The sequence below is a fragment of the Roseateles sp. P5_E4 genome (assembly GCF_054049255.1).
In genome coordinates, this window is sequence record NZ_JBFUMS010000001.1 from 510,413 (window position 1) to 622,594 (window position 112,182).

The 112,182-nt window shown below is 67.6% G+C and carries 106 protein-coding genes and 1 riboswitch (2 of these 107 only partly in view); of the genes, 67 read left to right on the top strand and 39 right to left on the bottom strand.

Translation table 11 applies throughout. From position 1 onward, the window contains the following. Window positions 1-938, bottom strand: partial view of a family 43 glycosylhydrolase gene (locus ACXJLH_RS02135; RefSeq protein WP_457442322.1) — the 5' portion only. 1,030 nt of this gene lie to the left of the window's left edge; 938 of the gene's 1,968 nt are visible here — the first part of the coding sequence; the start codon lies at window positions 936-938; its stop codon lies off the left edge, out of view. A gap of 4 nt (window positions 939-942) precedes the next feature. Between ACXJLH_RS02135 and ACXJLH_RS02140 the strand changes: the two genes are divergently transcribed. The 4 genes from ACXJLH_RS02140 to ACXJLH_RS02155 all read left to right on the top strand — a co-directional run bounded on the left by ACXJLH_RS02140 (window position 943) and on the right by ACXJLH_RS02155 (window position 6,226). After that, window positions 943-1,125 (top strand): hypothetical protein, encoded by a 183-nt coding sequence (locus ACXJLH_RS02140; RefSeq protein ID WP_457442324.1) that lies wholly within the window; start codon window positions 943-945, stop codon window positions 1,123-1,125. 195 nt (window positions 1,126-1,320) lie between these two features. Then, window positions 1,321-2,910, top strand: a complete 1,590-nt coding sequence (locus tag ACXJLH_RS02145; RefSeq protein ID WP_457442325.1) for a glycoside hydrolase family 43 protein — start codon at window positions 1,321-1,323, stop codon at window positions 2,908-2,910. A 75-nt stretch (window positions 2,911-2,985) separates the two neighbouring features. Continuing rightward, window positions 2,986-4,632: a glycoside hydrolase family 43 protein gene (locus ACXJLH_RS02150; protein WP_457442327.1), complete on the top strand. Its 1,647-nt coding sequence runs from the start codon at window positions 2,986-2,988 to the stop codon at window positions 4,630-4,632. 58 nt (window positions 4,633-4,690) lie between these two features. Continuing rightward, window positions 4,691-6,226: an alpha-N-arabinofuranosidase gene (locus ACXJLH_RS02155; protein ID WP_457442328.1), complete on the top strand. Its 1,536-nt coding sequence runs from the start codon at window positions 4,691-4,693 to the stop codon at window positions 6,224-6,226. A 30-nt stretch (window positions 6,227-6,256) separates the two neighbouring features. On the opposite strand, the gene ACXJLH_RS02160 is transcribed toward ACXJLH_RS02155, so the two are convergent. Further along, window positions 6,257-6,673, bottom strand: a complete 417-nt coding sequence (locus ACXJLH_RS02160) for an ester cyclase (protein WP_457442329.1) — start codon at window positions 6,671-6,673, stop codon at window positions 6,257-6,259. Between the two features lie 142 nt (window positions 6,674-6,815). Here ACXJLH_RS02160 and ACXJLH_RS02165 point away from each other — a divergent pair, with 142 nt between their 5' ends. After that, window positions 6,816-7,712 carry an AraC family transcriptional regulator gene (locus ACXJLH_RS02165; protein ID WP_457442330.1) on the top strand — a complete coding sequence of 299 codons (897 nt, stop codon included), beginning with the start codon at window positions 6,816-6,818 and terminating at the stop codon, window positions 7,710-7,712. A gap of 29 nt (window positions 7,713-7,741) precedes the next feature. Here ACXJLH_RS02165 and ACXJLH_RS02170 read toward each other — a convergent pair whose 3' ends face one another. The 3 genes from ACXJLH_RS02170 to yicI form a co-directional block, all read right to left on the bottom strand. After that, window positions 7,742-8,737: a hypothetical protein gene (locus ACXJLH_RS02170; RefSeq protein ID WP_457442331.1), complete on the bottom strand. Its 996-nt coding sequence runs from the start codon at window positions 8,735-8,737 to the stop codon at window positions 7,742-7,744. 459 nt (window positions 8,738-9,196) lie between these two features. Continuing rightward, on the bottom strand, window positions 9,197-10,546 hold the full coding sequence (locus tag ACXJLH_RS02175) for a hypothetical protein (RefSeq protein ID WP_457442332.1): 1,350 nt from the start codon (window positions 10,544-10,546) through the stop codon (window positions 9,197-9,199). Next, the gene (gene yicI / locus ACXJLH_RS02180) at window positions 10,543-12,828 is read right to left on the bottom strand and encodes an alpha-xylosidase (protein WP_457442333.1); all 2,286 of its coding nucleotides are present in this window, start codon (window positions 12,826-12,828) and stop codon (window positions 10,543-10,545) included. Before yicI ends, ACXJLH_RS02175 begins: the two co-directional genes overlap by 4 nt. 581 nt (window positions 12,829-13,409) lie before the next feature. Here yicI and dgoD point away from each other — a divergent pair. The 12 genes from dgoD to ACXJLH_RS02240 all read left to right on the top strand — a co-directional run bounded on the left by dgoD (window position 13,410) and on the right by ACXJLH_RS02240 (window position 27,289). Next, window positions 13,410-14,558: a galactonate dehydratase gene (dgoD, locus tag ACXJLH_RS02185; RefSeq protein WP_056202424.1), complete on the top strand. Its 1,149-nt coding sequence runs from the start codon at window positions 13,410-13,412 to the stop codon at window positions 14,556-14,558. Beyond that, window positions 14,552-15,451: a 2-dehydro-3-deoxygalactonokinase gene (locus ACXJLH_RS02190; RefSeq protein WP_457442334.1), complete on the top strand. Its 900-nt coding sequence runs from the start codon at window positions 14,552-14,554 to the stop codon at window positions 15,449-15,451. The genes dgoD and ACXJLH_RS02190 overlap by 7 nt, the downstream gene beginning before the upstream one ends. A 1-nt stretch (window position 15,452) precedes the next feature. Next, the gene (locus ACXJLH_RS02195) at window positions 15,453-16,070 is read left to right on the top strand and encodes a 2-dehydro-3-deoxy-6-phosphogalactonate aldolase (RefSeq protein WP_457442335.1); all 618 of its coding nucleotides are present in this window, start codon (window positions 15,453-15,455) and stop codon (window positions 16,068-16,070) included. 36 nt (window positions 16,071-16,106) lie between these two features. Beyond that, window positions 16,107-18,500, top strand: coding sequence for a beta-galactosidase (locus tag ACXJLH_RS02200; protein WP_457442336.1), 2,394 nt, complete (start codon window positions 16,107-16,109; stop codon window positions 18,498-18,500). An 83-nt stretch (window positions 18,501-18,583) separates the two neighbouring features. Continuing rightward, complete coding sequence (locus ACXJLH_RS02205) at window positions 18,584-19,489, top strand: SMP-30/gluconolactonase/LRE family protein (RefSeq protein ID WP_457442337.1); 906 nt, start codon at window positions 18,584-18,586, stop codon at window positions 19,487-19,489. A gap of 26 nt (window positions 19,490-19,515) precedes the next feature. Then, window positions 19,516-20,490, top strand: coding sequence for an arabinose ABC transporter substrate-binding protein (locus tag ACXJLH_RS02210; RefSeq protein ID WP_457442424.1), 975 nt, complete (start codon window positions 19,516-19,518; stop codon window positions 20,488-20,490). Between the two features lies 1 nt (window position 20,491). Next, window positions 20,492-22,003, top strand: coding sequence for an L-arabinose ABC transporter ATP-binding protein AraG (araG, locus tag ACXJLH_RS02215; protein ID WP_457442338.1), 1,512 nt, complete (start codon window positions 20,492-20,494; stop codon window positions 22,001-22,003). Window positions 22,004-22,166: 163 nt separating this feature from the next. Further along, window positions 22,167-23,147: an L-arabinose ABC transporter permease AraH gene (araH, locus tag ACXJLH_RS02220; protein ID WP_056202407.1), complete on the top strand. Its 981-nt coding sequence runs from the start codon at window positions 22,167-22,169 to the stop codon at window positions 23,145-23,147. Window positions 23,148-23,317: 170 nt separating this feature from the next. Further along, complete coding sequence (locus ACXJLH_RS02225; protein WP_457324439.1) at window positions 23,318-24,085, top strand: SDR family oxidoreductase; 768 nt, start codon at window positions 23,318-23,320, stop codon at window positions 24,083-24,085. Then, a complete protein-coding gene (locus tag ACXJLH_RS02230; RefSeq protein ID WP_056202403.1) occupies window positions 24,082-25,032 on the top strand; it encodes a LysR family transcriptional regulator in 951 nt (316 codons plus the stop codon). The genes ACXJLH_RS02225 and ACXJLH_RS02230 overlap by 4 nt, the downstream gene beginning before the upstream one ends. Before the next feature lie 49 nt (window positions 25,033-25,081). Continuing rightward, complete coding sequence (locus tag ACXJLH_RS02235) at window positions 25,082-26,500, top strand: dihydrolipoyl dehydrogenase (protein WP_457442339.1); 1,419 nt, start codon at window positions 25,082-25,084, stop codon at window positions 26,498-26,500. An 18-nt stretch (window positions 26,501-26,518) separates the two neighbouring features. Beyond that, complete coding sequence (locus tag ACXJLH_RS02240; protein WP_457442340.1) at window positions 26,519-27,289, top strand: exodeoxyribonuclease III; 771 nt, start codon at window positions 26,519-26,521, stop codon at window positions 27,287-27,289. 27 nt (window positions 27,290-27,316) lie between these two features. Here ACXJLH_RS02240 and ACXJLH_RS02245 read toward each other — a convergent pair whose 3' ends face one another. Then, window positions 27,317-27,529, bottom strand: coding sequence for a DUF4287 domain-containing protein (locus tag ACXJLH_RS02245; protein ID WP_457442341.1), 213 nt, complete (start codon window positions 27,527-27,529; stop codon window positions 27,317-27,319). Window positions 27,530-27,651: 122 nt separating this feature from the next. On the opposite strand from ACXJLH_RS02245, the gene ACXJLH_RS02250 reads away from it, so the two are divergent. Then, window positions 27,652-28,560, top strand: coding sequence for an SDR family oxidoreductase (locus ACXJLH_RS02250; protein ID WP_457442342.1), 909 nt, complete (start codon window positions 27,652-27,654; stop codon window positions 28,558-28,560). On the opposite strand, the gene ACXJLH_RS02255 is transcribed toward ACXJLH_RS02250, so the two are convergent. The 3 genes from ACXJLH_RS02255 to ACXJLH_RS02265 form a co-directional block, all read right to left on the bottom strand. Further along, window positions 28,557-29,204, bottom strand: coding sequence for a CatA-like O-acetyltransferase (locus ACXJLH_RS02255; protein WP_457442343.1), 648 nt, complete (start codon window positions 29,202-29,204; stop codon window positions 28,557-28,559). The two genes, ACXJLH_RS02250 and ACXJLH_RS02255, sit on opposite strands and share 4 nt — an antisense overlap. Window positions 29,205-29,308: 104 nt before the next feature. Beyond that, the gene (locus ACXJLH_RS02260) at window positions 29,309-29,560 is read right to left on the bottom strand and encodes a hypothetical protein (RefSeq protein WP_157281978.1); all 252 of its coding nucleotides are present in this window, start codon (window positions 29,558-29,560) and stop codon (window positions 29,309-29,311) included. 299 nt (window positions 29,561-29,859) lie between these two features. Continuing rightward, window positions 29,860-30,588 carry a helix-turn-helix transcriptional regulator gene (locus tag ACXJLH_RS02265; RefSeq protein WP_457442344.1) on the bottom strand — a complete coding sequence of 243 codons (729 nt, stop codon included), beginning with the start codon at window positions 30,586-30,588 and terminating at the stop codon, window positions 29,860-29,862. An 87-nt stretch (window positions 30,589-30,675) separates the two neighbouring features. Here ACXJLH_RS02265 and ACXJLH_RS02270 point away from each other — a divergent pair, with 87 nt between their 5' ends. After that, on the top strand, window positions 30,676-31,092 hold the full coding sequence (locus ACXJLH_RS02270) for a DUF4902 domain-containing protein (RefSeq protein WP_056202384.1): 417 nt from the start codon (window positions 30,676-30,678) through the stop codon (window positions 31,090-31,092). Between the two features lie 68 nt (window positions 31,093-31,160). Beyond that, complete coding sequence (locus ACXJLH_RS02275; protein ID WP_056202381.1) at window positions 31,161-31,703, top strand: PaaI family thioesterase; 543 nt, start codon at window positions 31,161-31,163, stop codon at window positions 31,701-31,703. On the opposite strand, the gene ACXJLH_RS02280 is transcribed toward ACXJLH_RS02275, so the two are convergent. The 3 genes from ACXJLH_RS02280 to edd all read right to left on the bottom strand — a co-directional run bounded on the left by ACXJLH_RS02280 (window position 31,700) and on the right by edd (window position 34,874). After that, window positions 31,700-32,254, bottom strand: a complete 555-nt coding sequence (locus ACXJLH_RS02280) for an MOSC domain-containing protein (RefSeq protein WP_457442345.1) — start codon at window positions 32,252-32,254, stop codon at window positions 31,700-31,702. The two genes, ACXJLH_RS02275 and ACXJLH_RS02280, sit on opposite strands and share 4 nt — an antisense overlap. Beyond that, complete coding sequence (eda, locus tag ACXJLH_RS02285) at window positions 32,251-32,874, bottom strand: bifunctional 4-hydroxy-2-oxoglutarate aldolase/2-dehydro-3-deoxy-phosphogluconate aldolase (RefSeq protein ID WP_200955318.1); 624 nt, start codon at window positions 32,872-32,874, stop codon at window positions 32,251-32,253. Before eda ends, ACXJLH_RS02280 begins: the two co-directional genes overlap by 4 nt. A gap of 170 nt (window positions 32,875-33,044) precedes the next feature. Then, window positions 33,045-34,874: a phosphogluconate dehydratase gene (gene edd / locus ACXJLH_RS02290; protein ID WP_457442346.1), complete on the bottom strand. Its 1,830-nt coding sequence runs from the start codon at window positions 34,872-34,874 to the stop codon at window positions 33,045-33,047. A gap of 136 nt (window positions 34,875-35,010) precedes the next feature. Here edd and ACXJLH_RS02295 point away from each other — a divergent pair, with 136 nt between their 5' ends. Next, entirely contained in the window at window positions 35,011-35,634 is a 624-nt protein-coding gene (locus tag ACXJLH_RS02295; RefSeq protein ID WP_157281976.1) for a gamma-glutamylcyclotransferase, read from the top strand. On the opposite strand, the gene ACXJLH_RS02300 is transcribed toward ACXJLH_RS02295, so the two are convergent. Next, on the bottom strand, window positions 35,635-36,243 hold the full coding sequence (locus tag ACXJLH_RS02300; RefSeq protein WP_056202371.1) for a nucleotidyltransferase family protein: 609 nt from the start codon (window positions 36,241-36,243) through the stop codon (window positions 35,635-35,637). It lies immediately after the preceding gene. Window positions 36,244-36,641: 398 nt separating this feature from the next. On the opposite strand from ACXJLH_RS02300, the gene pdxH reads away from it, so the two are divergent. Then, window positions 36,642-37,277: a pyridoxamine 5'-phosphate oxidase gene (gene pdxH, locus ACXJLH_RS02305; RefSeq protein ID WP_457442347.1), complete on the top strand. Its 636-nt coding sequence runs from the start codon at window positions 36,642-36,644 to the stop codon at window positions 37,275-37,277. Here the strand turns inward: pdxH and ACXJLH_RS02310 are convergent. The 5 genes from ACXJLH_RS02310 to ACXJLH_RS02330 are packed head-to-tail and all read right to left on the bottom strand — an operon-like array spanning window position 37,274 to window position 43,598. Then, entirely contained in the window at window positions 37,274-37,759 is a 486-nt protein-coding gene (locus ACXJLH_RS02310; RefSeq protein WP_056202365.1) for a DUF3299 domain-containing protein, read from the bottom strand. The two genes, pdxH and ACXJLH_RS02310, sit on opposite strands and share 4 nt — an antisense overlap. A 20-nt stretch (window positions 37,760-37,779) precedes the next feature. Continuing rightward, a complete protein-coding gene (locus tag ACXJLH_RS02315; RefSeq protein ID WP_056202362.1) occupies window positions 37,780-38,967 on the bottom strand; it encodes an FtsX-like permease family protein in 1,188 nt (395 codons plus the stop codon). After that, window positions 38,964-39,605, bottom strand: coding sequence for an ABC transporter ATP-binding protein (locus tag ACXJLH_RS02320; protein WP_056202358.1), 642 nt, complete (start codon window positions 39,603-39,605; stop codon window positions 38,964-38,966). Before ACXJLH_RS02320 ends, ACXJLH_RS02315 begins: the two co-directional genes overlap by 4 nt. Next, complete coding sequence (gene msrA / locus ACXJLH_RS02325) at window positions 39,605-40,141, bottom strand: peptide-methionine (S)-S-oxide reductase MsrA (RefSeq protein ID WP_457442348.1); 537 nt, start codon at window positions 40,139-40,141, stop codon at window positions 39,605-39,607. Before msrA ends, ACXJLH_RS02320 begins: the two co-directional genes overlap by 1 nt. 10 nt (window positions 40,142-40,151) lie before the next feature. After that, complete coding sequence (locus ACXJLH_RS02330) at window positions 40,152-43,598, bottom strand: DUF748 domain-containing protein (RefSeq protein WP_457442349.1); 3,447 nt, start codon at window positions 43,596-43,598, stop codon at window positions 40,152-40,154. Window positions 43,599-43,641: 43 nt separating this feature from the next. Between ACXJLH_RS02330 and ACXJLH_RS02335 the strand changes: the two genes are divergently transcribed. Further along, entirely contained in the window at window positions 43,642-44,430 is a 789-nt protein-coding gene (locus ACXJLH_RS02335) for a YdcF family protein (RefSeq protein WP_162247846.1), read from the top strand. A 160-nt stretch (window positions 44,431-44,590) separates the two neighbouring features. On the opposite strand, the gene ubiD is transcribed toward ACXJLH_RS02335, so the two are convergent. Beyond that, the gene (ubiD, locus tag ACXJLH_RS02340; RefSeq protein WP_457442350.1) at window positions 44,591-46,129 is read right to left on the bottom strand and encodes a 4-hydroxy-3-polyprenylbenzoate decarboxylase; all 1,539 of its coding nucleotides are present in this window, start codon (window positions 46,127-46,129) and stop codon (window positions 44,591-44,593) included. Window positions 46,130-46,348: 219 nt separating this feature from the next. Between ubiD and ACXJLH_RS02345 the strand changes: the two genes are divergently transcribed. The 18 genes from ACXJLH_RS02345 to tolA all read left to right on the top strand — a co-directional run bounded on the left by ACXJLH_RS02345 (window position 46,349) and on the right by tolA (window position 61,165). Beyond that, window positions 46,349-47,200: a transglycosylase SLT domain-containing protein gene (locus tag ACXJLH_RS02345; RefSeq protein WP_457442351.1), complete on the top strand. Its 852-nt coding sequence runs from the start codon at window positions 46,349-46,351 to the stop codon at window positions 47,198-47,200. A gap of 19 nt (window positions 47,201-47,219) precedes the next feature. After that, window positions 47,220-47,345, top strand: a riboswitch (ZMP/ZTP riboswitch). Between the two features lie 59 nt (window positions 47,346-47,404). After that, entirely contained in the window at window positions 47,405-48,658 is a 1,254-nt protein-coding gene (gene glyA / locus ACXJLH_RS02350) for a serine hydroxymethyltransferase (protein WP_457442352.1), read from the top strand. 11 nt (window positions 48,659-48,669) lie between these two features. Then, window positions 48,670-49,113: a transcriptional regulator NrdR gene (gene nrdR / locus ACXJLH_RS02355; RefSeq protein WP_056202338.1), complete on the top strand. Its 444-nt coding sequence runs from the start codon at window positions 48,670-48,672 to the stop codon at window positions 49,111-49,113. 157 nt (window positions 49,114-49,270) lie between these two features. Continuing rightward, entirely contained in the window at window positions 49,271-49,822 is a 552-nt protein-coding gene (locus ACXJLH_RS02360) for a GspH/FimT family pseudopilin (RefSeq protein ID WP_457442353.1), read from the top strand. Between the two features lie 113 nt (window positions 49,823-49,935). Then, window positions 49,936-50,406: a type IV pilin protein gene (locus tag ACXJLH_RS02365; RefSeq protein WP_457442354.1), complete on the top strand. Its 471-nt coding sequence runs from the start codon at window positions 49,936-49,938 to the stop codon at window positions 50,404-50,406. Between the two features lie 2 nt (window positions 50,407-50,408). Beyond that, window positions 50,409-51,047 (top strand): pilus assembly FimT family protein, encoded by a 639-nt coding sequence (locus ACXJLH_RS02370; protein ID WP_457442355.1) that lies wholly within the window; start codon window positions 50,409-50,411, stop codon window positions 51,045-51,047. Continuing rightward, the gene (locus ACXJLH_RS02375) at window positions 51,017-51,757 is read left to right on the top strand and encodes a prepilin-type N-terminal cleavage/methylation domain-containing protein (RefSeq protein ID WP_457442356.1); all 741 of its coding nucleotides are present in this window, start codon (window positions 51,017-51,019) and stop codon (window positions 51,755-51,757) included. Before ACXJLH_RS02370 ends, ACXJLH_RS02375 begins: the two co-directional genes overlap by 31 nt. An 11-nt stretch (window positions 51,758-51,768) precedes the next feature. Further along, entirely contained in the window at window positions 51,769-53,079 is a 1,311-nt protein-coding gene (locus tag ACXJLH_RS02380) for a PilX N-terminal domain-containing pilus assembly protein (RefSeq protein ID WP_457442357.1), read from the top strand. Next, window positions 53,076-54,404 (top strand): type IV pilus modification PilV family protein, encoded by a 1,329-nt coding sequence (locus ACXJLH_RS02385; RefSeq protein WP_457442358.1) that lies wholly within the window; start codon window positions 53,076-53,078, stop codon window positions 54,402-54,404. Before ACXJLH_RS02380 ends, ACXJLH_RS02385 begins: the two co-directional genes overlap by 4 nt. 44 nt (window positions 54,405-54,448) lie before the next feature. After that, entirely contained in the window at window positions 54,449-55,480 is a 1,032-nt protein-coding gene (ribD, locus tag ACXJLH_RS02390; protein ID WP_457442359.1) for a bifunctional diaminohydroxyphosphoribosylaminopyrimidine deaminase/5-amino-6-(5-phosphoribosylamino)uracil reductase RibD, read from the top strand. 49 nt (window positions 55,481-55,529) lie between these two features. Continuing rightward, on the top strand, window positions 55,530-56,627 hold the full coding sequence (ribBA, locus tag ACXJLH_RS02395) for a bifunctional 3,4-dihydroxy-2-butanone-4-phosphate synthase/GTP cyclohydrolase II (RefSeq protein ID WP_056202317.1): 1,098 nt from the start codon (window positions 55,530-55,532) through the stop codon (window positions 56,625-56,627). Between the two features lie 16 nt (window positions 56,628-56,643). Continuing rightward, window positions 56,644-57,117, top strand: coding sequence for a 6,7-dimethyl-8-ribityllumazine synthase (gene ribH, locus ACXJLH_RS02400; RefSeq protein ID WP_056202314.1), 474 nt, complete (start codon window positions 56,644-56,646; stop codon window positions 57,115-57,117). Next, a complete protein-coding gene (nusB, locus tag ACXJLH_RS02405) occupies window positions 57,114-57,608 on the top strand; it encodes a transcription antitermination factor NusB (protein WP_056202311.1) in 495 nt (164 codons plus the stop codon). The genes ribH and nusB overlap by 4 nt, the downstream gene beginning before the upstream one ends. Window positions 57,609-57,618: 10 nt before the next feature. Continuing rightward, complete coding sequence (locus ACXJLH_RS02410; RefSeq protein WP_457442360.1) at window positions 57,619-58,797, top strand: pyridoxal phosphate-dependent aminotransferase; 1,179 nt, start codon at window positions 57,619-57,621, stop codon at window positions 58,795-58,797. Further along, entirely contained in the window at window positions 58,794-59,189 is a 396-nt protein-coding gene (gene ybgC, locus ACXJLH_RS02415) for a tol-pal system-associated acyl-CoA thioesterase (RefSeq protein ID WP_457442361.1), read from the top strand. The genes ACXJLH_RS02410 and ybgC overlap by 4 nt, the downstream gene beginning before the upstream one ends. Next, window positions 59,186-59,863, top strand: coding sequence for a protein TolQ (tolQ, locus tag ACXJLH_RS02420; protein WP_056202298.1), 678 nt, complete (start codon window positions 59,186-59,188; stop codon window positions 59,861-59,863). The genes ybgC and tolQ overlap by 4 nt, the downstream gene beginning before the upstream one ends. After that, entirely contained in the window at window positions 59,863-60,300 is a 438-nt protein-coding gene (gene tolR / locus ACXJLH_RS02425) for a protein TolR (protein WP_457352685.1), read from the top strand. Before tolQ ends, tolR begins: the two co-directional genes overlap by 1 nt. 1 nt (window position 60,301) lies before the next feature. Beyond that, the gene (gene tolA / locus ACXJLH_RS02430) at window positions 60,302-61,165 is read left to right on the top strand and encodes a cell envelope integrity protein TolA (protein WP_457352687.1); all 864 of its coding nucleotides are present in this window, start codon (window positions 60,302-60,304) and stop codon (window positions 61,163-61,165) included. Window positions 61,166-61,183: 18 nt separating this feature from the next. Here the strand turns inward: tolA and ACXJLH_RS02435 are convergent, their stop codons facing one another. The 5 genes from ACXJLH_RS02435 to ACXJLH_RS02455 form a co-directional block, all read right to left on the bottom strand. After that, window positions 61,184-62,464 (bottom strand): response regulator, encoded by a 1,281-nt coding sequence (locus ACXJLH_RS02435; protein WP_457442362.1) that lies wholly within the window; start codon window positions 62,462-62,464, stop codon window positions 61,184-61,186. Between the two features lie 95 nt (window positions 62,465-62,559). Then, on the bottom strand, window positions 62,560-63,060 hold the full coding sequence (locus tag ACXJLH_RS02440; RefSeq protein ID WP_457442363.1) for a DoxX family protein: 501 nt from the start codon (window positions 63,058-63,060) through the stop codon (window positions 62,560-62,562). Further along, complete coding sequence (locus tag ACXJLH_RS02445) at window positions 63,057-63,755, bottom strand: HvfC/BufC family peptide modification chaperone (protein ID WP_457442364.1); 699 nt, start codon at window positions 63,753-63,755, stop codon at window positions 63,057-63,059. Before ACXJLH_RS02445 ends, ACXJLH_RS02440 begins: the two co-directional genes overlap by 4 nt. Then, window positions 63,752-64,594 carry an MNIO family bufferin maturase gene (bufB, locus tag ACXJLH_RS02450; protein WP_457442425.1) on the bottom strand — a complete coding sequence of 281 codons (843 nt, stop codon included), beginning with the start codon at window positions 64,592-64,594 and terminating at the stop codon, window positions 63,752-63,754. Before bufB ends, ACXJLH_RS02445 begins: the two co-directional genes overlap by 4 nt. A gap of 13 nt (window positions 64,595-64,607) precedes the next feature. Then, window positions 64,608-64,871 carry a BufA1 family periplasmic bufferin-type metallophore gene (locus tag ACXJLH_RS02455; protein ID WP_056202282.1) on the bottom strand — a complete coding sequence of 88 codons (264 nt, stop codon included), beginning with the start codon at window positions 64,869-64,871 and terminating at the stop codon, window positions 64,608-64,610. Window positions 64,872-64,971: 100 nt separating this feature from the next. On the opposite strand from ACXJLH_RS02455, the gene ACXJLH_RS02460 reads away from it, so the two are divergent. Then, the gene (locus tag ACXJLH_RS02460) at window positions 64,972-65,562 is read left to right on the top strand and encodes a sigma-70 family RNA polymerase sigma factor (protein ID WP_057301160.1); all 591 of its coding nucleotides are present in this window, start codon (window positions 64,972-64,974) and stop codon (window positions 65,560-65,562) included. Continuing rightward, window positions 65,559-65,753: an anti-sigma factor family protein gene (locus ACXJLH_RS02465; RefSeq protein WP_082532926.1), complete on the top strand. Its 195-nt coding sequence runs from the start codon at window positions 65,559-65,561 to the stop codon at window positions 65,751-65,753. Before ACXJLH_RS02460 ends, ACXJLH_RS02465 begins: the two co-directional genes overlap by 4 nt. Here the strand turns inward: ACXJLH_RS02465 and pcp are convergent, their stop codons facing one another. Further along, window positions 65,754-66,407, bottom strand: coding sequence for a pyroglutamyl-peptidase I (pcp, locus tag ACXJLH_RS02470; RefSeq protein ID WP_056202277.1), 654 nt, complete (start codon window positions 66,405-66,407; stop codon window positions 65,754-65,756). Window positions 66,408-66,544: 137 nt separating this feature from the next. Between pcp and ACXJLH_RS02475 the strand changes: the two genes are divergently transcribed. From ACXJLH_RS02475 to ACXJLH_RS02545, 15 genes are all read left to right on the top strand, one after another. Further along, a complete protein-coding gene (locus tag ACXJLH_RS02475) occupies window positions 66,545-69,076 on the top strand; it encodes an ATPase, T2SS/T4P/T4SS family (RefSeq protein WP_457442365.1) in 2,532 nt (843 codons plus the stop codon). A 106-nt stretch (window positions 69,077-69,182) separates the two neighbouring features. Further along, on the top strand, window positions 69,183-70,916 hold the full coding sequence (locus ACXJLH_RS02480) for a GspE/PulE family protein (protein WP_457442366.1): 1,734 nt from the start codon (window positions 69,183-69,185) through the stop codon (window positions 70,914-70,916). Then, the gene (locus tag ACXJLH_RS02485; RefSeq protein ID WP_457442367.1) at window positions 70,913-72,145 is read left to right on the top strand and encodes a type II secretion system F family protein; all 1,233 of its coding nucleotides are present in this window, start codon (window positions 70,913-70,915) and stop codon (window positions 72,143-72,145) included. The genes ACXJLH_RS02480 and ACXJLH_RS02485 overlap by 4 nt, the downstream gene beginning before the upstream one ends. A gap of 153 nt (window positions 72,146-72,298) precedes the next feature. Beyond that, window positions 72,299-72,676: a type II secretion system protein gene (locus ACXJLH_RS02490; RefSeq protein WP_082532924.1), complete on the top strand. Its 378-nt coding sequence runs from the start codon at window positions 72,299-72,301 to the stop codon at window positions 72,674-72,676. 4 nt (window positions 72,677-72,680) lie between these two features. Further along, the gene (locus tag ACXJLH_RS02495) at window positions 72,681-73,136 is read left to right on the top strand and encodes a type II secretion system protein (RefSeq protein WP_056202265.1); all 456 of its coding nucleotides are present in this window, start codon (window positions 72,681-72,683) and stop codon (window positions 73,134-73,136) included. Between the two features lie 46 nt (window positions 73,137-73,182). Then, window positions 73,183-73,743, top strand: coding sequence for a type IV pilus modification PilV family protein (locus ACXJLH_RS02500; RefSeq protein ID WP_457442368.1), 561 nt, complete (start codon window positions 73,183-73,185; stop codon window positions 73,741-73,743). Next, on the top strand, window positions 73,733-74,536 hold the full coding sequence (locus ACXJLH_RS02505) for a type II secretion system protein (RefSeq protein ID WP_457442369.1): 804 nt from the start codon (window positions 73,733-73,735) through the stop codon (window positions 74,534-74,536). The genes ACXJLH_RS02500 and ACXJLH_RS02505 overlap by 11 nt, the downstream gene beginning before the upstream one ends. Next, window positions 74,533-75,024: an agglutinin biogenesis protein MshP gene (locus tag ACXJLH_RS02510; protein WP_457352705.1), complete on the top strand. Its 492-nt coding sequence runs from the start codon at window positions 74,533-74,535 to the stop codon at window positions 75,022-75,024. Before ACXJLH_RS02505 ends, ACXJLH_RS02510 begins: the two co-directional genes overlap by 4 nt. Further along, window positions 74,997-78,572 carry a DUF6701 domain-containing protein gene (locus ACXJLH_RS02515; protein ID WP_457442370.1) on the top strand — a complete coding sequence of 1,192 codons (3,576 nt, stop codon included), beginning with the start codon at window positions 74,997-74,999 and terminating at the stop codon, window positions 78,570-78,572. The genes ACXJLH_RS02510 and ACXJLH_RS02515 overlap by 28 nt, the downstream gene beginning before the upstream one ends. Further along, window positions 78,572-79,567 carry a hypothetical protein gene (locus ACXJLH_RS02520; protein WP_457442371.1) on the top strand — a complete coding sequence of 332 codons (996 nt, stop codon included), beginning with the start codon at window positions 78,572-78,574 and terminating at the stop codon, window positions 79,565-79,567. Before ACXJLH_RS02515 ends, ACXJLH_RS02520 begins: the two co-directional genes overlap by 1 nt. Further along, on the top strand, window positions 79,567-80,244 hold the full coding sequence (locus ACXJLH_RS02525; protein WP_457442372.1) for a PilN domain-containing protein: 678 nt from the start codon (window positions 79,567-79,569) through the stop codon (window positions 80,242-80,244). The genes ACXJLH_RS02520 and ACXJLH_RS02525 overlap by 1 nt, the downstream gene beginning before the upstream one ends. Further along, a complete protein-coding gene (locus ACXJLH_RS02530; protein WP_056202246.1) occupies window positions 80,241-80,954 on the top strand; it encodes a hypothetical protein in 714 nt (237 codons plus the stop codon). The genes ACXJLH_RS02525 and ACXJLH_RS02530 overlap by 4 nt, the downstream gene beginning before the upstream one ends. Beyond that, window positions 80,951-81,346 carry a hypothetical protein gene (locus ACXJLH_RS02535; protein WP_457442373.1) on the top strand — a complete coding sequence of 132 codons (396 nt, stop codon included), beginning with the start codon at window positions 80,951-80,953 and terminating at the stop codon, window positions 81,344-81,346. The genes ACXJLH_RS02530 and ACXJLH_RS02535 overlap by 4 nt, the downstream gene beginning before the upstream one ends. Then, entirely contained in the window at window positions 81,343-83,136 is a 1,794-nt protein-coding gene (locus ACXJLH_RS02540; protein WP_457442374.1) for a secretin N-terminal domain-containing protein, read from the top strand. The genes ACXJLH_RS02535 and ACXJLH_RS02540 overlap by 4 nt, the downstream gene beginning before the upstream one ends. 3 nt (window positions 83,137-83,139) lie before the next feature. Beyond that, complete coding sequence (locus ACXJLH_RS02545) at window positions 83,140-84,114, top strand: hypothetical protein (RefSeq protein WP_457442375.1); 975 nt, start codon at window positions 83,140-83,142, stop codon at window positions 84,112-84,114. 21 nt (window positions 84,115-84,135) lie between these two features. On the opposite strand, the gene ACXJLH_RS02550 is transcribed toward ACXJLH_RS02545, so the two are convergent. The 7 genes from ACXJLH_RS02550 to ACXJLH_RS02580 form a co-directional block, all read right to left on the bottom strand. Then, window positions 84,136-85,977, bottom strand: coding sequence for a right-handed parallel beta-helix repeat-containing protein (locus ACXJLH_RS02550; protein WP_457442376.1), 1,842 nt, complete (start codon window positions 85,975-85,977; stop codon window positions 84,136-84,138). A gap of 104 nt (window positions 85,978-86,081) precedes the next feature. Next, entirely contained in the window at window positions 86,082-86,963 is an 882-nt protein-coding gene (locus ACXJLH_RS02555; protein WP_056202226.1) for a DMT family transporter, read from the bottom strand. Continuing rightward, window positions 86,960-87,448, bottom strand: coding sequence for a methylated-DNA--[protein]-cysteine S-methyltransferase (locus ACXJLH_RS02560; RefSeq protein WP_457442377.1), 489 nt, complete (start codon window positions 87,446-87,448; stop codon window positions 86,960-86,962). The genes ACXJLH_RS02555 and ACXJLH_RS02560 overlap by 4 nt, the downstream gene beginning before the upstream one ends. Window positions 87,449-87,557: 109 nt before the next feature. Beyond that, the gene (locus ACXJLH_RS02565) at window positions 87,558-89,000 is read right to left on the bottom strand and encodes a DNA-3-methyladenine glycosylase 2 family protein (RefSeq protein WP_457442378.1); all 1,443 of its coding nucleotides are present in this window, start codon (window positions 88,998-89,000) and stop codon (window positions 87,558-87,560) included. A 61-nt stretch (window positions 89,001-89,061) separates the two neighbouring features. Beyond that, window positions 89,062-89,784, bottom strand: coding sequence for a substrate-binding periplasmic protein (locus ACXJLH_RS02570; RefSeq protein ID WP_457325035.1), 723 nt, complete (start codon window positions 89,782-89,784; stop codon window positions 89,062-89,064). Between the two features lie 30 nt (window positions 89,785-89,814). Next, window positions 89,815-90,561 carry a LytR/AlgR family response regulator transcription factor gene (locus tag ACXJLH_RS02575; RefSeq protein WP_056202214.1) on the bottom strand — a complete coding sequence of 249 codons (747 nt, stop codon included), beginning with the start codon at window positions 90,559-90,561 and terminating at the stop codon, window positions 89,815-89,817. Window positions 90,562-90,566: 5 nt separating this feature from the next. Further along, window positions 90,567-91,691 carry a sensor histidine kinase gene (locus ACXJLH_RS02580; protein ID WP_457442379.1) on the bottom strand — a complete coding sequence of 375 codons (1,125 nt, stop codon included), beginning with the start codon at window positions 91,689-91,691 and terminating at the stop codon, window positions 90,567-90,569. A gap of 137 nt (window positions 91,692-91,828) precedes the next feature. Here ACXJLH_RS02580 and ACXJLH_RS02585 point away from each other — a divergent pair, with 137 nt between their 5' ends. From ACXJLH_RS02585 to ACXJLH_RS02605, 5 genes are read left to right on the top strand one after another with little or no spacing between them, the layout of a single operon-like run. After that, a complete protein-coding gene (locus ACXJLH_RS02585; RefSeq protein WP_457442380.1) occupies window positions 91,829-93,226 on the top strand; it encodes a phosphomannomutase/phosphoglucomutase in 1,398 nt (465 codons plus the stop codon). A 5-nt stretch (window positions 93,227-93,231) separates the two neighbouring features. Continuing rightward, entirely contained in the window at window positions 93,232-93,423 is a 192-nt protein-coding gene (locus ACXJLH_RS02590; protein WP_056202207.1) for a hypothetical protein, read from the top strand. Continuing rightward, on the top strand, window positions 93,420-94,697 hold the full coding sequence (locus ACXJLH_RS02595) for a 3-deoxy-D-manno-octulosonic acid transferase (RefSeq protein WP_457442381.1): 1,278 nt from the start codon (window positions 93,420-93,422) through the stop codon (window positions 94,695-94,697). The genes ACXJLH_RS02590 and ACXJLH_RS02595 overlap by 4 nt, the downstream gene beginning before the upstream one ends. Then, window positions 94,694-97,711 (top strand): fused MFS/spermidine synthase, encoded by a 3,018-nt coding sequence (locus ACXJLH_RS02600; RefSeq protein WP_457442382.1) that lies wholly within the window; start codon window positions 94,694-94,696, stop codon window positions 97,709-97,711. The genes ACXJLH_RS02595 and ACXJLH_RS02600 overlap by 4 nt, the downstream gene beginning before the upstream one ends. Next, on the top strand, window positions 97,708-98,082 hold the full coding sequence (locus ACXJLH_RS02605) for a GFA family protein (protein WP_457442383.1): 375 nt from the start codon (window positions 97,708-97,710) through the stop codon (window positions 98,080-98,082). Before ACXJLH_RS02600 ends, ACXJLH_RS02605 begins: the two co-directional genes overlap by 4 nt. 9 nt (window positions 98,083-98,091) lie before the next feature. Here the strand turns inward: ACXJLH_RS02605 and ACXJLH_RS02610 are convergent, their stop codons facing one another. From ACXJLH_RS02610 to ACXJLH_RS02625, 4 genes are read right to left on the bottom strand one after another with little or no spacing between them, the layout of a single operon-like run. Further along, a complete protein-coding gene (locus ACXJLH_RS02610; protein WP_457442384.1) occupies window positions 98,092-99,501 on the bottom strand; it encodes an efflux transporter outer membrane subunit in 1,410 nt (469 codons plus the stop codon). A gap of 14 nt (window positions 99,502-99,515) precedes the next feature. Then, window positions 99,516-101,099: a DHA2 family efflux MFS transporter permease subunit gene (locus tag ACXJLH_RS02615; protein WP_457442385.1), complete on the bottom strand. Its 1,584-nt coding sequence runs from the start codon at window positions 101,097-101,099 to the stop codon at window positions 99,516-99,518. Window positions 101,100-101,106: 7 nt separating this feature from the next. Continuing rightward, window positions 101,107-102,195 carry an HlyD family secretion protein gene (locus tag ACXJLH_RS02620; protein WP_056202193.1) on the bottom strand — a complete coding sequence of 363 codons (1,089 nt, stop codon included), beginning with the start codon at window positions 102,193-102,195 and terminating at the stop codon, window positions 101,107-101,109. Then, entirely contained in the window at window positions 102,192-103,058 is an 867-nt protein-coding gene (locus tag ACXJLH_RS02625) for a pirin family protein (protein WP_457442386.1), read from the bottom strand. Before ACXJLH_RS02625 ends, ACXJLH_RS02620 begins: the two co-directional genes overlap by 4 nt. A gap of 84 nt (window positions 103,059-103,142) precedes the next feature. Between ACXJLH_RS02625 and ACXJLH_RS02630 the strand changes: the two genes are divergently transcribed. Then, complete coding sequence (locus ACXJLH_RS02630; protein WP_457442387.1) at window positions 103,143-104,075, top strand: LysR substrate-binding domain-containing protein; 933 nt, start codon at window positions 103,143-103,145, stop codon at window positions 104,073-104,075. Between the two features lie 92 nt (window positions 104,076-104,167). Here the strand turns inward: ACXJLH_RS02630 and ACXJLH_RS02635 are convergent, their stop codons facing one another. Beyond that, the gene (locus ACXJLH_RS02635; protein ID WP_457442388.1) at window positions 104,168-105,304 is read right to left on the bottom strand and encodes an epoxide hydrolase family protein; all 1,137 of its coding nucleotides are present in this window, start codon (window positions 105,302-105,304) and stop codon (window positions 104,168-104,170) included. A gap of 204 nt (window positions 105,305-105,508) precedes the next feature. On the opposite strand from ACXJLH_RS02635, the gene ACXJLH_RS02640 reads away from it, so the two are divergent. Further along, the gene (locus ACXJLH_RS02640; RefSeq protein ID WP_457352748.1) at window positions 105,509-106,294 is read left to right on the top strand and encodes a carbonic anhydrase; all 786 of its coding nucleotides are present in this window, start codon (window positions 105,509-105,511) and stop codon (window positions 106,292-106,294) included. Between the two features lie 15 nt (window positions 106,295-106,309). Here ACXJLH_RS02640 and ligA read toward each other — a convergent pair whose 3' ends face one another. Further along, window positions 106,310-108,343 carry an NAD-dependent DNA ligase LigA gene (ligA, locus tag ACXJLH_RS02645; protein ID WP_457442389.1) on the bottom strand — a complete coding sequence of 678 codons (2,034 nt, stop codon included), beginning with the start codon at window positions 108,341-108,343 and terminating at the stop codon, window positions 106,310-106,312. Between the two features lie 34 nt (window positions 108,344-108,377). On the opposite strand from ligA, the gene ACXJLH_RS02650 reads away from it, so the two are divergent. Then, window positions 108,378-108,902 (top strand): hemerythrin domain-containing protein, encoded by a 525-nt coding sequence (locus ACXJLH_RS02650; protein ID WP_457442390.1) that lies wholly within the window; start codon window positions 108,378-108,380, stop codon window positions 108,900-108,902. Window positions 108,903-109,101: 199 nt separating this feature from the next. Next, on the top strand, window positions 109,102-110,964 hold the full coding sequence (locus ACXJLH_RS02655; RefSeq protein WP_457442391.1) for a carbohydrate-binding module family 20 domain-containing protein: 1,863 nt from the start codon (window positions 109,102-109,104) through the stop codon (window positions 110,962-110,964). Between the two features lie 120 nt (window positions 110,965-111,084). Here ACXJLH_RS02655 and ACXJLH_RS02660 read toward each other — a convergent pair whose 3' ends face one another. Next, window positions 111,085-112,182: the 3' portion of a hemolysin family protein gene (locus ACXJLH_RS02660; RefSeq protein ID WP_457442392.1), read on the bottom strand. Its footprint extends 192 nt past the window's final position; the window shows 1,098 of its 1,290 coding nt (coding positions 193-1,290); its start codon lies beyond the right edge, outside the window — the gene reads right to left on this strand; its stop codon occupies window positions 111,085-111,087.

The following is a 112,182-nucleotide window of genomic DNA, read 5'->3' on the forward strand; positions in this document are numbered from 1 at the left end:
GTGCGCGTCAGGTTGCCAGGCAGGCCAAAGTAGGGCCAGCCGTCCTTCCAGGTGATCGGGGACAGGCTGAGCAGGCGACCGACGGAATTGAAGTCCATCATCGAGAAGCCCCACCATTCGCCCGCAGGCGTCTGGATGATGCCGCCCTGGTGCAGCGCCAGGCTGTGTTTAGCGGCGGGGTCAGGGCCCCAGGTCTCGAACGGTGGCTGGCGCGTGCCCAGGCGCAAGCTTGACGCCATGCCGAAGTCCTCGTGCAAGCTGATCGATTGATGGACCTCGTAGGGCCCCAGCACATGATCCGCCCGCGCCGCCGGCATGCGAAAGCCGCCCGCGTAGTTGGCGCTGATGATGTAGTACTTGCCGTCGATCTTGTAGAAGTGCGCGCCCTCCCCCATCCCGGCGTCCTTGGTGAACAAGACACGCTCGGTGCCAGTCACGATGTCGGTCAAGTCGTCCGTCAGCTGGGCCAGCCGCATCTCTTGGTGATCCCAGACGACATAGGCCTTGCCGTCGTCGTCGAACAGCACGGAAAGGTCGTGGAAACTGCGCTTCATTGGCGTGCGCGTCCACGGCCCCTTCGGATCGGTGGCCGTGAACATCTGGGTCACCTGGCCGTTGACGTTCGTGAAGATGTAGAACTTGCCTGCGTGGTAGCGGAAGGACGGCGCCCAGATGCCCAGGCCATAGATGTGGCTGCCGCCCTCCAGCCGGTAGGCCGGGCCGAGGTCGAGCTTGTCCATCGCGTAGGCGACGAACTCCCAGTTGACCAAGTCCTTCGAGCGCAGGATTGGCACGCCCGGCATGGTGTGCATGGTGGTGCCGGTCAGGTAGAACCAGTCACCGACGCGGATCAGGTCCGGATCTGAGAACTCGTCATAGAACAAGGGATTGGTGAAGGTGCCGTCGCCGTTGTCCGGCGTCCAGGTGGCGGTCGACAAGCCCTTGGACGAGCTCGCCGCTGGCCCCCCGCCCTTCAACACAGATGCCGGCGCCGCGCAGGGCAACAGCGTCAAGGCGATGCATGACAGCAGCCCGGATATGAAATTTATGGGCGATCTCGACCCATGCCACATGACGCTTCACCTTTCAGATGCCCAGTTCGAACTGCCGCCGACAGGGGCGTAGCGGGCGATTACCGACAGACTTTGGTATGACCAAAGTGAAGTTTACGCATAAACTGGTCAGACCTTTTTCGGGTTGACCTCCCACGTCGTCATCCAAGCCTTCGGCTGTGCTTAGACCGGGTTGGGCGATTCCAGGTCTCTCAAAACCACTCCGGGTGAACGCCCGCGACAACCTCTTGAAGGTTCACACCCAGCCATGCGCCTCCCCAGCCTCCTGCACCGCATCGCCCTTTGCTGCGCGGCCCTCGCTTGCGGGGCTGCGCTGGCCGCCGAACCGGCACCCGGCGCCAATCCGATACTGCGCGACCGCTTCACCGCCGACCCCGCGCCGCTGCTCGTGGGCGACACGGTCTACCTCTATGTCGGCCGTGACGAGGCCAAGGGCGACGACTTCTTTCTCATGAAGGAGTGGCTAGCCTATTCGTCCAAGGATCTGCGCCACTGGACCGCCCACGGCGCCTTCATGAAGCCCACCGACTTCAAGTGGGCCGTGGGCGACGCATGGGCCGCGCAGGTCGTGCAGCGCAACGGCCGCTTTTACTACTACGCCACCGTGCAGCACAACGACACGCAGCCGGGCAAGGCCATCGGCGTGGCGGTGGCTGACAACCCGCTGGGGCCCTTCAAGGACGCGCGCGGCTCGGCGTTGATCACCGACGCCACGACGCCCAGCCCTTACGGCTGGAACGACATCGACCCCACCGTCTTCATCGACGACGACGGCACCGCCTGGCTGGCCTGGGGCAACCCGGTGCTCTACCTGGCCAAGCTCAAGGCCAACATGACCGAGCTGGACGGCCCCATCGAGAAGATCGCGCTGCCCAACTACACCGAGGGGCCGTGGCTGTCCAAGCGCAAGGGGACGTACTACATGACGTACGCCTCCATGGCGCACCAGAACGTCTGGGAGCACCTGTCCTACGCCACCGCGCCCAGCCCGCGCGGGCCCTGGACCTACCAGGGCGTGCTGACCGGCCCGACGAAGGACAGCTTCACCATCCACGCCGGCATCCTCGACGACTTCAAGGGCCAGTCCTACCTCTTCTATCACAACGGTGCGGTGACGCTGACCGACGGACAGAAGGGCAACGGCAACCGCCGCTCGGTCACGATGGAGTACCTGTACTACGACGCCGATGGGCGCATGTGGCCCATCACGCAGACCGAGGCCGGTGTCAGCAAGCCGCCCAAGCCACCCACCGGCAAGGTGCCCGCGCTGCCGGACCCGGGCCGCTCCGACCCCCGCGTGACCGTCCAGCAGTTCGCCCAGGGCTATCCCGAAACCTGGCCGGGCAGCCCGGCACTGGCCTCGGTCACCCGGCCTTTCGAGCAGGCCCCTGAACCCGTTGGGTTGCACCGCGACGGCGGTGGCGCCAGCCGCCTGGTGCAGACCTTCGTGCCGCGCGCCGACATCGCACTGGGCCGTCTCAGCCTGTATGCCGGCGACGGCCACGGCACGGATGCCACGCGCAGCTTGCGCCTGTCGCTGCGTGACGTGGAGGCCGGCACCGAACTGCTCGGCGCCGGAGAGGGGCTGGCCATCGCCTACCGGCCGCAAGGGGCGGGGCTGCTGAGCTTTGACTTCAGCGCCCATCCGCCGGTCGTGCTGAAGTCCGGTCGCCGCTACGCGCTGGCCCTGCAGGGCGAGAAGGACGCGCTGACGATCAATCTGCGCGCCAGCCGCAGCGACGTCTACGCCGACGGCGAGGCCAGCCTGGACGACCGGCCGCTGAAGGACCGGGAGGGCCGCCCCGCGGATTTCGCGTTCGCGCTCTACGCACGATAAGCGGGCTGAGGCCGCAGGCCGTCAGTGCCTGGCGGCCGCCGCCCTGAGTCGCAATAACTACTCCAGAGACAAACCATGGACAAACACCGAGACAGCCTGAGCCGGCCAATTTTTTCCCTGCTGATGGCCCTCTCCCTCTCCGTCGGGTCTCAGGCCGTTCTGGCGGCGGAGGCCGCACAGGCAGCACCAGCGGTACAGGCGGCTTCTGCCCACAACCCCGTCATCTGGGCCGACGTCCCGGACATCGCCATCATCCGTGTCGGCAAGACCTACTACATGAGCAGCACGACGATGCACATGAGCCCGGGCCTGCCGATCATGAAGTCGACGGACCTGGTGAACTGGACCATGGCCTCCTACGCCTATCAGACCCTTGCCGACAACGACGCCCTCCGCCTCGACAACGGCAAGAACGCCTACGGTGAAGGCTCCTGGGCCAGCAGCCTGCGCTACCACGATGGCGTGTTCCATGCCTCGACGTTCGCCGCCAACACGGGGCGCACGCACATCTACACCACGCGCGATCCGGAACGCGGCCCGTGGAAGGAGACGAGCTTCGAGCCCCTGCTGGGAGACCACAGCCTGTTCTTCGATGACGACGGTCGCGTCTACATGGTTTACGGCGGTGGTCGCATCATGCTCACCGAGATGAAACCCGATCTCTCCGGCATCAAGCCCGGCGGCGTGAACAAGGTCATCATCGAAAACGTCAACGGCCTCTTCGGCGCCGACCAGGGCGGGCTCAAGGGTGAGGGCTCGCAGCTTTTCAAGGCCAACGGTCGCTACTACCTCTTCAACATTGCCTCGCCGGGGAGCCGTTGGGCACGCACGGTCACCATCCACCGCGCCGACGCCATCGACGGCCCCTACGAGGGCCGCATCGCGCTCGACGATCGCGGCATCGCCCAGGGCGGTCTCATCGACACGTCGGAAGGCAAGTGGTACGCCTATCTCTTCAAGGACAACGCCGCCGTCGGCCGCATTCCCTATCTCGTGCCCGTGACCTGGAAGGATGGTTGGCCAGTGCTCGGCGAAGGCGGAAAGGCGCCGATGACACTCGACATCCCCGCCGGCGCGCAGGGCGTATCGGGCGCCTCGGGCATCGTCGCCTCCGACGAATTCGACCGCCGGCCTGGTGAGCCCGACCTGCCTCTGGCCTGGCAATGGAATCACAACCCCAGGCCGAATGACTGGTCGCTCACCAAGCGGCCGGGCTACCTGAGCCTCACCACCAGCCGGGTCGTTCCCACGCTGCTCGAGGCCCCGAACACGCTCACCCAGCGCACCTTTGGCCCGAGCAGTTCAGCCACCACCCGCATCGACGTGAGCGGCATGAAGGACGGCGACTGGGCCGGCTTGTCCGCCTTTCAGCGGCAGTACGGTTTTGTGGGCGTGAAGATGAGCGACGGCGCCCGTTCTCTCGTCATGGTGAGTGCCGAAACGGACAAGCCCGAAGAGATCGCCGCCATTCCTCTCTCCGGCAATACCGTTCATCTCAGGGTCGACTGCGACTTCGAGCCGGTGCCTGAACTCGCCCGTTTCTCCTACAGCCTCGACGGCAAATCCTGGACCCCCATCGGTCGACCCTCGCGCCTTAAGTACACCTTCCCGCACTTCATGGGCTATCGCTTCGGCCTCTTCTATTACTCGACCAAGACGGCCGGCGGCCGTGTCGACTTCGACTACTACCGGGTTGGGCAAGGGACGGAAGACCGTCGCTGACCAGGCGCGACCACGTTCCGCCTTCCTCCACTTGCGCCCACTTGAATAGACAACCCCTGTGAACATCATCAAACACAGCCTCGCCGTCCTCAGCCTGATCGCGGCACCGGCTTTCGCCGCCAACCCGGTCACCATCACCATTGACGCCGGCAAGCCCGGCCCCGTCATCAACAAGTACGTGTACGGCCAGTTCGCTGAGCACCTCGGCACCGGCGTCTACGAAGGCATGTGGGTCGGCACGAAGTCGAACATTCCCAACACGCGGGGCTGGCGCAACGACGTCGTCGGCGCGCTCAAGGAGTTGCATGTACCGCTGGTGCGCTGGCCGGGTGGCTGCTTCGCCGACACCTACCACTGGCGCGACGGCATCGGCCCGCAGGACAAGCGCCCGAGCAACGTCTGGGGCAGCCACGTCGAAGAGATCAATGCCGTCGGTACCCACGAGTTCTTCGACCTGATCGAGATGCTGGGCGCCGACGCCTACGTCAACGGCAACGTCGGCACCGGCAGCGTGCAGGAGATGGCCGACTGGGTCCAGTACATGACTGCGGACGGCGGCTCGCCCCTGGCCCGGCTGCGCGCCCAGAACGGGCGCGAAAAGCCGTTCAAGGTCGCCTTCTTCGGTATCGGCAATGAGTTGTGGGGTTGCGGCGGCAACATGAAGCCCGACTACTACGCGAGCCTATACAGCAATTACGAGCATTTCCTGTGGGCGCCCGAGAAGTCCAGGCCGAAGATGATCGCCAGCGGCGGCAGTGGCTTTGACACCGCCTGGACCCAGGTCCTGAGCAAGGAACTGAAGGACCGCACGATCGGCATCACCGTCCACCAGTACACCGTCCCGACCGGCAACTGGGACGTCAAGGGCAAGGACCTCGGCTTCAAGGAAGGTGAGTGGATCTCGACCCTGGCCAATACCTTGAAGATGGATCAGCTGATCAAGGATCACGTGGCCATCCTGGACAAGAACGATCCTGCAAAGAAGATCGGACTGATGGTCGACGAGTGGGGCACCTGGTATGACGAAGTGAACCCCAGAGGCGGGCTGTTCCAGCAGAACTCGCTGCGCGACGCGCTCGTGGCGGCGCTCAACTTTCATATCTTCCATGAGCACGCGGAGCGGGTCACCCTGACCACCATCGCCCAGATGGTCAACGTCTTGCAGGCGATGGTCCTGACGGACAAGGAGAAGATGGTCCTGACGCCGACCTACTACGCGTTCCAGATGTATGTGCCGTTCCAGGATGCCAAATCGCTGCCGCTTGCCATCAAGGACAACACCCGCTACACGCTGGGCGCCTTGACCATTCCGGGCGTGAGCGCCTCGGCGGCGCGAGCCAAGGACGGCAAGCTCTACCTGTCGCTGGTCAACACCGATCCATCCAAGGCGGTCGATGTCGCCGTCAATGTCACCGGCACGAAGGTCAACGGTGCGGCCGGCAAGGTGCTGACCTCGGCGGTGATGGACGCGCACAACACGTTCCAGGATCCGCAGGTCATCAAGCCGACGGCGTTCAGCGCGCGTGCGGCGGGCGGCAAGCTGTCGATCAAGGTGCCTGCCAAGGCCTTGATGGTGGTTGCCTTGGAGGAGTGAAGGCGTCGCGCGCGGGCGCTGCGCCGGTGTTCAGGAACGCGGCAACCTTCCGATCTGCTGCATCAATCCGAGCAAGTCCGGTTGCCCCACTTCAGAGACGATCTTCCCGGCCGAGAGCCGATAGATGTTCAGCGCCTGCACGGCAATCGTCTTGCCGGTGGGAGGCACGCCGAAGAAGGCCCCACGGTGCGTCCCGCGCATCGTGAATCGCGCCGCGATGACATCACCTTCGATGACGGTTTCCTCAAGAGTCCACTGAATGTCGGGGAATCCGCCGCGCATCATCCCGATGATCTCCAGGTAGCCCTGTGGCCCGTGCACGGGTTCGGCGCGCCCCGGAACGTGGAACACGGCGTCCGGAGAAACCAACTTTGTGGCGAGCTGCGGGTCCGCAGTGTTGATGAACTCCACGAAGCGAGTCATGAACTGTCGGTTTGTGGTTTGCATCGATCACCTCTAACTATCTACCAGAGTGGTGGCCGGATCACGGTGGCTGCCCGGTACCCGCCTTCCCGTATTGTTCGAGTTGCCGGCGTGTTCGACACGATCAAGGTCGGTTGCCAAATGGTGAATATCGGACAGTGAATCGATGCCGCACGGAACGAACCCAATCGATATCGAGGAGGTCAAATATCAGCCCTCGTCCGGGAGCGCGCTGGGTCTCGAGGTCTTCTCGATGTCGGACTTGAGACGAAGGGTGCGCCGAGCCCACCTGCAGCGTCACCATCGCTACGACTTTCACATGTTCGTGCACGTGAGACGCGGAAAATGCCGCGCTGTGGTGGACTTCAACCACATCGAGTGTGGCGCCGGATCCCTGCTGACCATTCGGCCCGGACAGGTTCACCGCTTCGGCCCGGGAAGCCGTTGGGACGCAAGCATCCTGCTGTTCCGACCCGAGCTTCTGCAAGCCGCGCAAGGCGAGGAACGCCTTCAGATGCCTGAGCTAATCGATGCGCTTCCTGGCCATCTGCGCCTCGACCGGTCGACCGGTCGGTTCTTGGCCGACACGCTCGCGCGGCTAAAGGACGAGTGCGCGCTCGACGCCCGGCAACCGCTGCTGAATTGGCTGCTCCAGAGTGAACTGGCCACGCTCGTGACGCGGCTGCACATCTTTCACGCCGAGCAACAGCCGTCCGCCGGAACATCGTCCGACGCGCCGGAGCGCTTTCGTCTTTTCAAACGGCTTCTGGACGCGAACGTGCATCAGTGGCATCACGTTTCGCGCTACGCACATGCTTTGGGATGTTCTGAGAAGACTCTCACTCGCATCTGCGGTGAGGCGGTTGGCATTGGTGCGAAGGCCTTTATCGCCTCGCGCCTTGCGCTGGAAGCCAAGCGCCTGCTCGTTCACACCGAGATGCCGATTTCCGCCATCGCGCAGCGGCTTGGCTTTGACGAGGCGACCAACTTCACCAAGTTCTTTCGCGGCATCGAAGGATGCACGCCAGGCACCTTCCGCCGTCAGTTCGATGTCTCGTTGTAGCCGCTTTCAGCGATCTCACCCCGTTGAGCTCATTGGGGAAACGGAGCGGGTTTCGCCAGGTAGGCCTTGAACAGGCGTGCGAACTGGCCGCCGTCGTTCGTGATGTCCGCCGACGTGGCGCCCCCGGGACTGAAAACGAGCGCGAATACACCGTTGCCCGTGTACTGCGTTGGATGCGTCAGCATGTACTGGACGTGGTTGTCCCGATAGTGCTTCGGAGTTCCGCCGGGGGTCGCCGAGGGCACGCCCATGGGGGTCTGCCAGAACAGGATCGGCAGGCCGCCCAGGTGGCTTCGCACGGTGCTCCACATGGCGAGGCTTTGGTTGAAATTCGGTGTGGTGACGTTGTTCTCGTCCAAGTAGAACGGGCCGGTGCCGCGCCCCGCACACTCGTCCACGGGCGTCGGCATTTCAAAGCAGCCTGCGTCGCGATCACTCGTCTGCGCCACGATGAAGTCGGCCTTGTCTGCACCGAGTTTTGCCATGAAGGTGCCGGTGGCGTCTGCGTTCCCGTACCACATCGACGGGGGAAAGCCCATCCTCGCCTTGGGCGCGTACGTCCGTCCGAGCTTCAACAGGCAACCGACGACGCCAACGGCCGTATTCGGTTGGCTGGCGCATTCCGGCACCGTGCTCACGCGCGCCGGCAACTTCGCCGGGTCGCCGCCGGGTGCACTGCCCTCTGCGAAGCCCCAGAAGTCAGGCTCGAGGTTGACCAGGGTGGGGCGGCCGGTCTCGGCGATCTTCTGGTACATCAACTTGACTTGCGCCCAGTAGGCGGCCATGAACGGCGCGTCGTTGATGACGGTGACGTCGCCACCCCGCAGGGAAGGCATCTGGAACAGGGTGAACATCGGCACGGCGCCCATGGCCGCGACGTCGTTGGAGAAGACCGTGATGACGCCGCCGTCCGGATAGTTGTATTGCCATTGAGGCCATGCGTTACCGCCGCCGCCAGAGTTGAAACCCGTGACCGCCACGAGATAGGTATCGATGATGTCCGGAGCGATCTGCTGGGCCTTCATGTCCGCGATAGGACTGGCCGCGCCGAGGCCCACGAGGAGCCGACCGGGCTTACCGAGGGCTGCAGTGATCGAAGGTGCAGGTGCGGGAGCAGGGGCAGCGCCGACGGGTGACGCGGGGGTGCCCGAGTCATTGCCGCCCCCACAGGCGGATAGCACCAGCGCACACAGCAGTGCGCTTGTCGCAGTGGCACGTGTCGGGCGTTGGTTTGGCACGCTCATCCGTGAAGTTCCTATTGCGTCAAAGTGTGGCGCGCACAAGTAGTGCGGCACGCCGGGCTCTTGCATCCAGGGAGATGTGCGGGCGAGACGGGAAGAAATTGATGAAATTGAAGCGTCCCGCCGCGCAACTCTGCATGTTCCTTGGTCGGCTCGTGGATGCGAGTTCAGACCGATTCGATTGACATCGAACAGCGAACTTTCCGGCTCAGTCGGATTGACGAGTGGTTTCGCAGACTGGCCCTAAAGACCTGGGGGAAGCACCCACTCGATGCCGATGCGGCGCGTGGCCGTTCCGTCGCGCATTTGCGCCGGGTCTGGGGCAGCAGCGGGGGTGGTGGCAGCGCGTGCCAGGCTCACGGCGTCCAGTTCGCGCTCCAGGGCCAGGGCCGGCATACCGCGCACGCCAGCCGCCGTGACTTCGCGGCGCTGCACGAAGCTGCGCACGATCTTGCCGGCAGCATCGATGTCCTGTTCCACGACGACCGTGCCCGCAAGTTCGGCGCGGCGTGCGAACAGCGGAAAGCCGTTCGCGTCCGTCGCGCCGGGGCCGCTGCGCGGCACATCGGGCAGCAGATAGCCCGACGAACGTACGGCCATGGCGGTGCGCCAGGCATGCAGCGCACGCGGCGCAGTCATTCGCTGGGTGCGTACCTGCTCCTGGCTCCACCAGCGCAGCAGCTCGCAACGTGAAGCGGGTGATTGCGCGGCATAGGTCCAGCCCGGCGCCTGCAGCGCGTTGCGCACCTCGGGGGCGAGGCTGGATGCGTTGCCCAGCGGCTTGGGGAGCGCAGCGACCAGCTCATCCTCGAACGCACGGTCCGGCGACGGCGGCACCTGCCGCGGGACCTGACCCCATCGTGCCAGGCGCGCTGCCTCGCCCTGCCAGGCGGCGTCGCGCTGCTCGGCGGGCAGCGCCTCGATCAGTTGCGCCACCTGCGCCGCGGGCCGCGGCTGGTCGAGCCGCTGGCAAATGGCGGGTGTCTTGAGCGCATCGATCCAGATCGTGTCGCTGGGGTGCGGCGTTGCATCGGCTTGCCACAGCGCCACTTCGTTGAGCACGCGATTGCTCAATCGCTGCGCAGCCACTTCCGCCCGCAGCTCGCCCTTGCCCTGCGCGGTTTCATCGGTCAGCCATGCCGCCCAGCCGGCCTGTGCGCGCTCACGTTGTTGACGCAGCACACCCTCGGCCACGCTTCGGTGCTCCGGAGAAAGCTTCAGGTCGGCAGGCAGCTGGAACATGCCCGCCAGCAAGTCCACCGGCTGGCGCAGCAGTCCCGCATCGCGCTCCAAGCGCGCACGCAGCTGTGCCCGCTGTTCGACCATCAGGCGGTGCGCGGCTTCGTCGCGCTGCTGGTCGATCAGCTCCTGCGCCATTTGCTTGTTCTTGGCCGCCGCAGCCGCCTTGTCTGGGTTCTCTCCTTCGGCCCTCACGCCGCCAACGCGACCGGGCTCCATGCCGGGAAAGGTGCCCTGAGCCAGCACTGTCGCCGGTGCATGCAGAAGCGCCGCCAGCGCAACCAGCCTCAGAGAAACCCGCGGGCCAGAACGCGGCCCGACGTCGCCGCTATGTCCAACGCGTGATGCTTTCATGAACGTTCCCATTTCAAGGTTTTGCCCTCGGTCAGCGCGGGACTGCGCCGCCCGTTCACCTCGAGCGCCCAATCCCGCAACGCACCCTCGGAGACCTGGGCCGTGTACTGCCCGCCCTGGCGGCTGACCGTGCCACGCGCCGCAATGCTGCCATCCGCGCCCACGACCGTGAAGGCCGCGCTGGCGCCGTCATCCAGCTCGAACACGCGCAGCACCGTGCCGCGGGCGTAGTCGTAGGCCGGCTTCTCGGTCTCGGCGCCCCAGGCGATGACGCTGTTCGGTGCGGCGTACAGCGGCATGGACAGGAAGCCATGCACCTCGCGATGCCAGCGGCCACCTTCGCGTTTCTCGCCGCTCAGCAGATGCGTCCACGTCCCTTCAGGCAGGTAGAAGTCCACGCTGCCGTCTTCGGTGAACACCGGTGCCACCAGCAGGCTCTCGCCGAGCTGGTACTGCCGGTCCAGCGTCGCGCAGGCTGGGTCCTGCGGGTGCTCCATCAGCATGGCGCGCATCAGCGGCACGCCGGTCTGGGTCGCCTCGTGCGCCTTGGCGTACAGATACGGCATGAGCTGGTGCTTGAGCCGCGTGAAGACGCGCAGCACGTCGCAGCTCTCTTCGTCCACGAGCCATGGCACCCGGTAGCTGCTGCTGCCGTGCAGGCGGCTGTGCGAGGACATCAGGCCGAACTGGATCCAGCGCTTGTAGACGGCCGGCGGCGGGTTGCCTTCGAAGCCGCCAATGTCATGGCTCCAGAAGGCGAAGCCGCAACTTGTGAGCGACAGGCCGCCTCTGAGGCTCTCGGCCATGGATTCGAAGGTGCTCCAGCAGTCACCCCCCCAGTGCACCGGGAAGCGCTGGCCCGAGGCGTAGGTGGAGCGGGCGAAGACGATGGCGTCGCTGCCCTGCACTTCTTCCAGCAGCTCGAAGACGGCCTGGTTGTATTGCAGCGCGTACAGGTTGTGCATCTCGACGGGGTCGGAGCCGTCGAAGTAGGTCACGCCTTCGCTCGGAATGCGCTCGCCGAAGTCGGTCTTGAAGCAGTCCGCACCTTGCGCGATCAGGCGCTTGAGGTGGCCCTGGTACCAGGCCTTGGCGGCCGGGTTCGTGAAGTCCACGATGGCCATGCCGGGCTGCCACTGGTCGGTCTGGAAGGTCAGCCCGTTGGTTCTCTTGATGAAGTAGCCGTGCTTCACGCCTTCAGAAAACAGCGGCGACTTCTGCGCCACATACGGGTTGATCCAGAGGCTGATCTTCAGGCCCTTGGCGTGCAGGCGCTTGAGCATCGCCTCGGGCTCGGGGAAGCCACGCGGGTCCCAGGCGAAGTCGCACCACTGGAACTCGCGCATCCAGAAGCAGTCGAAGTGGAAGACCGCCAGCGGCAGCTCGCGGCGCGCCATCTCGTCGATGAAGTGGGTGGCGGTGGCCTCGTCGTATTGCGTGGTGAACGAGGTCGTCATCCACAGCCCGAAGCTCCAGGCCGGGGGCAGCGGTGCGCGGCCTGTCAGCGCTGTCAGTCGGCCCACGACGTCCTTGGGGGTGGGGCCGGCAATGACACAGTAGTCCAGGCTCTCGCCTTCGCGGCTGAACTGCACGCGGGCGACCTTCTCCGAGCCGACCTCGAAGGACACCGGGCCGGCCTCGTTGACGAGCACGCCGTAGCCGCGGTTGGTCAGGTAAAAGGGCACGCTCTTGTAGGCCTGCTCGCAGGCGGTGCCGCCGTCCTTGTTGGTGTTCTCGACGATCTGGCCGTTCTTGACCCAGGGCGTGAAGCGCTCGCCCAGGCCGTAGACGTTCTCGCCCACGCCCAGCGACAGCTGGTCGTGGACGTGGTGGCGCACCAGGCCGTCCTTGCCGGCCCACTGGATGAAGCCCAGGCCGCGCCAGTCGCTCTTGGTCAGGATGCGGTCGCCTTCGCGGAAGGTCAGGCTCCAGCCGTCGCCCTTCTTGACGTCGACAGAAATCGCGCCCGAGGTCAGCGTGGCCTTGGCGTCGCCGTTGTCGATCTGCACTGGATGCTTGCCAGCGCCGGGCATGGGGATGTGCAGGCGCGGCGCGCTGGATGCGGCGTAGTGCTCGACGCTGACGCGGATGACGCCGGGCAGCGGCGAGCTCAGCGTCACGGTCAGCGTGGGGCCTTGCAGCGTGTCGCCGCGGTGCTTGATGGGGCGGGTCGTGGCGAGCACGACCAGGCGGTCTTCGTGGACTTCGATCGCATAGGCCTCGGCCGCGTAATGCGCGGCCACGCCCGGCTGATGCATCCACTGTCCGTCAGTGAACTTCATGATGAATCATTCTTCCTTGTTGTCTCCGGTCGGCCGGCATTGCATTTGGTCAGACCGAAGTCAAGCATACAACATGCCCGGTCTTACCAAACAAACAGACAAACAAGTCGCAAGGCGAAACAACCGACAGGCCGTTCGCCGCCCCGCCCTCAGTGCAGATCGCACGAAAGCCGCGCGTTGACGCCCTCTCGGCGCAGGTACCGCATCGTTCCATGCCCGCAATGCATAGGGTTAACCCTTGTTGATATGGTGAAAACCCTAAGATGCGATCCGTCAACAACGAAGAAAGGGAAACAAATGGAACTGCTGATCGTGACTTTGGTGCTGGCGACGCTGGCGATCGTGGGTCAACTGGGCGACGCCGTGAGTGGCCAGTACAACAGCAAGCGCGACTGAAGTCGCACTGAGACGGGCATGTGAACCGCGTGCCGCTACCAAGCAAGGGCTGCTTCTGCAGCCCTTTCGCTTTTCGGCGCCTATCCACCAATATGAAATCCATATAGCCACCGGCAAAGATTCGATATTTCAGAACTAGCAGCCCCTCCTAAGCTTTCGGCCGTTCCTGCACCAGTCATGGCCCCATGAGAATCACCAAGCTGACGACCTACCGCCTCGCCCCGCGGTGGATGTTCCTGAAGATCGACACCGATGCCGGCATCAGCGGCTGGGGCGAGCCCGTCATCGAAGGCAAGGCGCGCAGCGTCGAAGCCGCCGTGCACGAGTTCGAGCCCTATCTGATCGGGCAAGACGCCTCCCGCATCAACGACCTCTGGCAGGTCATGTACCGCGGCGGTTTCTACCGCGGCGGCGCCATCCTGATGAGCGCCATCGCCGGCATCGACCAGGCGCTGTGGGACATCAAGGGCAAGGCCCTGGGCGCTCCGGTGCATCAGCTGCTCGGCGGCCTGGTGCGCGACAAGATGAAGGTGTATTCCTGGGTCGGCGGTGACCGGCCGGCCGATGTCATCCGCGACATCAAGCGGCTGCGCGAAGGGGGCTTCGACACCTTCAAGATGAACGGCTCCGAGGAGATGGGCCTCATCGACAGCGCCCGCAAGGTCGACGAAGCCGTGGCCCGCATCGCCGAGATCCGCGAAGCCTTTGGCCACGACATCGAGTTCGGCATCGACTTCCACGGCCGCATCGGCGCACCGATGGCCAAGGTCATGCTGAAAGCGCTGGAACCCTACCGGCCGCTGTTCGTCGAAGAGCCCGTGCTGGCCGAGCAGGACGAAACCTATGCCCGTCTGGCTGAGCACACCGCCATCCCGTTGGCGGCCGGCGAGCGCATGTATTCGCGTTTCGAGTTCAAGCGCGTCTTCCAGGCCGGTGGCCTGTCGATCGTGCAGCCGGATCTTTCTCACGCCGGCGGCATCACCGAGTGCCACAAGATCGCTGCGATGGCCGAAGCCTACGACGTGGCCTTCGCGCCGCATTGCCCGCTGGGGCCCATTGCGCTGGCCGCCTGCCTGCATGTCGACTTCGTCTCGCACAACGCGGTGCTGCAGGAACAGAGCATGGGCATCCACTACAACCAGGGTGGCGAGTTGCTCGACTACGTGCTGAACAAGGAAGACTTCCACATCGAGAACGGCTACATGAAGCCGTTGACCAAGCCCGGCCTGGGTGTGGTGGTCGACGAGGAAAAGGTCATCGAGGCCAGCAAGACGGCGCCGGACTGGCGCAACCCGCTGTGGCGCCACGCTGACGGGAGCGTCGCCGAATGGTGATCGACGGCGGCCGCCTCATCGCGCTCGACTGGGGCAGCACGCGGCTGCGCGCCTTCCTGCTGGGCGCCGACGGTGCCGTGCTGGCGACGCGCCAATCCGAGCAGGGCGCCTCGACGCTGGCCGGCGCAGACGCCTTCGCCCAGGCGCTGGCCGCCGTGACCAACGGCTGGCCCGAGCTGCCGATGCTCGCCTGCGGCATGGTCGGCAGCCAGCATGGCTGGCGCGAAGCGCCCTATGCGCCCTGCCCGGCCGACGCCGCCGCGCTGGCTCGCCAGGCATTGCAGGTCGATGCCAGGTTCTGGATCGTGCCCGGCCTGATGCATGACGGCGCCCAACCGGATGTCATGCGCGGCGAAGAGACCCAGATTGTTGGCGCCTTCGCCTTGCATCCCGAGCTGGCCGAACAGGCCTGCCTGGTGCTGCCTGGCACGCATTCGAAGTGGGCGCGCGTCGAGGCTGGCAGGGTGACGGGTTTTGCAACCCACATGACCGGCGAACTCTACGCACTGCTGCGCCAGCATTCCGTGCTCGCCCGCTTGATGCCAGCGGACGGCAGTTCAGCGCCCTCCTCCCAGGCGTTCCTGGCTGGCGTGGACGCAGCGCGCGAGGACGGGGCCCTGAGCCACCAGCTTTTTGCCGTGCGCACGCTGGGCCTCTTCAAGCGGTTGCCCGCAGAGCAGTTGCCCGACTACCTCTCGGGCCTGCTGATCGGCCACGAGATCGCCAACGAACTGAAGGCCGCCACGCCCGAGCGCTTGGCTCTCATCGGCGACCCGGCACTGTGCGAGCGATATGCGCTCGCCCTCGGCCGTTTCGGCATGGACAAGCCGCTGCAACTCGACAACACCGCGCCCGCCGGCCTCTGGCGGCTGGCGCAAACCATGGGGCTTTGACATGCTCGACCAGGCACTGCAACAACTCCCCCTCGTCGCCATCCTGCGCGGCGTCAAGCCCGATGAAGTCGAGGCCATCGCCGACGCGCTCTATCTCGAAGGCTTTCGCGTCATCGAGGTGCCCCTGAACTCGCCCCAGGCGCTGGACTCGATCGCCCGCCTCGCACGCCGCATGCCCAACGACGCGCTGATCGGCGCCGGCACCGTGCTCAGCGCCGACGCGGTGCGTGACGTGCAGATCGCCGGTGGCCGCCTCATCGTCATGCCGCATGCCGACGTCGCCGTCATCCGCGTGGCCAAGGCGCGTGGCCTGGCCTGCATTCCCGGCGCGGCCACGCCGACTGAAGCCTTTGCGGCCCTGCAGGCCGGCGCCGACGCGCTCAAGCTCTTCCCGGCCGAGTTGGTCACACCGCCGGTGCTCAAGGCCATGCGTGCCGTGTTGCCGCGCGAGCTGAGCCTGCTGCCGGTGGGCGGCATCACACCCGAGACGATGGCCCCGTACAGGCAAGCGGGCGCCGCCGGCTTCGGGCTGGGCTCGGCGCTCTACAGCCCAGGCCTGACGGCATCCGACGTGGCACCGCGGGCAAGAGCTTTCGTGCAGGCCTGGCGCGCGCTCTGACACGCGACAAAAAAAGATAACGACACCGGAGACTCCATGAACCGCACGCTCACGCTGTGCGCAGGCTTGGTGCTGCTCGCTCTTGGCCAGGCCAGCGCCGACACGCTGCTCAAGCTCGATGCCCGCGCCGCCGCTCCGGCGCCGACAACCGGCCACCTGCAGCTCGGCACGGCACGCTCGCCTCAGGGCCAGACGCTGGACGTCAACAGCCAGTACCTGCTGCGCGACGGCAAGCCTTGGCTGCCGGTCATGGGCGAGTACCACTACAGCCGCGCACCCGCCTCGCAATGGGATACCCAGCTGCGGCTGATGAAGGCCGCCGGCATCGACATCGTTGCGAGCTATGTGTTCTGGAACCACCACCAGGAGCAGCCCGGCGCCTTCAACTGGAAGGGCAACCACGACCTGCGCCGCTTCGTGCAGCTGGCGCAGGCCGCCGGCTTGCAGGTCGTCGTCCGGCTGGGCCCCTGGGCGCACGGCGAGGCCCGCTACGGCGGCATTCCCGACTGGGTCGTCGACAAGATGCCCACGCGCGGCAACGACCCCGAATACATGGGCCATGTCGAGCGCCTGTACGCCGAGATCGGCGTGCAGCTCAAGGGCCTGCTGTGGAAGGACGGCGGTCCGGTCGTCGGCGTGCAGCTGGAGAACGAATACAACATCCGCGGCCCTGGCAAGGGCGAGGACCACATCAGCGCACTAAAGAAGCTCGCGCTGAAGGCCGGCATGGATGTGCCGCTGTACACCGTCACAGGCTGGGACGGCACCGTCTACCCGTCCGGCGAGGTCACCCCCGTCTTCGGTGGCTACCCGGATGAGCCCTGGGCCACCAGCACCCGGGAGCTGCCGCCCAAGGAGACGCACGCCTTCCGCTTCAGCACCCGCGTCAGCGGCGATCTCGGCGCGCAGACCCAGTCGCACGCCCCAGGTACCGCCGAGACCGACAAGGACAAGGTGCCCTTCCTCGGTGCCGAATACGGCCCCGGCCTGCCGGCGATGTACCGCCGCCGCACGCTGGTGTCGCCTGACGACATCGCGGCCATGCTGCCCGTGCAGCTGGGCTCGGGCGTCAACCTGTTCGGCTACTACATGTTCCACGGCGGCCGCAACCCGGTCGGCGTGGGCGGCACCGGCCTGGAGGAAAGCACGCTCAGCGGCGGCTACAACGACACGCCACGCATCAGCTATGACTTCCAGGCGCCGCTGGGGCCTGACGGTCAGCAGCGCCCGGTATTGACCAAGCTGCGTCCCTTCCACTATTTCCTGCGCGAACACGGCGCCGCGCTGGCGACGATGACGGTACGCCAGCCCGAGCGCTCGCCGACCAACCCGGCCGACCTGCAAACGCCGCGCTGGTCCGTGCGAAGCAAGGGCGACGCCGGCTTCCTGTTCTTCAACAACCATGTGCGCCAGTACGCCATGCCGGCGCAGGTCGGCGTGCGCTTCGAGGTGCAGCTGCCGGGTGGCAGGGTGACGCTGCCGAGCACGCCGGTCGACATTCCCAACGGCGCCTATTTCATCTGGCCCATCAACCTCGAGCTTGACGGCGTGATGCTGCGCCACGCGACGGCCCAACCGGTCACGCGCCTCGACGCGGGCGCCCAGGGCATCGTCCATGTGTTCGCAACGACGGCCGGCGTCCCCGCAGAGTTCGCGCTGCCCGACGGCATCAGGACACTGGAGCCGGACGCGAACCAGCTGCAGCGCATCGGCAGCCGCGACGGCCGCGCCGTCAGCGTGCTGCTGCTGGCGCCGGAACAGGTGGAGCAGTTGAACGTGCTGGAGATTGCCGGGCAGCGCCGGCTCGTTTTCAGCGAGCAGCAGGCCTGGGTGGCGAACGGCAAGCTGCAACTGCGCGGCATCGGCCCGCAGCCGCTTCGCGCCGCCGTCTTCCCTGCCCTGCCCGGGCCGCGTGCGGTCGGCCTGAAGGTCGGTCAGAACGGCCTGCTGCAACGCCTGGAGCTGGCGGGCGACAACGCCCAGCCGACGCTGCAGATCAGCCCCACCCGCCCGGCCCGGGCCGTGCCACCCGTGTTGAAGGGTGGCCTGGCCAAGGCGGCCGTGCAGCCTATTCCCGAGGCATTTGCCGCGGCGGTGACCTGGTCACTGAAGCTGCCCCAGCCGCTGGCGCCGAACGCGGAAGACGTGCTGCTGGAACTGGACTTCGTCGGCGACATCGGCCGCGTCTTCGCCGGCAGCCGGATGCTGGACGACTGGTACTACAACGGCCAGCGCTGGCAGATCGGCCTGCGCCAGTTCGCGCTGCAGCCGGGTGCCGAATTGCAGCTCAGCGTGCTGCCGCTGCGCGGCGACGCGCCGGTCTACATCGACGCGGCCCATCGGCCCGCCTTCGCCGCCGGCCAGACGCAGGTCGCCGAATTGCGCGGCGCCCGGCTGCTGACGGTCAGGCATGCAGCGATCGCGCCCTGAGCGATCGATATTCCGAATCTGGATAGTTAAGCCCGGACATTCGATTTGTGTTGGATGGAACCGCTCCGTAACCTGGACTTCTGATGACATTGAACGGCGACCTTGAACTGACCTTGCCACAGGGCGCCCTTCTTGGTGAGGGCCTGCTCTGGCATGGCGGCCGCTGGTGGTGGACGGACATCGAGGCGGCGACCCTGTTTGCCTGGCAGCCGGGCGCGGCGGGACCGCTGTCATGTCGCCTGCCGGATCGCCTGGGCAGCTTCGCCCACTGCCGCTCGGGCCGCGTGTTGCTGGGCCTGGCCAAGCGCCTGGCTCTCGCGACGTTGGGCGACAACCTGGATCTTGGCCAGTTGCAGACCGCTGCCCCGGTCGACGCCGCCGAGCCGCGCACGCGCATCAACGACGGGCGCACCGACCGGCGCGGCAACTTCGTCTTCGGCACGATGAACGAGGCCCAGGAGCGCCGGCCCAAGTCCACGATCGCCAGCTTCTACCAATACTCCATGGCCCACGGCCTGCGCCGCCTGGCCTTGCCGGCGGTGGCGATTGCCAACAGCGTCTGCTTCAGCCTGGACGGCCGCACGATGTACTTCTGCGACACGCTCTCCCAGCGCATCCAGCAGTGCGATTACGACGCCGACACCGCCCAGGTCGACAACGTCCGCCTGTTCACGGCGATGGACCGCGACGACGCCTGGCCCGATGGCTCGGTCGTCGATGCCGAAGGCTGCCTGTGGAACGCCCAATGGGGCGCCGGCCGCGTGGCACGTTACGACCCCGAGGGCCGGCTGATGGGCGTGTTGCGCGCCCCGGCCACTCACACCAGTTGCCCCGCCATCGGCGGTGAAGGCATGGACCAGCTGATGCTCACCACCGCCCGCACGGAGCTGAGCCGCGACGCTCTCGCCGCCCAGCCGCTGTCCGGCAGCCTGTTCGGCTTGCGCCTGCCCACGGCGCTGGGTGTGCCTGACGCCCTGTTTGAAGACTGACGGAAGACTAGGAGACAACAATGAAGATGCAACGACGCGCCGCACTGGCCCTGGCCCTGCTGGCCACCCCCTTCGCGCTGCAAGCGGCCGAACCGGTCAAGATCGGCTTCCTCGTCAAGCAGGCCGAAGAGCCCTGGTTCCAGGACGAATGGCGCTATGCCGAGCAGGCCGCCAAGGACAAGGGCTTCACCCTCGTGAAGATCGGCATCCCCAACGGCGAAAAGATGATGGCCGCCATTGACAACCTGGCGGCGCAGAAGGCCGTCGGCTTCGTCATCTGCGCACCCGACGTGAAGCTCGGCGTGGCCGTCAACCGCGCCGCCAAGCGCCACAACCTCAAGGTCATGTCAGTGGACGACCAACTCGTCGACGGCGCCGGCAAGCCCATCGCCGACATTCCCCACATGGGCATTTCGGGCTACGAGATCGGCAAGCAGGTCGGCCAGGGGCTGCTGGCTGAGATGAAGGCACGCGGCTGGAAGCTGGACGAGGTGGGCGTGCTGCGTGTGGCCTTCGACCAGTTGCCCACGGCGCGCGACCGCACCACGGGAGCGGTGGATGCGCTGAAGGCTGCCGGCGTGCCGGCCGCCAACGTGGTCGACGCGCCCCAGGCCAAGACCGACACGGAGAGCGCCTTCAACGGCGCCAACATCGCCTTCACGAAGAACGCCAAGTTCAAGCGCTGGGTCGCCTTCGGCCTGAACGACGAAGCGGCCCTGGGCGCCGTACGCGCCGCGGAAGGCCGCGGCATCAAGCAGGACGCGATGCTGGCCATCGGCATTGGCGGCAGCCAGACGGCGCTCAACGAGTTCACCAAGCCGACGCCGACGGCCTTCTACGGCACGGTGCTGATCAGCCCGAAGCGTCATGGCTACGAGACCGCCGTGGCGGTGTATGAATGGGCCACCGCGGGCAAGGCGCCGCCGCCCGTCACGCTGACCAGCGGCATCCTGATGACCCGTCAAAACCAAGCTGAACTCCGAAAGCAGATGGGCCTCTGACATGGCTTCCCTGCAGTTCGACAACATCAGCAAGGTCTTCCCCGGCGTCAAGGCGCTGAACGGGGTGAGCTTCGAGGCGCGGCCGGGCCAGGTCATGGGCCTGCTCGGCGAGAACGGCGCGGGCAAGAGCACGCTGCTGAAGATCCTCGGTGGCCAGTACAAGCCCGACGGCGGCAGGCTGCTGATCGACGATCAGGAGCGCCACTTCACCTCGGCCGGTGACGCCATTGCCGCCGGCGTCGCCATCATCCACCAGGAGCTGCAGTACGTGGCCGAGCTGACGGTGGCCGAGAACGTGCTGCTCGGCCGCCTGCCGACTCGCCTAGGCCTCGTCGACCACAAGGCCGCGCGCCGGCTGGTGGCCGAGCAACTGGCAGCCATCGGCGTGGATCTGGACCCGGCCTCGCGCCTGTCGGAGCTGTCCATCGCCCAGCGCCAGATGGTCGAGATCTGCAAAGCCGTCATGCAGGACGCCAAGGTCATCGCTTTCGACGAGCCCACCAGCAGCCTGTCGCACCGCGAGACCGAAATCCTGTTCCGGCTGGTGAAGCGGCTGCGCGCCGAAGGGCGCACGCTGATCTACATTTCGCACCGCCTCGAAGAGCTGTACGAGCTGTGCGACGCCTGCACCATCTTCCGCGATGGCCGCAAGATCGTCACGCACGAGGTCATGGCCGAGGTGCCGCGTGAGCGCCTGATCGCCGACATGGTCGGCCGCGAGCTGCAGGACATCTACGACTACCGCAGCCGCCAGCAGGGCCCGATGCGGCTTGAAGCGCGCGGCTTGCAAAGCGACCGCCTGCCCACGCCACTGAGCTTTGCAGTGAGAGCCGGCGAGGTGCTGGGCTTCTTCGGCCTGGTCGGCGCCGGCCGCAGCGAGCTGATGCGCCTGCTCTACGGTGCCGACGCGCGCCGCGGCGGCGAGGTGCTGCTCGACGGCCAGCCGGTGCGTGCCCACAGCCCGGCGGACGCCATTGCCGCAGGCATCGTCCTCTGCCCCGAGGATCGCAAGGAACAGGGCATCCTGGCGCACAGCTCAGTCGCCGAGAACATCAACATCAGCTGCCGCCGCCACGGCCTGGCGGGCGGCGTCTTCCTGCGCCACGGCCAGGAAGCCCAGCGCGCTGACGACTTCATCAAGAAGCTGCGCATCAAGACGCCCAGCCGCGAGCAGGAGATCCGCCTGCTGTCCGGCGGCAACCAGCAGAAGGTCATCCTCGCGCGCTGGCTGGCCGAGCCAGGGCTGAAGGTGCTGATCCTCGACGAGCCGACCCGCGGCATCGATGTGGGTGCCAAGAACGAGATCTACAAGATCATCCACGACGTGGCGGCCTCGGGCTGCTGCGTCATCGTCATCTCCAGCGAGCTGCCCGAAGTGCTGGGCATCACCGACCGCCTCATCGTCATGCGCGACGGCCGCATCAGCGGCGAACTGGACCGCGCCAACGCCAGCGAGACCGCCGCACTTGCCCTGGCCTTGCCTGACGGAGCGCCCGCCGCACCACTGCAGTGAGAAGCTGTGAACGAACCCCACACACCCGCTCATCCCGCCGCGACGCCGCCACTCGGCGTTGCAAATGCTCGCCGTAGCAAGAGCTACGGCTGCGCTTTGCGCCTTGATTGGCGACGCCGCGACGGCCTGCTCGGCCGCGCGGGATTCATTCGCAGCTTCTGACATGAACACGACCACTCTCACGCCCCGCCCCGCCATGTCCTCGACGTCCCGCGCCCTGCTCAAGGAACACAGCATGACGCTGGGCTACGGCCTGCTCTTCGTCGTGCTGGCCTTCACCGTCGAGAACTTCTTCTCCAGCGCCAACATCGTCGGCCTGCTGCTGTCGGTCGCCCAGATCGGCATGGTGGCCTGCACCATGATGCTGTGCCTGGCCTCGCGGGACTTCGACCTCTCGGTGGGCTCAACCATCGCCTTCGCCGGCGTGCTCGGCGCCATGGTGCTGGAGCGCACCGGCAGCGTCGGCCTGGCCATCGGCGGCGGGCTGCTGGCCGGCGCGCTGATCGGCGCGGGCAATGGCGTGCTGATCGCCTATCTGCGCGTCAACGCGTTGATCGCCACGCTGGCCACCATGCTGATGGTGCGGGGCCTGGCCTTCATCGCGTCCAAGGGCCAGGCCGTGGGCATCGCCGACGAAGGCTTCATCAGCTTCGGCGACACGAGCTTCCTGAGCCTGCCGCTGCCGATCTGGATGACGGGCTTCAGCTTCCTCATCTTCGGCGTGCTGCTCAATCACACCGTCTTCGGCCGCAACACGCTGGCCATCGGCGGCAACCCCGAGGCGGCACGCCTGGCGGGTGTGCGCGTGGAACGGCTGCGCGTGTGGATCTTCCTGCTGCAGGGCGTCGTCACGGCGCTGGCAGGCCTGATCCTGTCGGCACGCATCACCAGCGGCCAGCCCAACGCGGCCACGGGCTTCGAACTGGACGTCATCTCGGCCTGCGTGCTGGGCGGCGTGTCACTGCAGGGCGGCAAGGCGCGCATCTTCGGCGTCGTCATCGGCGTGCTCATCATGGGCACAGTCGAGAATGTCATGAACCTGCTCAACGTCGACGCGTTCTATCAATACCTCGTGCGTGGCCTCATCCTGCTGGCCGCCGTCCTTCTCGACCAACTGAAGACCCGAGGCGAACGCCGTGGCTGACATGGCGCCCCTCGCCCAAGGATTACCTTGGTCGGTCCCCCGCGGGGACGGCGATGCTTGCGGCATTGAGCCGCAAGCACATCGCCAGCGCGGGCCGGCTAGGGAGCGGCCCGTCGCTCGGCCCGCAAATACGACGAACCGTGGGACGTTCGCCACGATGGAAAGCTGAGATGAGTTCACGTCTGCAAGGCAAGGTCGCGCTGGTGACCGGTTCCACCCAGGGCATCGGCAAGGCCATCGCCCGGCTCTTTGTCGCCGAGGGCGCCAGAGTCATCCTCAACGGGCTGGCAGCCGACGAGGCGCTGGGCGCGGCGTTGGTGCAGGAGCTGGGCGATGACAACGCCATGTTCATCGCCACCGACATCGCCGATGAAGCCGCCGTGCGCGCGATGGCTGCGCGCGGCGTCGAGCGCTTCGGCACGATCAACGTGCTCATCAACAACGCCGGCATGGACGTCTTCGCCGAGCCGCTGGCGATGACGACGGCGCAGTGGCAACGCTGCTTCGCCGTCGACCTCGACGGCGCGATGCACTGCAGCCGTGCCGTGCTGCCCGGCATGCTGGAGAGCGGCGGCGGCAGCATCGTCAACGTCGCCTCGGTGCACGGCCACCGCATCATCCCCAACGCCTTCCCCTATCCCGTCGCCAAGCACGCACTGATCGGCATGACCAAGGCGCTAGGCATCCAATACGCCGCGCACAACATCCGCGTCAACTCCATTTCGCCGGGGCTGATCCTGTCCGAGCGTGTCGTCGAGTGGCTGGCCAACTCACCCGAGGACGCCAAACGGCAGGTCGAGCTGCTGCCGCCCAAGCGCATCGGCGAGCCCATCGAGGTTGCCTACACTGCGCTCTTCCTCGCCAGCGACGAAGCCCGCTTCATCAACGCAACCGACATCCTCATCGATGGGGGCCGGTCGCAGCTCTATCACGAATGACTGACCCGCGCTCGGATCGCTTTGTCCGCTCCCACCTGAAGACCCGCCAGCTCGTGCTGCTGGTGGAACTCGGTCGGCACGGCTCGATCCTGCATGCCGCCCAGGCCGCCAACCTGACGCAGCCGGCGGCATCCAAGCTGCTGGCCGATCTCGAGCACGCTCTGGGCGTCAAGCTCTTCGAGCGCCTGCCGCGCGGTGTGGCGCCAACCTGGTACGGTGAGGTCATGATCCGGCGCGCCGGCGCGGCCCTGGCCGAGCTGGACGCCGGCCATCAGGAGCTCATGGAACTGCTGTCGGGCCTGTCGGGCCGCGTGGCGGTCGGTTCCGTGCTGACGCCCTCGACGACGCTGCTGCCGGCCGCCATCACGCAGCTCAAGGCGCGCCAGCCGCGGGTGCATGTCGCCATCTCGGTGGACACCAGCAAGCTGCTCATCCAGCACCTGCAGAACGGTGAGCTCGACCTCGTCATCGGCCGGGTGCTGGACAGCGAGTCGGCCGCCCAGCTCAGCTTCGAACCGCTCACCGACGAGCCGCATTGCCTGGTCGTGCGCGCCGGCCACCCGCTGTCCGACCGTCGCGACCTCAGCCTGCCCGAGCTGGCCCGCCAGAGCTGGATCCTGCCGCCCGGCGGCAGCATCCTGCGCGACCGCCTGACCGCCCTGTTCCTGTCCGCCGGCCTGGACCAGCCCCAGCAGACCGTCGAGACCCTGTCCCTGCCCGTCATCACCAGCCTGCTCGGCCAGTCCGACATGTTGTCGGCCCTGCCTGAAGAGCTGGTCAAGCCCTATCTGGAGGCGGGTTTGTTGGCTGTGCTCAACTTCGACCTCGGCCTGCGCATGGACGCGTATGGCATCGTCACCCGCCGCGGCCATCAGCTGTCGCCGGGGGCGGAGCTGATGCTGAACTGCCTGCGCGAGGAAGCCGCGCGGCGCGGCCTGCACACCTGACGCGGCAGCGGCTATCCTGCCCAGTCGGACACTCAGGAAGCCCAGCACCGTGACCTTCTCCTGCGACGTCGCCATCATCGGCGCCGGCACTGCCGGCATGGCTGCCTACCGCGCCGCGCGCGCCCACACCGACCGCGTGCTGCTGATCGAGGCCGCCCACTACGGCACCACCTGCGCGCGTGTCGGCTGCATGCCGAGCAAGCTGCTGATCGCTGCGGCCGAAGCAGCCCAGGCCGTGCGCGAGGCGCATCGCTTCGGCGTGCAGGCCGAGGCGCCGCGCATTGACGGCCGGGCCGTCATGCAGCGGGTGCGGGACGAGCGCGATCGTTTCGTCGGTTTCGTGCTCGAGACGGTGCATGGCTGGCCGGAATCCACGCGGCTTTTCGGCCGGGCGCGCTTCCTCGCCCAAGGCGTGCTGGACGTCGATGGCCAGCGCGTCGAGGCCCGAACCATCGTCATCGCAACCGGCTCCCGGCCCTTCGTGCCGGCGGGCTGGCGCGAACGCCTGGGAGCCAGGCTGATCGTCAATGACGATGTCTTCGACTGGGTCGACCTGCCGAAGTCGATCGCTGTCGTCGGCGCCGGCGTCATCGGCCTGGAACTGGCCCTGGCCCTGCACAAGCTCGGTGTGCGCGTGCGCCTGTTCGCTCGCGGCGATCGCGTCGGGCCGTTGACCGATCCCGAATTGCAGCCGCTGGCCCAGAAGCTGTTTGCCGAAGACCTGCCACTGACGTTGAGCGCCACGCTGGACCCGGCGCTGGACGGCGACCAGGTCCTCGTCGGCGGCGAGCACTTCGACGCCGTGCTCTGCACTGCAGGCCGCCAGGCCAACCTCGACGGCCTGGGGCTGGAGACCCTGAACCTGCCACGCGATGCCCAAGGCCACCCGCTGATCGACCGCCATACCAGCCAGTGGGGTGGCATGCCGGTCTTCATCGCCGGCGACGTCACCAACGATCGGCCGTTATTGCATGAAGCGTCGGACGCCGGCCGCATTGCCGGCGACAACGCAGCACGCTGGCCCGATGTGCACAGTCGCCCGCGCCGCGCGCCGCTGGCGATCGTTTTCAGCGAGCCGCAGATCGCCATTGCGGGGGCGAGTCACTCGGAGCTGCTCGCCACGGGCCGCGACTTTGACGTCGGCCGCGTCAGCTTTGCCGACCAGGGCCGCAGCCGCGTCATGCTCGTCAACCGCGGCGGCCTGCATGTCTATGCGGAGCGCGGCACGGGCCGGTTGCTGGGCGCCGAGATGATCGGCCCGGCCGCGGAGCACCTCGGCCACCTGCTGGCCTGGAGCGTGCAGCGCGGCGACACGGTGCAGCAGATGCTGGACTGCCCCTTCTATCACCCGGTCGTGGAGGAAGGCCTGCGCACGGCGCTACGCCAGCTGCACAGCGATCTCCACCTGCCTGCGCCGCCCATCGAGAACTGCATGGACTGCGATACCGAGGCCGAGGTCGGCGGCTGACGACGCTAGGATCACAGGATGAAGAAGTTCGCTACCTGGAACGTCAACTCACTCGCCGTCCGCCTGCCGCAGGTGCTGGACTGGCTGGCTGCCCACCCGGTCGATGCGCTGGTGCTGCAGGAGACCAAGCTCACCGATGACAAATTCCCGACCATGGAAATCGGCGAGGCCGGCTACCAGGTGCAGTGGTTCGGCCAGAAGACCTACAACGGCGTCGCGCTGATCAGCCGTGAACGCGCGGATGACGTCGTCAAGAACATCACCGGCTTTGCCGACGAGCAGGCCCGGGTCATCGCCGGCACCGTGGGCGGTGTGCGCGTCATCGGTGGCTACTTCCCGAACGGCCAGGCGCCCGACAGCGACAAGTTCACCTACAAGATGAACTGGCTGACAGGTCTGCGCGGCTGGTTGATCGAGGAAATGAAGCAGCACCCCGAGCTGGTGCTGATGGGCGACTTCAACATCGCGCCCGAGGACCGCGACGTCTACGACCCCATCGCCTGGGCTGGCCAGATCCACTGCACGCCGCAGGAGCGCGAGCACTTCCAGCAGCTCATTGGGCTGGGGCTGACCGACGCCTTCCGGCTTTTCGAGCAGCCGCCCAAGAGCTGGAGCTGGTGGGACTACCGCAACCTGGCCTTCCGCAAGAACCAGGGCCTGCGCATCGACCACATTCTCGTCAGCGAGGCTTTGAAGCCTCGCGTGACGGCCTGCGAGATCGACAAGCTGCCGCGCAAGAACGAGCGGCCGAGCGACCATGCGCCGGTCATCGTCACCCTCGACGACTGACCTCGGATAGCGCGCGGACGACGCGGGCTACTTCTTCGCGAGGACCCAGGCCACCAGCGCATTGGCGTGCCCGTGGCCCATCTCGTGCTCGGCCTTCAGCAGGTTGACCAGCTCCATATGCTTCATCGGCCCGGCCCGGGCGATGACCTGTTCCCAGTGCGCGATGGGCTGGCCGTATTTCTTCTCGATGGAGGGGAAGTAGGAGGCGGGGCCCTTGACCTTGTTGTCTTGCGTTGCCATATCGATACCCTTCAAGTCTGACTGACGCCCGGCGATCGGCCGGCATCTGCTGCATGACGATTCAGAGCAGCAAGTTTCGACAAACCGCGAATCGCAAACCGGGCATTTCAAGGGCGAGTGACATGCACAACAGGAACTTGGCAGGCAAGGTGGCCCTGGTGGCCGGCGCCACGCGCGGCGCCGGCCGTGGCATCGCGGTGGCCCTGGGCGAGGCCGGTGCGACGGTCTACTGCACCGGGCGCAGCACGCAGGCGGCCCGCTCGGAGATGGATCGACCCGAAACCATCGAGGAGACGGCGGCCCTCGTCGATGCTGCGGGCGGCCGTGGCATCGCGGTAAAGGTCGATCATCTGGTGGCCGACGAAGTGCGCAACCTGGTCGCCCGCATCGAGCGTGAACAGGGGGCACTGCACGTTCTGGTCAACGATATCTTCGGTGCGAGCAAGATCGAATGGGGCAAGACGGTCTGGGAGTCGGATCTCGAATTCGGCCTGCACAGCCTGCGCCTGGCCATCGACACTCATGCCATCACCAGCCACTTCGCGATCCCGCTGCTGCTCAGGGCGCCGGGCGGCCTGGTGGTGGAGATCAATGACGGCACCGAGGAATACAACGGCACGCGCTACCGCAATTCCTTCTTCTACGACCTAGCCAAGGCGGCCGTGCTGCGCATGGGCTTTGCACTGGGCCATGAGCTGAAGTCGCACGGTGCCACGGGTCTGTCACTGACGCCGGGCTGGCTGCGCTCCGAGACCATGCTGGAGGCCTTTGGCGTGCGCGAGGACAACTGGCGCGACGCCATCGAGCGCGTGCCGGGCTTTGCGATTGCCGAAAGCCCGGCCTTCGTCGGGCGGGCCGTCGTGGCGCTCGCGACCGACCCCGACGTCGCGCGTTGGAACGGCCAGTCGCTGTCCAGTGGGCAACTGGCCCGCATCTACGGCTTCACCGACCTGGACGGCAGCCAGCCCGACGCCTGGCGCCACATGCTCGACAGCGAGGCGGGCGACGTCGACGTGGCGGCCTATCGTTAGATCGCGTCCAGGTTTGCCTGGAAGCGTTCGAAGAAGCGCCCGATGTGCACGCCGTCGCACAGTGCATGGTGCACATCGACGGCGACCGGCATCAGCAGCCGGCCGTTCGTCTCGATGAAGCGGCCGAAGGCCACCTTGGGCCGGTCGTCGCCTTGACCGCGCGCGTGGGTGAACGCAGTGAACCCCAGCCAGGGCAGCGCGGTCATGTGGACCAGCGTTTCCTCGCGCACGTCGCCGGGCTCATCGGCGGCGAAAAGGTCGCCACTGGCATGGCGCACGCGCTCGATGCCGGGCTTGGCGCGGGCGGCAAAGCTGGCGAGCGAAGGTTCGCGTGGCAGCGTCAGGAAGCCAAAACTTCCGTCGTCGCGCAGCACCGTCGTGCTGGCATGGATGACGCCGAACTCGCGCACGCCCCGGCCGCCGTCGGTCAGCGTCTGGCGCATCGCATCGACGCCATTGGCTGCCTCCAGCGCGGCGTGGTGGTAGGCCAGCCAGGGCGTGGCGCCGTGAGCAGCGGCGCGCTCGCGCAGGCCGGTCACGTCGACCGGCGCGGTGATGCTGAAGGCCGGCTGGGCCATGGTGCGGAAGTGCGCCAGCGCGGCGCGGCGCGGCCAGGCGTCGAGAGGGATGTCGCGGTCTTGCATATGGACCGCATGCTCGCACGAAGGCACATGCGTGAACGTGGACAAAAAAGGAGCCCGGTCTGCCGAAGCAGGCGGGCTCGAAGGAGTTGAAGGGTGGTTGCGCGTCAGCCGCTCAGCTCGCCGCCTTGCATCGGCCGCACGCCGAAGTCATAGAGGGCCCGCTGGAGTTCCTCGGCGCGATCTTCGCCAAGGTCGGCAAAGAGGCGGCTGTTGGGCGTGCTGCGGATCTGGCCGATCTGGTTGTAGCCCAGCGTCTTGGCGCATGCCAGGGTGCGCGACGTCAGTGGCAGGCAATCGAGCGGCGCCTGATCGGCGAGGCTCAAAAGCCGGGCATAGGTTTCGGGGGAAATGGACACGGTGCCTGTGCTGCGGCAAGGGTGGGGGGCCGGGGCCGTATGCAGCGGCATCAGGAATGCGAGAGATGCGGAGCTCGTTGGCTGGAGCTGGTCATCTGCGCAATCTATCGCCGCATGCATTGGGCAAGAACCCGTCGATCAGGTCAGCCTCCAAGCTTGGGCAGACCGAGAAGTTCGCAGATCAGGTCGATGACTTTCATGGGGGGCTCCTGCAGGGTGGGGGCTAGATGTCGCCAGCCCGCACTTTCCCTGTTTTAACCCCCCTAGAAACCTAGCAAGTCTGCTAGGTTGAAACCGCATTACAGAATGCCGGCCGCCACGCACCTGAGCACTGCCTGGTGCTTGGACGTCACGCCCAGCTTGCGCATCACATTGCCAAGATGGAAGTTCACCGTCTTCTCGCTCATGCCCAGGATGACGCTGACCTCCCAGGCCGTCTTGCCCTGGGCCGTCCAGCTCAGCACGTCCAGCTCGCGCCGGGTCAGCTTGGGCAGATCACCCTTGTTGAGCTTCGCGCCCAGCAGCCGGTCCGCCGCCGTCAGCGCATGCGCAGCCAGCAGCTGCAGGCCCGCAACCATCTGCATCAGCTGCATGCCCGGCTCGGGCAGCGCCTCGTCGCGATCCACGCCGAGCAGGAAGTGCTTGTCACCCGGCAGGTGCAGCTTGACGGCGATTCCCGTCTTGTAGCCGTAGGGTGCCTGCGCTTCCCAGATGTCCCCGGCGTCCGCCGCTACATACGTTTTCTGATCGTAGACGACCGGCACGGCATGGCTCATGAGCTTGGCCATGACGGGATCCCGACGGGCCTCGCCCAGGTCCTTCGCCACCGCGAGATACCCCTCGGGCGTATTCCCCAGCGACGTGATCTGCACATCGGCGTCCTGCAGGCGCCCACGCATCAGCACGCCGGAGATGATCGGGAAGCCCAGCGCATCCGCCGTCGCGACAAGGCGGCGCTCGAAGCTTTCGAAGTCGTCACTCAGGCCGACGTCGATCAGCTGCTGGTAGTTCATTTCGGGCTTACCCATACCTGCCAAGTCTGCCAGCTTGTTCCCCACTGGCCCTGACCAGAGACTGCCCTCCCGTTCGAATCACACGACACAGAGGAGCCGTCCATGCCAACCCTGATCCAGTTGCCCGAAGGCAGCGTCTGCTGGCCGGTGGCCGCGCTGTCCAGCGCCGCCCAGGATGTCCGCCACGCTCGGACCCAGGTGCACCGCGTGCGCCGCGACGAGCACCGCGTCAGCGGCTCGACGCGTTGGGAGCGCTGCTATGCCGACGCCTGCGCCTGGGTGGAATGGGACTGGGTCGAGATCAACGAGGGCACCGTCGCGCAGGCCGATCCGCTCAATGTGCGCTCCAACGTGCTGCTGCTGGACGCCCGCGGCCGCCCGCTGCTGTCGTCGCGTCGACGCGCGACGTTGGCGACGCTGGTGTATCTGCTGCCCTGGCAGGGTCCGGTGCTGGACAAGCTGAGGATGGACGAACCTTCGCGCCGCAAGGCCGTTGCGGAGCAGCGCCTGGCCGCTTGAACACTGGTGACAGCGCGGGGCACCGGCTTTGCGCAGAATCGAGGGCTTCATCGCTTGAAGCCGCCGCCATGAGTTCTCCCTCTCCCGAAGCCGTCCTTTCCCAATGGCAAGCTGACGAGGCCGCGCTGCGCACGCGGCAGCAGGGTGAAACCGGCCTGGCTTCGCGGGCCATGCTGGCTGGCAAGACCGGCCTGCAACAGATGCAGGCCATGCTGGATGGCCTGGCACCCCGGCCACCGATCAGCGAGACGCTGGACTTCCTGCTGATCTCGGTGGAGGACGGAATCGCCGTCTTCCAGGGGCGACCACAGTTCAAGCACTACAACCCGCTCGGCAGCGTGCACGGCGGCTGGTTCGCGACGCTGCTCGATTCCGCCCTGGGCTGCGCGGTGCACACGACCTTGCCGGTGGGCCGCGGCTACACGACGCTGGAGTTCAAGATCAACCTCGTGCGCGCGCTGAGCGACAAGGTGCCCTTCGTACGCGCCATCGGCAAGGTGGTGCACCGCGGCCGCCAGGTGACGACGTCGGAGGCGACGCTGGTCGGCCACGACGGCAAGCTCTACGCCCACGCCAGCACCACCTGCCTGTTGTTCGACCTGCCGAGCTAGACGCGCTCGAGCTTTTGGTGCGGCAGCGGCGGCAGCCGTACCGTGATCGCATCGCCCGGCTTCACGGCACCGCCGGCCAGCACGATGCTCATGATGCCAGCCTTGCGCACGACCTCGCCGTCGGCATCGCGGTCGACGACGGCCTTCAAGAGGCCAGCCTCGAAGTTCTCGATCTGCGGGCAGGGGTTGCGCAGGCCGGTCACCCGCAGCACGACCTCGGTGCCGATGCGCAGCTCGGTGCCGCGCGGCAGCGCGAGCAGGTCGATGCCGCGGGTCGTGAGGTTCTCGCCCATCTGGCCGGGCTGAACGCCGAAGCCGCCGGCGGCGAGTTCGTCGAAGAGCTCGCCCTGGATCAGATGGACCTGGCGCAGATTGGGCTGGGTCGGGTCCACGGCCACGCGCGAGCGGTGCTTGACCGTCACGCCGCAATGGGCGTCGCCTTCGACGCCCTGCCCTGCGATGAGGCGCAGCTCGCCTCTCGCGAACTTGGAGAAGCTGTGCGTTGCGCTGGACCAAACGGCCGCAACGGTCGCAACGACCGCCAGCGTCATGCGCGCAGTGCCGCGGCCTCGGAGGCCAACTTGGTGATGCGCGCCCAGTCCTTGGCGTCGACCGCGTCCTGCGGCGTCAGCCAGGAGCCGCCGCAGACCTTGACGTTGGGCAACTTCAGGAACTGCGGCGCCGTCTCCAGCGAGATGCCACCGGTCGGGCAGAAAGCCACGTCCGGGAAGGGGCCGGCCAGCGACTTCAGCAGGTTGACGCCGCCGACGGCAACGGCCGGGAAAAGCTTCAGGAAGCCAAAGCCGGCGGCATTGGCCTGCATGACCTCGGAGGCCGTCGACACGCCGGGCAGCAGCGGCAGGCCCTGGGCCTGGCAGGCGGCGGCCAGTGCGTCGGTGTAGCCGGGGCTGACGCCGAACTGGCAGCCGGCATTCTTGGCGTTCGTCACGTCGGCCGGGCTGCGCAGCGTGCCGGCGCCGACGATGGCGCCCGGCACCCTGGCCATGGCTTCCATGGCCTGCAGGGCGACGGGGGTGCGCAGCGTCACTTCGAGCACGCGCACGCCGCCAGCAACCAGCGCTTCGGCCAGCGGCACGGCGTCTTCCAGGCGCTGGATGACGATGACGGGGATGACGGGGCCGTGGCTGGCCAGGCTCAGGGTGTCGATCATTTCAATTCTCCATAAGACCGGGGTATTCGGGCCGAGCGCTGGGCCGCTCCCGAGCCGGCCCGCTTGGCGAAGCTTGCGGCTCAATGCCGGAAGCTTTGGCGTCCCCTCGGGGGACCGGCCAGGCTGGCGCGCGTTCAGCGCCGCCAGACTGGACGAGGGGCTGTCTCACTTCACAACCAGGTGCAGGCGCCTTCTTCGGCGCTCAGGACATTGCGGCGCAGGCCGGCAAAGAGTTCGCGGCCTAGGCCGTGGGCATTGACGTCGGCTTCGTCCGGATCGAGCGTCGCCACCTCGCGGGCCGCCCAATCGGCCTCGTCGACCAGGGCGGCCAGCGTGCCGGTCTGCGCGCAAACGCGCACGACGTCGCCATCACGCAGCTTGGCCAGCGGCCCACCGGCCAGAGCCTCGGGGCTGACGTGGATGGCCGCGGGCACCTTGCCGGAGGCCCCGCTCATGCGGCCGTCGGTGACCAGCGCCACCTTGAATCCCTTGCCCTGCAGCACGGCCAGCGGCGGCGTCAGCTTGTGCAGCTCGGGCATGCCATTGGCGTGCGGGCCCTGGAAGCGCACGACGACGATGACGTCGCGCTCCAGCTCGCCGTTCTTGAACGCGTTCAGCATGGCTTCCTGCGTCGTGAAGATGCGGCAAGGCGCCTCCACGGTGTGGCGATCCTCGGGCACCGCCGAGACCTTGATGACGGCGCGGCCGAGGTTGCCGGCCAGCAGCTTGAGGCCACCGGTGGTGCTGAAAGGCGCGGCGGCCGTGCGCACGACACCGTCGTCGCCACTGACGGCCGGCAGCGGCTCGCGCACCACCTCGCCGCTCTGGCCCACCGCCCGCGGCACGAAGGCATAGGGGCGCAGGCTGTCGCCGGCGACTGAGATGACGTCCTCGTGCATCAGGCCGGCGTCCATCAGCTCACGGATGACGAAGCCCGGGCCGCCGGCGGCCTGGAACTGGTTCACGTCGGCGCTGCCATTGGGGTAGACGCGCGACAGCAAGGGCACGACGGCGGACAGGTCGGAGAAGTCCGTCCAGTCGATCAGGATGCCGGCCGAACGGGCGACGGCGACCCAGTGGATCAGGTGGTTGGTCGAGCCGCCGGTGGCGAGCAGCGCCGCCATCGCGTTGACGATGCAGCGCTCGTCGACGAGGTGGCCTATGGGCTTGGCGGCCCGGCCCGCCACGCGGCCACTGATGTTGATCGCCGTGGCGACCGCCTCGCGCGTCAGCGCCGTGCGCAGGTCGTCGTGCGGATGCACGAAGGCGCTGCCCGGCGTGTGCAGGCCCATCGCCTCCAGCAGCATCTGGTTGCTGTTGGCGGTGCCGTAGAAGGTGCAGGTGCCGGCGCCGTGATAGGCCGCCTGCTCGCTCTTCAGCAACTCGTCGCGGCCGACCTTGCCCTGGGCGTAGAGCTCGCGCACCTTGGCCTTGTCGCTGTTGGAGATGCCCGAGCTCATCGGCCCGGCGGGCACGAAGACGCAGGGCAGATGGCCGAAGTGCAGTGCGCCGATCAACAGGCCCGGCACGATCTTGTCGCAGATGCCCAGCAGCAGGGCCGCATCGAAGACGTCATGCGTCAGCGCTATTGCCGTGCCCATCGCGATGGTGTCGCGCGAGAACAGGCTCAGCTCCATGCCGGGCAGGCCTTGCGTCACGCCATCGCACATCGCCGGCACGCCGCCCGCGACCTGCACCGTGGCGCCCAGACGGTGCGCCTCGGCTCGGATCTGCTCCGGGTAGCCCTCGTAGGGCTGGTGGGCCGACAGCATGTCGTTGTAGGCCGTGACGACCCCGAGGTGGGGGGCTTTCTCGGCGACGATGCGCAGCTTGTCGTTGGACGGCATGGCCGCCACGGCGTGGGCGACGTTGGCGCAGCCCATGCGCTCGAAACCGCGCTGGCGGCCGCCGAGCTTGGCGATGCGGGCGAGATAGTCGCCACGCAGCTTGGCGCTGCGTTCGCGGATGCGGTCTGTAACTTGAATGAGTGTGTCGTGCATGCGGGTCTCCTGCGGCTCTCGTAACCGGCCCTTGGGAATTTAGGTAACCATATTACTTGCCTCCAGCGCTGCGCGGGTTACGGGCTGGGTACCTGAGAAACGTCGTGCAACTCTCTGGCATGACAAGATGGGGGCGATGGCGTCACAGGCAATCCATATTCCCCATGGCCCGGCGCGCAGCGCCCATCTGTTGCAGCGCACGACCGCCGAATGGCGGGCTAGCGGCGAAGACCTGCTGCTGTTTGCCTATGGCTCGTTGATCTGGCGGCCCGAGTTCGAGTATGCCGACGCGCTGCCGGCGCGGGTGTTGGGCTTTCACCGCGTGCTGCGCATGCGTTCGCGCGTGAACCGCGGCTCGCCCCAGGAGCCGGGCCTGGTGCTGGCGCTGATCTCGGGTGGCAGTTGCCGCGGGCTGGTCTACCGCATCCCGCGCACCGTCGGTGAAGAGGTGTTGCCGCGTTTGTGGGAACGCGAGATGCCCAACGGCGTCTACGAGCCGCGCTGGCTGAACTGCGACACCGGCGCGGGCCGGCTGCGCGCCCTGGCGTTCACGCTGTCGCGCCAGAGCCCGAACTGGACCGGGCCTTTGCATGAGCCGGAGCTGCTGCACATCTTTCAACACGCCAGCGGCCGCTACGGCACGACGCTGGACTATCTGCTACGCACCGTTCAGGGTTTGCGCGAACATGGGATCCGCGACGCGGAACTGGAGCGCCAGGCCCACCTGGCGGCGCAGCACGGGCTGTGCGCCCCGCTTTGATCAGCCCCTGAGCCGCGCGAGATCTTCCTCGGTGTCGACGTCGACATGCACGCCGGGGTCGTCGACGGGAATGGGTTGCGCCGCGTAGCGAGCCACGATGCGCCGCGCGCCCTCATCGCCCTGCAGGGCCACCAGCTCCGAGTAGAGCTCAGTGCCAAAGCCGACCGGATGGCCCTGGATGCCGCGGTACTGGGCATAGCAGACGGGGTAGCGCTCCAGCCCCTCGGCCACGGCCATGATGGTGGTCGGCTGCACAAGCGGCATGTCGGCCGGCAGGATGAGCCAGCCGTCGGCATCACCCGTGGCGCTGACGCCGGCGACGATGGAATGCCCCATGCCGATGGGCTGAGGCCGGCCGTGGGTATCGCGCTCAGGCAGCGTCACGACGTCGCGCGCCGCGATGAGCTTGTGCACGGCCGGCGCCAGGGCTGCCGTCGTCACAACGACAACCGGAAGCTGCGTCGCGATGGCATGGCGCAAGGTGCGCGCCAGCAAGGTATCTCCACCGGGCGTTCCCGCCAGGTGCTGTTCCAGCTTGTGGCCCGAGCCGCGGAAGCGCGAGCCGCGACCCGCGGCCAGCACAACGACGACGGGGCGTCGCTTTGTCATTTGCTATTCGTCCTTCAAAACCCACTTACCTAGCGCCGGTCTGAGCCGTTTGCTGCAGTGCCACAAGCATGCCGAGTGAGGCTTCGCTTGAAACTGGGGCGTTCACTTAAGGGAAGGTCTGCATACGTAGGGAGGTCGTCAGGCCTGGCGTTGGGCCCGCGCCGGGGCGAGTTGCGGGGTGAGGCAAGGCGCCTGCGAGGCGTGTGGCGGGCCTACACAACGAGCGGGCAACGACGAATCACCCCGCAACTCGCCCCGGCCCTCCGGGTTGGGCTGCAAAGGGCTCAGTCGTTGTTGCAAGTGCTCGCGATGCCACCGGCATCGCTGCGCCTTGCGCCTAGACTGAGCCCTTTGCAGCACCAACGCGGGCCTAACGCCAGGCCTGATGACCTCCCGCCATGAGCAAGTTGAGCGACTTCCGAAAGAGCTACGAACTAGGGGAGCTGGATGAGGTGCAAGCTGCGGATGGACCGCTGGCGCTCTTCAACCGCTGGATGGATGAGGCCATCGCCCACGATGTGTCCGAGCCGACCGCGATGACGGTGGCCACGGTCGGTGCCAACCACCGGCCGTCGACCCGCGTCGTGCTGCTCAAGGGCTGCGATGCACGCGGCATGGTCTGGTTCACCAACTACGAAAGCCGTAAAGGTGAAGAGTTAGCAGGCAACCCTTACGCGGCCTTGCAATTCCACTGGGTGGAGATGGAACGCGTCGTGCGCATCGAGGGGCGCGTCGAGAAGACCTCGGCCCAGGAATCGGACGACTACTTCAAGAGCCGGCCGCTGGATTCGCGCCTTGGGGCCTGGGCTTCACCACAGAGTCGGGTCATCAGTTCACGTGCTGTGCTGGTGGCCAACGCCGCCAAGGCAGCCGTTCAGCAGGGCCTGAACCCGGACCGGCCGCCGCATTGGGGCGGCTACCGCCTGGTGCCAGATCGCTATGAGTTCTGGCAGGGGCGCCGTTCCCGGCTGCACGACCGGCTGGTCTTCAGCCTGGATGCCGACCGCTGGGTGCGCGAACGGCTGGCGCCCTAATTGACGGCGTTGCCGTCCTCGACGCGGTAGTACAGGCCGTAAGGGTCGTCGTTGAGCACGGCCAGCACGCCTTCGACGACGACGGGTTCCAGCGTGTAACGCACCGGCTTCTTGGTGCGCACCTCGACCAGTCCCTCGGGCCCGGCCGGTACGCAAAAGGAGCAGGTCGTCGGCACCGACGACAGCAGGAAGTGCTGCTGCTTGTCGCCCGCCTCCAGCGGCATCATGAAGCCCTGCACCTTGATGGTCTTGCGGTCCAGCGCCTGCACGGCGGCCGGGAAGGTCGGCACGATCTTCTTTTTCTCGGCCTTGGCGGTGACTTGGGACAGCAAATGCCAGGACACGATGTCGGCGCGTTCCTCCAGCGGCTTGAAGGGGCTGCGCGGGTCGTGATAGCCAGGCCCCTGCCCCATGCCCGGCGGCGTTTGGGCGAACGCCGCAGCAGCGGCAAGACAGACGGCGAGAAGGGGCTTGAACTTCATGATGGCGGGATTGTCGGGGTTCAGCGCGGAGCTTGCAGCAGGGTTGTGACATCCAGCCGATAGGCCCGCCATGCGGGCCAGGCAGCGGCCAGCAGCGCCAGGGCGCCGGCCAGCAGCGGCACCAGCCATTCGGCTTCGCTCATGCCGAGCTGGCCCAGGCGCAGCGACTGTCGCTCGGCGAGCAGACGCTCCAGCAGCGCAACAAGGCCGTGCCCAGCCACCAGCCCCAGCACGGCGGCGAGGCCGGCGAGCAGCAAGGCCTCCAGCGCGATCAGCGCCGCGACGCGCGAGGCCGGCGCGCCCAGCATGCGCAGCATCGCAAGATCGCCCTGGCGTGCCCGCACCGCATGCAGCAACGCGACCCAGACCGACAGCCCCGCCGCCGCGAGCAGCACGATGCCAAAGCCCCGCAGCACTTCGGTGCCGGCGCCCACCAGGCGCATCAATCGGGCTGTTTCCAGCGCCGGCGCGGCGGATTGCAGGCCGTCCTGCGCATTGACCCAGCGCGGCAGCATGACGGCGGCCAGCGGGCTGCGGTAGCGCACGAGGGCGAGCGTGATCTCCTTCCTTTCGCTCTCCTCGTCGTGTGAGACGGCGTGGTCTTCGTGCACCTCCCACACCGATGCCAGATCGGTCAGCACGAGGCGGTCCAGCACGCTGCCGGATTCGGCCAGCACGCCGACGACCTCGAACTGATGTTCGCCATGCGCGCCGCCACCCTCGGCCAAGCCGTGGCTGCCGGCGAAACGGTCACCGGGCTTCAGCCCGCTCGTGCGCGCGACTTCGGCGCCGAGAACGGCCTGCATCGGTTTCGTCCAGAGCGCGCCCTGCCCCATTTGGCCGCCATAGAGATCGATGTACGCCGGCGTCGTGCCAGCGATGCGGTAGCCGCGGAAGGAGTCGCCCAGCGACAGCGGCACAGCCTGGGCGACGAGGGGCTGCTGCTTCAACAGCTCCAGCGTCGCCAACGGGATATTGCCGGTCGGCGCGTCGAGGTGGAAGACACCGGCCAGCATGATCTGCATGGGGCTGCCCTTGGCGCCGACGACGAGGTCGATGCTGGCGAGGTCGCGCTTCAGCCCCGCCTCGACCTGGGCACTGGCGCGCAGCACGAAGGTCACGGCGGCGAGGCCGAGCGTCAGCAGCAGCAGGTTCAGCGCTGTCGTCAACGGGCTGGACCACAGGTATCGCCACGCGAGGCGGATCACAAGACCACCTCGCTGACGTCATCCCGCTCTGCCAGCGCTTCGACGACACGCGCGTCATGGCTGGCGATGACCAGCGTGCAGCCCTCGCGCTCGGCCGCATCGAGCAGCAGGGCCAGCATGTGCAGGGTGTGCTCATCGTCCAGGTTGGCGCTGGGTTCATCGGCCAGCAGCAGGCGCGGACGGCGCATCAGTGCGCGCGCGAGCGCCACGCGCTGGGCCTGGCCAACGCTGAGCTGGTGCGGCCGGCGATTCGCCAGCTCAGCAATGTCCAGCGCCTCCATCAGCTCGGCCGCGCGCTCCGGGTCGGCGCCCTGCCCTGCGGCCAGCGCCGGCAACGCCAGGTTCTCGGCCACAGTCAGCGCCTCGCTCAAATGCAGGCGCTGGGGCACGACGCCCAACGTGGCTCCACGCCAGGCGTCCAGCGCGCGCGGGCTCAGCGTCTGCAGCTCGGTTTGCGCAACGTTCAGTTCGCCCTGTTGCACGCGCAGCAGGCCCGCCAACAGGGCCAGCAAGGTCGACTTGCCCGAGCCCGAGGCGCCACGCAGCAGCAGATGCCGGCCCGCGGCGAGCGCGAAGTCGGCATAAGCGAGCTCGGCGCCGCCGGCGTAGCGATGGCGCAGGCCGCCCCAGGCCAGCATCACTTGACCAGGCGCTTGAAGCTGGCCAGGAACTTGTCCACCTTGCCGGCAACGACGAAGGCGCAATAGCCTTGCTCCGGGTTGCGGGCGTAGTAGTGCTGGTGATAGGCCTCGGCCGGGTGGTAGTCGGTCTCAGGCAGAAATTCGGTGACGACGCGGCCGGCGTGATGGTCGTTGGCTTCCTTGATGACTTCGGCCGCGAGTTGGCGCTGGGCCTCGGTATGCCAGTAGATGCCCGAGCGGTATTGCGTGCCGACGTCGGCACCCTGGCGGTTCAGCGTCGTCGGGTCGTGGATGGTGAAAAACACCTCCAGCAGTTCTCGCAGCGAGACCTCGGCGGGATCGAAGTCGATGCGCACGACCTCGGCATAGCCGGTGTTGCCGCCGCAGACGGCCTCGTAGGTCGGCTTGGGTCCCTGGCCATTGCTATAGCCGTTCTCGACGTGGTGCACGCCGCGCACGCGCTCGTAGACGGCCTCCAGGCACCAGAAGCAGCCGCCGGCCAGGGTGATGCGTTCGAGATTCGTAGCAGACATGGAATGACCTTCAATGAGCGCCAAGGGAGAGCTCGACATGGGGGCGCCAGGTCTCATCGCAACCCTGGTCGCAGAGCTTGGGCGCGGCGAGAAAGACGCGCGCATTGGGCGCGCCGCGGGCCAGCAGCGCATCGCGCACCGCCGTGGCGCGGGCCACCGCCAGCTGGCGCAGTGTTTCGTCTCCGATGGCGTAGCTGCCCAGCAGCAGGCCGCGCATCTGCTCGGGCGGCAGATCCTTGGCCAGGCCGAGCAGGTTCTTGGGCTTGTTGGGCAGCTTGCTGGCCTGGTAGAGGCGCTTGAGCGCGGCATCGGGTGTTGCGTTTTCGGCTTTGAGTGCGCTGGCCAGGCGCTGTTCACGCAAGGCCTGGCCTTCGGCGGCGATGCCGGCCCAGCCCGTCAGCGTCAGCTGCACGCCGGGCTTGTCGACCAGCAGCTTGGCTACGCGGTCGAGCTTGGTCGAGTCGGCCAGTTCGACGCCACCCGGCACGAAGGCGATCTGGGCCTCCTCGGGTGCGTCGCTGCCGCTGAACAGGGCGAAGGGCGAGGTCAGCGCCTTGCCGATGAGATTGAGCACGAGCTTCCAGACCAGGCCGCCGACGCTGAACTCCGGATCGTTCAGGGAGCCGCTGACGGGCAGGTTGACGTCGATGACGCCGTTGCCGTCCTTCAGCAGCGCCACGGCGAAGCGCACCGGCAGCGAGGTCGCGTCAGGGCTCTCCACGCGCTCGCCAAAGGTCAGCTGGTTCAGGATGATCTGGTTGCTGGCCACCAGCTGGCCGCCGGGCTCGACCTTGTAGCGCAGCTTGGTCGACAGCTTGCCGCGCTCGATGGCGTAGCCGGCGTATTTGGCGGCGTAGGGCGACAACGGCGCCAGCTCGATGTCGGTCGCGTTGGCGGCAATGTCCATGGCCAGTGGTGCGCCCGGTTTGAGCTGACCGTCGATCTCCAGCAGGCCGGTGCCGGCGACCTTGCCCTTCAGTGTCAGCGGCGCCATCGCGCTGCTGGTGGACGAGAAGGCGCCCAGCGAGCCTTGCAGCTCGGTCAGGCGGGCGCTGTAGTTGGGGCGCACGAAGCGGTCGTTGAAATCGACGACGCCGCGGTTGACGCGGATGCGTTCGGCGGCGAATTCCGGCTGCGCTGCCGATGCGGCTGGCGCGGGCGCTGCAGCCGCTTCCGCCGGGCCGATGTCGCGCAGATTGAAGCGACCCTGGTCGTTGACGATCAGGCGGGCATAGGCGTCTTCGAGCAGCGCGTCCTTCACGGCCAGGCGTGGCGGCGCGCCCGGCGCCAGGGCGAGCTTGAGGCCGTCGAGCTGCAGTGCCTGCCAGCTCAGCAGGTCTTCGCCGACGACGCGCTGGCCCTCGACGACGCGGGTCTGCAGCAGCGCCAGCGGCCCGACGCGCACGTCGCCGCCCACGTTGGCCGTCCAGGCGCCGCCGGCCTGCTGGGCGGTGACTTCAGCCTTCAGTCCCAGCTCGGCGCGCTGCAGATGCAGTCCCCAGGCCGGGTCGAGGTAGGCGTTGAGCAGATGCAGCGGCAGGGCCTTGGCCTGAAGGCTGCCGCTGGCCGAGAGCGGCGCAATACCGACGCGGCCGCTCCACTGCAGGCTGCCGGCGCTGGCGGCGATGGGCTGATCATTCGCGCCGAGGGCCGCGAGTTGGGTGGTGATCTGCACCTGCACCGGCGTTGTGGCGGGCCAGCTCAGAGCGCCGAGCTGCAGGCGCAGCGGCTCGGCGGTCAGTGCCACGGGCGTGACGCCTGCGGGCACGGCGGCGTCCTGCCAGCGCAGTGCGCCGCGCTCGACCGTCAGGCCAGCAAGCTGCACCTTCCAGGCCGGGCCGGCAGCGGACGCGGCGCTGTCAGGCGGCAGCAGGCCGGCGATGTTCAAGCGGCCACTCTGCTCGCGGGCGAGCAGAGCGCGCGGCGCGTCCAGCGCCAGCGTGCCGAGGGTGATGGCGTGCGTGGCGGGCTCGACGCTGGCCTTGTCGAGCTGGGCCGAGGCCAGCGTCACCAGCCGCGGCGCGCCGGGCAGGCCAAGGCGAGCGTCGCTGATGCGCAGCTCGGCCAGGGTCAGCTGGGCACGGTCGGCAGCGCCTTCGGCCAGCGGGTTCGTGACGGTGAGGCCAGCCTTGGTGGAGAGGCCGGCGACCAGCCGTACGCCGCTGGGCAACGGCAGCCAGGCGGCCAGGCGCTCGACGGCGAGGCCATCCAGCTCAGCATCAGCCTGCAGCAGCTCGGGCGACAGCTTGGCCTGGGCCGTCAGCGTGGCCCGGTCCAGGCGCAGGCTGGCGTCGAGCTGGGCAGGCGACTTCAACGGCCAGGCGGCTGCGCCGAGCTTGATCTGGATGGCCTCTAGCGCCAGGCCCTTGTTGAGAGTGAAACGACCCTCCTTGACTTCCAACCCGGCAAGGCTGAACTGCCAGGGGGCCGCAGTTGGCGATGACACGCCGCCAGACCCTGACCCTGCCGGCAGCGGGCGCAGCCAGGCATCGGGCGACTCCAGCAGGATGGCGCCGAAGCCCAGCTGGCGACGCAGCGGTTGCACATCGGCGAGCGGCAGGCTCAGCCGCTTGAAGCCGAGCAGGGCCTGGCCGTCGGGCTGGGTCAGGGCCAGCTCGTGCAGCTGGATGAGGCCACTGAGCTTGACACCCGGCGTCTGCTTGGGGCGCTCGGCAAAGTCCACCGCCACGTCGACATCGAGCCTGCCGCCGGCCAGTCGGATGGGCGCGCTGGCAGGCACATAGGCGGCCAGCGGTGCGAGATCCAGCCCGGCAAATTTGAAGGACAAACGAGCACTGACGTCATCGTCAAAGGGCAGCGCCTCGGCGCGGCTGTCGAAGGCGACGCCGTCGAGCTTGCCGTTCAGCTGGGGCTGCACCTTGACCTTGACGTCGGCCGGCAGCGTCGACATGAAAGGCAGGGCCAGGTGAAGGCCGGCCAGCTCGTGCTTGCGCTGCACCGGGCGGTCGTCGAAGAGGATGCGACCGTCGGCCAGCTCGATGTTGTAGACGGCGAACTCGGCGTCCGGCTCCTCGGGCGCCCCGGGCTTGGCGGCAAAGCGCTGGATCAGGTCGTCGATGTCATAGCGGCCCTCGGCCACGCGGGCGAGGCGCAGTTCGGGCTTGGTCAAGGCCACGGATTCGATGACGGCACGGCCGCGCAGCAGAGAGCGCAGCGACAGGGCAGCATCCAATTTCTGCAGCTTGAACAGCGGTGGCTGCCCGGCGTCGGCGCCGGCAATACTCAGCCCTTCGATGACCAGGGCCAGACGCCAGGGCTGGAAACTGGCCTCCTCGACGGTGACCGGCCGGCCCAGGGCCTCGCTGGCCAGTGCAGCGCCACGGCCGGTAACCCAGCCGGGTAGCGCCAGTGTCACGACCAGCAGCAGCAAGGTGACCAGGGCCGACAGCGCGGCGATGGTCCAGAGGGCGAGGCGGGCGGGGGAACGGGAGGTCACTGTCACGGCAAAAGCATTATTGATGTCGGCGAAGATGCCACAGGTGATCTCCCTCGACTATTCAGGCTTCAAGACGTTGCTGCTTGCCGCCGCCCTGCCCCCAGCGCCCCTGTTGCTGCTCGCGGCCTGGGGCGGTTGGCGACTCCAACGAGGCCGGCGCCTGGGCGGGGTGTTGCTGGGCCTGGCGCTGATCGGCGTCTGGCTGTCGGCCACCGAGGCGGTGGGCGAACTGCTGAGCCGGGCCGTGGGGCTGCCCACGGCTCTTGAGCCAGCCCGGATTGACGCGTTGCGCGCTCGCTCAGACGGCGCGGTGCTCGTGCTGGGCGGCGGCGTGAAGCGCCATGCGCCTGAGTTCGCCGCTGGTGCTCCGGCCCGCATCACCGCCGAACGCCTGGCCTATGGCGTCTGGGTTGCCCGGCGCAGCGGCTGGCCGCTGGCCTTTTCCGGCGGTATCGGCTGGACAGCGACTGAACTGCGCGAACCCGAGGCCGACATCATTGCCCGCGTGGCGGCTCAGGACTATGGCCTCCCACTGCGCTGGGCCGAAGCCAGTTCACGGGACACGCGGGAGAACGCCGCCCACACGCTGCCGCTGCTGGCGAAGGCGGGCGTGAAACAGGTCGTGCTGGTCACGCATGAGGCGCACATGCGCCGCGCGCTGCGCGCCTTCGAGGCCGAGGCCGCACCGTTGGGTCTGACGATGCTGGCGGCCCCCATGGGCCTGCGCGATGACGCGTTGAGCAGCTTTGACGACTGGTGCCCCTCCGTGGAGGGCTTTGCACGTGTGCGCTATGTGGTCTACGAGACCTTGGCGTGGTGGGCGGGCCGATGAGGCGCCACAAATAGAAACCCCGCCGGGCTTTAAGGCCGGGCGGGGTGGGTGGCTATGCCACCTTGGGGCTCCACGGCGATTTGCCGAAGGGCTCCTGGCGCGCAAGGGATTGCGCCAGAGGTTGTGCCTCAAAAGGCATCTCAACAGTAGGCGAGCACGCTCAGGGCTTCAAGAAGAGTTGCCCGAATAGCGCCTCGGCCCGCGCCGTGATCTCGGGCGGCAGGCTGATACCGCGACCCCATTCGCGGCTGGTCTCGCCGGGCCACTTGTTGGTCGCGTCCAGCCCCATCTTGCCGCCCAGGCCGCTGACCGGTGAGGCGAAGTCAAGGTAGTCGATGGGCGTGTTGTCCACCAGGGTGGTGTCGCGCACCGGGTCCATGCGCGTCGTGATGGCCCAGATCACTTCCTGCCAGTTGCGCGTGTCGATGTCGTCGTCGACCACGACGATGAACTTGGTGTACATGAATTGGCGCAGGAAGCTCCAGATGCCGAACATCAACCGCTTGGCGTGGCCGGGGTAGGCCTTCTTGATCGACACGACGGCCATGCGATAGCTGCAGCCTTCGGGCGGCAGGTAGAAGTCGACGATCTCGGGAAACTGCTTCTGCAGGATGGGCACGAAGACCTCGTTGAGCGCAACGCCAAGGATGGCGGGCTCGTCCGGCGGCTTGCCGGTGTAGGTCGAGTGGTAGATCGGGTTCTTGCGCTGGGTCAGGCGAGAGATCTCGAACACGGGGAACCAGTCCTGCTCGTTGTAATAGCCGGTGTGGTCGCCGAATGGGCCTTCCAGCGCGTGCAGATAGCCGCCCTTTTCCTTCAGCGGCACGCCGCGCTCGCTGACGCCGACATAGCCCGAGGCGGCGGGCGGGATGTGCCCCTCCAGCACGATCTCGGCCGAGGCCGGTGCCTGAAGCGGTTGGTTCTTGCCCACGCCGGTATTGACCAGTTCAGTACGCGAGCCGCGCAGCAGGCCGGCGAACTGATATTCGGACAGGCTGTCTGGCACCGGCGTGACGGCGCCCAGGATGGTGGCCGGATCGGCACCGAGGGCCACGGCGATCGGAAACGGCTCGCCCGGATGGGCCAGCGCGTGGTCGCGGAAATCCAGCGCACCACCGCGGTGCGCCAGCCAGCGCATGATGACCTGGCGGGGGGAAATAAGCTGCTGGCGGTAGATGCCCAGGTTCTGGCGGGTGCGGGTCGGCCCCCGGGTGATGACCAGACCCCACGTGATCAGGGGGGCTGCGTCGTCCGGCCAGCAAGTCTGTATGGGCAGGCGGCCAAGGTCGATGTCGCTGCCCTCCATGACCTCTTCCTGGCAGGCCGCGCGGCGCTGCACGGCGGGCTTCATGTCCCACAGGGCCTTGGCCATCTGCAACAGTTTGCCGGCGTCTTTCAGGCCCTTGGGTGGGTCGGGCTCCTTGAGGCTGGCGAGCACCCGGCCGACATCCCGCAAATCGGCCAGAGACTCAGCGCCCATGCCGAGTGCGACGCGACGCGTTGTCCCGAAAAGATTGGTCAAGGCGGGGGTGGAAAACCCGGCCGGCGCCTCGAACAGCAGGGCCGGTCCGCCGGCCCGCAGCACGCGGTCGCTGAGGGCCGTCATCTCCAGCACCGGCGAGACTTTTTCACGCACGCGCTTGAGCTCTCCGAGGCCTTCCAGGCCGGCGATGAAGTCCCTCAGATCGCTGTATTTCATAACCAAAAGTAGTTTTGAATCGATAAAACAACCTTGACTGGTTATCTTCGACCCTTAAAATTCGTCGCTTCGGGTTTTTACTGAAGCCCAACCGGCCAGGTCCTCCGGGCACAGAGATGCCACAGACCAGAGCAATCGGCCGGGAAATTATCACCGTCGCCCCACCCAGACCGCTTCGCATCGAGGCAGCCTGAGGCGGGTTGCGGCACAAGGAGTCGAATGACGACACGTCAAGACCTGTTCAGCCTGGCTCGCCACACGCGGGATTCGGCGTCGCTGTTCATCAAGGACATCGGCAACGGCCTGCTGGTGGTCAGCCACAACACACTGGCCCTGCTGGGGCTGGCTGTGGTGTCGGTGCTGCTGGTGTTCACGAGCCAGGCAGGCCTGCGCGAGAAAGTGGAATCCGCCACCCTCGGCTGGCTGAATGCCCGCCACGAAGCGCGTGCCGAGGCCGAGGGCAACACCCTGATGGCGTCGGCCGAGCCCGACGCCATCGCCCGCGCCACCGCCACCGACCCCCGCGAGCTGAGCCGCCAGCAGGCTGCCGTCGCCCATTGGCTGGCGCGCCGCTACAGCGTGGCGCCGGAGCCCATCAGCCGCCTCGTGCAGGAAGCCTGGGCCGTGGGCCAGCGCGCCAAGGTCGAACCGACGCTGATCCTGGCCATCATGGCCATCGAGTCGCGCTTCAACCCTTTTGCGCAGAGCGCCGTTGGCGCCCAGGGCCTGATGCAGGTCATGACCCGCGTTCACGACGACAAGTACGAAGCCTTCGGCGGCACGTTGGCGGCCTTCGATCCGGTCACCAATCTGCGCGTGGGCGTGCAGGTTTTGAAGGAATGCATCCAGCGCGCCGGCGGCCTGGAAGAGGGCCTGCGCTATTACGTCGGCGCGGCCAATCTGGCCGAGGACACAGGCTATGCGGGCCGCGTGCTGGCCGAGCACGACCTGCTGAAGGCGGTCGCGGCCGGCCGCACGGTGCCGACCATGACGACCGTCCGGCCGCTGGTGCGCGAAGCGGCGTCTGCCCCCTCGACCGGCGACTCCGCCCAGGTGGCCCTGCTGCGCTGAGGCGCGGCTGACATACACTGAGCATTCACGCGACTGGCGATCAGGGTCACTAGCTGACCTGAGGTGGGCCACCACCGGGGAGCGTGAGGCGGCTGTCCTCTGTCGACATGACAACCGCTATCAGCCGTTCGCCTGGGCAGCCTTGGGACATCACGCCTGCCGTGACCGCCGGGGATTCACCGCCTGACCTTCGGAAACACCAGCATGTTTGACCGCAACACCTCCACCCTCGCCTTGGTCGACCCCGAACTCTGGACCGCCGTCCAGAACGAGAACCGCCGCCAGGAAGACCACATCGAGCTGATCGCCAGCGAGAACTACACCTCGCCGGCCGTCATGCAGGCCCAGGGCAGCCAGCTGACCAACAAGTACGCCGAGGGCTACCCCGGCAAGCGCTACTACGGTGGCTGCGAGTACGTCGACGTCGTCGAGCAACTGGCCATCGACCGCCTCAAGGCATTGTTCGGCGCCGAATACGCCAATGTGCAGCCCAACTCGGGCTCGCAGGCCAACCAGGGCGCCTTCTTCGCGCTGCTGCAGCCGGGCGACACCATCATGGGCATGAGCCTGGCCGAAGGCGGCCACCTGACCCACGGCATGGCGCTGAACATGAGCGGCAAGTGGTTCAACGTCGTCAGCTACGGCCTGGACGCCAATGAAGCGATCGACTACGACGCCATGGAAGCCCTGGCCCGCGAGAAGAAGCCCAAGCTCATCATCGCTGGCGCCTCGGCCTACTCGCTGCGCATCGACTTCGAGCGCTTCGGCAAGATCGCCAAGGAGATCGGCGCCTACTTCATGGTCGACATGGCCCATTACGCCGGCCTGATCGCCGCGGGCGTCTATCCCAACCCCCTGCCCCACGCCGACGTCGTCACGTCCACCACGCACAAGAGCCTGCGCGGCCCGCGCGGCGGCATCATCCTGACGAACGACGAGGCCATCGCCAAGAAGATCAACTCGGCCATCTTCCCCGGCATCCAGGGCGGCCCGCTGATGCACGTCATCGCCGGCAAGGCCGTGGCCTTCAAGGAAGCCCTGACGCCCGAGTTCAAGGTCTACCAGGAGCAGGTCGTCAAGAACGCCAAGGTGCTGGCCGACACGCTGATCGAGCGCGGCCTGCGCATCGTCTCCGGCGGCACGGAGAGCCACGTCATGCTGGTGGACCTGCGTCCCAAGAACCTGACGGGCAAGGAAGCCGAGGCCATCCTGGGTGCCGCCCACATGACCTGCAACAAGAACGGCATCCCCAACGACCCGCAAAAGCCCATGGTCACCAGCGGCATTCGCCTGGGCACGCCGGCCATGACGACGCGCGGCTTCAAGGAGGAGCAGGTGCGCCAGACGGCCCACCTGATCGCCGATGTGCTGGACAAGCCGCATGACGAGGCCAACCTGGCCGCCGTGCGCGAGAAGGTTGCGGCGCTGACGGCCGCCTTCCCGGTCTACCGCGGCTAAGTCGAGCCTCAATGCGCTGCCCGTTCTGCTCTCACACCGAAACCCAGGTCGCCGAGACCCGGGAGTCGGATGAGGGTGACGTCGTCCGGCGCCGGCGCCGCTGCCTGTCCTGCGACAAGCGCTTCACGACCTATGAGCGGGCCGACATCGCCATGCCATCGGTCGTCAAGAAAGATGGGCGGCGCGCCGATTTCGACGCGTCCAAGCTGCGTGCCTCCATGCAGCTGGCCCTGCGCAAGCGGCCGGTCAGCGTCGAGCAGATCGATGCGGCCATCAACCGCATCGAGGAGAAGCTGCTCGCCAGCGGCGCCCGCGAGCTCGCGTCCACGCGACTGGGCGAGCTGGTCATGCGCGAGCTCAAGCGCATCGACAAGGTCGCCTACGTGCGATTTGCGTCGGTGTACCGCAGCTTCGAGGACGTCGACGAGTTCCGCCAGCTGATCCGCGAGATCTGATACCGGGTTGACCCTATCCCCCGGCGGGGGGAGATGAGGGGGAGACGAGGGGGACGGGGCACCCGCCACCCCTCTTCGTTCCGCCTTTGGGGGGAAAGACGCGGTGAGCCCCGCTTCCTAGAGTTCGTTCCATCAACAACGAACCCAGGGAAGCACCATGAACCGCACCGCCAACACCCGTCGCAGCAACCGTGGTTTCACGCTGGTGGAGCTCTGCGCCAGCGTCGGCATCTGCGCCGCCCTGCTCGGCCAGGCCGTGCCGGCCATGGGCACGATGCGCCAGCAGCAGCAACTGCGCGTCAGCGCGGACACCCTGGCCAGCGACCTGCGCCTGGCGCGCAGCGAAGCGGCGCGGCTGAGCGACTCGGTCTACTTCCGCGTCAGCGGCAAGGGCGCCAACGCCTGCTATGTGATGTACATCGGCACCCGGAACGATTGCGATTGCACTGGCGGCAAGCCCGTGTGCAAGAGCCAGAGCAGCCAGGTGATCAAGGCCGAGTGGCTGCCGACGAGCCAGCCGGTGCGCCTGAGCAGCAACGCCGAGACGCTCGAGTTCCAGCATCGCCAAGGCCTGGTGACGCAGACCGGCAGCATCGACCTCGCACTGAATGGCGGACAGACCATCCGCCAGGTGGTGGCCATCACCGGCCGGGTGCGCAGCTGCTACGTCGGCGCCGCCAAGGTCAGCGGCATGCCCAAGTGCGCCTGAGTGCACCGGTCGGTCGCCCTTCATTCGTGGTGGATGCCGACGAGCGGCATAACTCGGGGGACAAGCGGCTGAAATGTTACTGATCGTTGTGACGTAGTGCCGAAAATCGGTCGATGTGCTTCCGTTCCTGTTCGCGACGCCGTGGCTTTTCGCTCATCGAACTGATGGTCGTGCTGGTCATTGCCGGCATCCTCGCCGCAATCGCCTACCCCGCCTACACCTCGCACCTCCTGCGTGGTCGTCGCGCTGACGCCATTTCGGCGCTGACCGTCATCATGCAGGCGCAGGAACGTTATCGCGGCAATCGAAGCAGCTACGCGTCTTCAGCGACCACCCTGGTGCCGGAAATCGCGAAGGTCGCACCGCTATATGACATCAAGATCTCCGCCGGCAGCAATGGCGACTTCGATATTGGCTATGTCGTCACCGCCACGCCGGTTGCGGGAAGCAAGCAGGCCGCCGACGTGACGTGCAAGTCCTTGGTGGTGGAGCTGAAAGGCGCAACGCCGTTTTATTCCGCGACTGGCGACCCTACCAACAGTGGGACGGACAGCGAAACCACCGCCCAATGCTGGCCTCGATAGTCATGAAAAATCACTTTCATGCCCTGAAAGCTCGCATAGCCGGCTTGACGCTGATCGAAGTACTGGTCGGCGTCGCCGTGCTGGGTGTCATCTTGGCAGTGGCTGCACCTTCAATGGCAGATCTGCTCGAGAAGCGCCGCGTGATTGCCGCCGCCGAGGAAGTGGCAGGCATATTGAATTACGCCAAGGCGGAAACGAATGCGACCAATTCGCAGCTGTTAGTGAAATTCGCCCCCCCTGCTTCCAGCATGAGCTGTGCGCTGGTCGCAACCACTGGCCCCGCAAACAATTGCCGCTGCTGGAAACCAGTGAACGAAGTATGCCCTGGCGCCCAAAGGCCCTTGCGCCTGTTTCAGCTGCCTTTGACCCATGTGAAGTTTGAGGCCAGCGCCAAAAGTTGGGGCGGACCAGGGGCACCAAGCAATGCCATCCGCTTCGCGCGAGATCAGATGACCATTGCCGCGGAGAATTTCAGCGTGGAAGTGGTCGGCACGGGAAAGGGCTACACGCTGCGCGTCGAAGTGAATGACGCAGGTCGTGTCAAGGTTTGTGCGCCGGCTGTCCCAAAGCAAGGGGCAACGCTGTTCAGCAAGATGAGTGGGTACGGAGAATGCAGCCCAATACCAGCACCCGCACCCTGAGTGCAACGTCCAAGGCTCAACGGGGTATTGGCCTTGTTGAGTTGATGGTTGGCATCACGGTCGGTCTGATCGTCACTGCCGGCGCGGCCATGGTCGCAACCCGGCAAATCAATGAGCACCGGCGCCTGATGCTGGAGGTCCAGATGCAGCAGGATCTGCGCATCGCCGCCGATCTGCTGCAACAGGACCTGCGTCGGGCCGGTTATCGCGGCCTGCCGGCCAACAGTGTCTGGGAACCCGAGCACGACGCGGGCGCCATTCCCGCCAAGGAGGCATCGTCCAGCCCTTATGCAGCAGCCTCCGCAAGCGCAGGTGGCGAGCAACTTCTCTATCAGTATGCGAGAACCGCTAGCGGTGTGCTCAATACGAAGAACGTCCTGACGAGCAACGAGCAGTTTGGTGTGCGTTGGAAAAAGAGCAACAAGTCGCTTGAAATCCAGCTCGGCCAAGACAACTGGCAGCCCATCACAGACCCGGATGCTGTGCAGATCGAAAATTTCGTCGCGAACGTGGTGACGCAGCAGGTGTCGCTCGCCGAGCTCTGCGATCCCACCTCGGCCTGTGTGGCTGCGGGCACCTGCCCGACGCAGGGCGTGAGGCGCGTCGATTTCACGATCAAGGCGGTTTCCAAGTCCGACCCCACCGTCAAGCGAACCTTGCAGGTCAGCGAGAAGCTGCGTTCCGATGAAATCAGCGGGGCCTGCCAATGAAGCGCTGTTTCATGTCCCGCGAGCAGCGCCAGCGAGGCGCAGCCACACTGGTCGTGGTCATGGTGCTGTTCCTTGTCATGGCTTTGCTGGCTGCCTATGCCAACCGCAGCCTGATGTTCGAGCAGCGCATTTCCGGCAGCTATTACCGCGCCAGCATGGCGCAGGAACTGGCGGAAGGTGGCGTGGATTGGACGCTGGCCATGTTGAATGGCGCCGCACTTGACGGCGATTGCAAGCCGGTGGCCACGGGCGGCACGCGTTTCGTCGACAAATACCTCAACGTTTCGGCCGCGGACCGCGCCACGACAAGCAAGATCACAACTGCCGCTCCCGGCCTTGCCGTCGATTGCTCGGCCACCGGTGCCGGCCTGGCCTGCCGTTGCCCCGAGCCCAACGCGCGAACCACCCAGCCGGGCACGGCTGTCAATGGTGAGCTGGTCCCGAGTTTTGGTCTCGCCCTGGGCACCGACACCGACACGCACTACGGCAGTTTCCAGGTGATCGGCTACGGCTGCACGGACAGCAGCATCGACAACTGCGCTACCGTTGATCAGGAGGCGCGCAGCCAGAAAGCCGCGGCCATGTCTCGACAGAAGGTCACGATCGGCTTTGTCGGCGCCGTCCCGTCGTCGCCGGCTGCGCCGTTAACGGTCAAGGGCGTGCTGACCACTTTGGGCGCCGGCGGCTTGGGCCTGCACAACACCGACCCGCGCTCTGCCGGCCTGCTGGTCGTGTCCGGCGGCGGCGTGCCGGCACTGAATGAGGACCGCTTGGACAGCGTGCCCGGCACGCCATCCACTCAAGCGCGGGTTTTCGATGACGTCTATCTCCACAGCCTCGGGAACAACACGCAGGACAACACCAAGTTCTTCCGCAACTTCATGGGCATGGCGCCCAGCCGCTATCGAAACCACCCGGCGGCTTACGAGGTCGCCTGTGCTGGCGGTAGCTGCGGGACGCAGCTTTTGGCTGCCTACGACGCAGGCCAGCGCATCCTGATCGTGCGCAGCGCCATGTCGATCGATTCGAATGTCACCCTGGGCACGGCGGCCGCACCGGTGTTGATCGTCGTCGAGGGCAACGTGGACATCGCCGGGCCCATGCAGTTGAGCGGCATGCTGGTGGTTCTCGGTAATCTGCGCTGGACCAACGGCGGCGGCGGGGTGTCTCAGGTCACCGGCATGGTGGTCGTGCAGGGCGACATGGTTGCCGACGGGCGCATGGACATCGTCTACCGACAGTCCGTCGCAAGCGAACTGCGCAACCGTGTCGGCAGCTACGCGCGCGTGTCGGGCGGCTGGATCGACGAGGACACGAAATGATCGAGTCCACCATGGCCAAGCCACTTCCTTCCCGACTTGCCCGCCGCACCTCGCGGCGCCAGCGCGGCGTCACGCTGATCGAGGCCCTGGTGGCCCTGCTGGTGATGTCCTTCGGCATGCTCGCCCTCGTGGGCTTGATGAGCAACCTGCGCCGCGGCGCGGACCTGGCCAAGCAGCGCAGCGAAGCCATGCGCATTGCCCGAGCTGAATTGGCCAACTTGAGGGATTTCTCGGTGCTGACCAGCGCAGGGGCGCCGGCGGGTGCCAAGGCCTATGCAGATATCACCAATCAGGCTGTGGCGACGCCGGTGACGCCGGTCGACGCCAACACCACCTATAACGTGCAGCGCTTCGTCAGTGCAGTGTCAGGCGGGCCAGCCGTTCAGATCCGTGTCAGCGTGACCTGGAACGACCGTGTCGGAGACCCGCAGTTCATCAATCTGGACACGGTCATCGCCGGCGTCGATCCGCTGTTCAGCGCCGCCCTCGGCTTCGCGCCCCCGGCGGGACCCATCACCCAGCCTTCGGCCCGCAGTCCGCTCATCCCAGCGGGGGCCAAGCAGTTGGACGGCAAGATCAGCGCCTTCTATCCGGACCACTCCAGCAATGTGATCTGGGTCTTCAACAACATCACCGGCGTCATCACGGGCGTCTGCACAAATGCGGCCGGCACCCTTCAGTCGGCCCTCACCGCTGCGGATGTCGAGGCTTGCAAGAACGGCACCCGGGTTGGCTATCTCTTGAGTGGCGTCATTCGCTTCTCCAACACCAACCCGCCCAACCCGACGGCGCCCGGTGGCACGGCCATTCCTCTGGGTCTGCGCATCGTCGACGGCAGCTACGCGCTACCCCGCCTGAATGCGCAAGGCGCGCCGGTGATGAATGGCGGCAGCATGGTGCTGGACACCTTCACCGCGACGGCGCCGACCGTCGACTGTTTCGAGGATTCGCCCAGCGCATCACCGAGCGCCCAGCCTTTTGTCACCTACAACTGCATCGTCTACCCCGATACCACGACAAAGATCTGGTCAGGCAAGCTGGAGCTGACGCGCATCAGCCTGGGCACGACCGCTGCTGAATACCGCGTCTGCCGCTACAGCGCCGACTACAACGGCAATGGCAGCATCTATACGTCTGATTGGAAAGCGCTGGAGAACGAAGAGCATCCGGCGGTCTATGGCCGAGTCACCGGCTCTTTGGTGCGCCAGAACTTCCTGGTCGTCCGCGGCGATCTCGACTGCCCGACGGCGCCAGCGGTAGACCCGAACAACAGCGTGTTCGCCGATTACTCGACCGTTCAGTCGCAGCCGACGCCCGGCCCGTAGTGCTGGCCGCAGCGGGAGGCGTTGGCCAGACCTAGACTGCTCGCATGAATTCGCCCGCAATCACGGCGGCGCTGCTGCGAGCGCTTTCCCTGGCCGAGCAGGCCATCGGCCTGACCGACCCCAACCCCCGCGTCGGCTGCGTCATCCTGGCTCCCGACGGCCGGGAACTCGGCGCGGGCCACACCCAGCCGGCTGGCCAGGCCCATGCCGAAGTGATGGCGTTGCGCGATGCAGCCGCGCGCGGCCACGATGTGCGCGGCGCGACCGCCGTTGTCACCCTCGAGCCCTGCTCCCACCATGGCCGAACGCCTCCCTGCTGCGATGCGCTGATTGCCGCCGGCATCGCGCGCGTCGTGGCTGCGGTCAAGGACCCCAACCCACAAGTCGCCGGCCAGGGCCTCGCGCGCCTGAAGGCTGCCGGCCTGCAGGTTGAACTGGCGGACCCGGCCATCGCCGAGGCGGCCAGCGAACTCAACATCGGCTTCTTCTCGCGCATGCAGCGCGGCAGGCCCTTCGTGCGCCTGAAGTCGGCCATCTCGCTCGACGGCCGCACCGCCCTGCCCGATGGCCGCAGCCAATGGATCACCGGCGAGGCCGCCCGCACCGACGGCCATGCCTGGCGCAAGCGCGCAGGCGCCGTGCTGACCGGCATCGGCACCGTGCTGGCCGACGACCCGCGCCTCGATGTGCGCCTGGTGCCGACTGCTCGTCAGCCGCTGCGCATCGTGCTGGACCCGCAAGGCCGCATGCCAGGCGGCGCCCGCATCCTGCAGCCCCCCGGAGAAGCCCGCGTCATCGGTCCCGGGCGAGCCGATCTGGCCGCGCTGCTGACCGAACTCGGCGCCCAAGGCATCAATGAACTGCACGTCGAAGCCGGTCCGACGCTTTCCGGGGCTTTCCTCGATGCCGGCCTGGTCGACGAGCTGCTGATCTACCAGGCGCCCATGCTGATCGGCGAAGGCCGCCCGCTCGCGGCGCTGAGCCCGCTGGCCGAACTCGGCGACGCGCGTCGCTGGCGCCTCATCGAAGCCACACCCATCGGCCCGGATCTGCGCTTGCGGCTGCGCCCCAAGTAACGCCCCACGCGGCACCAGCCGCTAGGGTCGCCACCTACAATCGCCGGCTATGCCCATCTCCCCCATTCCCGAGCTGGTGGCCGAGCTGGCTGCCGGCCGCATGGTCATCCTCGTCGACGAGGAAGACCGTGAGAACGAAGGCGATCTCGTGCTGGCGGCCGACCTCGTCACGCCCGAGGCCATCAACTTCATGGCCCGGTACGGCCGCGGCCTGATCTGCCTGACCCTGCCCCGCGAGCATTGCGAGCGCCTGCAGCTGCCGCCGATGACGCGGCGCAACGGCACCCAGCATGGCACCGCCTTCACGGTGTCCATCGAGGCCGCCACCGGCGTCACGACCGGCATCTCCGCCGCCGACCGTGCCCGCACCGTGCAGGCGGCCGTCGCGGCGGACGCCAAGGCCAGCGACCTCGTGCAACCCGGCCACATCTTCCCGTTGCAGGCCCACGACGGCGGCGTGCTGATGCGCGCCGGCCATACAGAGGCCGGCTGCGACCTGGCGCGCATGGCCGGCCTGTCGTCCACCTCGGTGATCTGCGAGATCATGAAGGACGACGGCACCATGGCTCGCCTGCCCGACCTCGAGATTTTTGCTGCCGAGCATGGCCTGAAGATCGGCACCATCGCCGACCTCATCGAACACCGCAGCCGCCACGAGAGCCTGATCCAGCGCGTTGCCGAGCGGCGCCTGAACACGGCCCAGGGCGAGTTCGACTGCCAGGTCTTCACCGACCGCACCGGCGGCACCCACCTGGCGCTCAGCCAAGGCCAGTGGACGCCCGACACCGAAGTCCTCGTGCGCGTGCACGAACCGCTGTCGGTCATGGACCTGCTGGAAGCCGGCCCCTGCGGCCACTCCTGGGGCCTGCCCGCCGCGCTGGCCGCCGTCAAGGCCAGCCCGGGCGGCGTGGTCGTGCTGCTGAATTGCGGCGAGGACGCCGCCGGCGTGCTGGCCCGCGTGCAGGCCTGCGAGCCGGCCCCCGCCACCAAGGGCGCGATGGACCTGCGCACCTATGGCGTCGGCGCCCAGATCCTGAAGGCCCTGGGCGTGCACCGCATGCGCCTGCTGGGCAGCCCGCGCCGCATGCCCAGCATGACCGGCTATGGCCTCGAAGTGACCGGCTTTACTGCGCCTCCCAACTGCTGAACCCGAAAGGCCCGCGATGCAAGATTCCGAACCAGGCCTGCCCAGCTTCGAGGGCGCTCTCGATGGCAGCGAGCTGACTATCGCCATCGTCCAGGCGCGCTTCAATGACGCCATCACCTCGACCCTGGCCAGCGCCTGCCTGGCCGAGCTGTCGGTGCTCGGCGTGCCGACCGAGGCCATCCGCCACGTCACCGTGCCGGGTGCGCTGGAAGTGCCACTGGCCCTGCAGGCCCTGGCCGAGAGCAATGACTTCGACGCGCTGATCGCCCTGGGCTGCATCATCCGCGGCGAGACCTACCACTTCGAGCTGGTGGCCAACGAGAGCGGCGCGGCCGTCACCCGCGTCGGCCTGGACCATGGCATCCCGATCGCCAACGCCATCCTGACCGTCGAGAACGAAGCCCAGGCCTGGGCCCGCGCCGAACCCAAGGGCCGCGACGCTGCCCGCGTCGCCGTCGAAATGGCCAATTTGCTGAAAGAGATCGAGTGAACGCCTCCACCCCCAAGACCGCCACGAAGACGGCCAACAAACCTGGCGTCAAGCGCGCTCCCGCCAAGTCCGCCCGCCGCCGCTCACGCGAGGCCGCCGTGCAAGGCCTCTACCAATGGCTGCTGACCGGCGAGGACATCGGCGCCATCACCGCCCTGGGCCGTGAGCAGGAAGGCTATGCCAAGCTCGACGTGAAGCACTACGACGCGCTGCTGGCTGGCTGCGTCAACGAAGCGGCTGATCTCGACGCCATCCTGTCGCGCCACGTCGACCGCAAGACCACCGAGCTCTCGCCCATTGAGCACGCGATCCTGATGATCGGCGCCTACGAGCTCAAGCACTGCGTCGACATCCCCTACCGGGTCGCCATCAACGAGGCGGTCGAGCTGGCCAAGTCCTTCGGCGGCACCGATGGGCACAAATATGTGAACGGCGTGCTGGACCGCGCGGCGGGCGACTTGCGCCCCGTCGAGGTCGCAGCCAAGCGTTGACGAAGCGCTGATGAAACTGGCCGCGCGGCTCGACCGCATCGAGCCCTTCTATGTGATGGAGCTGGCCAAGGCCGCGGCCCGGGTCGCGGCCGGGCCATTGTGCGATCCGGCGCTGGGCGGCCGGCACATGATCCGCCTCAATGTCGGCGAGCCCGATTTCGGCGCTGCGCCTGCCGTCCGTGAGGCGGTCACCCGCGTGGCCCAGGGCCCGACGCCCTACACCGATGCCCTCGGTCTGCCCGCATTGCGCGAAGGCATCTCGCGCTGGTACGGCCAGCGCTTCGGCCTCGCCATCGCGCCCGAACGCATTGCCATCACAGCCGGCGCGTCGGCCGGCCTGCAGCTCGCCTGCCTGGCCCTCTTCGAGCGCGGCGACGAGGTGTTGATGCCCGACCCCTGCTACCCCTGCAATCGCCACTTCGTGACGGCTGCGGACGCCACGCCGCGGCTGCTGCCGACCGGCGCCGCGGAGCGCTTCCAGCTCGGAGCGCAGCAGGTCCGCGACGCGTGGACACCGGCGACCCGTGGCGTGCTGCTGGCCTCGCCGAGCAACCCGACCGGCACGTCCATTGCGCCCGAGGTGCTGGCCGACATCGCCGGCTTCGTGCGTGAGCGCGGTGGCGTCACGGTGGTTGACGAGATCTACCTGCCGCTCAGCTACGAGGAGCACTTCGGCCACAGCGCGCTTGCACTGGGCGAGGACATCATCTCGGTCAACAGCTTTTCCAAGTACTTCGGCATGACGGGCTGGCGCCTGGGCTGGCTGGTGTTGCCCCCTGATCTCGTGCCCGCCATCGAGCGGCTGGCGCAGAACCTCTATATCTGCCCGTCCACGCTGTCGCAGATGGCGGCGCTGGCGGCCTTCGAGCCCGCCTCCATCGCCGAGTTCGAACGCCGCCGTGCGGTACTGCGCGAGCGCCGCGACTACATCGTGCCCGCGCTCAACGCCCTGGGCTTGAATGTGCCAGTGCCCCCGGACGGCGCCTTCTACGCCTGGATGGATGTCAGCCGCCATCACGCCGACAGCTGGGCCTTCGCCCACGAACTGCTGCAAAGCGCCCAGGTCGCGCTGACGCCGGGCCGCGACTTCGGCCTGACCGATCCGCAGCGCTGGATGCGCCTTTCCTTCGCGTCGTCGATGGAAGACCTGCAGGAAGCCGTGCATCGTCTGCGCGAGGTGATTGGATGAACTTCGAATTTCCAGTTCGCGTGTACTGGGAAGACACCGACGCCGGCGGCATCGTCTTCTATGCCAACTACCTGAAGTTCTTCGAGCGCGCTCGCACCGAGTGGCTGCGTGCGGCGGGCGTCGAGCAGCACCAGCTGCGCGAGGACACCGGCCTCATCTTCGTCGTCGCCGCTACCAGCCTGCGCTACGCCGCGCCGGCCAAGCTGGATGATCTGCTGACCATCACTGTCGAACCTGAGCCCGCGGGCCGCGCCAGCCTCGTGGTTCGCCAGCGCGCGCTGCGCGCTAACACGCTGCTGTGCGAAGGCGAGATCCGCATCGGCTGCGTGCGCGCCAGCGACCTGAAACCCCAACGCCTGCCCGACTCTGTCGTGGCAGCGATCACCGCATGAACCAAGACCTGTCCATCGTCTCCCTGATCCTGCACGCCAGCTTCGCGGTGCAGCTCGTCATCGCGGGCCTGCTGCTCGTGTCGCTGGCGAGCTGGAGCGTCATCTTCGGCAAGCTGATCGGCCTGGGCCAGATCAAGCGCCGCAACGATGCCTTCGAGGCCGAGTTCTGGAGCGGCAAGAACCTCAACGACCTCTATCAGTCGGTCGGCAACCGTGCGGACGCCGCACCTCTGGAGCGCATCTTCGCCTCCGGCATGCGCGAGTTCCTGAAGTTGCGTGAGAAGCGCGTGACCGATGCCGGCGCCCTGCTCGACGCAGCCCGCCGCGCGATGCGCGCGAGCTTCCATCGCGAGCTGGACGCGATGGAGCACAACCTGTCCTTCCTCGCGTCGGTGGGCTCGGTCTCCCCGTATGTCGGCCTGTTCGGCACCATCTGGGGAATCATGCACGCCTTCGTCGGCTTGTCGAATCTGACGCAGGTGACGCTGGCCACGGTCGCGCCGGGCATTGCCGAAGCGCTGGTCGCCACGGCCATCGGCTTGTTCGCCGCCATTCCCGCCGTGCTGGCCTACAACCGCTTCGCGCGCCAGATCGACCGCAGCGCAATCACGCTGGAGACCTTCATCGAGGAGTTCTCCAACATCCTGCAGCGCAATTCCACCGCTCACAGCTGATGGCCTCCATCTCCTCCCGTGGCGGCCGTCGGCGGCGCACGATGAACGAGATCAACATGGTCCCGTTCATCGACGTGATGCTGGTGCTGCTCATCATCTTCATGGTCAGCGCGCCGCTGATCACGACTGGCCTCGTGGACCTGCCCAGCGTGGGCAAGAGCCGCCAGCAGCCCGAGCATGTCATCCAGATCATCGTCGGCACCGACGAGAAGCTGAAGATCAAGGTCGACCAGCTCGAGCCCGAATCGATTCCCGCGAACCGCCTGGCCGAGCGCGTCAAGAAGGCGCAGGGCAAGGATGCGACCAGCCCCGTAGTCATCTCCGCCGACAAGAACGTCAAGTACGAGGCCGTCGTGCAGGTCATGGACGCGCTGCAGCGCGCCGGCATCCAGCGCGTGGGCCTGGCTGTGAAGAGCGGCGCCTCCTCCTCCAAGTGAGATGACGAGCGCGACCTTACGCCCCCCCGAGGCCGCGGGCCTCGGCCGCGGCATGACCCTGGCGCTGATCGCCCATGGCCTGCTGATCCTCGCGCTCAGCTATGGCCTGAACTGGCACAGCGATTCATCGCCCGCTTTCGAGGCCGAGCTGTGGTCGGCGGTGCCCCAGGTGGCCGCGCCGCGCGAGGAAGCGCCGCCCGAGCCCGAACCCGAAGCGCCCAAGCCCGACACCCGCGCCCAGCAGCGAGCAGCCGAAGAGGCCGCCGCCGAGCAGCGTGAGGCCGAGATCGCCATCGCCAAGGAGAAGAAGCGCAAGGAGGAAAAGGCCCGCGACGAGGCTGCCAAGGTCGAGCGCGACAAAGCCGCCCAGGAGAAGCTGGCCAAGGACAAGCTCGCCAAAGAGAAAGCGGACAAGGAAGAGCAGGACCGCAAGAAGGCCAAGGACACCAAGGCGGCCAAGGACGCGAAAGAGGCGAAAGACACCAAGGAGGCCGATGCCCGGCGCGAAGCGCTGCGTCAGGAAAACCTGCGCCGCATCCAGGGCATGGCCGGTGGCACGCCCGGCTCCACCGGCGCCGCGGCCCAGAACTCGGCGCCGTCCGCGGGATATGCCGGCCGCATCAAGGGCAAGATCCGCCCCCTCATCATCTACCCGGACGATGGCGTCGCGAACCCGACCGCCGAGGTGCAGGTGACGCTGGGCCCCGACGGCCGCATTCTTGGCAGCAAGGTGCTCAAGGCCAGTCCCGACCCCGACTGGGATCGTGCCGTGCTGCGCGCCATCGAGAAGGCCGAGACCCTGCCGCGCGACATCGACGGCCGCGTGCCACCAGTGCTGATCCTCACCTTCCGCCCGCGCGAATAGTCCTGACGGCCCGAGGCTTCAAAGCTCCAAGGAGATCGGCCGCCCCGGCAGCACCCGGTGCAACTCGTCGGCCAATGCCTGAAGGTCCATGGGTTTGCTGAGGTAGCCATCCATACCGGCTTTCAGGCAGGCATTGCGCCGCAGATCCGTGTCGCCGGCAGTGGCGGCAATGATGGGGAAAGGCGGCAAGTTGCCGACGCGCTGCAAGGACCTCAGATGCTCGCTGGCTTCCAGCCCGTCCATGACCGGCATGTCCACGTCCATCAGCACCATGTCCGGCGGCTCGTCGCAGCAGGAGTCGAGTGCCTCGATGCCGTCGCCGGCCACCACCACTTCGTAGCCCAAGGCCTCGAGCTGGCCCCGCGCGACGATCTGGTTCACGACGTTGTCGTCCACGACGAGCACACGGCGGCTCTCCTGCACGTACAGCGGCGTGGGCGACGTCAGCCGCGACAGGGCGGTTGAAGTCCGGGTATCGACATGCGCGGTGAAGCGCTCCAGTTCCAGCGGGCTGAGCGGGAGCACCCGGATGTCGACCGAGCACTGGCGCCGAAAGCGCAGCGTGTCGGAGCCAGAGACCACGGCGAGCACCGTCCACAGGCTGGGCAAGGCCTGGGCGATCTGTTCGAGCTGGGCCAGTTCCTGGCCGCTGTTCTCCGCGACGATCATCAACATCGGTGCCGCAGCAGCGGATATCGCCGCCGCGGCCTCCTCGATCCGCTCGAACGACACCACGTGCCAGCCCAGGTGCCGCAGCCTCGTCTCGACCGAGTCCAGCGCGCCGGGCGGAGGGCTGACCAGCCATGCCACCGAGCCGGTGGCGTTGGGTGAGTGCTCGAACACCACCTCTTCCGCGACAACTTCGCCGCTCAGTGAGATGACCAGGCCGTCAAGCCCCGCGTCGACGAACTGGACCGAGCCGGCGGTGGCCGGACAAGGCGCTTGCGCTCGCGCGACCAGCCCCTGGGCCACATCGGCATCCTCGGCAACCAACTGCAGGCGCTGCAGTACGCCCATGACATCGGACGGGCAATTCGCCCCAGTGCCGGCGGCGTGGATGACGATGCTGCTGCGGCCGAAGACTGGCGGCTCGACCACCGCGGTGAACATGACGAAACCCGACTCAAAGCAGTCGACGATGCCCAGCAATATCCGGTGGATGCCGGCACGCAGGTAGGGCCCCGGATCGTGAAGCTCGAGGCGCGGCCCGTGATAGTCGAAGTAGGTGACAAGCCCCTTCTTTCTGGCGTGGGGCAGCACGTCGCGCGCGCTCTGGGTGAACAGCTCTGAAAACTCCATCGGCGGACTCTTGCTAACTGTCCGCGAGACTAGGGCAAACCCAGCTGCCAGATGGTTTCCAATTGTGGCCGCTGCTTACACACGGATGCCTTGTGTCAATGCACGCGGCCAGCCGCCGGGTTCAGCACCATGCGATCGACGGACCAGCGCCCCGCGCCCCACAGCGCGATGGCCAGGGCCAGCATGCCCCACAGGATGTGCTGTGCCTCACCGGCGGCCGACAAGTCCTCCGCCGGCAGTGAAAGCGCCGCCATCAGGTTGACGACGAAGAGGCTCACACCGGCGAAGCGACCCGCCAGGCCGAGCACCAGCAGCACCGGGATCACCAGCTCGCCCGCGGTGCCCATATAGGCCGCGAGCGCCGGAGGCAGCAGTGGCACCTGGTAGTAGTCGTTGAACAAGGCCAGCGTGGACGACCAGTCGCGCAGCTTGACCAGGCCCGACATGAAGAAGACCTTGGCCACGTAGAGCCGCGCCGCCAGCAGCGCCAGCGACTGCAGATGGCTGACCAGCGTGTCCAGCGGCGCGGGCAGCCGGGTGGGTTGCAGGCCAGGGTCGGTGAAGGCGCGCAGCGCGTTGGAGATCAGAGCTTTCATGGTGTGGTGGTCCGGTTCGGTGGTGTAGCCCTGACTCCCTGCAGCCAGGCGTTGTGCAACGCGGCTTGCAGCCAGGCGGCGAAGTCGAAGTCGGTTTCACCGCCAGAACCTTTCACCGTGGCCGCCTCCAATGCCTCGGCAAGATTCACGGCGTCGATCAGGGCCTGCATGAAGACCGCATCAGCGGCCGACACGGGTTGCCATTTCCCGCGCCAACCGGCTCGCCAGACCACCACCGGGCCGTCGGACTGCGCCAGCACCGCCAGGCCTGGCCGCAATTGCAGCCAGAGCTTGTCGGGCGACGTGGTGCCGAGCAGGGCCAGCGAGTCGGCGTCCAACGACGCGTCCTGCGCGCGTTCGGCCCGGTGCAGTGCCCAGTCCAGGCGAGCGAGATCGGGCAAGCCCGAAGCCTCGCCGGCGCGCTCCAGCAGAAAGCCTTCGAGCGCCCCACCCCACTGCCCCAGGTCACCGCTCTCGGGCGGGTGGGCGCGCCAGAAGGTCCAGGCCAGCGACGCGAATTCGTCCTCGCCGAGTTCCTCGCGCAAGCGCACAAAGGGCACGGCCAGGGCTTGGGCCGACAGCGCCCGCAGGTTGTTGCGATAGGCCGCCAGGCCGCGCTCGCTGCCAGTCAGGCCGGGCGGCGCCTCGCCGCGCCCCAGCAGCGCATCGACAAAGGCCTGCTGAGCGGCCTTCACGGGTGCAGCGCCCTCGCCCGCTGGCCTTCAGCCAGCAGCACCGCCAGATCGGGCACAGCGGTGTCCCACTCGATCAGCGTCGGCAGCGTGCCGAGCCGCTGCAGCGTGTGTTCGTAGACACGCCAGACCTCGTCACGCACGCGGCTGCCATGGTCATCGATGACGAGACCGTCCTCCTGCTCGCAGTGGCCGGCCAGATGGATCTCGCCGACGCTGCCGGGGCGGATCGCGTCAACCCAGCGCATGGCTTCACGTGCCGCGTCGTCCGGCGCCAGGCCGGCGTTGCGAGCGTTGACGAAGAGGTTGTTGACGTCCAGCAGCAGGCCGCAGCCGCTGCGCCGCGTCAGCTCGTTGAAGAACTCGGGCTCGGCCAGGGTGTCGCCGGCCCAGCCGACGTAGGCGCTGATGTTCTCGACCAGCATGGGCCGGCCCAGGCGTTCCTGGACCTGCTGGACATGGGTCGCCATCAGCGCGAGGGATTCGTCGGTGAAGGGGATGGGCAGCAGGTCTGCCGCATGCAGGCCCGTGCCCACGCGGGCAAAGCAGGCGTGGTCGGACACCCACCGCGGCTGCACGCGCCGTGCAAGGCGAGCGAGCCGCTCCAGGTGAGCATCGTCCAGCCCCGCCGCCGAGCCCAGTGCCAGGCCCACGCCGTGCAGGCTGACGTCATAGGCCGCGCGGCCCGCCTCCAGCACGGCCAGCGTGATGCCGCCGTCGGCAAAGAAGTTCTCTGAATGGACTTCGATGAAGCCGAGTGCGGGACGCTCGGCCAGCAAGGTCTCGTAGTGCGGCTGGCGCCAGCCGATGCCCACGCAGGGCGAGGCTGGCGCCGCGGTCATGGCGGTCAAGCCCTCACTTCTTGGCGGGCGCCTTGGTCGAGCCACCTTCCTTCTCGCACGTGCCCTTGGCGACGTACTTCCACTCATTGGCGTCCTTGTCGGCCTTGGACTGGCCGGCGCAGGAGTGACTGCCATTGGCGGTGGCGCAGTCGTTCTGGCCGGCCTTGGCGATGCCGTAGCACTTTTCCTTGGCGGCATCGGCGGCCTGGGCCTGGGCAACCATGCCCAGGGACAGGGCGGCGGCAAGGGCGGAGGACACGAGGGCTTGGTTCTTCATGAGACAGGTCTCCAAAAGGTTGGGGGGTAAAAGGCGGCCGATCATCCGGCGGCAAGAACGAAGTCGCAAGACGCTGCCAAGTCCTTACACTGCCGCCGCCATGACCGCTCCAACCGCCTCAGCGGACTACTGCCGCCAGATCGAAGCCCTGCGCCCGCCGCTGCTGAAGTACGCGCGCCTGCAGCTGCGCAACCCCGCCTGGGCCGAGGATGCCGTCTCTGAAACCCTGCTCGCGGCGCTGGAGAAGCCCCAGGCCTTCGCGGGCAACAGCCAGCTCAAGACCTGGCTGGTCGGCATCCTCAAGCACAAGCTCGTCGACCAGATCCGCAAGAACAGCCGCGAGCTGTCCACCACCTGCAGCAGCGAAGACGGCGAGGACCTTGACGATCTGCTGTTCGCCAGCGACGGCCACTGGCGCGAGACCCAGCACGACTGGGGCAACCCCGAGGATTCGCTGCGCCAGGTCGACTTCATGAGGGTGCTGGAGGCCTGCGTCGAGAAGCTGCCGGGCCAGCAGGGCCGCCTGTTCATGATGCGGGAGTGGCTGGAGCTGGAATCGGACGAGATCTGTAAGGAACTGGCGATCACGCCGACCAACTTGTGGGTCATGCTGCACCGGGCCCGGCTGAGGCTGCGGGACTGCCTGCAGGCCGGCTGGTTCGGCGGCGCGACCGCTGGAGGGGCGACTTGATCAAGCTGAAGATCACCTGCCGGGAGGCCACGCAGATCACGCTCAAGGCGGAAGATCGCAGCATGCCGCTGACCGAGCGGCTGTCGCTGCGCCTGCACCACCGCATCTGCACCAATTGCCGGCGCTTTTACCGCCAGGTCGAGCTGATGCGCCAGGCCAGCGCGCGCTGGCGGCACTACACCGAGGACTGATCAGGCCACCGGTGCGCCCTCGTCGGGCAGGGCCGATGCCAGCGCTTCGTCGCCCTCCAGTGCAATCGCAATCGCCAGCTTGATGGCATCGATCTGAGCCGCCAGGCCCATGCTGGGTACCGTCGGTTGGGTGCGAGCCGCCTGCTCGGGCAGGGCCGGCACATGGATGAAGCCGCTCTTCACGCCAAGGCCAACGAGCCGGTGCTGAAGTTCGAAAAACACCTGGTTGCAGACAAACGCCCCCGCGGTCAACGACAGCCCCACCGGATGGCCGGCCGCGCGCAGCCCGTTGCGAATGGCCTTGACGGGCAGCGTCGAGAAATAGGCCGGCGGCGCGTCCGCCCGCACCGGCACATCCTGCGGGCGCTCGCCGGCGTTGTCGGCGATGCGGGCGTCGATGAGATTGACGGCCAAGCGTTCGATGGAAATCTCTGCCCGGCCGCTCGCAAGGCCCAGTGCGATGACGAGCCCGGGCTTGTGCACGGACAGCGCTTCAGCCAAGACTCTGGGAGCGCCGCCAAAGGTCGTCGGCAGGCAACGCGCCTGCACCGTCGCTCCGGCAATGATCTGGCCATGCAGCGATCGGGCCACTTCCCAGGACGGATTGATGGCCTCGCCGCCAAAGGGCTCGAAACCGGTGAGCAGGATGTTCATGGCCCCAATTGTGTCGTTTCATGTCGAAGCCGGGCGAGCCCGCGGCCCGTCGGTCTGCGGCGTCAGCATGGCGTTTTTCGGGGCCAGCGCGAGCGCCGCAGCCCTCCATAATCATCGGCACACCTGCTGCCCAGCCCATGACCGACCCGTCCCAGCCCCTGCCCTGGCCCCATGGCGATGCCGACTCACCCGCTGCGGCAGGCCCGGCCTCCGGTTTTCTCTGGCCCAGCCCGCCCTATGCCGCCTACCCCCAGCCGCAGGTGCAGCGTGGGTCCGAGGCCTGCGAGATCCTGGGGCTGAACAACAGCCGCAGCATGGGCCAGCTGTTGCAACTCGATGCCAGCGACCGCATCGTGCAGATCAATGTGCCGCCAGCGCGCAACAGCATGCCGCTGAAGTTCAGCCAGTTCCGTGCCGTCAAGCTGCTGCGCACGCTGGAGGTGCCGCCGCGCGATGCCGGCGACCTGAATTCCCCGCTCAGCGTCGACCAGCGCCCGCGCACCGAGTTCCGCGTCGTCTTCACTGGCGGCGATGAGCTCAAGGGCGTGACCATCGGCCATCATCACGACAGCCTGGGCCTGTTCCTTTTCCCACCGCTGGCCGATGACGACGACTCCGTGCGCCGCGTCTTCGTGCCCCGCGAGGTGCTGGCGAATTTCGAGATCGGTGAGCGCCTGGGCGACCTGCTGCTGAAGGACAAACTCGTCACGCCCGAGCAGCTCAATGCCGCCGCTGTCGAGCAGAACGACCTGCGCCAGCGCCGCGTCGGCGACATCCTCGTCAACCAGCAGATCGTCACCGCCGAGCAACTGCTGCAGGCCATCGAGCAGCAGGCCAAGATGCCGATGGTGCGCATCGGCGAGGCGCTGCTGGCGCTGGAGCTGGTCACGCCCGAGCAGCTCGAGGTGGCGCTGGTTCAGCAGCGTGATGACCGCTCCGTGCCGCTGGGCGAGCTGCTGGTGCGCAAGGGCGTCATCAGCCGCGCGCAGCTGCAGTCGGCACTGGCGCGCAAGATGGGCTACCCGGTGGTCGATGTCGAGAACTTCGCCATCGAGCCTGACGCCGTGCGCAAGCTGCCGCACGCGGTGGCCAAGCGTCTGGAGGTGCTGCCCCTGCTGCTGCGCGACGGCCGCCTTGTCGTGGCCATGGAAGACCCGACGCGGCGTGACGCCCTCGACGAGGTTGAGTTCATCACCCAGCTCAAGGTCGTGCCGACGCTGACCAAGCTCGGCACCCTGCAGTTCGCCATTCCGCTGGCTTTCGACCGCTATGGCGGCGAGGCCCTGCCGCGCGGCAGCGCCGTCGACCCCCTGCCCGACTTCCAGCCCGACTTCACGCTGGACAACTCCAACAAGCTCATCGAGAGCCTGGAGCGCGACAGCAGCGAGCGCAGCGCCAGGGAAGAGGAGTCGCCCATCGAGCAGAGCGACAACTCGCTCGTGCGCCTGATCAACTCGATGATCATCGAGGCGCACAACCAGGGCGTGTCCGACATCCACATCGAGACCTACCCGGGTAAGGAAAAACTCAAGATCCGTTTCCGCCGCGACGGCGTGCTGCAGCCCTATCTGGAGCTGCCCCCCACCTACCGCAACGCGATGATCGCGCGCATCAAGATCATGTGCGACCTCGACATCTCCGAGCGCCGCAAGCCCCAGGACGGCAAGATCAACTTCGCCAAGTACTCGCCCCAGCACCGGCTGGAGCTGCGCGTGGCAACCATCCCGACCAACAACGGCCTGGAAGACGTCGTCATGCGCCTGCTGGCCAGCAGCAAGCCCATGCCGCTGGACCGCATCGGCCTGTCGCCGGCCAACCTCGCCGCTCTGCAGACCGCCGTCGCCCGCCCATATGGCTTGGTGCTCTGCGTCGGCCCGACCGGCTCCGGCAAGACGACGACGCTGCATTCGGCGCTCAGCCACATCAACACCGCCGAGCGCAAAATCTGGACCGCCGAGGACCCCATCGAAATCACCCAGGCCGGCCTGCGTCAGGTCCAGGTGAACGCCAAGATCGACTGGACCTTCGCCAAGGCCCTGCGCGCCTTCCTGCGCGCCGACCCCGACGTCATCATGGTCGGTGAGATCCGTGACCAGGAAACCGCCGAGATCGCCGTCGAGGCCTCGCTGACCGGCCACTTGGTGCTCTCCACGCTGCACACCAACAGCGCGCCCGAGACCATCACGCGGCTGCTGGACATGGGCATGGACCCCTTCAACTTCGCCGACTCGCTCTTGGCCGTGCTGGCTCAGCGGCTGGTGCGGCGCAGCTGCACCGCCTGCCGCACCAGCGAGCCCATGCTGGAGGCCGAGCTGCAGGAACTGCTGGACGACTATCTGCACGTCTTCCCGGCCGAGGGACGGCCCAGCAAGCTCGCGCTGATGTCGGAATGGATCAAGTCCTACGGCCAGGGCGGCCGGCTGATGAAGCACCACAGCCCCGGCTGCACGGCCTGCGGCGGCAGTGGTTACAAGGGGCGCGCCGGCCTGCATGAGCTGCTGACTGTGTCCAAAGACATACGGCGCATGATCCAGACCGGGGCCCGCGCCGAGGAACTACATCACGGCGGCCTCGCCGAAGGCATGCGCTCGCTGCGCCAGGACGGCATCATCAAGGTCTTGCAGGGCATCACCACCCTCGCCGAGGTTCACGCGACCAGCAACGCATGAGCTTTCTCAACACAGCCACAGAGGCACGGAGACACAGAGCAATGAAGGCTTGGGCTGTTTCTCCGTGCCTCCGTGCCTCTGTGGCTGTGCTCCATTCCTGACCCCCATGGCCGAAACAACCGATACCGCAGCAGCAGCACCCCGCCCCAAACTGCGTCTCGGTGACGTCCTCGTCGAGCAGCAGCTGATCTCAGCGGAGCAGCTCGGCCAGGCGCTGGAGCTGCAGCGCGCCACCGGCAAGAAGCTGGGCCGCATCCTCATCGAGGCCAACCTCATCACCGAGGAGGCCCTGGCCCATGTGCTGGCCCGCCAGCTGCGCGCGCCCTTCGTCAACCTCAAGACCTTCCCGCTCAAGACCGACCTGGTGCGCCTGCTGCCCGAGACGCCGGCGCGGCGCTTTCGCGCCCTGGTGCTGGAGGAGCGTGGCGACACCCTGCTGGTCGCCATGGCCGACCCGCTGGACCTGTTCGGCTTCGACGAGCTGGCCAAGATCCTGAAGCGCCGCCTGGCCATGGCCGTGGTAGCGGAAAGCCAGCTGCCGGCCGTCTTCGACAAGCATTACCGCCGCAGCGACGAGATCTCCGGCCTGGCCAAGGCGCTGGAGAAGGACATCGGCGACGCCGTGGACTTCGGCGCCCTGCAGGCCAGCGTCGGCCAGGAAGGCGCACCGGTCGTGCGCCTGCTGCAGTCGGTGTTCGAGGACGCGACCCGCGCCGGCGCCTCCGACGTGCACATCGAGCCCCAGGAAGGCGAGCTGCTGATCCGTAACCGCGTCGACGGCCTGATGCAGACGCTCACGCAAGCCGACAAGCGCATCGCACCCGCGCTGGCGCAGCGCCTGAAGCTGATGGCGGGCCTGGACATCTCCGAGAAGCGCCTGCCGCAGGACGGCCGCTTCACGCTGCGCCTGAGTGACCGCACGCTGGACGTGCGCCTGTCCACCATGCCCAGCCAGTACGGCGAATCCGTCGTCATGCGCCTGCTCGGCCAGGGCTCGGCCCTGCGCCGCCTGGGCGACATCGGCATGCCCGACGACATGCTCAAGCGTTTTCGCGAGCTGCTCGGGCGCGACTCCGGCATGTTGCTCGTCACCGGCCCGACCGGTTCCGGCAAGACCTCGACGCTGTATGCCGCGCTCGCCGAGCTGGACTCGGAGAAGCTCAAGATCATCACGGCCGAAGATCCCATCGAATACCGTCTCCCGGGCCTGACCCAGGTGCAGGTCAACGACAAGATCGAGCTCGATTTCGCCAAGGTGCTGCGCGCCGCGCTGCGCCAGGACCCCGACGTCATTCTGGTGGGCGAAATGCGCGATGCCGAGACGGCGGAGATCGGCCTGCGCGCGGCCATCACGGGCCATCTGCTGCTGTCCACGCTGCACACCAAGGACACCGTCTCCACGCCCTTTCGCCTGCTCGACATGGGCGCGCCGCCCTTCATGGTGGCCACCTCCCTGCAGGCCGTGCTGGCCCAGCGCCTGCTGCGCGGCGTTTGCAAGCATTGCGCCGAGCCGCATCTGGCCTCGCCGCAGGAGCAGGCCTGGATCAACGAGGTGATGGCCATGAACGGCGAGGCGCCCGGCCCGCTGAAGAGCGTCGCCGGCCGCGGCTGCGCCGAGTGCAACGGCACCGGCTACCAGGGCCGGCGCGGCATCTACGAAATGCTGGAGATGGACCCCGACATGGCCCTGGCCATCCAGAACAGCGATGCCGGCGCCTTCCTTGCGGCCGCTCGCAAATCGCTCAAGGGCAAGACCTTGGCCGACCGCAGCATGGACCTGGTGCGCGAGGGCAAGACCTCGCTGGCCGAGGCCGTACGCGTCAGCGTGAATGCTGAATGAGCAATTTTTCGTTCAAGGGCCGCAACGGCCGCGGTGAGCTGGTTGAAGGCATCGTCGATGCCATCAACAGCGACGCCGTGGCTGCCCAGCTGATGGCTGGCGGCGTCGTGCCCGTCAGCATCGAGGCGACCACCGAGGCCGTCAGCGTGGCGGGCGGCGGCAACTGGCTCGAGGCCCTGCTCGCCAAGCCCATCACGCAGGAGGATGCCCTGGTGCTGACGCGTCAGATGTACACCCTGCAAAAGGCCGGCGTGCCCATCCTGCGCGCGCTGGCAGGGCTGGAGGCCTCCACCAGCCACCCCGGCATCATCGCCCTGCTGCAGGACGTGCGCGCCAGCCTGGACCAGGGTCGCGAGCTGGGCACCGCCTTCGCGCGCCACCCGGCCGTGTTCAGCAGCTTCTACGTCGCCATGACCCGCGTCGGCGAGCTGACGGGCAAGCTGACCGAGGTCTTCCAGCGCCTGGCCGAGCACCTGGAGTTCGAGCTGGACATCCGCGCCCGCATCAAGCAGGCGCTGCGCTACCCCATCATGGTGATCGTCGCGATGGCCATCGCACTGATCGTCATCAACGTCTTCGTTTTACCGAAGTTCGCCGACGTCTTCTCCCACTTCAAGACCGAGCTGCCGCTGATGACGCGCATCCTGCTCGGCTTCTCGGGCTGGACGGTGAAGTGGTGGCCCCTGGTCGTGGCTGCTGGCATCGGCGCGGCCTTGGCCTGGCGCAACTGGATCGCCACACCCGGCGGCCGCTACACCTGGGACCGCTTCAAGCTGCGCCTGCCCATCGCCGGCAACATCGTGCTCAAGGCCACGCTGGCCCGCTTCGCGCGCAGCTTTGCGCTGGCCAGCAGCTCGGGCGTGCCCATCAGCCAGGCGCTGACCGTGGTCGCGCAGACCGTGGACAACGCCTACATCGGCGCCCGCATCGAGCAGATGCGCGACGGCGTCGAGCGCGGCGAAAGCATCTCTCGTTGCGCAACGGGCACCGGCGTCTTCACGCCCATCGTGCTGCAAATGATTGCGGTGGGCGAGGAGACGGGCGAGCTGGATACCCTGATGACCGAGATCGCGCAGATGTATGAGCGCGAGACCGATTTCGCCATCAAAGGCCTGTCCGCCGCCATCGAGCCCATCCTGCTGAGCATCATCGGCGGCATGGTGCTGGTGCTGGCCCTGGGTGTCTTCCTGCCACTGTGGAACCTGGGCCAGGCGGCCATGGGGCGTTGAAGCGACGGCCAGGGCGTGAAGCCTGCAACGGTTTGCAGGCCGGTGTGGACCCGTCATAAAACTCGTGCGCAATTCACTTCTCATCGCTGAGCCGCTGCCCGATAGTCCTGTCACCCCCCGGACCACAGCGCCCAGAGCGCAGGAAGGCACCCCATGAACAAGTCTGTGCAAGCTGGTTTCACCCTGATCGAACTGGTGATGGTCATCGTCATCCTCGGCGTGCTGTCGGCCGTCGCCCTGCCCAAGTTCGTCGCCGTTGATGACGACGCCAAGCAGGCGGCCGTCAACGGTTTTGCCGGCGCGCTGAGCTCGGCCTCGGCCATCAACTACGCCGGCCGCAAGGCCAACGGCAACAACGGCGTGGCCGTGACCAAGTGCTCCGACGTCATCGCAATGCTGCAAAGCCCGCTGCCCACCGGTTTCTCGGTCACGACGGACAGCACCGCTGCCGCCAACATCACCGTGAGCACTTGCGAGCTGACCGGTCACATCGACAAGAAGGCCACCTTCACCGTCACCGGCATCCTCTGATCCCATGACCCACGCCCCGCGCGCCGACGCGGGCTTCACGCTGATCGAGCTCATCCTCGTCATCGTGATCACAGCCGCCCTGGCGGTGTTCGCCCTCCCCAAGGTGGTGGACACGACGCTGTGGCGGCTGCGTTCTTTTGGCGATGACCTTCAGGGCCGCCACCAGGCCATGCTCAGGCTGGCCCTGCAGCAGCGCCGCCCCATCATCGAGACCATCAGCAGCACCGGCGTGAGCTGGGCCTACGGCAATGGCAGTGGCACCGCCATCGCGACGCTACCCTGCCCTGCGACCGAAAGCCCTTGCTTGTCCTCCAGCGGCACAGTGACCTTCAACAGCGGCAACAGCGGCGCGACGACGACCCACACGGGTGGCGCGCTGACCGTCACGGTCGCCTCCAGCAATTACAGCCAGGCCTACCGCATCGAGGCGGATACGGGCCTGATCTACGCGACTCCTTGAGGCTTGACCCATGAGGCGCTCGGCTAGCATCCCCCGCATGCCGGCCATGCCCCGTCGGCCGCGCCAGTGCGGCCTGAGCCTGATCGAACTCCTGCTCTTCATCGTCGTTGTCAGCATCGCGCTGGCCGCGCTGCTGAAGGTTTTCGTCACGGCCACGACGGCGAGCGCGGAACCCATGATCCGCCGCCAGCAGCTGGCCATCGCCGAGTCGCTGCTGCGCGAGGTGGAGCTGATGAACTTCACCTGGTGCGACCCCGACGATGCCAACGTCGCCACGGCCACGTCGGCCACGGTGTCGCCAACCGGGTGCGCAACGCTCGTCGAAGGCAGCGGCACCGAGCCCGGCGAGACCCGCTACGGCACCACCTCCTTCGACAACGTCAACGACTACGCCGGCTTCTCGATGAGCGGCATCCGCGACGTGGCCAACACGGCCATCGCCGGCCTCGGCGGCTACAGCGCCTCGGTCGCCGTGACCTCGGCCGCCCTGGACAACGTCGTGGCCGGCGAGGCGCTGAAGATCACCGTCACCGTCACTGCGCCCGACAGCAGCACGCTGACCTTGCAAGGCTGGCGCACCCGCTATGCCCCCAACGATGCGAACTGAAGGTGTTCGCTCACGCCAGCAAGGCTTCACGCTGATCGAGGCGGTGATGACCATCGTCCTCACCGGCATCGTCATCACCATAGTCTCGGTCTTCATCGTGCCGGCGACGGATGCCTACTTCGCCAGCAACGACCGCGCCCAGCTCGGCGAACAGGCCGACACCGCCCTGCGCCGCATCTCACGCGACCTGGCCGGTGCTCTGCCCAACAGCGTGCGCGTGAAGGGCAACAGCCTGGAACTCATCCCCGTCAGCGGTGCGGCGCGTTACGCCACCGCCGGCGCCGGTGCCTTGCAGTTCGGCGTCGCGCCCATCCCCAACTTCGCCATCGTCGGGCCGCCGCTCACGATCAGCCATGCCAGCCAGAAGCTGGCCTGGTACAACCTCGGCGCCGACACGCCGGATGCCGACGCCCACGCCGGTGACAACGTGCGCGTCTCCGGCAACGCCGCGGGCAATGCCGTCAACGTCGGCGTCGCGGGCGCAGCGCTGCCCAATGCGCTGCAGTCGCCGCCATATCGCGTCTATGCCATCGAGTCACCCGTCAGCTACACCTGCAATATCGCCGCCGGCACCCTCACCCGCTACAGCGGCTATGCCGCGACAGCCAGCCAGGCCGACCCGCCGGCAGGCACCGCCGCCGTGCTGGCCCGCAACGTCACCGCCTGCAGCTTCAGCTACGGCACCGGCGCGGCGACGGCCCGCTACGCCCTCGCCTCGCTGCAGATCTCGCTGACCCGCTACGGCGAGACCGTGTCCCTCTATCACGCCGTCCACGTGGACAACCTGCCATGAGAACGCTGCGCGGCTTAGCGAACCGGAGTACCGGCTTCACGATGATGTCCATGCTCTTCATCCTCGTGGTGCTGGCCGCGCTGGGCGTGGCGCTGGCCTCGCTGAGCCAGCGCCAGCAGCTCGGCTCGGCCGGCGAACTGGCCGCGGCCAAGGCTTACCAGGCCGCCCTGGCTGGTCTGGATTGGGGCAGCTACCAGGTCCTGCGCGGTGCCGCCCAGCCCATCTGCTTCGCCACCAAGAGCATCGCCCTGCCCGACCAACTGTCCGACTTCACCGTCACCATCACCTGCGCGCGCAATCCGGCTGCCGGCACGGTGACCGACGGCGAGCAGCAACTGGCCTTCTACGTCGTGCAGGCCACCGCCTGCAACATCGCGAGCGGCGGCGCCTGCCCCAACGGCAGCACCACCGAGCCCACCTACGCCGAGCGCCAGCTCAGCCGTACCTTGTCGTACAAGACATGCACGCCGCCCGCTGTCTCCTGCTGATCGCCCTGGCCCTGCTGTGCGGCCTCGCGCAGGCCGCGTCCAGCTACACCTTCCGCAGCGACAGCTATGCCTGGGAGACGGCCGCCAATGCCCTCGCGTGGGACCGCAGTTGCACCAGTTACCCGGGCGACGACGACAAGGCCACCATCACCTTCACCGGCGGCTTCAAGTTCACCTTCGCAGGCACGGCCTACACGTCGGTGCGCGTGCTGACCAATGGTGGACTGCAGTTCGGGACCGACACCGGCTTCTTCCGCAATTACACCAACACCGCCCTGCCGGCCGGCGCGGCCGACACGCAGAGTGGCTGCGTTGCCTCGGCCACGACCAACGTCATCCTGGCCTACTGGACCGACCTCGACCCCAGCCGCGCCGGCAGCGGCGGCGTGACCTGGGAACAGAAGGGCACGGCGCCCAACCGCTACGTCGTCGTGTCCTGGAACGGTGTCTATCAGTACAACACCAGCACCCCCTACACCTTCCAGATCATCCTGTTCGAGAACGGTGAGTTCAAGTACCAGTACGGCAACGCCAATGCGAGCGGCTCCAACGCCACCATCGGCGTGCAGGTCAGCAGCAGCGACACCACCCAGTACTCCTACAACAGCGGCTACAACGCCAACGGCAGCGCCATCCGCTGGTTCGTGCCCAACGGCACGCCGACGCGCCGCGCCGAGTACCGCTTTGACGAATGGAACTACAGCGGTCGCGTCGGCGAGGTGGCGGACAGCAGCGGCAACAGCAACAACGGCGTGCGCATCGGCAACGCAGTCACCTCGGCCACGGCCAAGGTCTGCCGCTCGCTCAGCATCCCGGCCGACACAACGAGTACCAGCCACGCAGTGGACACGCTGCTCGACGTCAACTCCGGCGTCGGCGACAAGGGCGCCGTGACCTTCTGGTACGACGCCAGCACGGCCTGGAACAACTCGGCGGCGATGCTGCTGGACGCGACGACGTCCACGAGCAAGCCCTTCTTCCTGGTGCGCCAGAGCGACGGTTCCCTGCGCCTGACCGTCACCGACAGCAACGGTCTCGTGGTGTCGACCGCCACGCCGGCGCAGTCCGTCGCCGCGAGCACGTGGAAGCACATCGGCATCACCTGGAACCTGGCTACCGGCACCAACCAGAGCACGCTGCGCATCTATCTCAACGGCGTTCAGGTCGGCGCCACGACGGTGACGACCAGCGGCACTCTGGACAACAGCATCGGCACCCTCTTTGTCGGCGACAACCGCAGCAGCACCGCGCCCACCAATGGCACGCTGAGGTCGGCCAACGGCCTCATCGACGAAATGCGGGTCTACAACTACGAGATCAGCGCGCTGGAGCTGACGGCCGACATGGCGCCGGCCTCGCGCACTTGTCCGCTGCCGCTGGACCACTACGAGGTGTGGCTGCCATCCACCAGCCTGACCTGCCTGCCGACGACGGTGACCGTCAAGGCCTGCGCCACCAACGCCGCCAGTTGCAGCGTCGAGACGACGGTCAACGGCACGGCCACGCTGACGACCAGCGCCGGCACGCTGGGCAGCAGCGCCCTCAACTTCAGCAACGGCGTCGCGACGACGACGCTCAGCCTCCCCGGCGGCGCCGACAACACGAACGTGACGCTGACGCTGAGCTCCGAGAGCACCGCCGCCGCCAATGCCCGTGAATGCTGCCCCGATGGCGCCAGCTGCTATGTGTCCAACAGCTGCTCGACGACCTTCAAGCGCTCCGGCTTCCTGGTCTCCACCACCACCACCGGTGCTGCGATCACCCTGCCCATGCAGACGGCTGGCACGGCATCGGCCTCCTATTGGCTGCGTGCCGTCAAGTCCGGCACCAACAACCAAGCCTGCGAGGCTGCCTTGACTGGTTCCCGCAACGTCAACTGGGGCTATCAATGCCTCAATCCGACGAGCTGCGGTGGCAGCAACCTGATGAGCGTCAATGGCACCGCCGTTGCCGGCAACGCCAGCGGCGTGTCCACCGCCACGGCCGCTGTGCCGATGACTTTCGACACCAACGGCAACGCTCCCTTCACGCTGACCTTCAACGACGTCGGCCAGACGTCGCTGTTCTTCAACTACGCGGTCAACCCCGCAGCCGGTGTTGACATCAACGGCACAGGCAACGCCTTCGTCACCAAGCCGGCGCGCTTTCTGATCTCCAACGTCGCCAGCGGCGCCAAGCCCAATCCCGCCGCGGCCAATGATGCCGGCGGCTCTTTCGTGGCTGCAGGCGCCAGCTTCGGCGCCCGTATCACCGCCGTCACCTCAGGGGGAGTTGCCACGCCCAATTTCGGCAAGGAGTCGACGCCCGAAGGCGTGTTGCTGACACCGACCCTGGTGCTGCCTTCGCCGGGCGCCTCCGGCACGCTGACCAACGGCACCGTGGCCGGCAGCCTGTTCATCAACGGCGTCGCCAACGTCGGCAATCTCAGCTACGCCGAGGTCGGCATCATCACGCTGACGCCTGCCCTGGCCAGTAGCGGCTACCTCGGTGTGGCCGCACCGACCGGCGCCGTGACCGGCACGCCCACCGGCAATATCGGCCGCTTCATCCCGGCCGGCCTCACCGTTACGCAGGGCCTGCCTACGCATCGCAGCGATCTGGCATGCGCGCCGGCCTCCACTTTCACTTACCTGGACGAGAACTTCAGCCTCGCGTTCACGCTGACGGCCGTCAATGCCGCCGGCAACAAGACCAGCAACTACACCAGCAATGCCAGCGGCAACTTCACCAAGCTCCCCCTTGGCACGCATGGCAGGTTCAATCTCGCCGGCATCGCTGGTGCAACGAAGTTTGCCGGCCGCGTCGGCGCCTCTGCCAGCGCTGGAAACTGGACCAACGGCACGGCCTCGGTGACCCTCACCGCCAAAGTCGCGCGCGGCGCGACCGTCGACGGTCCCTTCAACAGCGCTCAGTTCGGAATCGCGCCGGTCGATGATGACGGCGTGGCCATGGCCGCCTTCGACCTCGACACCGACGCGGTAGCCGGCAACGATCGAACGCAGGTCAATTCCTCCGGCCCTTCCGGGCAAATCCCCCTGCTGTACGGCCGCCTGCGCCTACAAAATGCGCTCAGCGCCGCCAACCGCACGCTGAAACTGCCGCTGACCGCCCAATCCTGGAACGGCACGGCCTTCGTGACCAACGCCTTGGATTCCTGCACCCGCATCACCGCCGCCAACCTGAGCTTCGGCAACTTCCGCAAGACCCTCACCGCTCAGGATGCGGTCATGTACCCCAACGTCCCCAACACCGCTGTCGTCGTCAACCCGCTGCAACCAACTTACATCACGCTGGCCGCCCCGGGCGGTGGCCGCCTGGGCAGCATGGACGTGGCCGTGGCCCTGAGCTCCACGCCCACCGACGCGTCCTGCCTGAAGACGGCCGGCGGCTGGGCCAGCGCCGCGGTGCCCGCCACCGCCGGCGCCAACCTCGCGTCGCTGCGCGGGGCCTGGTGCGGCGCGGCCGCCACCAGCGACCCCAGCGCCCGCGCCACCTGGGGCCTGTACCGCGGCAGCGACGGCGTCGTCTACCAGCGGGAGAACTATTGATGCGCTGGCCCTGGTCCACCCGCCGCAACGGCCAGCGCCTGCTGCTGCGCCGCGTTGGCGAACAGCATGCCTTTGTGCTGACGGATGGCCCGCCGGGCCCACCCGGCGAAGACAAGCCGGCCCGGCTGCTGCGATGGGGCCTGATGAGCGAGGCAAAACCCGTCACCTCGGGCGACGCCATCGCGCTGCTGGACCCGGCCGACTACCAGATCCTCAAGGTCGACACCCCCAATGTGCCGCCGGAGGAGCTGAAGGCCGCGGCGCGCTGGCAGATCAAGGAGATGGTCGACGTCGACGTTGCCGAACTGACGCTGGATGTCATGCACGTCGGTGGCGACGTCGAGCGCGCGCAGCGCCAGCTCTTCGTCGTCGCGGCCCGCAACAGCGCCATCAAGGCGCTGACCAACGGCGCTGCGGCCATCAGCAGCAACATCACCATCGTCGATGTCTGGGAGACGGCCTTGCGCAATCTGCTCGCCGCCCAGGCCCGTGCCGACGACCTGGCCGCGCGCGCCTGCGCCGCCGTCCATATCGACGAACGCCACTGCCTGCTCGTCGTCAGCGCCGGTGATGAACTCTTCTACACGCGCCGCCTCGAAGGCGACCCCGGCCTGCTGGCGCGTGCGCGCGGCGAGCAGGCCGACGCCGGCGCCGCCGAACTGCCGTTGGGTTTCGAATACCAGCCCGGCGGCACCTTCGACGCCAGCACCACGCAGGAGTCGCCCCTGGTCGTCGAGCTGCAACGCTCCATCGACGTCTGGGAGCGCAGCTGGCCCGAGCTGCCACTGGCGCGGCTGTACGTCATCACGGCCGAGCACGGCGCGGAGGTCGCGACGCTGATCCAGCGCGAGCTCGGCCAGCGCACCGTGGCTCTGAATCCGCTAGCCGCCTTCGCGCCCGACGCGCCGGCCCCCGAGGGCGACGCAGCCCAGGCCCTGGGCGCCTGCCTGCCGCTGCTGGGCGCCGCCTTGCGCACCGAGACTCGAAAGCTCTGATGGCCCAGCAAATCAACCTGCTCACGCCGATCCTGTTGGCACCCAAGCGCTATTTCTCGGCGCTGACACTGGTGCAGGCCACGGGCCTGCTGTGTGTGGCCGGCCTGGTCGCCGCGCTGTGGTTGCAACAGCGCGATCGCAGCGCCGAGATTCAGCACCAGGCCGTCCTTGCGCAATACGCGACGGAGCGCCAGCAGTTGACCGTGGCCCGCGCCAACCTGCCCGCGCCACTGGATGCCGCCACGGTGCAGCAGCAACTGCTGCCACTGGCGGCCGGCAATGCTGATCGCCGTGCGCTGCTGCAGGTGCTGGGCGCCGACGCAGCCGGGCAGCGCCATTCCGACCTGCTCGCACTGATCGCGCGCACCCTGCCCGAATCCGCCTGGCTCAGCGAGCTGCGCTACGCGCCGGGCCGGGTCGAGCTCGTCGGCGGCACGCTGGACACCGCCGTGCTGCGGCCCTGGCTGGCCAGGCTCGCGGCCCATCCGCTACTGGCCGGGCAGCAGTTGTCGGCCCTGCGCGTCGAGCGCCTGGGCGCACCCGGTACAGAGACGGGCGGCAACCCGCTGCTGTCGCGTGACAGCCCGCTCGTCAGCACCGGCCTGCCGGTCTGGGCCTTTCGCGTGGTCAGCGCGCCGGCCCATGCGGCCAGCGCCGCAACCGGAGGCGCACGATGAAGGCGCAGACGACGATCGATCTCGCGCTGCTGCGGCGCCGCCTGGCGCCCTTGCTGCAGCGCTGGGAACGCCAGGCCAAGCGCATTGACGCCCTCAGCCTGCGTGAGCGCGCCATCCTGTTCCTCAGCATCGTGGCGGTACTGGCCCTGCTGTTCGACTCCTTCGTGCTCGCGCCGCAGTCCGCCCGCGCCAAGCTGCGCAGCAACGCTCAGGCGCAGCAGGCCGCCGAGATCAGCAAGCTGCGCGAGCAGTTCATCAGCGCCAGCGGCAGCGGCGGCACGCCGGCCGAACAATTGCAAATCCAGCTCGAAAGCGCCCGCAACGAGCGCCAGCGCCTGGACAGCGAATTGCGCCAGGCCAGCACCGTCAACCCCGCCGAAGGGCTGTCGGCCCTGCTGCAGCGTGTGCTGGCCCAGCAGCCGGGCCTGGTACTGGAACGACTGACGCTGCTGGACGACACGCCCGTCAGCCTGCCGTCTGCATCGGCATCGGCAGCAGGCAACGCGCTGCCGCCGAGCATGCCGGGCATGAGCTGGCAGGGTGTCGAGCTGCAGCTGCAAGGCAGCTACCGCGACACCCAGCACTATGTGCAGGCCCTGGAACGCGAACTGCCGGCGTTGCGTTGGGGCGAGATGCGCCTGAGCAGCGGCGGCCCCAACGAGGTGCCGCGCCTGCTGGCCCGGATCTATCTGCTGAAGGTGCAGCCATGAGAGCGGCATTCATCGCCCTGCTGTTCGCTGCGCCGCTGGCCCAGGCCGCCGACGAACCCAGCCGCGACCCCACGGCCTGGCCACCCGCGCTGCGCAGCGCCATGGCGGCCTCGGCCGCACCGGCCGCGTCTGGCGTTGCGCCGGCCGACAACGCCATCCGCCAGGTCGTCTTCGCGGGAGGCCGCGCTTATGTCGTACAGCGCGGCCGCCGCTATGGCGTGGGCGAACAAATCGAAGGCGCACGCATCGAGCGCATCACCGAACAGGCCGTTTGGCTGCGCGAGGCCGGCCAGGTCCGGCGCGAGCCGCTGTATGGCGGCGTCGAGAAGCGCCCGCCTCCGGAGGCGGCCCGGGCTGCATCCGGCGTCAAGAAATCCAAGGAGAAGCCATGAAGGCCCCCGTCCATCGACTCCTGCTGGCCAGCTCAGCCGCTGCGCTGCTGGCAGCAGGACTGTCAGGTTGCGCCGACAAGCCGCTGCGCGTGGCCCAGCCCAGCCAGGCCCTGCGCGAGGAGCTGCAGGCCCAGCGAGCCGCCCCCGCCGCCTCTGGCGTGCCCGCACCGGCCGTGGTGGCGACGCCCGTACCGCCGCCCGCCCCCGCACTGCCGCCTGAGCCACGTTTCGACCTCATCGTCAATGGCGCACCGGCCCGCGATGTCTTCCTGTCCCTGGTCAGCGACACGCGCTACAGCATGCTCGTGCATCCCAGCGTGTCGGGCCAGTTGTCGGTCACCCTCAAGGGCGTCACGGTGCGCGAATCGCTGGACGCCATCCGCGATGTCTACGGCTTCGACTATTCCATCGACGGCCGCCGCATCACCGTCTTTCCGCCCACGCTGCAGACCCGCGTCTTCACGATCAACGCGCTGGCTCACCAGCGCAGCGGCCGCAGCGAGGTTCGCGTCAGCTCCGGCGCCGCGCCGGCCAGCAGCCAGAACGGCGCCGCCGGTGCAAGCGGCAACACTGGCAGCGCCACCGGCGGCAGCACGACCACGGTCCAGCAGCAGGAGAGCAGCCAGCTCAGCACCAAGGTGTCGAGCGATTTCTGGGGCGAGACCAACAACGCGCTGAAGGCCCTGGTCGGCAGCGGCGAGGGCCGCGCCGTCATCACCAGCCCGCAGACCGGCACGGTCGCCGTGCGAGCCATGCCGGAGGAGCTGCGTCACGTCGAGGCCTGGCTGAAGGCGACGCGCATCGCCGTCGAGCGCCAGGTCATGCTGGAGGCCAAGATCGTCGAGGTCGAGCTGCGCGAGGGCTACCAGAGCGGCATCGACTGGTCGCGCATCGGCGAGCGCAGCGCCATCGGCCAGACCAGCGTCAACCCCTCCATCCCCAGCGGCGTCAGCAGCATCATCAACCCGCTGGTCAGCAACACGCGCGGGCTGCCCACCCTGTCCAGCGGCACGCAAAGCCCAGCCTGGCCCGACCTCATCCCCCTGCCCTCATCCGGCGGCGGCACGCTAGGGCTGGCGCTGGCGCGCGGCGGCTTCCAGGCGCTGCTGGCTTTCGTTGAAAGCCATGGCGACACGCAGATCCTGTCCAGCCCGCGCATCGCGACTCTGAACAACCAGAAGGCCGTGCTGAAGGTCGGCACCGACGACTACTTCATCACCGGCATCAGCGGCAGCAACAGCGGCACCAATACCGGCACCAACGGCACCAACGGCACCACCAACCAGATCCCGACGCTGACGCTGACGCCTTTCTTCAGCGGCATCGCGCTGGACGTGACGCCGCAGATCGACGCGGCCGACATGATCACCCTGCACATCCACCCCTCGGTCTCCAACGTGACCGAGAAGATCAAGCAGGTCGATCTCGGCTCGGTCGGCAACTTCCGCCTGCCGCTGGCCAGCGCCAGCGTCAACGAGAGCGACACCGTGGTGCGCATCCCCGACGGCCACATCGTCGCCATCGGCGGCCTGATGCAGATGGAAGCCACGCGCCGCGGCTCGGGCGTGCCGGGTGCCGACAGCAACCCGCTGACGTCCATGCTGTTCGGCAATCGCGCCAACAACGGCCGCAAGCGCGAGCTCGTCGTCCTCATCAAGCCCAGCATCATCCGCAGCGCGGAGGACTGGGAGCAGCACAACCGCCTGGTCAGCGAGTCCCTGGACGACACCGAAGGCCGCTCGCGGCGCGTGATCCGGGTGGATGGCGCGGCGGCGGCGCCGCAAAAGTAAGCGGTGGCGGGAAAAGTGGCCGGGTCCGCATCCGTGCCCATTCGCACAGCGTGGACGGTCGCAGCCGTCGCGGCCGTCGCACTAGCGCTGGCCGCAGGCAGCTGGCTACTGAACCGATCGGCCGAGGCGCCCACCTCACTGCCGCCCACCCAGCCAGCCCCGCCCTCGGCAACGCTTCTAGGAACGTTGCTACAGCCGATCGTTGACGCGAAGGCCGATGCCGCTACCCAGCCGGCGAGCGCGGCCATGCCCGCTGCGCTTCCCCCGTCCCTGCGCACGCCGACCTCATCGACACCCGATGAACTGCGCACGGTGCAGCGTGCGCTGGAAGAGGGCGCGACGCCAGCGCAGGCGCGCAGGGCAGCCGACGTGCTCGAGCGATGCGAGCATGCGACCCAGACGATCGAATTCGCGTACAGCGTACGCGACCAGGGCGGCCCGCTGCGGCAAGTGTTCGAGAAGACTCCTGGCTTCAACATGGACCAATGGATCAAGGAGAAGCAGGACTTGCAGCGACGCTGCCAGTTCTTCGACACGGCCACCCTGGCGCGCAGGGGCGAGTTTCTCAAGCGAGCCTACGAGGGAGAGCTCCCTGGCATGGCGCTGGCGTACCTGCTGTGGCTCAACGCCCATGCCAACCAGGCCGTCGCCGCACCGGAACTGCTCGGCAAGCTGCAGCGCGAGGTGCGGCAGACCGCCGAGGACGGCGACCTGGAGGCGTTGTCGACCTACGTCCATTCATTCGGCGCGCTGGGCGAGACGGCGATGCAGCGGCAGGCCTACAAGGAAGCGTGGCTGCGCATCCTGACTGAAATGTCCGGCCCGGCGGCGACCAAGGAAAGCCGCGATTCGATGGAGAACGTCGAGAAGATGATGCGCCAAGGGCGCTGGGCGCCGCCGGCGCTGAGCGCCGACGAACAGCGCGAGACCGATGCGCTGACGGAGCGTGTGGTTGATGCCTGGCGCAAGCGCCACTAGGAGGCTCGGGCCGGAGCGCCCTCAGCGCGAGCTGGCCGGCAGCGCGCCCGGCAAATGCGTTGCCTCCCAACCGAGCAGCTTGCGTATCTCCCCTGGCACCGGCAGCGGCTGAACGCCCTCCGGCACACGAGCGAGTTCAAAGCGGCGCAGCTCCGGGCTGCGGAACACAGCTCCTTCGTAGGGCAGTAGCGCCCTGCCCTTGGCTTCCATACCCGGCACGGCCTGCCGGAAGTCGTCGAGGCTGGCGAATTGCGTCTGGCAGTCCGTCCCTGCCGCCGGTGCCCAACTGACCAGAGGCTGGCCCGCGCCACCGGCACGCAGGTAGAGGTTGCCATCGACGCGTTGGGCCATCGGCTGGGTCACCTTGGCGCAGGTGACACGTGCTTGTTCGAAGCGCAGCAGCGGGCCCTTGAGGCCGGCGTCTGCCACCAGCAGGTTGCCCTCGAACACATGGCCGACGCGCTCATTGACATCTGGCCCCGTCTGCGGATGCCAGCCGAAGTGATCGCCCTGGGCGCTGCGCTCGTTGCGATCGATAAGCACCGGCGAATTGAAGAAGGTGTTGTGGTGCACCTTGGCGCCCGCGCTGTTCAGGATGCGGATGCCCTGCTGGTTGTTCACGAACACATTGCCGGCCACAGTCACGCCCTTGCTGATCTCGAAGAACAGCCCCGCCATCGTGCCCTCGACGTAGTTGTTGACGAAGACGCCGTCGACATTGCCCACGTCGTACCAGACGCCGTTGGAGTGTGGCTGCTCGACGATGAGGTTGTCGCGCACGACGACGCGGTAGGACTGGTTGAAGATCTTCACGGCCGACGGGTAGTAGGCGGTCAACTTCTCCACGTTGTTGCGCCGGATGAGGTTGCGCTCCAGCAGCACGTCCGACGAGCCGATGACATAGATGCCCTCGGTGCCGGTGTCGCTGATGAGGGAGTTGCGGATGACGAGCCCGTCGCCGCGGAAGTAGCCGGCCACACGCGAGCAATGGCTGATGGTGACGTTCTCCAGCAGCGTGCCCATGACCTCCTTGCCGTGCTCGCTTTCAGGTGACGGGCCGACGGGATCGTCGGTCGGTTCTTCCGACACCAGCGTCGACGGCTTCTTGCCCTCGATGTCGATGGCCCGGTAGGCGTACTGCGTGAAGGTGATGCCGCGCAGAGTCGGGCCCTTGCGGTCCGACGGCTTGCCGTGGACTTCGCGCGAGGGGCGGTGCAGGGCGATGTCGTGCGCCGTGATCTCGACGAGACGACCGGCCGGGTCGGCGCCGATGTAGACATGACCCTTGGCGTAGTCGATGTAGTAGGCCTTGGCACTGACCTCGCCTTCCCAGCCCGCGGACTGCAGCGGCTCCCCGTCGATGAAGACCATGTCGTTGTTGAAGCGGTGCAGCGGCGTCTTCATGCCCTCACGCTCGCGTTGCCACCAGCCCAGCGGCTGGGCCGGGAACAGCGTGGCCCATTTCGTGCGCCAAACGTTGTTGCCCAGGCTCTGCCACTCGGTCGCCATGCGCGTGCCCTTGAGCACAGGCACTTCATCCAGATAGGGCTGGATGGTGATGCCTTGGTTGAGCTGAAGACCGCCGGTGCGGTAGGTGCCGCCGCGCATGACGATGGCGTCGCCGGTGACGACGCGCGTCACCGCTGCCTCGATGGACGTTGCCTCGTTGATCGACGCACCGGAAGCCTCGGCCTTGCCGTCAGGCGCCACGAAATAGACGTGCGGCGCCTTGGGCACCGCGTAGCGTTGCGGCACCGGGCCATAGGGGCCGCCGGAGGGCTGGGCGATGGCGGCGGTGGCCAGGATCTGTGCGGCCAGCAAACCAAGAGCGCCGACCCAGCGGCGAGAAAGAAGCAAGGACATCGTGCGGTCTCCAGGCGCCTGACGGTAGCGCTACCAATTGCAATGGCGCGCACGCTATCACTGTTTGCGCCGCGCCGAGGCGCATGGAGATCCGCGGCGTGACTTCAGCGCGGCTTGGGGCCCACCAGGCCCAGCGCCAGCGCAATGCCGACCAGCACGATGGCGCCGCCAGCCACCATCTGGGACGTGATGGCTTCCTGCAGGAAGAGCGCCCCCCACAGGATGGCGAAGAGCGGGATCAGAAAGGTCACCGACACCGCGTTCGTCGGCCCGACTCGGCTCATCAGCCGGAAATAGAGGATGTAGGCCAGCGCCGTGCACAGGCCGGCAAGCGCCAGCGCCGAGCCCCAGGCGACGTTGCTCGGCATGGCGGCCGGCCACAGCCAGGCGGCCGGCAGCGCCAGCAGCACGGCGGCGGCGAACTGGCTGCCAGTGGCCACGGCGAGAGGAGAAACGCCGGCGAGATAGCGCTTGGTTGCGTTCGCCGCGATGCCGTAGCAGAGGGTGGCCGTCGCGCAGGCCAGCACGGCCCAGAAGCCCGAATGGTCCTCGCCGGGCTTGAAGCCGGCCTTGTCCCAGGCCAGGAAGGCCACGCCCGCAAAGCCGATGACGAGGCCGAGCACGCGCCATGGTGTCAGCCCCTGGCGCAACCAGACGAAGGCGACGACGGCCGTCCACAACGGCGTCGTCGCGTTGACGATGCTGGACAGGCCGGCCGTGATCGACAGGGCCGCGAAGGAGAACAACGCAAACGGGATGGCGCTGTTGAGCGCGCCGACGAGCAGCAAGCCCTTCCAGTGCTTGCGCAGGTCAGCCAGATTGCCGCGCGCTGCCAGCAGCGGGATCAGCATGGCGCTGGCCAGGCCGACGCGCACGGCCGCCAGCGCGATCGGGCCGAACTCATGGGCCCCGAGGCGCATGAACAGGAAGGAGGCGCCCCAGAGCGCGGCGAGCAGTACCAGCTCGCCGATGTCGAAAGCCTTCATGCGGTAGCACCCTCCAGGCTCAACAGGGCCTGCTTGCGCTCCAACCCGCCGGCATACCCGGTCAATGAGCCATCGGCGCCGACGACGCGATGGCAGGGCACGAGAACGGAGATCGGGTTGCGGCCTACTGCGGCGCCCAGCGCCCGCGCCGCACTGGCGCGCCCCAGCCGCTCAGCAAGCGCGCCATAGGTCGAGGGCTGCCCCGGCGCGATGGCCAGCAGCGCCTGCCAGACCTCGCGCTGAAAGGCCGTGCCGGCCGGGTCCAGCGGCGGCAGGTCGAAAGACTTGCCGCTGAAATAGGCCGTCAGCGCCGCTTCGGTGGCCGACAGGACGGCGTCGCTGCCGTCGTCCTCGGGTACGTCCAGCGTGCCGGGATGGTGCTTCTGCCCGTCAAACCACAGGCCCGACAGGCCCGCGGCGCTGCGTGCGGCCGTCAGCGGGCCGAGTGGGGTTTCGATCCTGCGTTGCAAAACGTGATGGTTCATCGAGTAACTCCGATCTTTCTGATTGGCCGCGCGACTGCCGCGGAACTGGCTTTGCCAGGCCGCTGGCAGTGCCCCCTTGAGGGGGCGCGCGAAGCGCGTACGGGGTGGGTCAAGCCCTTCTCCAGAGATGAAGGACGGCGTAGCTGCGGTAGGGGCGATAGTGCTCCGCGGCTTCGAGATAGGCCTTGGGCGACAGCAGCGGGCCTTCGCGGCTCAGGGCCTTGCGCAGGACAACGTCGCCGGGCGGGAAGGCGTCGGGCCAGCTCCAGCCCCGCATCAACATGTAGCCGGCTGTCCAGGGGCCGATGCCGGGGATGGCCGTCAGCTCGGCGGCAGCGGCTTCTGGTGAACCCTCGTGGCGGGCAAAGGCCAGCGTCGGCCAGGCCTGGGCCAGGGCGATGAGGCTGTCGGCACGTCGGCCAATGATGCCGAGCGAGGCGATGTCGTCGCGCGTCGCCTCGGCAATGCACTCGGGTGTGGGGAACAAGCGTTGGCAGCCTTCCGGCGCGTCAGGCAAGGCTTCGCCGAAACGCTCGACGAAACGGCCGGCGAGTGTGCGAGCGGCCGCCACGGTGACCTGCTGGCCCAGCACGGCGCGTACCGCCAGCTCGAAGCGGTCCAGGCAACCCGGCAGCCGCTGGCCTGCGACGGCCGCCTCGCCCAACGCAGCGGCGATGGCCTCGGGTTCGGCGTCCAGGTCCAGCCAGCGGCGCAACAGCGGCAATAGCGAGCCGACGGCAGGCCAGAGCGTGGGGGACAGTTCGACGCCGACCTCTCCCGCCTTGGCGAAGCTCACGCGCAGCCAGCCGGCATGGCGCCGGCCGGCGTGAGTCAGCGCCAGGGAGCGTGTGACGCCGCCCTCCTCCACCCGCTCAACCCCCGTGATCGCACGCGGCGCAAGAAACGCCAGCACGCCAGCCACGTCATAGGGCTGGCGGTAGCTCAGCCGCAGCCGCGACACGGGAGCCGCACCGCCACCCTCGCGCCGCAGGGCTGTGGGCTGCAGGCGGTAGTGCTCGACGAAGGCGGCGTTGAAGCGCCGCAGGCTCGCATAGCCGGCCGCGAAGGCGATCTCGCTGACGGGCAGCGTGCTGTCGGTCAGCAGGGCCTTGGCGAGCAGCAGGCGGCGCGTCTGCAGGTATTGCAAGGGCGACACGCCGTGCTCGGCCTGAAAGATGCGGCGCAGATGCCGGCTCGTGATGCCGAGATGGGCTGCCAGGTCTTCGACGCTGGCCTCGGCGTCATCGCAGGCATCCAGCCAGGCGGCGGCCTGCTGGGCGAGCGTTCGCGAGGCGTCCATCGTCGTCCACGGCAGGGCGCGCGGTGCCAGCTCGGGCCGGCATTTCATGCAGGGGCGAAAGGCGGCGGCTTCGGCCTGGGCCGCCGTCGAGAAAAAGCGGCAGTTCTCGCGCCGCGGCAGGCGCACCCGGCATACAGGGCGGCAGTAGATGCCGGTGGACGTGACGCCCACGTAGAGCCGCCCGTCGAAGCGCGCGTCGTGCGACTGCAGGACGGCGTAGGCGGCATCGGGAGGGAGGGTCTCGGACAACATGCAGCCAGTCTAGGACGGGCCCCTGCCAGATCCTGGCAGTTTTCGGACATGCCCCCAGAACTTACTGGAGGTAGCGGCGGCGGATGCGGGCGACGGTGCCGTCTTCTTCAAGCTGGCGGTAGGCCGCGACCCAGCGCCGTGCCTCGGCGGCATCGAGCCCGAGCGACGCGGCCATGTAGAGCGTGGCTTCGCCGAGCGTCGTCTGCAACACGAAGAGCATGCGGGCCTGGCCATACTCGTCCATTGCGGCCTCCAGCATGGGCGTGCCGGCGTAGACGGCATCCAGCGCCTGCTCGCGCAGGAGGCGCAACAGGTCGCGGTAGTCTTTCGCTTCGACGATGGTCTTGAAGCGCTCGGCCCGCAGATTGGCCGCAATGGGTGAGCCGCGCAGCACGCCGATGCGCAGCTCACGCAACTGGTCGAGCTCCAGGCGCGACTCGGTCGCGAGGGTGTAGAGGCCGTAGCGCACCGTCATCAGCGGCACCAGCCACTGGAAGCGGGCCTCCCGGTCCGGCGTCCGCGCCAGCGGAAAGATGCCGTAGTGCCGCCCCTGCTCGACCGTGCGCACCGCGCGCGCCCAGGGGACGTAGCTGACGAGGGCCGGCCTGCCCAGGCGCTGGGCCATGGCAACGGCCAACTCGTGGGCGAAGCCGCGTGGGCCACCGCTCGCCTCCCACGCAAAGGGTGGCAGATTCCCGGCCACCCACTCCAATGGCGGCGCGGCCTGGGCCGTGCCCAGCAGTACAGCCGGGGCGAACAGCAGGCAGCGGCGGGACAACAGCATGCCCCGACTCTAAGCCGGGTGAAGGCCGTTCTACATCGCCTTGAACAGATGAACGTAGGCGCGGCTGACAGGCAGCTCGCGAGCCTGGCCGCGAATGCGCACGAAGAGCCGGCTCTGCTCGTCGCGGCGCGTGCCGGCGAGGTGGTCGAGGTTGATGATGGTGGAGCGGTGCACCTGCCAGAAGCGGTCGGGGTCCAACTGGCCACCGAGCTCGAAGATGGGCGTGCGGATCAGGTGTTCGGCAGTGGCCGTCTGCACGACGGTGTACTTGTCGTCTGCGTGGAAGAACAGCACTTCATCGACGGGAATCTGGTGCATCAGCTCCCCCTGGGCGGCGCGGATATAGCGCAGCCGTGCCGATGCGGCGGTGGGCAGCAGCCGCTTGAGCGTCTCGGCCAGCGCATCGTCGCCAGCCGGCGGTGGCGCCTCCTGGCGCAGGCGCGTCACACACGCGGCCAGGCGCTCGGCTTTCAGCGGCTTGAGCAGGTAGTCGACGGCACGGGCCTCGAAGGCTTCGACAGCGTACTGGTCATAGGCCGTCACGAAGACAACGCGCGTTGCACCCTCAATGCCCTGGGCCACCTCCAGGCCGGTCAGGCCGGGCATCTGGATGTCCAGAAAGGCCAGGTCGGGCTCGAGGTCGGCGATGGCTTCGGCGGCCTCGACGCCGTTGGCGGCGATCCTGACGATCTGCAGCTCGGGCCAGGCCTGGGCGAGCTGGGCTTTCAGGTACTGGGCCAGGTGGGGTTCGTCATCGGCGATGAGGGCTGTCGTCATGGTGTTCAGGCAGAAAAGGGAATGCAGATGCGGGCGCGGGTGCCGCCGCCTTCGCGGGGTTGAAGTTCGAGCGTGGCGCGCAGGCCCCAGCGGGCTTTGAGCCGCTCGCGGATGTTGTCGAGGGCGACGCCGTTGCCACCTCGCCGTTTCGGGGCGTCCAGCCCCTGGCCATCGTCGTCGACATCGATGACCAGCGTGTCGGCCTCACGCCGCGCGCTGACGACGATCTCGCCGCCGGCGATCTTGGGCTCCAGGCCGTGGTGGATGGCGTTCTCCACCAGCGGCTGCACGAGCAGCGGCGGCAGCTCAATGCCGTTCAACTCGGGCGGCAAGTCCAGGCGCACGCGCAGCCGCTCGCCCATGCGCAATTGCATCAGCGCGAGATAGGCCTCCAGCATCGCGAACTCCTGGGCCAGCGTCGTCGCGTCGCCGCGCAACTGGCCCAGGCTGGCGCGCAGGTAATCGGTGAAGCGCTCCAGCATCTGCTTGGCCCGCGCCGGGTCGAAGTCGATCAGGCTTTGCACATTGGCCAGCGTGTTGAACAGGAAATGCGGCTCGATCTGGCCCTGCAGCAGCTTGAGCTGGGCCTCGGTCACCCGGGCCTGCAGCATCTCCTGGCGCCACCGCGCGCGGTAGCGAAAGCTCGCCACGACGGAAATGAACACCGAGATCAGCAGGAACTGGCGCCAGAAACCGAAGCTGGCCAGCAGCTGCAACGTGTTGCCGTTGCCCATCCAGATGCGGTCGACCAGCCACATGCCAACGACCACGCCAAGCAGCGCGCAGCTGATGGACAACACAGAGAAGAACAGTCCCGAGCGCCAGTCGCGCCAACCCATGACGGTGTCCAGCCAGCGCTGCGGCGCCAGCCGCTCGAAGGCGCGAAAGATGCTGAAAAAGCCGATCGACACACACAGGCTGACGAGCATGTTGCCTGGCATCAGGGCCTGCCACCAGAAGAGCGAACCGAGATTGCCCTGTTGCAGGCCGGCCATGACGGAAAAAACGGTGCCGAAACCAAGCGTCCAGATCAGGTAGATCAGCAGCCGAAAGCGCATCCGGTCCGGGCGATGCTTCATCAGCACGCGCTGGTGGCGCAGGGCCTGGGCGAATTCCTCGGTGAATGTCATGGGGCGCGAGTGTAGGAAGCCGCGGCGGCATGCCCCTTGCATGAGTGACGAATCGACAGCCGATGCGACGGATGGTCGGCCACGGGCCGTGCCTACAATCCGGCGCGTTTTCAAAACCCAGTATTCGAGGGCATTTCATGCAGGTTCACGCATCCATCTTCAAGGCCTATGACATCCGTGGCGTCGTCGGCCAGACCTTGAACGAGGAGCTCGCAGAGCACCTGGGTCGTGCCTTCGGCACCGAGGCCAAGGCCCTGGGCGAAAAGGCCGTCGCTGTCGGCCGTGACGGCCGCCTGTCGGGCCCCGGCCTGGTCGCAGCACTCGTGCGTGGCCTGCGCTCTACGGGCCTGGACGTCGTCGACATCGGCGCCGTGACCACGCCCATGCTCTATTACGTCGCTGCCACGCGCGGTGCGCACGGCTGCAGCTCCGGCATCATGGTCACGGGCAGCCACAACCCCAAGGACTACAACGGCTTCAAGATGGTGCTCAAGGGCGCCGCCGTCTATGGCGAGCAGATCCAGGGCCTGCGCCAGCGCATCGAGGCCGAGGACTACGCCAAGGGCAAGGGCCGTGTCGGCAAGATCGACATCGTGCCCGAGTACACCCACCGCGTCGTCAACGACTGCAAGCTGGCCCGCCCGATGAAGATCGTCGTCGACAGTGGCAACGGCATCCCCGGCGCCTCCGCACCGGCCATCCTGCGCGCGCTCGGCTGCGAGGTCATTGACATCTTCTCCAAGGTCGACGGCGACTTCCCCAACCACCATCCGGACCCGAGCCGTCCCGAGAACCTGGAAGACCTGAAGCGCGTCGTCCACGCCACCGGCGCTGAGCTTGGCCTGGCCTTCGACGGCGACGGCGACCGCCTCGGCATCGTCACCAAAGACGGCGAGATGATCATGCCGGACCGCCAGATCATGCTGATCGCGGCCGACATCCTGAAGCGCCAGAAGGGCGCCGAGATCATCTTCGACGTCAAGTGCACGCAGCGCCTGGCACCGTGGATCAAGAAGCACGGCGGCAAGCCGCTGATGTGGATGACCGGCCACTCGCTGGCCAAGGCCAAGCTGAAGGAGACCGGCGCGCCGCTGGCCGGCGAGCTGTCGGGCCACATCTTCTTCGCCGAGCGCTGGTACGGCTTCGACGACGCGATGTACACGGCCGGCCGCATGCTGGAGATCCTGTCGCGGGCCAAGGACCCGAGCGCCGTGCTGCAGGCCCTGCCCAACAGCTTCAACACGCCCGAGATCAACGTGCCCTGCGCCGAAGGCGAGCATCACGAGGTCGTCAAGACGCTGAAGGCCCAGACGACGCTGGCCGACTTCCCCGGTGCGAACGAGCTGATCACCATCGACGGCCTGCGCATCGAGTACGCGGATGGTTTCGGTCTCATCCGCCCGTCCAACACGACGCCCGTGCTGGTGCTGCGCTTCGAAGGCCATACGCCCGAGGCGCTGGAACGCATCCAGCACGACGTGCTGGAGCAACTCAAGCGCGTGAAGCCGGACGCGACCTTCGCCGCGGGCCACTGAGCGCCATGGAAGGCGGAGGCATTGGGGCCCTGCTTGCCCTGCTCGTGCTCTTTCTGCCGACCTTGTTGAGCGGCGTGCATGTCATCAAGCGCGAGCAGCCACGCATCTGGCTGCTGGTGTTCTGCGGCATGCCCGTCTTCGGCCCGTTGCTCTACTGGCTCTGGCCGGTCGGCGGCGCGTCGCGGCCGCGGAGATGAGTGAGGCACTTGCGCGGCTGGCCTACCAGGCTGCGCTGTGGCTACTGACCCCCTTCTACCTGCTGCGGCTGTGGCGGCGCGGCGCCAAGGAGGCGCTGTACCGGCATGCGGTGGGTGAGCGGCTGGGCTTCTACAAATCAGCCGCCGAGCCAGGCCGACTCTGGATTCACGCCGTCTCGCTGGGTGAGACACGCGCGGCCAGCGCCCTGGTCGACGCCCTGCGTGCCCGTGACCCCGCGCTCAAGTTCCTGCTGACGCACTCCACCGCCACCGGCCGCGAGGCCGGTCAAGCCCTGCTACGCGAGGGCGACGCCCAGGCCTGGCTGCCCTATGACACGCCTGGCGCCGTGCGCCGCTTCCTACGCCATTGGCGCCCGCGCCAGGGTGTGCTGATGGAGACCGAGGTCTGGCCGACGCTGCAGCGTGAGGCCGAGAAGGCCGGGCTGCCCATGGTGCTGGCCAACGCGCGCCTGTCGGAGAAGAGCCTGCGCCAGGGCCGGCGCCTGGCGGCACTGATGCGGCCGGCGGCGCGCCGCATGACGCTGGCCCTGGCCCAGACCGAGGCCGACGCCGAACGCATCCGCGCGATGGGCATGGCCCGCGTCGAGGTGGCCGGCAACCTGAAGTACGACATCGCGATGGACCCGGCCCTGATCGCCCGCGGCCAGGCTTGGGCCGCCCTCCTGGACCGACCCGTGCTGATGCTGGCCGTCAGCCGCGAGGGCGAGGAAAAAGCGCTGCTCCACGATTGGGTTAAGCTGCCTGCCCCTCGTCCGCTGCTGGCCATCGTGCCCCGTCACCCCCAGCGTTTTGACGAGATTGCGGCGCTCATTCAGGCTGCCGGCCTGACGCTGGCGCGCCGCAGCCATTGGGGCGATGAGCCGCCGCCCGAGGCCCTCACCGTCGACGTCTGGCTGGGCGACTCCATGCGCGAGATGCCGCTGTACTACGGCCTGGCCAGCGTCGCGCTGCTCGGCGGCAGTTTCGCGCCGCTGGGCGGCCAGAACCTCATCGAGGCCGCGGCCTGCGGCTGCCCGGTGCTGGCGGGGCCGCACACTTTCAATTTCGCCGAGGCGGCGGAGCTGGCCATTGCGGCGGGCGCGGCCCGGCGCTGCGCCGATCTGCCTGAAGCTGTTGGCCAGGGCGTGGCGCTGTGCCAGCATGCTGCCGCGCGGCAGGACATGTCGGCGCACGCGAAAACTTTTGCTCGCGCCCACCAGGGCGCAGCCGACCGCATGGCGGCAGCCCTTCTTCCTCTCCAGCACCCGAGATGACTTCGACACGCCTCGCCGCCAGAACGCGCTGGACGCTGCACTTCCTGTTCGTGCTGTCGGGCTGCCCGGCGTTGATCTATCAGTCGATCTGGACTCACTACCTCGGCCTGACGCTGGGCCATGCGGCTTACGCCCAAACGCTGGTGCTGATGATGTTCATGGGCGGCATGGCGGCGGGCGCCTGGGGCGTCAGCCGCATGACCGGGGCGCTGCGTCGCCCCATCGCCGCCTACGCCGGCGCGGAAGCGCTGATCGGTGTATCTGGCTTGGTGTTCCATTCCGTTTTCGTCGCATACAGCGCCTTCAGCCAGGACCGCGTGCTGCCCGCCCTGGGCAGCGCCGACGCGGCCACCACCTGGCAGTGGCTGAGCGCCGCCTTGTTGATCGCACCACAGACCGTCCTGCTCGGCGCCACCTTCCCGCTGCTGGCCGTGGGCGTGTTGCGCCTGCCGGGCAGTGGGCAGAGCCAGACCCTCGGCGGCCTGTATTTCACCAACGGCCTCGGTGCGGCGCTGGGTGCGCTGATCGCCACCTTTTACTTGCTTCCTGCGTTCGGCATGCCGGGCGCTCTCAAGGCCGCGGGTTTGCTTAACCTCGTGGTGGCAGCCGTCAGCGCGTGCCTCGGCCTGGCCTTGCGCGAGGGCCGTGCGGCCATCCCCGTGCCGGGGCACGACGCGTCAGCTGGCACTGGCCCCGGTCGCCTGCTGCCCGCTTTGCTGACCGCCACCTTCCTGTCCAGCGCGGCCTCCTTCGCCTATGAGCTGGGATGGGTACGCATGCTCAACCAGGCGTTGGGCAGCAGCCTGCACAGCTTCGAGCTGATGCTGGCCGCTTTCATCGCTGGCCTGGCCCTGGGCGGGTTGTGGGTGCGGCACGTGGGCGACCGCATCGCCGACCTGGTGCGGTATGCCGGCTTCGTGCAGGTGGGCATGGGGTTGTGCGCAATGCTGTCGATAGCCCTGCTCGGCAACGCCTACTACTGGGTGCCGCCTCTGCTGGAAGCGCTCGCGCGCAGCGATGGAGGCTATGTCCTCTACAGCGTGGCAACGGCCGCCATCGCCATGCTCATCATGGCGCCAACGGCCTTCCTCGCCGGCATGACGCTGCCCCTGTTCACTGCCGCCTTGCTGCGCCGCGGTGGCGGCGAACGCGCCGTCGGGCAGGTCTACGCAGCCAACACGCTGGGCGCCATCCTGGGCGTGCTGGCCGCGGCGCATGGGTTGATGCCCTACCTGGGGGTCGGCATGACACTGCTGGCGGCCGGCGCCTTGGACCTCGCCGTCGGTCTGGCGCTGCTGCGCGCGCTGAGTCCCGGCCGTTGGACACCGGCAGTGGTCGTTGCGGCGGGTGTTGGAGCTACCGTGTTGGGCGGCATGATGCAGTGGGGCCTGCCGGACCCGCTGCTGCAGTCCGCCGGCGTCTTCCGCTATGGCAATACCGACATGAGTGGCCGCGAATTGGTGTTCTATCGCGACGGCGCGACAGCCAGCATCTCCGTGGTCAAGCAGCCCGGCGCCGTCGTGCTCGCCACCAACGGCAAGCCCGACGCCAGCCTGACCGGGTCGAGCTCCCCCCCTACGCCTGACGAGATCACGATGCTGATGCTGGGTGCGCTGCCCCTGGCCACGCATCCCGCCCCTCAAGAGATTGCCGTCATCGGATGGGGTTCCGGCCTGAGCACTCACACGCTGCTGGGGTCGCCGGTGCCGCAGCGGGTCGACAGCATCGAGATCGAACATGCGGTGTGGGAGGCCTCGTCCCAGTTCCTGGGACGCAACGGCCGCGCCTATGGCGATGGCCGCTCGGAGGTCCACTTCGAGGATGCCCGGGAATTCTTTGCGCGCGGTCAGCGGCACTACGACGTCGTCGTCTCCGAGCCGTCCAACCCCTGGGTCAGCGGTGTGGCCAGCCTGTTCACGCAGGAGTTCTACCGCGGCGTGAAGCGCAGCCTGAAGCCGGGGGGCCTGCTGGTGCAATGGGTGCACAGCTACGAGATCTCGGACGAACTGCTGGCCCAGATGCTGGCTGCCCTGCTCGAGGAATTTCCGGGCAGCGAGATCTACGCGGCCAACGCCGTCGACCTGATCATCCTCGCGCCGCTGGACCGGCTGGAACCGCTCCGCGGCGAGCCCTGGCGCTATCCCGAACTCGCGGCGGAACTGCGCCGCGTCGGCCTCTCGTCTCCTGCCGACCTGGCCGTGCGCCGCCTCGGCGGGCCGGCCGTGCTGCGCACCTACATACGCCTGCAGAAAGCCAAGCCGCATTCAGACTACTTCCCCACCGTCTCGCTTTTTGCTCCCCAGCAGCGCTTCCGCGGCAGTCAGGCGAATCTGCTGGAGCGGCTTGCTGCCGATGGGGTTCCGGTGCTGCAGGTGCTGGACTGCCGCCAGACCTGGCCGGTGACGGCACATATCACGCCGGACGCCAACCATCCCTTGCTGAAAGCGCGCCAGGAAGCCCTGTGGGCGGCGGAGCGTTTCGACGGCAGTGGCCCGGGCCAGCCTGAGGGCGCGGGCCAGAGCCGCCTGATCGACGCGCTGCGGACGCAACGGCTGCCAGGCACGCCGCTGGATGCAGACGCCCTGGTCGTCTACGCCGCCAACCTGGCCCAAGCCACGCTCGCCCACGTCACTGCGGCGGAACAGCATGGCCTCTGGGACCCGGTGGCCTGGCGCAAGGCGCGGCCGGACCTGCCCGACGGCGTCATGGAGCTGCTGACGCTCTACGACGCCGCTGCGCGCGGCGACTGGCGCGTGGTCGACAAGGCTGCTGAACGCATCCTCGATGGGACCGTCCAGCCGAGCCCCGCGGGCCTGAAGGAACAGGTGCTGATGCTCAGCATGCTGGCGGGTCTGGCCCAGGGACAGCCCGATGCACTGCAGACCCGCGAAGCCCGCTGGGGGCAGCAGATCCCCGTGGCAGCCTTTGGCGACATGCGGCGTTTCATCCAGGCATGGGTGGCCGGCAAGGAACCGGTCTGCGCCGCACGGCCGGCCGGCAAGGCATCGCCATGACGACGTATGCCGGCCAATGCCTGTGCGGCGGTGTGCAGCTGACCGCCCGCGGTGAGCCGCTGCGCGTCGGCATCTGCCACTGTATGGACTGCCGCAAGGAGAGCGGCTCGGCCTTCACCTTCTACGCCGTCTGGCCAGCCGGTCAGTTCGAGCATCAAGGCGACACCGCTGAGTTCCGCGGCCAGCGCTTCTGCCCTCGCTGCGGCTCGCGGCTGTTTTCCCTCGACGACCAGGAGGCCGAGATCAAGCTCGGCATCCTGTCGCAGGCGCCCACGCCCCTCGTGCCGAGCTACGAGCTCTGGGTCAAGCGCCGCGAGCCCTGGCTTCAGGCCGTCCCGGGCGCCGAGCAGTTCGACGAGAACAGGGGCTGAGCCCCGGGATCAACTGCCCTGGGTCCAGCCGCCGCCCAGCGCCTTGACGAGTTGCGCCGTCGCCGCCCATTGCGCGCCGCGCAGCTGGGCCAGCGCGCGCTCGGTGGCGAGCGGCGTGCGCTCGGCCTCGGTCACGTCCAGATAGCTGACGGCGCCCTTGTCATAGCGGCTCTTGGCCACGTTCAACGCCTGGCTGCTGGACGCCAGCGTGCGGTTCTGGGCGTCCACGACGGTCGCGCGCCCCTGCAGTTCGGCCAGCGCGTCGTCGACCTCGCGCAGCGCCTGCAGCATGCGGCCACGGAAGGCGGCGAGCGACTCGTCAACCGAGGCCTTGGCACCCGCCAGATTGGCCTTGTTGCGCCCGCCCTCGAAGATCGGCAGCGAGATGCTGGGGCCGATGTTGTACAGGCGTGCCGGCGCAGAGATCAGGTCGCCCAGCTCCTTGCTCTGGTAGCCGAAGCTGCCGGTCAGGCGGATGGACGGGTAGAAGGCGGCCTCGGCAATGCCGACCTGGGCCGTCGCGGCATGCAGCTGGGCCAGGCTCTGCGCCAGGTCCGGGCGGCGTTGCAGCAGCTCGGCCGGCAGGCCGGCGCGGATCTGCGGTGGTGCCGGCATCGGTGACGCCCGCAGCTTCAGCTCGGCGGCGGCCTGGCCGGTCAGCGCGGCGATCTGGTTGGCCACCAGCGCCTGGCGGCGCGGCAGGTCGGCCACGTCGGCGTCGGCCGAGGCCAGCTCGGCGCGCACGCGCTCCAGGTCCTGTGTCGTCGACGAGCCGGCGTCGAAACGGGTCTGCGCGACCTTGAAGGCGTTGGCGCGGCTGTCGCGCAGGCGTTGCAGGGCCGTGGCCTCATCGGACAGTGCGCGCCACTGCCAGTAGGCGGCGGCAACGTCGGCCGTCAGTGCGACGCGGGCAGCGGCGGCGTCAAGTGTGGAGGCATCCAGCTGGGCTTGCGAAGCTTCGGCCTGGCGCTTCACCCGGCCCCACAGGTCCAGCTCCCAGCCGATGGACGCCTGGATGCCGGTCTGGGTGCCGTCGAAGGTGATGGCCTGGCCGCCCAGCACCGGCGTCGTGACCGACTTGGCGGACGTGCGCAGGTTGGTGACGCTGCCGCCGACGTCGACACGCGGCAGCTCGTCCGCCTTTGTCGCGCCATACACGGCGCGGGCGCGTTCGACCCGGGCGGCCGCGGCCGCCAGCGTCGGGCTGGCCTGCAGGGCCTGCGCTTCGAGCGCGTTGAGCTGGGCGTCGCCGAACATCAACCACCAGTCGCGCTGCAGTTCTGCGCCGGCGACAGGCGCGGCGGCGCGATAGGCCGCAGGGGCATTGGCAGCGGGTGCCTGGTAGTTGGGGCCCAGCGTCGTGCAGGCGGCCAGCGCCGCCGCGGCGACGAGGGTGAAAACGGTCTTGAGTTGGATCATGTTGATCTCCCGATTCAATGTGCGGCTTCGGCGGTGCCTGCGCCACCGAGCACCTTCTTGCTCATCCAGACGATGACGACACAGCTGACGAGCGCGATGCCAAGGATCAGGAAAGCGTCGTTGTAGGCCATGACGAAGCTGTCGCGGCGCACGACGTTGTCAAGCGCCTTGATTGCCATGTCCTGGGCCGTGGCGAGGTCGGCGCCCTTGCTGGCGAAGTTCTGCGCCAGCGTGTCCAGGCGGGCTTGCGTGGCGGGGTCGTAAAGGCTGATGGACTCGCCGACGCGGGCGCTGTGCAGGTGCTCGCGGTTGGTCAGCAGCGTGGCCAGCGTGGCGATGCCGACCGAGCCGCCGAGGTTGCGCATCATGTTGAACATGCCCGAGGCGCTGGGCAGCAGGTTGGGCGGGACGCCGTTCACCGCGAAGTTGGTCAGCGTGATCATGATCAGCGGCTGGCCCAGGGCGCGCACGATCTGCGCGAACAGCAGCTCGGGGCCGGCCGTGTCGGCGCTCATGTGGGTGTTCATGAAGCACGACGTGGCGAACAGCGCCAGGCCCACGCTCATCATCACGCGGTTGTCCAGCTTGGTGGACAGCTTGGCCGCGAACGGCATGATGAAGAGCTGCGGCAGGCCCATCCACATGATGACGATGCCGATCTGCATCGGCGTGTAGCTGGCGATCTGGCCCAGGTACAGCGGCAGGATGAAGGCCGAACCGTACAGGCCCATGCCGGTCGCAAACGCAATGACGCCGGCGATCAGGAAGCTCGGGCGGCCGAGGATGTGCAGGTCGATGAAGGTGTTCTTGCGCGTCAGGCCGCGCCAGGCCCAGCCATAGATGCCGCCCACCGCCAGCACGGCGGCCGTGATGATGAAGGGGCTTGAGAACCAGTCCTTGGCATTGCCCTCTTCCAGCATCGCGGTCAGCGAACCCAGGCCGACGGCCATGAAGACGACGCCCCACCAGTCCACCTCACGCAGCAGCCGCAAGTTCATCGGCTCCTTGTCCAGGCCGATGCTGACGCCGAGCATCAGCAGGATGCCGGGTGCCCAGTTGATGTAGAAGATGCTGGGCCAGCCATACAGCTCGGTCAGGTAGCCGCCCACCGTGGGGCCAAGCGTCGGCGCGAGCGTGGCGGTCATGCCGAACAGGGCCAGGCCGATGGGGCGCTTGTTCAGTGGCAGCTTGCGCGTGACCAACGTCATCGCCATCGGGATCATGACGCCGCCGGTGAAGCCCTGGGCCGCGCGGAAGGCGATCATGCTTTCCAGGCTCCAGGCCATGCCGCACAGCGTGCTGAAGATCAGGAACAGCGCGACGTTGACGACCAGGTAGCGGCGCGTGGAGAACACCATCGACAGGAAGCCCGCGAGCGGGATGACGACGATCTCGGCGACCAGGTAGGCGCTGGAGATCCAGGAGCCCTCTTCCTGCGTGGCCGACAGCGCACCGAGGATGTCGCGCAGTGAGGAGTTGGTGATAGCAATGTCAAGCACCGCCATGAAGGCGCCCAGCAGGCTGGCCAGCACGGCCAGCCAGGTGCGGCCACTGACCTTCTGGTCAGGCGGCGGGGGGAGGTAGTTTTCGTTGCCCATGTCAGGCTTACTCGGAAATTTCGACTTCCACCTGCACCGAGAGGCCCGGCACGATGCGTGTCGCGGCTTCACCCAGGCTCTTCAGGCTCTCGGGCTCGAACACGACCTTGACCGGCACGCGCTGGACGATCTTGGTGAAGTTGCCGGTCGCGTTGTCCGGCGGCAGCAGCGCGAAGCTGGCGCCCGAGGCCGGGGCAAAGCTGTCGACATGGGCTTCCAGTTCCTTGCCCGGGAAGGCGTCGACCTTCACGTGCACCTTCTGACCCGGCTTCATCTTCGCGAGCTGGGTTTCCTTGAAGTTGGCGGTGATCCAGACCTCGGGCTCGACGATGGCCGCCAACTGCTGGCCGGCCTGCACGCGCTGGCCGACCTCGACCGTGCGCTTGCCGACGCGGCCGTCGCTGGACGCGCGCAGCTCGACATAGCCAAGCTGGTTCTGAGCGTCCTTCAGCAAGGCCTGCGTCGCACTCTTTTGCGCGTTGGCCGACTGGCGCGCGCTCTCGGCGGCGGCGATGGCTTCCTTGGCGGCCGAGGCGCCGGCCTTGCGGGCGGTCAGGTCGGCGCGGGCCACGTCGCGGGCGGCAAGCGCGGCATCCAGTTCCTGCTTGCTCGTGGCGCGCAACTCGGCGCCGAACAGCGCCTGGCTGCGCTTGGCATCCAGCTCGGTGCGGGCCAGCACGCTCTCGGCCTGGGCGACCTGCGAGTTCGTCACCGCGGCCTGGGCCTTGGACTGGGCGATCTGCGCAGCCGTCGTTGCGATGGCCGCGTCGGCCTGCGCGATCTGGGCCTTCAGGCGCTCGATCTGCACGGCGGCGTCGGACGGGTCCAGGCGCAGCAGCACGTCGCCGGCCTTGACCACGGCGTTGTCCTGCATGCGCATCTCGGTGACGACGCCGGCCACGCGCGTGGCGACCGGGTGCAGGCGGCCGGCGACAAAGGCGTTCTCGGTCTCGACGAGATGCTGTGCGCGCCACCACATGCGGCCACCCAGGCCGATGCCGCCGATCAGCAGGATCGCGCCGACGATGAGCAGGGGCACGGGCGGGCCGCTCTTGGCAGGCTTCGGGGCAACGGTGTTGTCTTGCGGTGCATTCATGACAGGGTTTCCTTGTTGTTGCTTGAGGTTGTTCTAGGGCTGAGGCGGCCCATGCCGCCAGACTGGAATCGCTGCAGCGCGGCCACAACCTGGCCTTCGTTGCTCATGACAAAGGGGCCGTGGCGCACGACGGGCTCGAAAAGCGGCCGGCCGCAGAAGCAGGCCAGGCGCAGCGCCTCAGCGGCCACGATGCGGGCGCCGCCACCGACGGACACGCTCAGGGCGCGGCCGGTGGTCAGTGGCAGCTCGCCGGTGTGGCCGCTGCCGTGGATGGGGATGGCAAAACCCTGCTCGCCCTCGGGCAGCACGAAATCGAAGGCAGCGCCGGCGTCAATGTCGACCAGCACCAGCGAGGTCGACCAAGGCAGGTCCAGCCCGGTGTCGGCGCTGAAGATCTGAATGGCGCGCCAGCCGTCACCCACGCGGCGCGGCATCTGCTCGGCAGCAAGCCGCATGACGGTAGGCGCGCGCAGCTTCTGCTCGGCGGGCAGGTTGACGAAGATCTGCAGGCCATGGGCTTCGCGGCCCGCCTCGATGGGAAATTCGTCATGCATGACGCCCCGGCCGGCCAGCGTCCAGTGCAGGCCACCCGGCAGGATTTCATGCTCGCCGCCCAGCGAATCGCGGCTGACCATGCCGGTGGCCGAGTCATCGAAGAGATAGGTCACCGCCGAGAAGCCTGCATGCGGATGCGGCGCAAACGCCGGCTCGGTCATGCGGAAGTGGTCGACCATGATGAAGGGGTCGAGCAGCGCCAGCGGCTCGCGCCAACCCTCGGCCTGGAAGCCGGCGCCGATGCGGTGCCTTTGGGGCTGGAGAAGACGGGCGGTTGACATGGTGGCCGCGACTGTAGAGAGTTCCATTTATGGCGAATAGCCACAAAACTCAAACTCACCGTTCCGGAAACGAAACGAAACCAAACGAGAAACAGCGAGATAAACGACGCCATGAAGATCGACGACCTCTTGCTGCTGGCCCAGGTTCACAAGGCGGGATCGCTGTCCGAGGCCTCCCGCCAGCTCGACCTGCCCAAGGCAACCTTGAGCCGGCGCCTCACGGCGTTGGAGACCTCGGTAGCCGCCCGCCTCTTTGTGCCCGGCGCCAGCCGGCTGACGTTGACGGAGCTGGGCGAGCAACTCGCCGAACGCGCTGCCCGCCATGAAGAGGACATCGCCGAGACGCGCGAATGGCTGGCCTCACGCGATGCCACGCCCACAGGGCGACTGCGCGTGTCCGTGCCGGCCGAGTTCGCGATGCTGGTGTTGGCGGAAAGCTTTGCGCGCTTCGTACGCCGCTACCCCAAGGTGGAGCTGGAGGTGGACACGACGCCGCGCCGTGTCGACCTTTTCAACGAGCCCTATGACGTGGCCGTGCGCATGGGCCCGGTGGACGAGCCCGACCTGGTGGCGCGCCAGTACATGCTGTTGGAGCGAGGCCTGTATGCCAGCCCGGTCTATCTGCAGGCCAGGCCCGCACCGCAGACGCCTGCAGACCTGGCCGAGCATGACTTCGTCGTGCTGACCCAGGGCAAGGGCATGTACCGCACGCTGCAGAACGGCAAGCAGACGGCCGAGGTGCATCCGGTTGGCCCGCTGGAAGCGAACTCCATCGGCCTGGTGCTGTCACTGACGCGCGCCGGCGGCGGGCTCGGCAGCTTTCCCTTCGGCATGGTGGCGTCGGACATCGCAGCGGGCACGCTGGTGGCGGTGCTGCCCGAGTGGCGCTTCGAGCCCCTGCCCGTGACGCTGCTGACGGCCAGCCGCCGGCTGATGCCGGCCAAGACGCGCGCCTTCATCGACCACCTGTTCGAGACCGTGCCCGAATGGGCGCATGTGAAGGGCGTGCTGGGGCCGGACGCGACGCCGCGGCGCAAGCCCTGATCAGGCGCCGGCCGGCCGCGCCACCTCCACCGCCGGGGCGGCGTACTCGACCTGTTCGATGCGAGCGATGAAACGCGAGGCCGGCCTGGTGCTCAGTTCACCTGGGCAAAGAAGCTGCGGATGTCATCGATCAGCAACTGCGGCGCATCCGTTGCGGCGAAGTGGCCGCCCTCCGGCATCTCGGTCCACTGGCGGATGTTGCTGTGCGAACGCTCGGCAAAGGCCCGCACGGAGCGAAAGTCGTTCGGGAAGGAGGCGACCGCGGTGGGCGCCGCGTTGGGCAGCTCGCGGTAGCCGGCGCCAGTGCGGGCGTTCTCCAGATAGAACTCGGCCGCCTGGCCGCCGGTGGCCGTGAACCAGTACAGCGACACATGCGTCAGGAAACGCTCGCGATCCATCGTGGTGGCGGCCTCGCCCTCGAAGCCGAAGAAGAGCTCGGCATTCCAGGCCAGCTGCGCGACCGGTGAATCGACCAGGCCGAAGCCCAGCGTCGCCGGCCGCTTGGACTGGATCTCGGCGTAGCCGTTGTACTTCTGGAAGCGCGCCAGGTTGCCCAGGCCGGCCTTCTCGAAAGGCGACAGCTTCTCCATCTCACCCGGCGCGCCGCTCGGGAAGGCAAAGATCTGCTGCAGGTGCACGCCCACCAGCCCTTGCGGATTCAGGATGCCCAACTCGCGGGTCACGAGCGCGCCGGCGTCGCCGCCCTGCGCGCCGTAGCGCTCATAGCCGAGGCGCTTCATCAGCACATTCCATGCGGCGGCGGTGCGGGCGGCGTCCCAGCCGGGCCCCGCCAGCGGCGACGAGAACGCGAAGCCAGGCAGCGACGGGATGACGAGATGGAAGGCCTGCGCGGGGTCGAGGCCATGGGCGCGCGGGTCGCTCAGCGGGCCGATCAGGTCGAGGAACTCGGCCACCGTGCTGGGCCAGCCATGGGTGAGGATCAGCGGCAGCGCATGCGGCTCGGGCGAGCGCACGTGCAGAAAGTGGATCGTCTGGCCGTCGATCTCAGTGGTGAACTGCGGGTGGCGGTTCAGCGCGGCTTCCTGCTGGCGCCAGTCGAAGCCGTTCAGCCACTGGTGGGCCAGTTCACGGACGAAAGCGACGGGCTGGCCGCGGCTCCAGTCCTGCGCCACGGCCTGCGGCCAGCGCGTCTGGCGCAGGCGCTGCTTCAGATCGTCGATGGCGGCTTGCGGGATGTCGATGTGGAAGGGGCGGATGGCAGCGGTCATGGTGGGCTCCAGGTGAGGTGAATCGATGGAACCCAGTGTCCGCAGCGGTCGGTTTGGGGTCTTGTAAAAACCCGCCACGGGGCGCTCGCATTTCTTCATCCACCGGCTGTCCGGAAGCTGTCGCCAGGGCGGCGGCTCTCGTCACACAATGACCGGCGCCGCCTCCCGCGCGGCGGCGTACTTCCAAGACTCAAGGAGCCGCACATGAAAAGGATTTCCCAGCTCAACGCCATCGCGCTCACGGCAGCCCTGCTGCCAGCCGCCGGCTTCTGCGCCGAAACGGCGACCGCACACCCCGGCCAGCACCCGGCCCACTGGACTTACAGCGGCGTGACCGGGCCGGCCAAATGGGCCAGCGTCGACGAGAAGTTCGGCACCTGCGCGATGGGGCAGACCCAGTCGCCCATCGACATCCGCACCACCGACGTCCAGTCGGCTGCCCTGCCCGCGATCAGCTTCGACTACAAGCCCACGCCGCTGAAGATCATCGACAACGGCCACACCGTGCAGGTCAACATCGCGCCGGGCAGTTCGATCACCGTCGGCGACAAGCGCTACGAGCTGCTGCAGTTCCACTTCCACAAGCCCAGTGAGGAACGGGTGAACGGCAAGGCCTATCCGCTCGTGGCTCATCTCGTTCACAAGAGCGAGGACGGCAAGCTGGCCGTCGTGGCGGTGTTGATGGACAAGGGTGCCAGGCTGCCGCTGATCCAGGCCGTGTTCGACAACCTGCCCAAGGCCAAGGAGCAGGAGTCCAGCGTCGCCGGCCTTGGCATCGACCTGAACGCCCTGCTGCCCGACAACCGCGCCTACTACAGCTTCGCCGGCTCGCTGACGACGCCGCCCTGCAGCGAAGGCGTCAGCTGGTTCGTGCTGAAGACGCCGGTGCAGGTGTCTGCCGAGCAGATCGCCCGCTTCGGCCGCGTCTATGCAATGAACGCCCGACCCGTGCAGCCGCTCAACGGCCGGGTCATCCAGGTCAGCCAGTGAGCGGGCGGGCGCTGCTCAGGCGCCCGTCTCCAACAAGGCCCGCAGGCCGGCCTCGTCGAGCACGGGGACGCCGAGGCTGCGGGCCTTCTCCAGCTTGCTGCCGGCCTCCTCGCCGGCGATGACGTAATTCGTCTTCTTCGACACCGAGCCGCTGACCTTGCCGCCCGCCTCCTCGATCAAGGCCTGGGCCTCGTCGCGCGAGAGTGTCGGCAGCGTGCCTGTCAACACCAGCGTCTTGCCCAGCAGCGGCCGCGGCCGGTCGTCGGCCTCGCCCGCGCTTTCCTTCGGTTGGACGCCAGCCGCCAGCAACTGCTCTACAACCTCGACGTTGTGCGGCTGCGCAAAGAACGTGTGGATGCTGGCCGCGACGATGGGGCCGACATCAGGCACTTCGAGCAATTGCTCGACGCTGGCGTTCATCAGCTTGTCCAGCGTGCCAAAGTGCCGCGCCAGCTCCTTGGCCGTCGTCTCGCCAACCTGGCGGATGCCGAGCGAAAACAGGAAGCGCGCGAGCGTGGGCGTCTTGCTCTTCTCCAGCGCGTCGACGATGTTCTGCGCGCTCTTCTCGGCCATGCGGTCCAGCGCTGCCAGCTTGGCGACGCCCAGCTTGTAGAGGCCCGGCAGGCTCAGCACGATACCGGCGTCGACGAGTTGCTCGACCAGCTTGTCGCCCAGGCCCTCGATGTCCATCGCGCGGCGGCCGGCGAAGTGCAGCATGGCCTGCTTGCGCTGGGCCGGGCAGAAGACGCCGCCCGAGCAGCGGTGATCCATGCCGCCACGCTCGCGCACGACCTCGCTCTTGCACACGGGGCAGGCGCGCGGCATGTGGAAGTTGGGGACGTAGCTGGCGCGCTCGCCGGGCACGCGGCCGACGACCTCGGGGATCACGTCGCCCGCCCGGCGGATGATGACCTTGTCCCCCACGCGCACGCCCTTGCGGCGCATCTCGAAGACGTTGTGCAGCGTGGCGTTGCTGACGGTCGTGCCGCCGACGAACACCGGGTCCAGCCGCGCCACCGGCGTCAGCTTGCCGGTGCGACCCACCTGCACGTCAATGGCCAGCAGTGTCGTCACCTGCTCCTGGGCCGGGTATTTGTGGGCCACGGCCCAGCGCGGCTCGCGGGTCTTGAAGCCGAGCCTCTGCTGCAGCTCGCGAGAATTGACCTTGTAGACGACGCCGTCAATGTCGAAGGGCAGATCGTCACGCGCAGCCGCCACGCGCTGATGGAATTCGACCAGGCCCGCCGTACCGGCTGCGACCGTGCGCAGCTTGTTGACGGGCACGCCGAAGTCGGCCAAGGCATCGAGCAGGCCCGACTGCGTCGCCGGCAGCGCCCAGCCCTGCACGTCGCCGATGCCATAGGCGTAGAAGCTCAGCGGCTTGTCGCGCGCTTGGCGCGAGTCGAGCTGGCGGATGGCGCCGGCGGCCGTGTTGCGCGGGTTGACGAAGGTCTTGTCGCCCTTGGCACGCTGGCGCTCGTTCAGCGCCTCGAAGGCGTCGCGTCGCATATAGACCTCGCCGCGCACCTCCAGCACCGGCGGGGCGTCACCTTTCAAGCGCAGCGGGATCTGGCCGATGGTGCGCACGTTGTGCGTGACGTCCTCGCCCGTCTCGCCGTCGCCGCGCGTGGCGGCCTGCACCAGCACGCCGGCTTCAAAGCGCAGGTTGATGGCCAGGCCGTCGAATTTCAGTTCGGCGTTGTAGTCGACCAGTGCGTCGCCCTCCTTCAGCCCCAACTCGCGGCGTACGCGGGCGTCAAAGGCGATGGCTCCGCCTTCGGTCGTGTCGGTCTCGGTCGTGATCGACAGCATGGGCACGACATGGCGCACCGGCGTCAGCCCCGGCAGCACGGCGCCGATGACGCGCTGGGTGGGCGAGTCCGCCGTCAGCAGCTCAGGATGGGCGGCCTCGAGGGCCTGCAGCTCGGCAAAGAGCTTGTCGTACTCGGCGTCCGGCAACTCGGGCGCATCGAGCACGTAGTACTGGTGGGCGTGATGGTTCAGCTGGGCGCGCAGATCGGCGGCGCGGGAGGCGGGGGCGGCGGTCATGGGGGCATTTTGTCGCGGTCGGACAATCCGTCGCATGAGCTCCCGTGTCGATTTCCTGCACGCCGGCCCCGCTGTCGGTTTCGACCAGCCCTTCGAGATGCTGGCCGCCTGCCACGAGCGCGTGCGCCGCAGCCTGGACCTGCTGCAGCGCCTGCATGCACATGTCCAGCAGCATGGCGTGGACGCCCAGGCGCGCGACGCTGCGGCCGATGTGCTGCGCTATTTCGACCGCGCCGGCCCGGCTCACCACGAAGACGAGGAGCGTCATGTGCTGCCGCGGCTGCGCAGGGCTGGCCTGACGGATCTGGCCGATCGACTGCACGCCGACCACGTCGAGATGGGGCGACTGTGGGCGCTGTTGCGCGAGCCTCTGCTCGCATGGACCGGCGGAAGAACCGCGCCTCTTGATGCCAACGTGTTACTTAACTACACAATTCTCTATCAGACCCATTTGGCAGCCGAAGACGATCAAGCATTCCCCATCGCCCAGTCCAATCTGGACAAAGCGTCCCTCTCCAAGATTGGAGAAGAGATGGCATCGCGTCGGAAATCGCCCTGAGTCACCTCGCCGCCGCCGAATGTTCTAGGGATTTTTCTCGTTGATTGGTAGTTTTCCTACATTTAAATTACCGCCGTCTGCCTAGAGTCGCAGCACTTTCCTGAACCAGGAAAGGCGGCCAGGGCAAGCAGTCGATTGGCCGAACCCAGCCGCCCCATGACGAGGGCGGCGGTCGACCCACATCACGGAGACAACACCCATGCCATCGCTGCTGCCCGCGAGCTTCCGACTCGCCCCTTCTCTCTCGTTCGCGCTCGCACTGAGCGCCGCCCTCGCCTCACCGGCCCACGCGCTGAACCCCAACTCGACATCGGTCCAGATGTTCGAGTGGGCTTGGCCCGACATCGCCACCGAATGCACCCAATGGCTGGGCCCCAAGGGCTTTGGCGGCGTGCAGATCTCGCCGCCCGGCGCGTCCAAGAACGCCAATGGCTGGTGGGGCGTCTACCAGCCCGTCAACTACGCCAACCTGACCAGCCGCATGGGCACGCCTGGGCAGCTACAGACCATGATCAACACCTGCCACACGGCCGGTGTGCGGGTCTATGCGGACATCGTCGTCAACCAGATGGCCGACGGCAGCGGCACGGCCACCGACGGCTCGACCTGGAACGCGGGCACGCTGAGCTACCCGTTCTTCAGCGCCAGCGACTTCCACGCCAACTGCAACATCGCCGACAGCGACTACAACTCGCCCTCGGGCCGCTGGGCGGTACAGAACTGCCGCCTCGGCGGCCTGCCTGACCTGTCTACCGAAAGCAGTTATGTGCAGGGCCAGATCGTCAACTACCTGAAGGCCCTGCTGGCCATGGGCGTGGACGGCTTTCGCATCGATGCGTCCAAGCACATGCCGGCCGGCGCCTGGACGTCGACCATGAACGCCGTGAAGGCCGCCTACCCGACGACGCTGCAGGGCGAGCCGATCTGGGTCACGCAGGAGATCATCAACGACGGCGAGGTGGACCGGCCGAGCTACTTCCCCGTAGGCACGCTCAACGAGTTCCAGTTCACGGCGGCGATGCGCGACATTTTCCGAAACAACAACGGCCTGAATCTCGCCAGCATCCCGAGCGTGATGGGCACCTGGGGCAACTGGGGCGGCAGCTGGGGCTTCATCCAGCCGCAGAACGCAACCGTCTTCATCACCAACTGGGACACCGAGCGCAACGGCGGTTCGCTGAACATCAACAACAACGGCGGCGCCGATGCGGCCGGGCAGCGCTACACGCTGGCACACATCTTCATGCTCGCCCAGGGCTATGGCGAGGCGCAGCTTTATTCGGGCTTCAAGTTCACCGACACCGGTGCCGACCGGCCGGGCGCCAGCCCCTACAGCGGCGGCGCGCCACAGATCAACGTCGTCTGGGACTTCGCCCACCGCTGGACGCCGCTGGCGAACATGGTGGCCTTCCGCAATGCCAGCCTCGGCCAGGCGCAGCAGAACTGGATCGTCGGCAACAACGGCAACCAGGTCGCCTTCAGCCGCGGCAATGTGGGCTTCGTCGCGCTGAACAACAGCGGCAGCGCCTGGACGCGCAGCTTCGCCACGGGCCTTCCCGCCGGCACCTATTGCAACGCCATCAACGGCACCAAGAACGCGGCCGGCACCGGCTGCACGGCCGACTCGGCGACGGTGGATTCCAGCGGCAACGCCAGCATCACGGTGCCGGCCAACAGCGGCAGCCCCACGCCGGCCGTGGCCATCTACACCGGGCAGAAGACCAGCGGCGGCGGCGGCAGCAGCTGTGCCGTGACCTTCACGATCGCCAACGCCAACACGGTGATGGGCGAAAACCTGCGCGTCGTCGGCAACGTCAGCGGCCTCGGTGCCTGGGCGCCCGGCTCGGGCTTCGCGCTGACCATCCAGGGCTCGGGCGCCAATGTGCCGTGGACGGGCACCGTCAGCCTGCCCGCCGGCACGGCGATCCAGTACAAGTACGTGAAGTGGAACGGCTCGTCGGCCGTCTGGGAAAGCAATCAAGCCACCGGCAGCGGCAACCGCGAGTTCACGAGCTGCGCCAGCGGTTCGCAGGCTCGCAGCGACGGCAACTTCAAACCTTGAGAGACGACGCTCCGACGTGGCGCAGGAAGCGTCGCGAGCGGGCTCAGGTGGGGTCGAGCAGCACAGCCGTACACCCGTACGGCGCGCAGCACAGGCCCCAGATGTGCCCGCGCAGTAGCTTCATGCGCTACGTCGGGTGATCATGACCTGGTCCACGCGGTAGCTGTCCACGTCAACCACCTCGAAGCGCCAGCCTTCCCACTCGACGACATCGGTGCGCCGCGGAATGCGGCGCAGCATGACCATCAGGAAGCCGGCCAGCGTGTCGTAGGTGCCGGCATGCGGCCAGCCCTCGATGCCGAGCGACCGCTCGACATCCGGGATGGGCGTGATGCCGTCGGCCAGGAATGAGCCGTCCTCGCGGCGCACGATCTGTTCCTCGTCGTGCGGCGCGACCAGGCTGCCCATCACCGTGTTCATCACGTCGTTCAGCGTGATGACGCCCACCACGCGGCTGTACTCGTTGACGACGACGGCGAAGTCCTCATGCGCGTCGCGAAACTGCGTCAGCATCTCGGACAGCGTCAGCCGGTCGGGCACGATCAGCACTTTCTTGACCAGCACGCCGCCATCTTCGCGCAGCGACAGTTTCTCGTCGCGCAGCACACGCTGGAACAGGTCGGTTGCGTCCACGTAGCCGACGACCTGGTCGACGTCGCCGTCGCAGACGACGTAAGTCGAGTGGGGCGTGTCGGCGATGCGGTTGCGGATCAGCACGTCGTCGTCGTCGCGCGAGAAGAAGACGATGCGCTCGCGCTCCGTCATCACCGTCTCGACGGTGCGCGTGTCCAACTCGAACACGTTGGCGATGACCTGCTGCTCCTCGTCCGCGACGACGCCGGCCTGGTAGCCGGCCTCGGTCAGCGCGAGGATGTCGCGGTAGCTGATGGTCTCGTCACGCTTGGCCGGCAGGCCCAACACGCGGATCAAGCCCTCGGTGATGCCGCTGAACAACCAGGCCAGGGGCTTCAGCACGCGGCACAGGGCCAGCATGGGGCCTACCAGCGTCATGGCGACGCGCTCCGGCTCGTTCATCGACAAGCGCTTGGGCACCAGGTCGGCCAGCACGATAAAGAGCGATGTGATGCTGATGAAGGACGCGGCAAAGCCCAGCGTCGCGGCCAGTTCGGGTGAAACGACGAGACGAAGCGCCGCTTCGAAATGCGGCGTGAACGCACCCTCGCCAACGATGCCGGCCAGGATGGCGACCGTGTTGAC

Bases quoted from the DNA above. Each gene is read 5' to 3' on its own strand.
- ACXJLH_RS02345 (WP_457442351.1), top strand. From the start codon at position 46,349: ATGACGACACGTCAAGACCTGTTCAGCCTGGCTCGCCACACGCGGGAT.
- ACXJLH_RS02385 (WP_457442358.1), top strand. From the start codon at position 53,076: ATGATCGAGTCCACCATGGCCAAGCCACTTCCTTCCCGACTTGCCCGC.
- ACXJLH_RS02145 (WP_457442325.1), top strand. From the start codon at position 1,321: ATGCGCCTCCCCAGCCTCCTGCACCGCATCGCCCTTTGCTGCGCGGCC.
- yicI (WP_457442333.1), bottom strand. From the start codon at position 12,828: ATGAAGTTCACTGACGGACAGTGGATGCATCAGCCGGGCGTGGCCGCG.
- ACXJLH_RS02435 (WP_457442362.1), bottom strand. From the start codon at position 62,464: ATGGAGTTTTCAGAGCTGTTCACCCAGAGCGCGCGCGACGTGCTGCCC.
- ACXJLH_RS02455 (WP_056202282.1), bottom strand. From the start codon at position 64,871: ATGAAGAACCAAGCCCTCGTGTCCTCCGCCCTTGCCGCCGCCCTGTCC.
- ybgC (WP_457442361.1), top strand. From the start codon at position 58,794: ATGAACTTCGAATTTCCAGTTCGCGTGTACTGGGAAGACACCGACGCC.
- ligA (WP_457442389.1), bottom strand. From the start codon at position 108,343: ATGACCGCCGCCCCCGCCTCCCGCGCCGCCGATCTGCGCGCCCAGCTG.
- tolA (WP_457352687.1), top strand. From the start codon at position 60,302: ATGACGAGCGCGACCTTACGCCCCCCCGAGGCCGCGGGCCTCGGCCGC.
- pdxH (WP_457442347.1), top strand. From the start codon at position 36,642: ATGAGCAAGTTGAGCGACTTCCGAAAGAGCTACGAACTAGGGGAGCTG.
- ubiD (WP_457442350.1), bottom strand. From the start codon at position 46,129: ATGAAATACAGCGATCTGAGGGACTTCATCGCCGGCCTGGAAGGCCTC.
- ACXJLH_RS02460 (WP_057301160.1), top strand. From the start codon at position 64,972: ATGACCGCTCCAACCGCCTCAGCGGACTACTGCCGCCAGATCGAAGCC.
- ACXJLH_RS02535 (WP_457442373.1), top strand. From the start codon at position 80,951: ATGAGAGCGGCATTCATCGCCCTGCTGTTCGCTGCGCCGCTGGCCCAG.
- ACXJLH_RS02500 (WP_457442368.1), top strand. From the start codon at position 73,183: ATGCCCCGTCGGCCGCGCCAGTGCGGCCTGAGCCTGATCGAACTCCTG.
- ACXJLH_RS02375 (WP_457442356.1), top strand. From the start codon at position 51,017: ATGCAGCCCAATACCAGCACCCGCACCCTGAGTGCAACGTCCAAGGCT.
- ACXJLH_RS02165 (WP_457442330.1), top strand. From the start codon at position 6,816: ATGCCGCACGGAACGAACCCAATCGATATCGAGGAGGTCAAATATCAG.
- ACXJLH_RS02160 (WP_457442329.1), bottom strand. From the start codon at position 6,673: ATGCAAACCACAAACCGACAGTTCATGACTCGCTTCGTGGAGTTCATC.
- ACXJLH_RS02280 (WP_457442345.1), bottom strand. From the start codon at position 32,254: ATGACGCTGGCGGTCGTTGCGACCGTTGCGGCCGTTTGGTCCAGCGCA.
- ACXJLH_RS02255 (WP_457442343.1), bottom strand. From the start codon at position 29,204: ATGCAAGACCGCGACATCCCTCTCGACGCCTGGCCGCGCCGCGCCGCG.
- ACXJLH_RS02360 (WP_457442353.1), top strand. From the start codon at position 49,271: ATGAACCGCACCGCCAACACCCGTCGCAGCAACCGTGGTTTCACGCTG.
- ACXJLH_RS02510 (WP_457352705.1), top strand. From the start codon at position 74,533: ATGAGAACGCTGCGCGGCTTAGCGAACCGGAGTACCGGCTTCACGATG.
- ACXJLH_RS02205 (WP_457442337.1), top strand. From the start codon at position 18,584: ATGACATTGAACGGCGACCTTGAACTGACCTTGCCACAGGGCGCCCTT.
- eda (WP_200955318.1), bottom strand. From the start codon at position 32,874: ATGATCGACACCCTGAGCCTGGCCAGCCACGGCCCCGTCATCCCCGTC.
- ACXJLH_RS02320 (WP_056202358.1), bottom strand. From the start codon at position 39,605: ATGCTGGCCTGGGGCGGCCTGCGCCATCGCTACGCCGGCGGCGCCGAG.
- ACXJLH_RS02640 (WP_457352748.1), top strand. From the start codon at position 105,509: ATGAAAAGGATTTCCCAGCTCAACGCCATCGCGCTCACGGCAGCCCTG.
- ACXJLH_RS02195 (WP_457442335.1), top strand. From the start codon at position 15,453: ATGCTCGACCAGGCACTGCAACAACTCCCCCTCGTCGCCATCCTGCGC.
- nrdR (WP_056202338.1), top strand. From the start codon at position 48,670: ATGCGCTGCCCGTTCTGCTCTCACACCGAAACCCAGGTCGCCGAGACC.
- ACXJLH_RS02300 (WP_056202371.1), bottom strand. From the start codon at position 36,243: ATGACAAAGCGACGCCCCGTCGTCGTTGTGCTGGCCGCGGGTCGCGGC.
- tolQ (WP_056202298.1), top strand. From the start codon at position 59,186: ATGAACCAAGACCTGTCCATCGTCTCCCTGATCCTGCACGCCAGCTTC.
- ACXJLH_RS02270 (WP_056202384.1), top strand. From the start codon at position 30,676: ATGCCAACCCTGATCCAGTTGCCCGAAGGCAGCGTCTGCTGGCCGGTG.
- ACXJLH_RS02495 (WP_056202265.1), top strand. From the start codon at position 72,681: ATGACCCACGCCCCGCGCGCCGACGCGGGCTTCACGCTGATCGAGCTC.
- ACXJLH_RS02210 (WP_457442424.1), top strand. From the start codon at position 19,516: ATGCAACGACGCGCCGCACTGGCCCTGGCCCTGCTGGCCACCCCCTTC.
- ACXJLH_RS02565 (WP_457442378.1), bottom strand. From the start codon at position 89,000: ATGTTGTCCGAGACCCTCCCTCCCGATGCCGCCTACGCCGTCCTGCAG.
- ACXJLH_RS02625 (WP_457442386.1), bottom strand. From the start codon at position 103,058: ATGGAACTCTCTACAGTCGCGGCCACCATGTCAACCGCCCGTCTTCTC.
- ACXJLH_RS02555 (WP_056202226.1), bottom strand. From the start codon at position 86,963: ATGAAGGCTTTCGACATCGGCGAGCTGGTACTGCTCGCCGCGCTCTGG.
- ACXJLH_RS02480 (WP_457442366.1), top strand. From the start codon at position 69,183: ATGGCCGAAACAACCGATACCGCAGCAGCAGCACCCCGCCCCAAACTG.
- ACXJLH_RS02610 (WP_457442384.1), bottom strand. From the start codon at position 99,501: ATGATCCAACTCAAGACCGTTTTCACCCTCGTCGCCGCGGCGGCGCTG.
- msrA (WP_457442348.1), bottom strand. From the start codon at position 40,141: ATGTCTGCTACGAATCTCGAACGCATCACCCTGGCCGGCGGCTGCTTC.
- araH (WP_056202407.1), top strand. From the start codon at position 22,167: ATGAACACGACCACTCTCACGCCCCGCCCCGCCATGTCCTCGACGTCC.
- ACXJLH_RS02605 (WP_457442383.1), top strand. From the start codon at position 97,708: ATGACGACGTATGCCGGCCAATGCCTGTGCGGCGGTGTGCAGCTGACC.
- ACXJLH_RS02585 (WP_457442380.1), top strand. From the start codon at position 91,829: ATGCAGGTTCACGCATCCATCTTCAAGGCCTATGACATCCGTGGCGTC.
- pcp (WP_056202277.1), bottom strand. From the start codon at position 66,407: ATGAACATCCTGCTCACCGGTTTCGAGCCCTTTGGCGGCGAGGCCATC.
- ACXJLH_RS02440 (WP_457442363.1), bottom strand. From the start codon at position 63,060: ATGAAAGCTCTGATCTCCAACGCGCTGCGCGCCTTCACCGACCCTGGC.
- ACXJLH_RS02635 (WP_457442388.1), bottom strand. From the start codon at position 105,304: ATGACCGCTGCCATCCGCCCCTTCCACATCGACATCCCGCAAGCCGCC.
- ACXJLH_RS02520 (WP_457442371.1), top strand. From the start codon at position 78,572: ATGCGCTGGCCCTGGTCCACCCGCCGCAACGGCCAGCGCCTGCTGCTG.
- ACXJLH_RS02505 (WP_457442369.1), top strand. From the start codon at position 73,733: ATGCGAACTGAAGGTGTTCGCTCACGCCAGCAAGGCTTCACGCTGATC.
- ACXJLH_RS02150 (WP_457442327.1), top strand. From the start codon at position 2,986: ATGGACAAACACCGAGACAGCCTGAGCCGGCCAATTTTTTCCCTGCTG.
- ACXJLH_RS02240 (WP_457442340.1), top strand. From the start codon at position 26,519: ATGAAGAAGTTCGCTACCTGGAACGTCAACTCACTCGCCGTCCGCCTG.
- ACXJLH_RS02265 (WP_457442344.1), bottom strand. From the start codon at position 30,588: ATGGGTAAGCCCGAAATGAACTACCAGCAGCTGATCGACGTCGGCCTG.
- glyA (WP_457442352.1), top strand. From the start codon at position 47,405: ATGTTTGACCGCAACACCTCCACCCTCGCCTTGGTCGACCCCGAACTC.
- ribD (WP_457442359.1), top strand. From the start codon at position 54,449: ATGAATTCGCCCGCAATCACGGCGGCGCTGCTGCGAGCGCTTTCCCTG.
- ACXJLH_RS02310 (WP_056202365.1), bottom strand. From the start codon at position 37,759: ATGAAGTTCAAGCCCCTTCTCGCCGTCTGTCTTGCCGCTGCTGCGGCG.
- ACXJLH_RS02410 (WP_457442360.1), top strand. From the start codon at position 57,619: ATGAAACTGGCCGCGCGGCTCGACCGCATCGAGCCCTTCTATGTGATG.
- ACXJLH_RS02295 (WP_157281976.1), top strand. From the start codon at position 35,011: ATGGCGTCACAGGCAATCCATATTCCCCATGGCCCGGCGCGCAGCGCC.
- ACXJLH_RS02370 (WP_457442355.1), top strand. From the start codon at position 50,409: ATGAAAAATCACTTTCATGCCCTGAAAGCTCGCATAGCCGGCTTGACG.
- ACXJLH_RS02490 (WP_082532924.1), top strand. From the start codon at position 72,299: ATGAACAAGTCTGTGCAAGCTGGTTTCACCCTGATCGAACTGGTGATG.
- ACXJLH_RS02615 (WP_457442385.1), bottom strand. From the start codon at position 101,099: ATGGGCAACGAAAACTACCTCCCCCCGCCGCCTGACCAGAAGGTCAGT.
- ACXJLH_RS02200 (WP_457442336.1), top strand. From the start codon at position 16,107: ATGAACCGCACGCTCACGCTGTGCGCAGGCTTGGTGCTGCTCGCTCTT.
- ACXJLH_RS02485 (WP_457442367.1), top strand. From the start codon at position 70,913: ATGAGCAATTTTTCGTTCAAGGGCCGCAACGGCCGCGGTGAGCTGGTT.
- ACXJLH_RS02365 (WP_457442354.1), top strand. From the start codon at position 49,936: ATGTGCTTCCGTTCCTGTTCGCGACGCCGTGGCTTTTCGCTCATCGAA.
- ACXJLH_RS02590 (WP_056202207.1), top strand. From the start codon at position 93,232: ATGGAAGGCGGAGGCATTGGGGCCCTGCTTGCCCTGCTCGTGCTCTTT.
- ACXJLH_RS02245 (WP_457442341.1), bottom strand. From the start codon at position 27,529: ATGGCAACGCAAGACAACAAGGTCAAGGGCCCCGCCTCCTACTTCCCC.
- ACXJLH_RS02550 (WP_457442376.1), bottom strand. From the start codon at position 85,977: ATGTCCTTGCTTCTTTCTCGCCGCTGGGTCGGCGCTCTTGGTTTGCTG.
- ACXJLH_RS02475 (WP_457442365.1), top strand. From the start codon at position 66,545: ATGACCGACCCGTCCCAGCCCCTGCCCTGGCCCCATGGCGATGCCGAC.
- ACXJLH_RS02570 (WP_457325035.1), bottom strand. From the start codon at position 89,784: ATGCTGTTGTCCCGCCGCTGCCTGCTGTTCGCCCCGGCTGTACTGCTG.
- ACXJLH_RS02650 (WP_457442390.1), top strand. From the start codon at position 108,378: ATGAGCTCCCGTGTCGATTTCCTGCACGCCGGCCCCGCTGTCGGTTTC.
- edd (WP_457442346.1), bottom strand. From the start codon at position 34,874: ATGCACGACACACTCATTCAAGTTACAGACCGCATCCGCGAACGCAGC.
- araG (WP_457442338.1), top strand. From the start codon at position 20,492: ATGGCTTCCCTGCAGTTCGACAACATCAGCAAGGTCTTCCCCGGCGTC.
- tolR (WP_457352685.1), top strand. From the start codon at position 59,863: ATGGCCTCCATCTCCTCCCGTGGCGGCCGTCGGCGGCGCACGATGAAC.
- ACXJLH_RS02190 (WP_457442334.1), top strand. From the start codon at position 14,552: ATGGTGATCGACGGCGGCCGCCTCATCGCGCTCGACTGGGGCAGCACG.
- ACXJLH_RS02580 (WP_457442379.1), bottom strand. From the start codon at position 91,691: ATGACATTCACCGAGGAATTCGCCCAGGCCCTGCGCCACCAGCGCGTG.
- ACXJLH_RS02525 (WP_457442372.1), top strand. From the start codon at position 79,567: ATGGCCCAGCAAATCAACCTGCTCACGCCGATCCTGTTGGCACCCAAG.
- ACXJLH_RS02250 (WP_457442342.1), top strand. From the start codon at position 27,652: ATGCACAACAGGAACTTGGCAGGCAAGGTGGCCCTGGTGGCCGGCGCC.
- ACXJLH_RS02530 (WP_056202246.1), top strand. From the start codon at position 80,241: ATGAAGGCGCAGACGACGATCGATCTCGCGCTGCTGCGGCGCCGCCTG.
- ACXJLH_RS02275 (WP_056202381.1), top strand. From the start codon at position 31,161: ATGAGTTCTCCCTCTCCCGAAGCCGTCCTTTCCCAATGGCAAGCTGAC.
- ACXJLH_RS02380 (WP_457442357.1), top strand. From the start codon at position 51,769: ATGTCCCGCGAGCAGCGCCAGCGAGGCGCAGCCACACTGGTCGTGGTC.
- ribBA (WP_056202317.1), top strand. From the start codon at position 55,530: ATGCCCATCTCCCCCATTCCCGAGCTGGTGGCCGAGCTGGCTGCCGGC.
- ACXJLH_RS02175 (WP_457442332.1), bottom strand. From the start codon at position 10,546: ATGAAAGCATCACGCGTTGGACATAGCGGCGACGTCGGGCCGCGTTCT.
- dgoD (WP_056202424.1), top strand. From the start codon at position 13,410: ATGAGAATCACCAAGCTGACGACCTACCGCCTCGCCCCGCGGTGGATG.
- bufB (WP_457442425.1), bottom strand. From the start codon at position 64,594: ATGACCGCGGCGCCAGCCTCGCCCTGCGTGGGCATCGGCTGGCGCCAG.
- ACXJLH_RS02230 (WP_056202403.1), top strand. From the start codon at position 24,082: ATGACTGACCCGCGCTCGGATCGCTTTGTCCGCTCCCACCTGAAGACC.
- ACXJLH_RS02515 (WP_457442370.1), top strand. From the start codon at position 74,997: ATGCACGCCGCCCGCTGTCTCCTGCTGATCGCCCTGGCCCTGCTGTGC.
- ACXJLH_RS02620 (WP_056202193.1), bottom strand. From the start codon at position 102,195: ATGAATGCACCGCAAGACAACACCGTTGCCCCGAAGCCTGCCAAGAGC.
- ACXJLH_RS02600 (WP_457442382.1), top strand. From the start codon at position 94,694: ATGACTTCGACACGCCTCGCCGCCAGAACGCGCTGGACGCTGCACTTC.
- ACXJLH_RS02630 (WP_457442387.1), top strand. From the start codon at position 103,143: ATGAAGATCGACGACCTCTTGCTGCTGGCCCAGGTTCACAAGGCGGGA.
- ACXJLH_RS02170 (WP_457442331.1), bottom strand. From the start codon at position 8,737: ATGAAGGCCCAGCAGATCGCTCCGGACATCATCGATACCTATCTCGTG.
- ACXJLH_RS02560 (WP_457442377.1), bottom strand. From the start codon at position 87,448: ATGAACCATCACGTTTTGCAACGCAGGATCGAAACCCCACTCGGCCCG.
- ACXJLH_RS02575 (WP_056202214.1), bottom strand. From the start codon at position 90,561: ATGACGACAGCCCTCATCGCCGATGACGAACCCCACCTGGCCCAGTAC.
- ACXJLH_RS02595 (WP_457442381.1), top strand. From the start codon at position 93,420: ATGAGTGAGGCACTTGCGCGGCTGGCCTACCAGGCTGCGCTGTGGCTA.
- ACXJLH_RS02655 (WP_457442391.1), top strand. From the start codon at position 109,102: ATGCCATCGCTGCTGCCCGCGAGCTTCCGACTCGCCCCTTCTCTCTCG.
- ribH (WP_056202314.1), top strand. From the start codon at position 56,644: ATGCAAGATTCCGAACCAGGCCTGCCCAGCTTCGAGGGCGCTCTCGAT.
- ACXJLH_RS02225 (WP_457324439.1), top strand. From the start codon at position 23,318: ATGAGTTCACGTCTGCAAGGCAAGGTCGCGCTGGTGACCGGTTCCACC.
- ACXJLH_RS02540 (WP_457442374.1), top strand. From the start codon at position 81,343: ATGAAGGCCCCCGTCCATCGACTCCTGCTGGCCAGCTCAGCCGCTGCG.